Source organism: Marinobacter xestospongiae, from assembly GCF_023156385.1.
GTDB classification, from domain to species: domain Bacteria; phylum Pseudomonadota; class Gammaproteobacteria; order Pseudomonadales; family Oleiphilaceae; genus Marinobacter; species Marinobacter xestospongiae.
Genome location: NZ_JAKZAK010000002.1, coordinates 1 through 113,224 on the forward strand (window position 1 = coordinate 1; position 113,224 = coordinate 113,224).

Sequence of the window (113,224 nt, forward strand, 5' to 3'; positions counted from 1 at the left end):
GCAAGTTGCAGGAAGTTGAGCGCAATAAACTGGCCGCCTAAATGCGGTCATTTGGACAACTGGGTTGAAAATCGCCGGCAACGGCTGCGCCCAGGCTTGATCGACCAGTCGCCTGACTGGTCATTGACCGATCGCTCGTTGAGCAGCAAAAAGGGGTCAGATTGATTAATTTAAAATCGATTTGACCCCTTTTGTTTTCTTTTGTTGCCTTTGCTGGAAAGTCGAATAAGGACGATATGTACGGGATGAGGTCTAAAATTGGAGTCCCAATTTGCCACGTACCTATTCTGACCCAGGTAGCTTTGCTATATTGGTTCGCGGCCATGATGGCCTGTCATAAAACTGCAATGGATATGCTTATGAATAGGAAGGTTTGTACCTTCGCAATCCCCTTTTTATTGGTTGGCTGTGTTGAGTCTTTTTACCCTCCGGATCCCGGTGAGGCTGGCAAGGAAGGTTTGATTGGCGTCGACTCGGACCAGGATGGTGTGCGTGACGATGTCGAACGGGCTGTCGTTGACGCCAATCGCGACCGCCCTGAGTTAATTCCACCCCTGTTCCATTACGCTTCACTCAAGCAAGCGGCCTTCCAATCCCTATCAGATGGGGTGCCTCCGCCCGACGACTACCTCGACGAATTCCTTCGACTGACCGGCTGCATTGAAAAACTAGCCCCCGACTTGGCACAAACACGGATGAATGCCATGTCCAATCAGGTCACCAATACCGAGGAACGCTGGGTGGCTCAGTTGCGGATCGACAAAGAAGCAGTGAGCGGCAAGATGCTGCGATTCCCTGAACCCTCGGACGCCGAATGCGACGGACTGGAGATTCCGCCGCTCGCACCCGGAGAGACCGCCGAAGACGTCCTGCGAGATCTGGAATCACTGCGCTGACCAATATCACACACGAACTCCGAACATCACAGAGATCCCACCTTACCGGTTTAACCCTCACCCGGACGCGGTGTTCATGGAGTATAAGATCTCTTAGCTGCCGGCGCAGCAACCACCGACCATTGCTCAACACCCGGGCCCTCTCTCGTTCAGCCGCCGGCTGGAGAACCCTTGCACAGTCGCCTGGCAAGGCGTAGCATTCGACTACCTGTATATAAAAACAGTATCGAGAGCTCGCCATGAAAACCCGAGGTACCGGCCTGAACCCCAACAACCGGTTCCAGCCTATCGCGACCGACCGCCAGGTCGATGATGGCTGGCACCGAGATCCCAGTGATGAGGTCTGCCCGGATTCCGTGGCCACCGAAGTCACCGACGAACAGGTCCGCACCATCATCAGCCGGAACCAGTCACCGGACGTGCCGTTTGACCAGTCCATCAACCCGTACCGGGGCTGTGAACACGCCTGCATCTACTGCTTTGCCCGCCCTTCCCATGCCTACTGGGATCTATCGCCGGGCCTGGACTTCGAGACCCGGCTGATTGCCAAGCCCAATGCCGCCCGGCAACTGCGTCAGGAGCTGGACAAACCCGGCTACCAGCCCTCCCCCATCGCCCTGGGAGTCAACACCGATGCCTACCAGCCACTGGAGAAAGAACGACGGATCACCCGGGAAATCCTGGAGGTGCTTACCGAGTACCGGCACCCGGTCTCCATCATCACCAAGGGCGCACTGATTCTGCGTGACCTCGACCTGCTGTCGGAACTCGCAGCCCAGGGGCTGTGCTCGGTGCGGGTGAGTCTGACCACTCTGGACAACGATCTGAAACGCCGCATGGAGCCACGCACTGCGGCACCCGCCACTCGCCTGAAGGTGCTGCGGGAGCTCTCCAATGCAGGCATTCCCACCGGTATCATCATCGGGCCGGTGATTCCGTTTATCAACGACCAGGAGATCGAATCGATACTGGAGGCGGCGGCCGGAGCTGGCGCGCAACAGGCCACCTGGATTCTGCTGCGGCTACCGCTGGAGTTGGATGAGCTGTTCCAGGACTGGCTACAGCGCCACTTTCCCCAGCGGGCAGACCATGTGATGAATCGCATGCGGGATTTGCGGGGCGGGCAGAGTTACAGCGCCCGATTCGGCGAACGAATGTCCGGCACCGGACCCTACGCTGATCTCATCCGGCAGCGATTCAACAGAAAGGCCCGGGCGGTCGGCCTCAACCAGGTCGACCACGAGCCCTTGAGGACCGACCTGTATCGCCGGCCCGGTGGCGAACAGATTGCACTATTCTGAACCGGCGGCCGCGGCAGGATGACGTGCTCCATTCCCGGCTGGCGAAAAACCCGAACCGAGTTGATTGAGCGGCGTCCCGACCCTGACATTGCCTGCCTCAATCAGTTGACGATCAATAACCGCACAAGCATATTGACCATTCCGCGCCCGCCGCAGGCTGAGCCGTAGGTCTTGGCTTTTAAAGCGTTTCAGGGGAGCCTCGGATTCACTCCGGATCGCCTCAGTGCCAGTCCCCAGGAAGTGGGTACCATAGCATCATGCCAGCCCAAAGGAGTAACAGGCATGTTCAGCCATATCACCGTTGGAACCGGTAACTTAAGGGAAGCAACCGAATTCTATAACGCCGTACTGTGTCACCTCGGCTTTCAGCAACGAATCGTCGAGCCAGATGGCGGGCCTTTAGCGGCGTGCTGGGTCAATGGAGAGGCACCGCTGCCACGGTTCTACGTTTACGAACCCTTCAATGGCGAAAGTGCCTCAGCAGGTAACGGTGCAATGGTTGCGTTCTCTGCGCCCAGCGTCGAGGCGGTCGACCAGGCGTTCAAGGCAGCCATCGAGCATGGCGGCGCGGATGAAGGCCAACCCGGCGAAAGGGAACATTACGGCAAGGGCTACTACGGCGCTTACCTGCGGGACCTTGATGGCAACAAGATCCATCTGGTCTACCGGGGGGATGTGTCAGCCTGAGGCGTTGCTGAACACCCCGTAGCGGCGCTTCCGTCAACGCCAGCGTATCCCAGACTTCGTGACATCGCCCTATCGGGCGGTGGAGCTTCAACCGGAGAACAACAAATGGAAGAGATCAATTATCTGCTTATCGTGTTAGCCGCTTTGGCCGCAATCGCCAGTCCCGGGCCCGCGACCCTGGCGATAGCGGGTACCTCGATGAATCAAGGACGCTACCTGGGCCTGTCAATGGCCGCCGGTGTCCTTACCGGGTCACTGGTGTGGTCAACATCGGCAGCGTTTGGGCTCGCAGCCATACTGCATGCCAACGTCTGGTTCTTCGAGATCCTGAGGTATTGCGGAGCGCTCTACCTTCTTTACCTGGCGCTGAAATCCCTGCACTCCGCCTTCAGCGCCCGACCATTGAGTCTGCCTGAGAACAGGGCCGCCAGTGCGCGGAGCAACTACTTCAAGGGGCTGTTGATCCACCTGACCAACCCCAAAGCCATTCTGTTCTTTGGGTCCCTTTACTCGATTGGTGTTCCCGCAACCGTATCACCCCCGGCATTGCTGTCGGTCATTCTGGTCGTCGGGGCGGTCAGCTCGCTGGTTTTTCTTGGCTATGCCGTGCTGTTCTCCAATGGCACCGCCAGACGGGTATACCTGAAATCCAAGGTGGTGTTTGAAAGCGTCTTTTCGATGTTCTTTGGTGCTGCGAGCTTCAAGTTGCTGACAAGCCGGATCGGAGAGTGAGGCGCTGCTTCTCCAACGACTTCAGGTCCAGAGTCCGGATCAGGCAGCCCGAAGACAGGTCCGGTGATAGGGTAACGTCACCGTTGGCTAGTCCCCCAAAGCGGTAAAAGGAGGATTCACATGAGCCGCCCCACAACCAAAGCCACCCTTGTAGAGGCTGCACAAACGAACTTCGAGAAACTCTGGCAGCTCATTGAAGCCATGCCCCAGGAGGCTCTGGATACCGAGTTCGATTTCTCAAACGATACCGGCAAGAAAGAGGCTCACTGGCGCCGGGATAAGAACCTCCGGGACGTGTTGGTTCACCTCTACGAATGGCACCAGTTGCTCCTGACCTGGGTGAGCTCGAACATGCAGGGGGAGAAGAGAAACTTTCTTCCAGAGCCGTACAACTGGAAGACCTACGGCGAGATGAACCAGGCATTCTGGCAGCAACACCAAGGCACATCGCTTGAAGAAGCCAAGGGCATGGTAACCGACAGCCATCAAGCAGTGCTGGAGCTGGTCCAGACGTTTTCAGACGACGAGCTGTTCACCAAACAGCACTTCGACTGGACAGGCTCAACCTCTCTCGGCAGCTACTGCGTCTCCACCCTTTCCAGTCACTACGATTGGGCGATGAAAAAACTGCGAGCACATGCCAGGAAGTTTGCGTAACCCCCACCAGAGTTGACTTCTGAACCCCCAATCCGCAATGATCAAGCAATGAACACACAGCACGCGCCTCAAGCATTCCGAATTATCACCATCATTCCCTAGGAATGGTGGGATTGGACGCGTCAGCCGTTTTTCAAACCCGCCCAGGAGGCGGGTTTTTCATGATCGGCGTCCTGGGCTCTATCAACAGCCACAGGAGTCGTCATGAAAAAGGTCGCAATCTTCGGCAACGCCGGCGGCGGTAAGTCATCTCTGGCCAGGCGGCTGGCCGAGGCCTCTCACCTTCCACTTCACTCCCTGGACAAGATTCAGTTCCGGCCTGATGGGGAGGAAATCCCACGGGAAGAGTATCTCAGCCTTCATTCGCGCTTGCTGGACCAGGATGCCTGGATCATCGACGGATTTGGCTGTGTTCCCTCTGCCTGGGAACGCTTTGCGGCGGCGGATACCCTGGTGTTCATTGATCTGCCGCTGCGCACCCATACCCTCTGGGTCACCAAACGGCTGCTGAAAGGCTTGTTCGTTACGCCCGAGGGTTGGCCGGAGGGCAGTTCTATCGTGAAGGGCACTCTGAACAGCTACCGGGTACTCTGGCTGTGCCACCGCAAGCTGACACCGCGATACCGGCAGCTTGTCGACGAGGCCCGCGGATCGAAGACGGTGCATCATCTGACCTCGCCTTCGGCCATCGAAACCTTTCTGCAGGCGCAAAAAACTGTGTAGAGGACACACCATGCTGACCAGGATTATCAGTGGTGCGCAGACCGGTGCTGATCGGGCGGCGCTGGATGCCGCCCTCGACGCCTCGTTTGCCATTGGCGGCAGCTGCCCCGTGGGCCGCAAAGCCGAGGATGGGCCAATTGATGCCATCTACCCGCTGACCGAGATCGGGGGAGGCTACCGCCAGCGAACCAAGCAAAACGTGGTGGATGCGGATGGCACCGTCATTTTCTACGACACCTACGTTCAGGGAGGCACGGAAGCGACGGTGTTGTTCTGCATTCGCCAGAACAAGCCCTACAAGCTTATTGATGTCGCACTGATGGCGCCCTCAAGAGCGGCGGAGCTGATCCGCGCCTTCGTGGAGGATTTTGAGGTTGGCATTCTCAATGTGGCCGGCCCCAGGGCCAGCAGTTGCCCGGGCATGTACGACTACGTTAAGCAGACGGTCAGCCTGACCTTGCCTCCGTCTCCGGCCCCGACAACGAAGGCACCAACACCGCCGAACCGGTAAAGCGCCCTGCCCTCAGGTCGTCGAGTGCCTGGTTGGCCTGGTCCAGATGATAGGTATGGACCGTGGTGGTCACCGGAATCTTCGCGGCCAGGGGCAGGAAAGCTTCGCCATCCCAGCGGGTCAGGTTGGCGACGGAAGTGAGCTGGCGTTCGCCCCAGAGAATGCGGTAGGGAAAGGCCGGAATCTCGGACATGTAAATACCGGCGCACACCACCCGGCCGCCTTTGCGCACGGCCTGTAATGCCGCCGGCACCAGCTCACCGGCGGGCGCAAAGATAATGGCACCATCCAGGGTCGTGGGGGGCGGCTGGGACGACGAGCCAGCCCAGGTGGCGCCCAGATCACGGGCGAAGGCCTGGGCGGCGGTATCGCCATCTCGGGTAAAGGCATAGACCTGCTGTTTGCGGTAGCGGGCCACCTGCAGCAGGATGTGGGCAGCAGAGCCAAACCCGTACAGCCCAAGGTGTTCGCTGTCCTGCACCTGGCGATAGGCGCGGTAGCCAATCAGCCCGGCACACAGCAGAGGCGCCGCCTGCAAGTCAGTGAAACCCTCGGGAATGGCAAAGCAGTAGCGCGCATCGGCCACCGCGTACTCCGCAAAGCCACCCTGAATCTGGTAGCCGGTGTAACGGGCGTCGTCGCACAGATTCTCCTGATCCCGCCGACAGAAAAAGCAGCGGCCACAGCTACTTCCCAGCCAGGGAATGCCAACCCGCTGCCCCACCGCGACGTCGGTAACGGCTGCCCCCACCCGGGTGACCCGGCCCACAATCTGGTGACCGGGAATCAATGGCAGGACAGGTTCGGTGAGATCGGCATCCACCACATGCAGATCGGTGCGGCAGATACCACAAGCCAGCACCCGAACCTGGATCTGGTGATCCTGCGGTACCGGCGCTGGCCACTGCTCCAGCCGAAGTGGCTGTTGCTGCTGGTGAAGCACCATGGCGTGCATAGCGACGCCTCCCGTTGGCAGAGATCAGCATCTCGCCTTGTCAGAGTTTCACCTGATCATTCTTTCACCAGTCGACTGCCGTGCCAAGCCCCTGTGTCGCCGGTGCGCCGGCCTCAGGCCCTGGTCACCCGCAACACGATCTTGCCCTTGGCGCGACGTTCGGTCAGTGCGTTCAGGGCCTGGGCGTAGTCTTCGAAGTCGTAGACTTCGCTGATCCGGGGATCGATCTTGCCTTCCTGGTACATCGCAAGCAGTTCCATCATGTTGCGGCCATTGGCCTCCGGTTCCCGCTGGGTGAAGCTGCCCCAGAACACACCGACCACCGAGCAGCCCTTGAGCAGGGTGAGGTTGGCAGGGATCTTGGGAATGTCCCCGGCGGCGAACCCGACAATCAGGTGACGGCCGTTCCAGGCCATGGTCCGCAGCGCCTGCTCGGTGAAGTCACCACCCACCGGATCGTAGATTACATCCACACCCTTGCCGCCGGTCAGCTTCTTGACGGCGTCTTTCAGCGGCTCTTCGCTGTAGTTGATCAGGTCATCGGCGCCGGCCTCTTTGGCCACCGCCAGCTTCTCGGCACTGCTGGCCGCGGCAATCACCCGGGCACCCATGGCCTTACCGAGTTCAACCGTCGCCAGCCCCACACCGCCGCTGGCGCCCAGCACCAGCAGGGTCTCGCCAGGCTGAAGGTTGGCGCGCTGTTTGAGGGCGTAGTAGGAAGTGCCATAGACCATGGTGAACGCCGCAGCCTTCTCATCACTCATGGTGTCCGGTGCCGGCAACAGATTGTGCTCGGACACCACGATTTCCTCGGCAAAGGCGCCAAAGCCGGTGAGCCCCACCACCCGGTCACCGGGTTTGAAGCGGGTAACCTTGTCACCAATCTCAATGACCTCACCGGCCATTTCGCCGCCCGGCGAGAACGGCAGGTTGGGCTTGAACTGGTACTTGCCCTCGATGATCAGGGTATCGGGAAAGTTGAGCCCGGCCGCACTGACCCGCACCCGCACCCCATGGCCCCGCGCCTGGGGGCTCTCGACGTCTTCGATCACCAGGTTTTCCGCTGGCCCATAGGCCTTGCACAAGATTGCCCGCATGGTCTGATTCCTCGGTTATTGTTGGCTGTTGTTACGGTTATGCGCCTCAGCATAAGGCGCCCCCCGAGTGAATCCAATGAAATCCACTGATGGCGCACCATTAGCCATAATTATAGTGATGTCCCGGGACGCATTACTTTGTTCCGGGTCAATTGCGGCTTTCCCGCAGAAATCTGCCATCACGGCCCATCGACACCGGTGATTTTACGATCGGATTGATCAAGCCAGGGCGCAGGCCCTTGGCCTGAGGGCGCTCAGTCGGTAACATTGCCCTTTTTTCACCCAACCGGAGGGGAACGCACCCTATCTCCCCGTCACCGGTCTGATATTCCGTTAGCCAATACCCAAACTCCAAACCCCCACTGGCCCTTAGCAAGGCAGACATTCCCAATGCTTGAACGACTCTTTCAACTCAAGGCCCACGGCACCACTGTTCGTAAAGAAGTGATCGCCGGCATCACCACCTTCCTGACCATGGCGTACATCATCGTGGTCAACCCCAGCATCCTGCAGGGCACCGGCATGGACTTCGGGGCAGTGTTCGTTGCCACCTGCCTGGCCGCCGTTATCGGCACCCTGATCATGGGCCTCTGGGCCAACTACCCCATCGCCCTGGCTCCGGGCATGGGTCTGAACGCTTTCTTCTCCTTCACCGTGGTCGGCAGCATGGGCTACAGCTGGCAGATCGCGCTCGGAGCGGTGTTCCTGTCCGGCCTGATCTTCTTCCTGCTCAGCATCTTCCGGGTGCGGGAATGGATCATTAACTCGATTCCGATGTCGCTGCGATTCGGCATCTCGGCCGGTATTGGCTTTTTCCTGGCGCTGATCGCCCTTAAGAACGCCGGTATCGTGATTGACCACCCGGCCACCCTGGTGGGCATTGGCGATCTGAAGGCGGCCGAGTCCCTGCTGTTCTTCGGTGGGTTTCTGCTGATCTGTGCCCTCTCCTATCGCCAGGTCACCGGCTCCGTGATGATTGGCATCATCGCCGTCACGGCGGTGGCCATGATGCTGGGACTGGTCGAGTACAAGGGCTTTATTTCTGCGCCGCCGAGCCTGGCTCCCACCTTCATGCAACTGGACATTGCCGGTGCCCTTGATGTGGCGATGATCAGCGTGATCTTCGCGTTCCTGTTCGTCGATCTGTTCGACACGTCCGGCACCCTGATTGGCGCCGCCCAGCGCGGTGGCCTGCTGGATGAGAACGGCAAACTGCCACGACTTGGCCGTGCCCTGATGAGTGATTCGGTGGCCACCATGTCCGGCGCAACCTTGGGCACCTCCACCACCACCAGCTACATCGAGTCCACCGCCGGTATCGCCGCTGGTGGCCGCACCGGGCTGACCGCTGTGGTTGTCGCCGCGCTGTTCCTGGCCTGTCTGCTGCTGTCACCGATTGCCAGCATCATTCCGGCCTACGCCACCGCGCCGGCACTGCTGTACGTCGCCGTGCTGATGACCAGCGGCCTCAAGCTGATCGACTGGGAAGACGTCACCGAAGCAGCTCCGGCCGTGGTCACCGCACTGATGATGCCGCTGACCTTCTCCATCGCCAACGGCATCGCCCTGGGCTTCATCACCTACGCCGCCCTCAAGGCTCTCAGCGGCCGCTGGTCGCAGCTGAGCGCCAGCGTTGCCATCATCGCCGTTGTGTTCGTCCTTAAATTCATCTTCCTGGATGCGGCCTGATTGGCCGCAGACTGATCGGAATACCCATGGACTATTTCTCAGAAAGCATCAAACAGGCCATCCGGACCGTTCCTGACTGGCCCAAGCCCGGTGTCTCGTTCCGCGACATCACCACCGTGCTGCAGGACCGCACTGCGTTTCGCAAGCTCATCGACGCCTTTGTTCACCGTTACCACGGCCAGAATATCGACGCCGTGGCTGCGGTGGATGCCCGTGGCTTTATCATCGGCTCGGCACTGGCCTACGAGCTGAACGCCAGCCTGGTGCTGGTGCGGAAGAAGGGCAAGCTGCCGTTCGACACCCTGGTGGAAGACTACGAACTGGAATACGGCACCGCCTCGGTGGAGCTGCACAAGGATGCCTTCCACGAGGGCGACCGGGTGATCCTGGTGGACGATCTGATCGCCACCGGCGGCACCATGCTGGCGGCTTCCCGGCTGATTCGCCGGATCGGGGCCGAGATCGTCGAGGTCGCCGCGATGATTGACCTGCCCGACCTGGGGGGCTCGCAAAAGCTGCGTGAAGAAGAACTGGCGGTTTATACTGTCTGTTCTTTCGAGGGGGACTAAACCGTCCCCCGGCTCACTCTGCATGCCCCGGGGCGCAGCACCAACAAGGAGATCGATCATGCCTGAATACCAACACCACTGGAAAGACGGCACGCCGATCCACTTCCCCCTGGGCAAGATCGTCTGCGTGGGCCGCAATTACGCCGCCCACGCCGAAGAGCTGAACAACCCCATTCCGGAAACCCCGCTGCTGTTCATCAAACCGGCCAGCTCGGCCATGTACATCACCCGGCCGCTGGCACCCCCAAAGGACCAGGGCTCGGTGCACTTCGAGACCGAACTGGCAGTACTGATTGGCCAGCCGCTCTCCGCCGCGACCGAAACCCAGGCCCGGGACGCCATTCTCGGCTACGGCCTGGCTCTCGATCTCACCCTGAGAGATGTCCAGTCTGAGCTCAAGACCAAGGGGCACCCCTGGGAACGCGCCAAGGCCTTTGACGGCGCCTGCCCACTCTCCCCGTTTATCAGCGCCCAGGGCCTGAGCCCGGAAACGCTGCACTTCACCCTCGACATCAACGGCGAACGCCGCCAGACCGGCGATACCGGTGACATGCTCAACCCGGTGGTGCCACTGATCCAACACATCAGCCAGATCTTCAGCCTGCAGCCGGGGGACGTGATCCTGACCGGAACGCCTGCGGGTGTCGGCGCCCTCGAAAGCGGCCACACACTCTCCCTGTCACTGCTGCCTGATCCGGAGCGGGACCCGGCCCTGTTCGTCGAAACCACCGTGGTGTAAGGTCAGCGGGGCACCACTTTTGCTGGTGGCCTGGCTCTCAGCAGACTCTGAGCAAACCGTTTTCGGACAGTGGACGTACCCAAAGCATGGCCAAGAAACCAATCACATCCCGCGGTGGACGCTTCTTCAAACTCGCCGGCATGACCGCCTCAGTGGCCGGTCAGTATGCCGGCCAGCGGGCGCGACGGCTGATCGGCCGGGAGCAGGACGAACAGGCCCGCAGCGAAAGCTACGGCAAGATGGCCGACCAGATTGCCGGCACCCTGGGAGAACTCAAGGGCGCGGTGATGAAGGTGGGACAGATCGCGTCCCAGACCCAGGATTTCCTGCCCAAGGAATTCTCAGACGCGCTGCAACGGCTGCAGAAAGAAGCGCCACCCATGCCTTTCGAGGTGATCACCGCCCAGGTCGAGCAGGAACTGGGCAAACCCGTTCATGAACTGTTCGAGTACCTGCAGGAGGAGCCCTACGCCGCCGCCTCCATTGGCCAGGTTCATCGCGCCCGCCTGCATGACGGCACCGACGTGATCGTCAAGGTGCAGTATCCTGGGGTGGACGACTCCTGCGATTCCGACCTCAAGCAGCTGCGCATGGCGTTGCGCCTGGGTGGGCTGCTGAAAATGCCGAAGGAAAGCGTTGACCAGCTGTTCGCCGAGATTCGCGAACGCCTGAAGGAAGAGCTGGATTACGACAACGAAGCCCGCAACATTCATCTGTTCCGGGATTTCCACAAGGACGATTCCGGCGTACTGATTCCTGCGGTGATCGACAGCCACTCCACCCGCAGGGTGCTGACCCTGGAGCTGGTGGAAGGCGACCACATCAGCCAGGTGTCTCCGGAACGCTACAGCCAGGACACGATCAACCAGATCGGTCACCGGATTTTCGTCACCATGGCGGACCAGCTGTTCCGCTACCAGTGCATCCACGGCGACCCGCATGCCGGCAACTTTGCCTATCGCCCGGATGGCACCATCATCCTCTACGACTTTGGGTGCGTGAAGAAGCTCAAGCCGGAGATCGTCACGGCCTACCGCAACGCCCTGGTGGCGGCACTGGAGGAGGATTACCAGGCGCTGGATCGCCACCTGATTGATCTGGGGGCGCGGGTGGAGAACAAGCCGGCCATCGATGAAGCCTACTACGCCATGTGGCGGGACATCCTGATCCGCCCGTTCGACGGCCATCAGCCCTACGACTTCGCCGATTCCGAAATCCACAAGGACGTCGCCGCCAAGACCAGCACCGTGTTCCAGTACCTGGACTACTTCAAGCCGCCGGTGGAAAGCATTTTCATTGACCGAATGATCGCCGGCCACTATTGGATGCTGAAGCGACTAGGGGTGCAGGCGGCGTTCCGCTCGGAACTGGAGAAGTATCTGGCAGCCGCCGGTTAACTGCCAAGGCACACCGGTCGCTGCCTGGTTGCTACAGCATAAGGCTGGTCAACCACTCCGCCACGCCCTCGCTGGCGCCCTTGCGAATCACCCGGGCACGGGACACGCTCGCCGGCTCGCCCGGGTCGATCACCGTGATCGGCACATGAGCGTCAATCTCATGCACCAGTCCGGCGGCGGGGTAGACCTGCAATGACGTCCCTACGATCAGCAGCTGGTCCGCGGTACGCACCACGTCCGCAGCGACCTCGATCATCGGAACCTCTTCACCAAACCAGACGATGTGGGGCCGGAGCTGGGCGCCACGATCACAGGTGTCGCCCAGGGCAATCGGGTCACAGCCGATGTCGTAAACCTGGTCCGGATAGCGGCTGCTGCGCACCTTGGTGAGTTCACCGTGGAGGTGGATCACCTGGCTTGAACCGGCGCGTTCGTGCAGGTTGTCCACATTCTGGGTCACGATGGAGACCCGATACTGCGCCTCCAGCTCCGCCAGCAGTTGATGGGCCCGGTTCGGCTCCACACTGGCCAGCTGGCGGCGACGCTCGTTGTAGAACCGCAACACCAGCTCCGGATTGCGCTCGAAAGCCTCCGGTGTGGCCACGTCGTACACACTGTGCTGCTCCCACAGACCGCCGTTGTCACGGAACGTGGAAAGCCCGCTTTCGGCGCTGATACCAGCGCCGGTCAGTACGACAATGTGCGGTTTCACAGATCGAACACCTTGCCGGGGTTCATCACCCCCTTGGGATCAAACACCTGCTTGATGGCTCGCAGGTAGTCAATTTCGGTCTCACTGCGGGTGTACTGCAGGTAGGGCTTCTTGGTCATGCCCACGCCATGCTCGGCAGAGACACTGCCCTGGTAACGCTCGACAATCTCGAACACCCATTTGTTGACCTGCTGGCATTTCTCGAAGAAATCCTCCTTCGGCAGATCTTCCGGCTTGAGGATGTTCAGGTGGAGATTGCCATCACCAATATGGCCGAACCAGATGATCTCAAAGTCGGGGTAATGCTCGGTCACCACCTGGTCGATCTCGGTGAGGAACTCCGGCACTTTGGACACCACTACGGAGATGTCGTTCTTGTAGGGCGTGCGGGGCGCAATGGACTCGGAGATGCCTTCGCGCAGCATCCACAGGTTCTTGGCCTGGGTTTCGCTCTGGCTGATCACCCCATCCAGCACCCAGCCATTCTCGACACACTGTTCAAACAGTCCCATGGCATCGTCCATCACCTGGTCAGACACCGCCTCAAACTCCAGCAGCGCGTAGTAAGGCGCCTCGGTTTCGAACGGTGCCTGCACCTGGCCGTGCGCCAGTACATGCTGCATGGCCTGATGGGAGAAGAACTCATACGCCGTCAGGTCGATGCGGTTCTGGAAGGTCTGCAGCACATCCATGGTGTTGGTGAGGTCATTGAGCCCCAGCACCAGCACGGTCAGGTTGTCGGGCTTGCGGGTCAGCTTCATGGTGGCTTCGGTGATGAAGCCCAGAGTGCCCTCGGCGCCGATAAACAGGTGGCGCAGGTCGTAACCGGTGTTGTTCTTCTCCAGATCCTTATTGAGCTCAAGGACATCGCCTTTGCCCGTCACCACCGTGAGACCAGCCACCCAGTCGCGGCTCATGCCATAACGAATCACCTTGATACCGCCGGCGTTGGTGGACAAATTACCACCCAGCTGGCTGGACCCGGCCGAGGCGAAATCCACCGGGTAATAGAGGCCGTTGTCCTCGGCAAACGTCTGCAACTGCTCGGTGATCACCCCGGCCTGACAACGCACGGTACGGTCACTGGCGTTGAAATCGACAATCTGGTTCATGTAGTCGAACGCCACCACCACTTCACCATTGGCCGCGACAGCTCCGGCACTCAGACCGGTACGTCCGCCCGAGGGTACCAGCGCCACGTCGGCCTCATTGGCAAATTTCACCAGTGCCTGCACCTGTTCGGTGGTCTTGGGAAACACGATGGCCAGGGGCTTGGGCGGATAGATCTTGGTCCAGTCCTTGCCGTAGTTGTCCAGGTCGGCGGGATCGGTCAGGACTTTGCCTTCATCCACCAGGGTCTTGAGCGTGGCGATGATCTGTTCGGGAGTCATGGAAGTTCCGGTCTCAATCAGGATGGCACGTTAACGGTTAGGCGCATAAGCATTATCGGAAAGTGGAATTGATCCGAGCGAATTGATGCGCTGTGAAAATCTGCGTTTATGGTATCATACCGCCCCTGTTCTGTGAGCCTGCCCCCTTGCAGTAGACGACGCCAGGCTGCACAGATGACACTTCTGTCTTACCACGCGACGAAAGGTCTGGAAGCAAGCCCATGTCTAATACGTCTCTCGAAAAGAGCAAAATCCGTATCCTGCTGCTGGAAGGCGTGCATCAATCCGCTATTGATACACTGAACGCCGCAGGCTACACCAACATCGAGTACCTGACTCATTCTCTGGCCGAGGACGATCTGATCGAGAAGATCGCCGACGCCCATTTTGTTGGCATCCGTTCCCGGACCCAACTGACCGAGCGTGTATTCGACGCTGCCAAGAAGCTGGTGGCCGTGGGCTGTTTCTGCATCGGTACCAACCAGGTGGACCTGAAAGCAGCCACCCGCCGCGGTATCGCCGTGTTCAACGCGCCGTTCTCCAACACCCGCAGTGTCGCGGAACTGGTGCTGGCACAGGCTATCCTGCTGCTGCGCGGTGTACCCGAGAAGAATGCCAAGGCCCATCGTGGTGAGTGGATCAAATCCGCCAAGAACAGCTACGAGATTCGCGGCAAGAAACTGGGCATCATCGGCTACGGCAACATCGGTACCCAGTTCAGCGTCCTGGCCGAGTCCCTGGGCATGGAAGTGTACTTCTACGATGTGGTCTCCAAGCTGTCGATCGGTAACGCCACCCAGGTCAGCACCCTGCAGGAACTGCTGAACATCGCTGACGTGGTCAGCCTGCACGTTCCGGAAACACCGGCCACCAAGTACATGTTTGGTGCCGAGCAGTTCGCCCAGATGAAGCCGGGCAGCATTCTGATGAACGCCTCCCGCGGTACCGTTGTCGACATCGACGCGCTGTCTGAAGCCGTCAGCAGCGGCAAGTTGCTGGGCGCCGCGATTGACGTGTTCCCGGTGGAGCCGAAGTCCAACGACGAAGAGTTCGTCTCGCCGCTGCGTGAGTTTGACAACGTGATCCTGACCCCGCATGTGGGCGGCTCCACCATGGAAGCGCAGGAGAACATTGGTCGCGAAGTGGCCGAGAAGCTGTCCATGTACAGCGACAACGGCACCTCCGTGTCGTCCGTCAACTTCCCGGAAGTTGCCCTGCCGTCACACCCCAACCAGCACCGCCTGCTGCACATCCACGAGAACGTGCCGGGCGTGATGTCCGAGATCAACCAGGTGTTCTCAGAGAACGGCATCAACGTATGCGGTCAGTACCTGCAGACCAAGGAAGAGATCGGCTACGTGGTCATCGATGTGGACAAGGAGTACGGCGAACTGGCGCTGGAGAAGCTCAAGTCCGTCAAGGGCACCATCCGCTGCCGGGTGCTGTTCTGAGTCTGGAGGTCGATCGTCGCCGGTAACCGGCACCCTCCGAAAACCGCGGCCTGCGCCGCGGTTTTTTTGTGCCTGTCAGAACGGGCCGGATTAACGACCCGTAAGCCGCTATTCATGCCGGCCACCTTGTAAAATGCCGTCGCGCAGCCATGGTCTAAAGGGTCAGGGCACAAAAGCCCTGCATCACCCACACAAGATCAAGGAGCATCCCATGTCTCTGAAGGATTCTTTGTTGCAGAAACTGGAAACCCAGTCCGAGAAGTGGAGCAAGCAGATCGACAACCTGCGCAGCGAGGCCGATGCCCGCATTGCCGAAGCGCGGGACGAAGCGGCGGAAGCCGAGGTTGAACGGGAGTTCGCGGAGAAGATCAAGGATCTGGAGGGTCGGGTCGAGACAGCACGTCAGGAACTGTCCAACCTTCGGGATGCCGGCGAAGACAAACTGCAGGATCTGAAGGCCCGTATTGACGACTGGCTGCCCAGCAACGCCAACTGAGCACCGGCCAGCTGTCCCGGAACCGCCCGTCGGGGCGGCTCCGGATGCCATGCAGGGTATTACTGCTGCATCGGCACCAGGGTCAGCTCCACCCGCCGGTTCTGTTCACGACCGGCCGCCGTGGAATTGGTGGCGATGGGGTAACGGGGACCATAGCCCACAGCCCGGGTACGACCGGACTGAATGCCCTGCGCCAGCAGGAAGTCTCGAACTGACCCCGCCCGACGCTCACTCAGCAACTGGTTGAAGTTCTGTGAGCCGGTGCTGTCGGTGTGCCCTTCGATGTTGATGATGGTCTGGTCAAACTCCTTCAGTACCAGTGCCACCGACTCCAACACCCCATGGAACGACGACTTGATGGTGGACTGGCTGACATCAAAAGTGATGTTGCCCGGCATCACCAGCTCAATCTGGTCGCCATTGCGCACCACCCGTACACCGGTGCCTTCCAGCTTGTGGCGAAGCTGGGCTTCCTGGCGGTCCATGTAATAGCCAATACCGCCACCGATGGCCCCACCAGAGGCCGCACCGATCAGCGCACCCTTGCCTCGATCACTCTTGCTGGATGTTGCAGCACCTACCGCTGCGCCGCCAATAGCGCCAATTACCGCACCGGTGGTGGCATTCGAGACTTTCTCTTCGCCGGTGTATGGATCGTAGGTCATACACCCGCTCAGCGTTGCTGCCGCTGTAACGGCCAGGATTGTCTTTTTCACTGCAACTACACCTCTGCTGTTATGTGAATCCAGCCGTTTGCTGGAAGTCTTCTACCCTCAACAGGCTTCCGGGTATCGATCTGTCTGGTCGCTGGTAAACGTTTCCACAATGGTGTTGAACACTGTGGCCTGCAGATCCTTCGCCTCGTTCACCAGATGGTGCCGGCCATCGGGAATCCGGACTTCCTCGACGTCGGCGAACTTGTTGCGGATGATCCGCAGGTTGTGCTGCCAGTCCACCGTCAGGTCTTTTTCACCCTGCACCACGGTGATCGGGTAATCCACCGGTGGGCACGACTCGATATGCGGCACCCACTGCCTTAACGCCGACACCCAGTCCACATGCACGGCCCGGGCCTGTAACGGGTCGTGCTCCTTGAGGAACCGCAGGAACCGGCCGTCACTGCTGTTCTCGGAGAACAGCCGACGCCAGCGCTTGATAAACGGCCGCATCACACTGTGAAGGACCTTGGCCCCCAGCCACCCGGTGGGACGCACCAGCGGTGCCAGTAACACCACCCGGCGAAAAGCCGAGGAGTCGGTGTCGTGACGGTTCGACAGCAGGTAGTCGATCAGAATCGCGCCACCGGTGCTCTGGCCAACCGCAAACCAGGGACCACGCAACTGCGAACGGACCCGTGCCATGACGTCACACAACACCGCCTGGTACTCCATAAAGCTGCCAATGGCCGCCGGTGTGCCACTGGACAGACCATGTCCCGGCTGGTCGTAGGCCAGCACGTCGAATCCGGCCCCCAGGCAACGATCAATCAGCTGACTGTAGAGCCCCACATGATCGAAGTAGCCGTGGAGGATAAAGACCGTGCCCCGGCACGACTCCGCATCGGGCTGACGGTAGTAATGCAACACCACCTTATGACCACCGGCCTGCAGGAGCCCCTGCTGGTACCGGACTGCGGGATGTTCCACCCACAGATCCAGACCGTAATAACGGCAGTAGGCCGTGGCTTCCGCACCGAGTTCGCCGGGCTGATCCGGATCAAACGGCACCAGCTTGGCCAACAGCGACTGCCGGTCCCAATCGGGAATTTCTATGTTATCGGTTTTCCAGTACACGAGGGATTAAACGCCCGTCATCAATCGGTGACTTGTTGGCCATGGCGGAAGTGACTGCAGATGCCTGGACTGCCGCTGGCGCCTGAATTTAGCCAAAGAGTAGCATAACCGGCCCCCAATCCGGTTACCCTTGGGAGTGCCGGATTGGCAACGTCAGCCAAGCCATTGGCGGCACCCGGCAAGCCGCCTAACCTTATGGATCTTTGAGCCATTCCACATCGCCTCTTTGAGGAGACACGCCATGCTTCAGTCCGCGCTGGCCACTGGCCTTCGCCAAACCCTGCAACGGGTGGTCAAACCGATGCTCAACCCGTCACTGGGCGTCCCGCTGCAACGGACCCTGATCCGCCAGGCCTACCGCAGCTCGTTGCCTCCTCTGGGCAGCCGTTTCCAGAGCACCACGCTCGGTGGCGTCGACACGCTCAAGGTAAGCTGTCAAAGCGACGACCGCTATGGCCTGCTGTATCTGCACGGCGGCGCGTACATCGTCGGCTCTCCTGCCACCCACCGAGGACTGACCGGTCACCTGGCCAAAGCCACCGGGGCCACGGTTTATGCCATCGACTATCGGCTGGCACCCAAACACCCTTACCCGGCCGCCCTGGACGATGCCGTCTCGGCTTACAGGGCCTTGCTGGACCAGGGCATTCCTGCAGATCGGCTGTCCGTGGCCGGTGACTCCGCCGGCGGTGGTCTGTCACTGGCACTGGCGATGCGACTGCGTGACGAAAAGCTGCCCCTGCCCGCGTCACTGACCCTGCTGTCACCGTGGACCGATCTGACCCACACCAGCCTGTACACCCCAGTGGTCGAACCGCTGCTACAGCAGCGCTGGATCGACAATGCCGCCCGGCTCTACTGCCACGGTGAACCCCGCAACCACCCTTACATCTCGCCGCTGTTCGGCGACCTGTCTGGGTTGCCACCGATGCTGGTACAGGTGGGCAGTGAGGAAATCCTGCTCAACGATTCCGAGCGTCTGGCGCGTAAGGTTCGCGAGCAGGGTGGCGAAGTGGCGCTGGAGGTCTACAACGGGCTCTGGCACGTGTTTCAGGTTCACGCCGGCCAGCTTAGCCGGGCCACCGACGCCATCCAGGCGGCAGGTCAACACATTCGGAGGCACCAGGCACTATGAACACCATCTTGATTACCGGCGCCGCGTCCGGCATCGGCGCCGCTACCGCCCGGCTGTTTGCCCGGGAGGGCTGGCGCCTGGGCCTGATGGACGTCAACGGCGAGGCACTGACCAACCTGAACCAGTCCCTGGGGGGCAAACACTGGACCCGGGCCGTGGATGTCACAGACCAGGCGTCCGTCACCGACGCCCTGGCCGCCTTTGATGGCTTTGCCGACGGCCGTCTCGACATCCTCTTCAACTGCGCCGGCATCCTGCGGGTCGGGCCTTTTGAAGACATCCCCATGGCGGAGCACGCCCGTATCCTTGACATCAACGTCAGCGGACTGATGCGGGTATGCCTGGCCGCGTTCCCACTGCTGCAACAGACCGACCGCGCCCGGGTCATCAACATGAGTTCAGCCTCAGCGCTGTATGGCACCCCGCATTTCGCCAGTTACTCGGCGTCCAAGTTCGCCGTGCGAGGGCTGACCGAAGCCCTCAATATCGAGTGGAAGCGCCACGATATCCTGGTACAGGACATCATGACACCCTTCGTCAAGACGCCGATGGTGGATAACCAGAGCTTTCGCGCCCCGGTGATCGAGCGCCTGGGAGTGTCACTGACTGCGGAAGATCTGGCGGAGGAGGTGTGGAAGGCGTACCGGGGCCATGAGGTTCATCACCTGGTAAGCCGGCAGTTCAAATCCCTCTCACTGGCCAGCAAGTGGCTGCCGGACCGGATCACCCGCGGCATGATGTCAGTGCTCAGCCGCTGAAACGGCCGGCTCGGCCAATTCCAGCTCCCCGGTCACCAGGGCCTGTTTACGGGCCCTGGGCCAGCGCTTCACCTGCCACTCCAGCCGCGATGCTTCGGCACGGGTACCCACCGGGGTACTGAAAACCAGGGTCAACGGCCCCTTCCCACGCAGACTCCTCGCCCCTTTGGGGGCACCGGCCTGATGCTCGGCAAACCGTCGGGGGACATCGGTGGTAATGCCGGTATAGAGCGCACCGGACGCGGTTCTCACCAGATACAGATGCCAGAGAGTTTGAGACGACACGGGATCACACCGCCTCGGCTTCGGCGACCTTGTCACGGACCTTGCGCTGCTGCACCCACAATCCGGCCATGATCAGGCCCAGCCCTACGTAGGTGGAGCCAAGGATGACTTCGCCGAGAATCAGGTAGATAAAGACCAGCGACAGGAACGGTGAGATAAAGATCAGGTTGCTGATGCGGGAAGTGTTCTCCGCTCGCTTCATGGCATAGGACCAGAGCACAAAGGCCAGTCCCATTTCGAAAATGCCCACGTACAGGGCACTGTAGAAGGCGGTACCAGGATCGAACGCAAAGCCATCGGTGAGTCCACAGGCCAGGACGATGAACGGCAACCCACAGACGAAGTTGAGGAACAGCCCCACCACCGGGTCGCGCTCATCGCGGGTTGCGAGAATCCAGTAGGATGCCCACACCAGGGTGCTGGCGAGCGCAAAAGCGACCCCAGCGGGATTCGAGAAGGTCAGTGACAGTACCTCGCCCCGGGTGGCGATCACCACCACCCCGCTGTAGCAGATCAGGCCGGCAATGATGTCGGCGCGACGCAGCCGCTGCCCCAGGAACGGTACCGACAGATACGCCAGCACCAGTGCCCAGGTGTAGTTCAGGGGTTGCGCTTCCTGCGCCGGCAGCCGGTCAAAGGCGCCGAACAGCAGGAAGTAGTACAGGCAGGGATTGATCAGCCCCATCAGCAGGGATTGCAGGTACTGCCCCCGCCGCAGCGAGAACACCTGGCGCCAGCGGCCCTGGACCACCAGCACCAGGCCAATCACCACCACAGACGCCACACAGGCCACCAGTAGCATCTGCACCGGACTCAGCTCTCGTAGAGACAGCTTGAAGGCCGTGGCGACGGTGGACCAAAGCAGGACGGCGCCAAGCCCGAACAGCATGGCGTGGGTCTGGTTTTTCATGGCGGCTAATCAACTCGATCATGGCCCGGCTCGCTACTCCATCAAACCAGGCAGGAACAACGCGATCTGCGGGAACAGGATCAGCAACACCGTCGACAGCAGGAGCAGCACGATAAACGGTGGTGTACCCGCGATCACATCCAGGTAGGGCCTTCGGAAAATGGCCACGGCGGTGAATATATCGCATCCGAACGGCGGTGTCGCCGAGCCGATTGCCGCCTGCAGGGTGACCAGGGTACCCACCAGAACCGGATCAATGCCCGCCGCGGCGACCGCCGGGGCAAAAATGGGCGTCAGGATCAGGATCACCACAATCGGGTCCACAAACATGCAGCCGATGAAGTAGGACACCGCAATGAGTCCCAGGATCATGTAAGGGCTGTCCGCCGCGTTCTCGATGACCCCGCCGAGCATCAGCTCGGGCAGTTTGGCGAAGGAGATCACCCAGGAGAAGGCAGTACCTGCGGCCACCAGGATAAACACCACCGCGGTGATCAGACCGGTGGACAGTGCGATGCTGGGCAGGTCCTTGAAGCTGACCTGACGGAAGATTGCCATTTCCAGCACCAGGGCGTAAGCCACCGACATGGAGGCGGCCTCGGTCGGGCTGAACAGCCCGGAGTAGATTCCACCGATGATGATCACCGGGAACCCCATCGGCAGGATCGCCCGCTTCAGCGCGGTGATCCGCTCCGGCCATGGGGCCTTCTCCATCAGCGGAATCTTCAGTTTGACCGACTTGAAGTAGCAGTAGATCGAGAACAGCGCGAGGATCAGCAGACCGGGACCAATACCGGCGATGAACAGGTCACCCACCGAGGTGCCGGAAACCACCCCGTAGATGATCATGCCGATCGACGGCGGGATCAACAGGGCGATGTCGCTGGCGTTGATGATCAGCGCCATGGTGAACTTGTCCGAATACCCCGCTTCTATCATTTTCGGTCGCAGGGGCTGGCCCATGGCCACCACCGTTGCCTGGGTCGAGCCGGACACGGCGCCAAACAGTGTGCAGGACACTGCCGTGGTCATGGGCAAGCCACCGCGAAGATGGCCGACAAACTTGGACACAAGGTCCAGCAGCCGGTCCGCTGTGTGGCCCTTGATCATGATGTCGGCCGCCAGTATGAACATGGGCACCGCCACCAGCACGCTCTGGGAAATCCCGCCGATCATCTGCTGGATGATCACCGGCCCCTCCATGAACGGGAACTGGGTAAACAACAGCACCATCGCCCCAACCAGCAGCGGTACCATCATCGGAAAGCCCATCAGCAGCAGCACCACCATCACCACGGCAACCACCACCGCCATTGAGGCGAGATCCAGGCCGCCCAGGCCCAGCATGTCGATCAGGTTATCCATTGTTCTTCTCCGTCTCCGACGTTCCCGCAAAGTCGTCCTTCAGCCCGATCTCCGACGTCATCTCGTCGAGCTCGTCCTCGTATTCATCCGGGTTGTGCCAGGACAGCCAGGCCCCCGGACTGATGAGGTTGCGCACGCCGGCAAGCAGGAACTGGGCCGACCCAACCGCCAGACCAATGGGTGCAATCAGGTACACCGTCCACAGCGGCATCCCCAGCGATGGCATGCGACGGCCGGACGCCTGCAGCTTCATGACGTATTCCCAGGCGTACACCGCCAATAGGGCCAACAGCGCGCAGGAGACGAAACTGACGATCGTCAGCAGGATTTTCTGCCCCAAGGGAGGTAGCAGGTCATGGAGGGCGGATACCCGGATGTGACGGGCATTGCGGACGCCGTAGCCGACACCGACAAAGGTCACCACCACCACGAGGAGCTGGGCAACTTCGTCTGCAAACGACAGACTGGCGCCCAGGTTGCGGGCAAAGACGTTCAGGACACTGACGCCGGCCATCAGCAGGATGCCGACAATCAGAATGGATTTCTCGATGAAGTTGAGGCCTGTATCAAGCCAACGAAGGGGAATTTTTAAGATGTTTCCGATACCCGCAGCTTGTTTTTCCTCGCTCGGTTCGGCCATAAACTGGACTCCGTTTCCAATGTGCGTCCATACAGTATAGGGTGATATAGGTGGCAAACATCAAGAAATGTGTCTATCTAATAGGCTGTTAGGAACAGTTTGCACACGTTAGTTCTAGAGGACGACACAGCAAAGGAGATAACAAATGACGAAACTCACACGCTGGCTCGGAAGCCTGATCTTTGCATTCTCGCTGGTTCTGGTCGGCTGCTCCGACAGCGGCGAGACCGAGCAGGAGGCCGCTTCCACCTCCAGCTCAAGCTCATCGAGCTCATCCAGCCAATCCGCAGAACCGGCAGAGAAGGCTGAACCGGTGACCTGGCGCTTCGCGCTGGAAGAAATCGAAGGCAGTGTCCAGGATGCCTACGCTCAGGAATTCAAGCGCCAGATCGAGGACATGTCCGATGGACAGATCGAGATCGAGATCTACCCCTACGGTGCCCTCGGCACATCCTCACAGCTGACCGAGCTGGTTCAGGACGGTTCTATCCAGTTGGCTTTCGCGTCCCCGGGTCACCTGGCATCCGTCATCCCGGAAGTGGGGGTTTTCACCCTGCACTTCGTGCTGTCTGACGACAACGACGTGAACAAGGAAGTGCTGTCCAGCAGCAAGGTCCACAACCTGTTCGATTCCCCTTACGCCGAACAGAACATGCAGCTTCTGGGTATTGTTCCAGAAGGCTGGATGGTCTGGACCGGTAACAAGCCGCTGCGTACTCCGGCGGATTTCTCCGAGTTCAAGATGCGCACCATGACCTCCCCGATTCTGACCGAGTCCTACAAGGCCTACGGCGCCAACCCGTCGCCAATGCCTTACTCCGAGGTATACAGCGGCCTGCAGCTGAAGCAGATCGACGGTCAGGTAAACCCGATCTTCGCCATCGAGGAAATGAGCTTCTACGAAGTTCAGGAAGCGATGACCCTGGCCAATCACGCCCAGTTCATCACCACCCTGGTGTCGAACAAGGAGTGGTATGAGTCTCTGCCCGACGACCAGCGCAAGTGGCTGGACGACACCCGTGCCGAACTGGTCGACTACATCTACCAGAAGCAGGCCGAGTTCAACGGCGAGCGCCTGGAAAAGATCACCCAGAACAGCGATATCGAAGTGGTTGAGCTGACTGACGAGCAACGGGCGGTGTTCCGCGATGCCAGCATGGGCGTTCGTGACATCTACCTCGAAGCCGCTGGTGAGCGTGGTCAGGAAATTCTCGACACCATCACCTCCATGGTGGAAGAGGCCGACTCCGGCGAGATGTAATACCCGGCAGCCCTGATTGCCAGCCCGGCCGGGTTGGCAATCACCCCTGCCATCAGGCGGCGACGGGAGGCACCTCCACAAACGTCGCCCCTGCTTCCCCCAAGGCTTCACTGCCGCGGGCGGTCAGGTCCGAGATCAGCGCAAACTGGTCTGCCGGCGCCAGCGGATAGGCCTTCACCCGATAGCAGAAGCCGTAAGGCCGTTGCGCCACCACCACGTTGATCGGTTGCCAGATCCGCACCAACGGGCTGGTAAACGCCACATCCCGCAACAGCGCCTGCATTGCCGCCACATCGTGCCCCGGCCGCAGATGGAACTCGGCCACCGTCATCAGGTTGTCCGAACCCTTGTTGGCGTTGGCAATCAGGGCGTTCCAGAGCACGCCATGGGGAATCACCACCACGGTATCGTCGGCGGTCACAATCTCCGCAGCGCGTGTTCCAATCCGCCGGACCTCACCGTAATGGCCACCCACCTCAATCCAGTCGCCCGGACGGTAGGGCATCTCATACAGCGTGACGATGCCGGCAATCAGGCTGTTGGCGTAGTCCTTGAAGGCAAACCCCAGGGCCAACGCCAGCGCGGCAAACACCGCGAACATGTTCTCGAACGAGGGCTCGATCAGCACCGGCACCACCAGCAGCACGGTGGCAACGATGATCAGCAACCGCAACAGCGGCACCGATGCCAGCAGGTAGAGTCGGGGCTTGCCCCCCAACTGGCCTGCCAGCCGCGGCAAAAAGGCCTGGATGGCCATGATCAGGGCCACCGCGACCGCCACCAGCAGCAACGCCTCGAACACCGACTGGGAACTTAGCGACGACAGCGCGTCCTTGAGACCAAAATCATTCATCGCAATCAGAACCCATCTACCGGATAGCCATCGTTCAACAGCTGGCGTCGCACCGCCGGATACCCCAGTGCCGTCACCTGCCAGCCACGCTCGCCCTCAGCCACCAGCTCGCCGTTGCGCAGCGTCTGCAGCAGGATGGCCACGGCGTCGCTACCCAGCCCGGTGACCGCTGGCAGCTCTCCGAGGGACAGGCCATCGTGCAACAGCAGCGCATGCAGGATCAGGGTGGCGCCGCGGTCCGGTGACGACGGCACCGCGGGCAGGCTCAGTTGTTCCAGCGGTATCGCCCAACAGCTCCGGGCCCCGGTGGCCGGCTTGTCGGCATTCGTTTCGGGCGCCTCTGGCCGGGCCCGCAGAAGCTTGCGCCAGATCGCCAGGGCCACGCCGGGATTACCGCGGGCAAACGCCGCCAGGTCGCGAATCAATCGGTGCTGACGGCTGCCATTACGCTCACTCTCAAGGGGAAGCACGCCGTCACCGCTGTCGCTCATCCGAACCGTCAGGCCGGATTCGCCACCAACAAGCGAACCCAGCCAGGCAGCCAGCAATGGCTCATCCAGCGCCGCGGGCGTACAACTGGCCACGGGCAGCTGTGGCAGATAGCGCTGCCAGAATCCCCAACACCAGCTGGAACAGTGCACCACCCCGGCGCCAAAACGCCCCAGCGCCAGCCCCTGAAAAAACGCCTTGAGCAACCACAGGCCCCGCCGATGGCGACGCCACAACCCGGCCAGATCGGCGATCAGCCAGGGCTCGTCCAGAGCCTGCTGCTGCCACCAGCTCTCCGCTTCCGCCTGGGAGGCCGGCCAGACCTCTGGCGGCTGGATGACTCGCCAGCCGCGCTCTTCAGCCAGGGTCACCAGCGTCTCCCGCAGGCCCGAACACGGCGGCGCTACCAGCGCCAGCACGCCGTCTCGGGTCTGCGCCTGCTGACGGTCTATTTCCGCGCCCAGGGCCTGAACCTGAGCGGTTCTGTCAGGATCAGGGGCAAAACGTCGCAATTGCAGGGAGGTCAGTGTTTCGATGTCCGGCTCCGGGCGAAAACCGTGTTCGCCGGGGTCAAAGCGGTGACGGAACTGGCCCCAGGTTGAGCGCAGCAGATCCCGCACGGTGTGGCGGACCGAGGCCGGCGGCAGTCGCCAATCCGCCAACGCAACCAGGCCACCGGGTAATGCCATCGGCGGTTCCGGCACCTCAGGTGCATCGGTTGGGCGGGCAACGACCGATTCACTCATCACTCAGGACGGCTCCTTTGTCTTGATCCGTTCAATTGATCCGAGCCGCATAACTCCGGCGACGCAGATTACTCGGGCACCAGCCAGTCCCACTGCTGTGTTGACGCCAGAATGTCAGCACCGCAGACGGGGGCCAACATCGCTTCAAGCCGGTGCTGCCACTGCCAGGGTGGGTTAAGCACCAGCATGCCCGACCCGATCATACCCCGCTCTGGTGGCGACTGAAGCCGCAGTTCGTGCCGAATCACCGGCCCGGCCTGGCCCTCAGAAACCAGATCCAGCAACACCTGGTGGCCACCGTCGAGCAGAATCGGGTACCACACAAGATAGACGCCATGGCGACACTGACGCCAGGCCCGGGCCAGGGTGCGCGCGGTATCGGCGTAGTCACTGCGGATTTCGTAGGATGGATCCATCAGCACCAGCAGCCGTGGCGCCGCTGGCGGCAGGGAACGCAGCAGCCCCTTGAGACCATCCTCATGGCGGATAAGGACATCGGGCAGCGGCACTTTGCGGTGCAGCTGATCGTTCTCGTTGCCATGGAGTTCAAACAGGGTCAGCGCATCCTGGGCGCGCTTCCAGTGGCAGAACCAGCGCGGTGATCCCGGATAGTAACGCAGCCCCGCACCGCCCCGGTTCAGGGCTTCCAGTGGTTGCAGGAAATGCTGCCAGTCGTCCGACACCAGGGTGTCACGAACCGCCCATATCTGCTGAATACCGCTGTCCGCCTCTGCAGTCTTGCGGGCGCGCTCGTCCTGCAGGTCGTAAAGACCCCGGCCGGCATGGGTGTCGAAGCAGGCAATCGCAGAAGGCTTGGTCTGCATCATCGACAGGGTCAGAGACAGCGCGGCGTGCTTCTGAACGTCGGCAATGTTGCCGGCGTGATAGGCATGAAGGTAACTGAGCATCGTGGGTCCCAGAAAGTCCAGAGGCTGAATTAGGCCCCATATCGCCCGACCAGACAAGCGCCAGGATCATTTCCCGGTGGATGAACATTGCATTCGTAATGAACGAATCTCTATAATCGTTAATGTTAATGACTTTTATTCCCACCTCACCAACAAGGAATGCACGGAGCATCACCATGATCGCCAGACTTTCCCGTAATCCGCTGTTCGTTGCCGTTTCCGCCATGACTCTGGCGACAGCCTGCAGCACCGGCCAGGACAACGCCGCAGCCGACGCTGAAAAAGACACCCCGCAGGCCGAACAGGCAGCCGCCCAGTCCGTGGACAAAGCCGCGGTTGTCAGCCATTACGCCGATCTGGCCCACGCCAACTTCCAGGATGCCCTGACCGCTGCCAAGGCACTGGATGCCGCGACCGACAAACTGATCAGCGAGCCGACCGCCGCCAATCTGGCAGCCGCCAAGGAAGCCTGGCTCGCCGCCCGGGTTCCCTACCAGCAAACCGAAGTTTTCCGTTTCGGCAACGCCGTGGTTGACGACTGGGAAGGCCAGCTCAACGCCTGGCCGCTGGACGAAGGCCTGATCGACTACGTTGCAGACGCCGACTACCAGTATGAGCTGGGCAACGACGGCGCCACCGCCAACATCATCGCCTCCACCTCCATCAACGTCGGTGGCGAAACCATTGACACCACGGAGCTGACGCCGCAGCTGCTGGCAGACCTGAACGAGATTGGCGGGTCCGAAGCCAACGTTGCCACCGGTTACCACGCTATCGAATTCCTGCTCTGGGGTCAGGACCTGAACGGCTTTGGCGCCGGCAACGGCAATCGCCCGGCGACCGACTTCGCCCAGGGTGACGACTGCACCAACGGCCACTGTGACCGTCGTGCCGACTACCTGGACGCCACCACCGACCTGCTGATCAGCGACCTGGAGTGGATGGTTGCCCAGTGGGCACCGGAGCAGGCCGACAACTACCGTGCCGAGCTCACCGGCCTGGCACCAGAGGAAGCGTTCCAGCGCATGCTGTTCGGCATGGGCTCGCTGTCCCTGGGCGAACTGGCGGGCGAGCGCATGAAGGTTGCTCTGGAAGCCAACTCCTACGAGGATGAGCACGACTGCTTCAGCGACAACACCCACAACTCCCACTACTACAACGGTCAGGGCGTACAGAACGTCTACACCGGCAGCTACACCCGCATCGACGGCACCGTGTTCGAAGGCCCGTCCCTGTCCGACCTGGTCGCCGAAGCCAATCCGGAGCTGGACAGCACTCTCAACGACCAGCTGAACGCCTCCATGGCCGCCCTGAGCACCATGAAGCAAACGGCGGAAGCCTCCGAAAACCCGGTGAAGTTCGACATGATGATCGCCCCGAACAACACCGAAGGCGCGAAAGTCATCAACAACACCATCGTGGCCCTGGTGGAGCAGACCGGCTCCATCGAGAAGGCTGCCCAGATCCTGGGCGTCAACTCGCTGCAACCGGATGATGCCGGCCACAGCTTCTGATCCAACCATCAACACGGAGCCGCTGGCTCCGTGTTGAGGTAAGTCATGGCCAGCCTGGCACTTTTCTGGCAGGCTGGCGACGACTTCCCTCTTGACCAAGTATTACCATGCCAACATTACGTCCGAAGTACCTGACGCCCTGGCTATTCGCCCTGGCCGTCACCCAGACCCATGCTACACCGACTGCCGACTACCCGATCCAGGACACCCCGATGACCGGCGGTGACGGCACCGTGGAGCAGTTTGACCACAACGCCTTTTCCCTGCCCCAGGGCAACCTGTCGATGACCAAGCGGCTGGATTTCAGCGTTGGCAACAGCTTCTTCCGCAACCCCTGGGTGGAAGCGCCTGCCAGCACCGATGCCCGCGATGGCCTCGGCCCGTTGTTCAACACCAACTCCTGCCAGGGCTGCCACATCAAAGATGGTCGCGGTCACCCCCAGGATGAACAGGGCGGCTCGGTCTCGCTGTTCCTTCGCCTGGCGGTGCCGGCGAACCCCGACGAAGATGCGGAGCTGCTGAAACAGCATGGCTTCAAGCCGGCGCCGGTGTACGGCAGCCAGCTGCAAACCGCGGCCATCCCCGGCGTGAAACCGGAGGCCGATCTGGTGGTGAGCTGGGAGACGGTCATCGATACCCTGGCCGACGGCACTGAGGTCACCCTGCGCAAGCCGGTCTACCACATCGAGAACCCCAACTACGGCCCACTGCCTGACGACCTGCTGGTGTCGCCCCGCATGGCCCCGGCAATGATCGGCCTGGGTCTGCTGGAGCATATTCCGGAATCCGACCTGGTCGCCCGGGAAGACCTGAATGATGCCAATGGCGACGGCATTTCCGGCAAGGCCAACCGGGTCTGGAACAAAGCCACCAACCAGACCGTGCTGGGACGGTTTGGCTGGAAGGCGGCCGAACCCACGGTTCACCAGCAGAGCATGGGTGCCTTTGCCGGCGACATGGGCCTGACGTCCAGCACCAGCCCCGGCACCGACTGTACCGCGGCCCAGGGCTGTGACCAGTACGCCAGCGGAGGGGACCCCGAGGTCAGTGACAAAGTGGCCGGTTTCGTGTCGTTCTACGCCAGCAGTCTGGCGGTGCCGGCCCGCCGGGATCTCAACGACCCGGACGTTCAGGCAGGCGCCCGTCAGTTCAATGAACTGGGGTGCGCCGGGTGCCATACCCCCCGGCACCAAACCGGTGACGTGGCCGATCGGCCAGACCTGAGTCAACAGACTATCTGGCCCTACACCGACCTGCTGCTGCACGATATGGGCCCGGCCCTGGCCGATGGTCGCCCGGAGTTTCTGGCCAACGGCAACGAGTGGCGCACGCCGCCACTGTGGGGGATCGGCCTGGCCCAGACCATCCTGCCGCGTACCGGCTTCCTTCACGACGGCCGCGCCCGGACCCTGGAAGAAGCGGTGCTCTGGCACGGTGGCGAAGCACAACCGGCCGCCGACGGCTATCGCAGCCTGGACGCCACAGACCGACAGGCGCTGATCCGCTTCCTGGAATCGCTATAATGCATCGGCGCCAACCAGGGTGATGGTTGGCGCCGGAAAAGTCGTCAACTCAGTTTCCAAGAACGTTTTCTGAAACGTTTTCGAGAAGACTTTCGAAAAGATTTTCAAAAGATCGTCAAAAGAGGAGCATGCCATGCCCGGTTCCCGGCGCTTCGGTCGCATTACCCGGTCCCTGTCACTGGCAGCAGCCATCACGGCCCTGCCGGTCGCTGCCCTGGCTGACACCCCACGGGAACGCTGGCATCAGGACATCGCCACCGGTTACCAGCAGCTGGCAGAGCACACCCAGCAGCTGATGGACGCCGGCGATGGCTACTGCCAAGGCCCCAACGCCAGCGGACGCCGCCAGCTCGGCGATGCCTGGCTGCAGGCGTTCGAGAGCTGGCAACAGGTGCGTTTTGTCGAGTTTGGCCCCATTGAGCAGGACAGCCTGGCGTGGCAGTTCCAGTTCTGGCCGGATGCCAAGAACCTGGTGGCTCGCAAGGTCAACTACTGGCTTTCCGCCGAGACCGAACTGACCACAGCCACCATCGACGGTGCCGGCGTCGCCGTACAGGGCTTCCCTGCACTGGAATTTCTGCTGGCCGACCCCCGTTTCCAGCAGTCGGAGCAGGCGCTGCCGGCGGAGCGCAGCTGTCAGCTGTTCAACGCCGTCAGCAGCCACATTCACGCCAACGCCCTGGAACTGCAACAGCAGTGGCAGGCGATGAAGCCCCACTACCTGGCCACCGACGATTACACCCACGGCACCATCCGTTCCGCGATGAACGCCCTGGAGATCCTGCAGGATCGCCGCATGGGCGCACCCATGGGGCTGCGGGGTTCAGGCCGCCGCAATCCCTACCTGGCGGATGCCTGGCGCAGCGAAACCTCACTGGCCGGAATCCGCGCCAGCATTGAAGGTCTGCAGCGCTATTTCGCCCCGGGCCTGATGGCAGAGCTCTCAGCTCAGGGCCACGCCGATCTGGGTGAGCAACTGAACGACGCCTTCGAGGAAGTACTGGGTGACCTGGAGAACGCACCGGCGGGCATGGCACCGCTGATTGAGGATGACGAGGGCTTTGGCCAACTGCAATCCATCTACATTGACGTGGTACAGCTGGAACAGACCCTGAACAACGACATTGCCGCCGCCCTGGGGGTAATTCGCGGTTTCAATTCCAGCGACGGTGACTAGAAAGTGCTTTCACGCCGTCGATTTCTGCAATGGGGTCTGGCCGGACTGAGCCTGAGCGCCGGACTGCCCGGTTGTGCCCTGGCCCCCTCCGGCCAGACTGCGCCAGCCCGGACCCGCCTGTTCAGTGCCGCCGATACCGAGGACGGCCGACACGCCCTGGTGAGCGTTGAGCTGGGAGGGGCTGCGCCGGTCACCCTGCCCGTGCCGGAGCGTTGTCACGGTGGCTGCCCCAGTCCGGATGGCGGTCATGTGGTGCTGTTCGCCCGCCGCCCGGGCCGTCACTTCTACGTGATAGACAGTGCCCGCGGCGATCTGATCACCCAGGTGGCGGCGGGAGAGGACCATCATTTCTACGGCCATGGGGTGTTCAGCCCCGATGGCAGCCGGCTCTACACCACCATCAACCATTACCCCAGCGGTGATGGCCTGATCGGCGTCTACGATGTCCACAATGGCTATCGCCTGGTGGACCACCTGCCCGCTGGTGGCATCGGCCCGCACGAACTGCGGCTGCACCCGGACGGTGAGACCCTGGTGGTGGCCCTTGGCGGCATCCAGACCCATCCGGATTACGACCGCATCAAGCTCAATCTGGACACCATGGCACCGGCACTGGTGCTGATCGACCGGCACAGCGGTCAGGAGCGACAGCGCTATCAGCCCTCCCACCACCAGCTCAGCTGCCGTCACCTCGACGTCAGCCCGGAAGGCATTGTCATCGCCGGCTACCAGTACCAGGGGCCACGCTGGCACACCCCCCCACTGATCGCCCGGCTGGACAGCCAGGCGCGCCAGTTCAGCGAGATCGAGCTGCCCTCGCCGCTACAGGCCAGCCTCAACAACTACACCGCCAGCATCGCCATCCACCCTCGCGCCTCGGTGGCAGCGATCACCGCTCCCCGGGGCGGACGCACGGTGTTGGTGGATTATCAGAAACAGACACTGATCCGCGAGCTGGCCATTCCCGACTGCGCCGGCGCCCTGCCCGATGGCGAGGACGGCTTTCTGGTGACCTCCGGTAATGGCCGGATCTACCGGATCGATCCACGCGCCACCACTCCCGAGACTCTCCAACAGTATCCGCTGCGCTGGGATAACCACCTCACGCCCCTCGTCTGACCGCCCGGATGAGCACAGCGCCAGGCAATGGTAAGCTTGGCGCCTCGTTCCACAGCGGAGTGCCAACGTGGCCAAACCCGATTCCAGCGCAACCGAGCAGCTTTACAGCCTGATCGCCAACGAGGAGGACGCCCGCGCCTGCTCGGACCTGCCTGACTCCGCCTGTCAGGAAGTCCCCCGCAATTTCTTCCTGATTCTGGTTTGCAATGTGTTGACCAAACTGGGCGATCTGCTGGTCAGCCCCAAAACCGTGCTGACCTGGTTGCTGGGCGCGGTAGGCGCACCGGCGCTGGTGGCCTGGCTGGTCCCCATCCGGGAATCCGGCTCCATGGTGCCGCAACTGGCCATCGGAGCCTGGGTACGTCGCAAGCCAGTGCGCAAGTGGTTCTGGAGTCTCGGGGCGCTGGGCCAGGCCATCAGCGTTGCCGCCATGGCGGCCAGTGTTCATTTTTTGGAGGGCTATGCCGCCGGCTACGGCATCATCGCAGCACTGGTGGTGTTTTCACTGTCACGGGGATTCTGCTCGGTGGCGATGAAAGACGTGCAGGGCAAATGCATTCCCAAGGGGCGACGGGGACGCCTGTCCGGCCTGGCGACAACCCTCGGGGGCACAACCACCGTCGCCCTGACCATCCTGCTGTTCCGGGACGGCGGCGAACCGTCGCTGCAGTTCTATACCCTGTTGCTGGTGTTTGCCGCCCTGCTTTGGCTAATTGCCGGTGCATTATTTGCCAATATTGATGAGTACGCCGGCGAGACCGGAGGCGGTAGCCACGCTCTCGGCCAGGCGATCAAAAGCCTGAGTCTGTTGCGGGATGACGCCCCTTTCCGTCAGTTCGTTATCACCCGCGCCCTGCTGCTGTGTTCCGCCCTGGCGGCACCTTATCTGGTGCTGCTGGCGCAGAACAGTAACGAGTCCGGTTGGCTCCTGGGCAGCTTCCTGCTCGCCAGCAGCCTGGCCAGCTCGGTCAGTGCCAGCATCTGGGGCTGGATGGCGGATCGCTCCAGTCGCCAGGTCATGATCCTGGGCGCGGTGATTGCCAGCGTCCTGTGCTTTGCGACCGGTCTGATAACCGTCGCTGGCGGAGAGGACCGGCTATCCGCCTGGGCCTATCCGGCCGCGTTCTTTGTACTGGGGATTGCCCACGCCGGTGTTCGTCTGGGGCGCAAGACCTATCTGGTCGACATGGCCGGCGGTAACAAGCGCACCGACTACACCTCCGTCAGCAATACCCTGATTGGCCTGTTGCTGCTGGTCATCGGCGGCATCAGTGCGCTGCTGTCAACGGTCTCGGTACCGGTGGTGATCCTGTTCCTGGGGGGCATGGGAGCGGTGGGGGCCTGGTCTGCCTATCGCCTGCAAGAAGCCTGATACCGCAACGGCCAGCCCTGGTCAGGAAGCGTCGGGTTTGGCGACGCTTCGACAAGCACCTACGGTGCTGCCATTATTTTTTTGTGACGAGCATCACATTATGAGCGGACAACCGTCCCAGGGACGGAATCAGTAACATCGAGTTCAGGCACCATGCAGGAAACTGTCGCTAACCAGGCGGAGATCCCGCCCCGTTTCATCGACACCAACGTCGGCTGGTACGTCTTAACCCGCGAATCAGAAGACTTGGGCCCCTACCCCTCGCTGTCTGAGGCCAAGCGGGCCCTGTCCCGGCATATCCGTCTCCACGCGGATATCAGCAACCGGCCACGCTACCATTCGTTCAATGGCTTTCACGTCCACGATGCCCAGACCTGTCGCAAGGTCAACTGCGGCCGCTGTGCTGAAGCGGCCTTTGTTGAGCAAAAGTATCTGTCGGGTTAATTCGTTGACGCTTGGAAGGTGGTGGCAGGTATGGAAGGTGTTATGGCGAGACGCCGTCGTTCAGCGCCAGGGCGCCCTTGACGATGCGATAGATTAGCCAGATCGACAACACCAGCAGAATCAGCCAGCCCACCAGCAGGAAGGTGGTCAAAGTCCCCACCACCATCCAGAACAGGCTGAACCAGAAGGTCCGGATCTGCCAGCGAAAATGCGGCTCAATCCAGGTGCCGTTCATATCATCCAGTTTGACGTAGTTGATGATGACCCCCACCAGCGCCGTCACACCGCCGGTAAAAAACGACAGCGCCTGAAGTATGTAAACCGCCACGGCCAGGTTGCGGGCCGGCTCCGCCTTACGTGCTTCCGGGTCAGGGTTGGCGGGTATAAATTCCTGTTCGGCCACAGCCACCTCCAGCAAATGGATTGATGGCCTCACATTAACACAAGCCGCAGAGCCTGCCCCAGCATTACGCCGCCGGTAGCTGGATGCCATTGCTGGCGATGTGCAGGGCAATGGCTGCCATCATCACCGCGATCACCCCGTCGATGAGCCGCCACGCCATCGGGCGGGCAAGTACCGGCGCGAGCGCCGAGCCGCCCCAGGCGAGCAAACCAAACCACATGACGGAGGCACTGCTGGCACCGGCGACAAAGGTCAGTTGATCCGTCTGCTGGGCACCAATGGCGGGAATCAACAACAGGGTATCCAGATAGACCTGGGGATTGAGCAATGTCACCGCCAGGGTCGTCAGCAACACCGCGCGGCGGCTGTTGCCCTCGGCTTCATCGCCGGTGTTCAGCGCCACCCGACCGCCCAACGCCCGCCACCCGGCCTGGATGGCAAGCCAGCCAAGAAACACCACCCCCAGCCAGCGAAACACTTCCAGCGCCTCCGGCCAGGCCAGCAACGCAGCGCTGATCCCGAACATGCCGGCGGTGAACAGCAGCACATCGCTGCTCATACACAACCCCGCAGCCCACCAGTGGTGCTCACGGCGGATTGCCTGGCCCAGTACGTAGGCATTCTGGGCCCCAATCGCCACGATGATGCCGCCACACACCACCAACCCAGTCAGATAGCTCTCCAGCACAGCCCCACTCTCCGTCAATCAGTTCCCCGGGCGCCCTCGTTCACAAGTCGAACCGTCTCCGGCCCAGCTCAGGCACCAATGCAGGAAGCCAGTGTAGAGCGAAGCCGCTATACTGAAAAATCATACTCTTTATGCTGCATTAAATTTACTTATGCTGGACTACAAACTTCTGGAAGCCCTGGCCACGGTGATCGAAACCGGTGGTTTTGAACGTGCAGGCCTGACCTTGGGGCTGTCCCAGTCCGCCGTATCCCAACGCATCAAGCTGCTGGAAGCGCGGCTGGGGCAACCGGTGCTGGTGCGTCACCCAAGCCTGAAAGCCACCGCCGCCGGCCAGCAGCTCCTCAACCACGTGCAACAGGTGCAACTGCTGGAACGGGACCTGCGCCATACCCTGCCAGCGCTGACCAACAACCGGACCCGTCTGCGCATTGCCCTGAACGCTGACAGCCTGGCGACCTGGTGGGCCCAGGCCATCGGCGACTTCTGCCAACGGGAAAACCTGCTGCTGGATCTGGTGATCGAGGATCAGGACATCGGCCTGCGACGCATGCGGGAAGGCGATGTCGCCGCCTGCCTGTGCAGCAGCGACCAGCCGGTGGCCGGCGCCCGCTGTACCGGATTGGGCCGGATGCAGTACCGCGCCCTGGCCCGCCCCGATTACATTGGCCGTCACTTTCCGGATTCCGGCGACCTCGCCGCCTTTCGCCAGGCACCGGCCATCGTGTTCGGCCCCCACGACCAGCTCCAGCACCGATTCCTCGCCAGCCAGGGCTACCATGGTCAGTTTCCCTTTCACCTGTGCCCTTCATCAGAGGGGTTCGTAAGACTGGCGCGGGCGGGCATTGGCTACGGCATGATTCCCGACCACCAGGGCCAGGAGTGGCTCGCCAGTGGTGATCTGGCGGATCTGGCGCCGGGGGTATCGGTGGACGTGGATCTGTACTGGCATTACTGGCGGCACGGCGGTGATTTCATGGAACGGCTGACCCAGACCCTGGTACAGCAGGCCTCCTCACTGCTCGCTGTCGGCCGTTAGAGCCCCGTTCCAACATCCCCGGCAGGGAGACTTCCCTATCGGGGCGACATCAGGCCCTATCGGGACGGTACCCCAGGCGCAGCCCGCCCCAGTGACGACCGTTGACGTAGATAGGCACAGACAGGTCGTGCATGATCTCGCCGGTGTCCCGGCGGTAGGTTTGTAACAGCATGGCTTCGGTATGGCTACCGCAGCGGGCGCCAGTGCGGTCAGCAAAGAGCCGCTTGCTTCGGCTCTTCACCAGGTCGACCGTCGGGTCTCCGCTGGGCGGATGGGCAAAATCCCGGTTGTGGGTGGGAACGTAACCGTCGGGAGCCGCAGCAATGGCAAACACCATCGCCGGATGGCTGTCCTTGATCGGTTCCTGAATCGCCGGCAACACTTCGTCGGTGAATCGGTCGAAGCCACTGCTGTATTTCTGGGGATCGGTCCCGGCCAGGGGTTGGCGGCCGGAATCGAACAGATCTCTGTCACTGATCCGCCCCGCCTTGAGGGCCTGCTCAAAGGCGTCACCAATGCGCCGGGCGCCGGCCCTGGCCTGGTGGTAGAAGAACTGGTGATAGCTGGTGTCGCTGTGGCTGGCGTAGGCCGCGTTGGCCTCCTCCGCCAGCTCCATGAGTCGGGTGGCCTGCTGCGCCAGCCCCTCAACACTGTGATCGCTTTCGGCGATCTGATCGCGCTGGGATTCAATCGCGCGGAACATCTCCTGCAGGCTCTGCTCGTTGTGCTGGTCATTGGCGGCCATGGCGCCGACCCGCTGTTCAAGCTGATCGGCCTGATCGCGGATCTCGTCCAGGCGCTCGCCCACCCCTTCCACCGCCTGCAGGCCGGTTTCAACGCTGCTGGCCAGGTCTTCAATACGGGCAACGATCTGGGCGGTATCGGCCCGCACTTCCTCCAGGGTCTGGGCGACTTCGCCGGTGGCCTGGGCGGTGCGACCGGCAAGCTGGCGCACTTCATCCGCCACCACCGCGAAGCCGCGGCCCTGCTCGCCAGCTCGGGCGGCTTCGATGGCGGCATTCAGGGCCAGCAGATTGGTCTGCTCGGCGATGCCTTCGATCACTCCGGTGACGCCCTGGATGCGGTTGGACTTCTCGTTCAGGTCCTGAATCAGGCGCAGGTTCTCGCCGGACTGTTCGTGCACCTGGCGCACCCGCTCAATGGCGCCGGCCAGGGCGTCACGGCCGTCGGCGCTGATACGGCTGGCATCACGGGCCGTCTCCGCCGCCTCATCCGCTTGCTGGGCCGATTGCCGCACGGTCTCGGTAATCTGGCCGGCATAGTCGGCCATCTGGGAAATGTCGGTGACCTGTTGATCCAGCCGGCGCTTGAGCTGCTCCGACGCATGGGCCACTTCCGCCGCCGAAATGGCATTGGCATCCGCATTGCCAGACAGCCGCTCAATCAACGCCTTGCCTGCGTCGGCAGCGGCAAGCAGATCATGACAGCGGGCCGCCAGAGCCGGGTCCTCAGGCACCTCTCCCCGGGTCAGCCGCTCAACCCCGGTTTCCAGTGGCTCCACAACCCGCCACACCAGATAACCGGTGCTGATCGCCATACCCAACAACGCGCCCACGACGATGGATACCGCGTCCAGGCCCACCATCGGCGCCCCCCAATAGGTTGCCGCCAAAACCAGCAACGCAACCAGTCCGCCGATCCAGAACACCCGTCCCGCCAACAGCTTCATAGATACCTCGGTTCGATGTCTTATCCCGGGCGAGCTACTGATTCACTCAACAGAAGCCGACGCCCTTGCGCTGGCTCTTCACCACCCTGAACGAGACTAGAAAATCAGCCGCTGCTTATAACTTCTACTTTAGTTCGATTCGAGAGCTATTTTGGAGGGAGATTACACTTTCACGACAAAAACCCCATTCCGAAAGCCGGCTTGGCCGGCCGCGGAATGGGGTTTTAGGTTTTTGCTGTCAATCGGCTTGATCAGCTACCGATCACACCACCGTCATCCTTGGTGACAATTACGGTGGCATCCCGCGGACGCTCACTGCTGGCGTCCGGCCAGTTCGCTTCCGGATGCTGAATGTTGACAAACATGGTCTTGCAGTCCGGCGTCGTCACCACACCGGTGACCTCACAACCCACCGGGCCCACGAAGAACCGGCGAATGTCGCGGGTCTCAGGGTTGGCCGCCAGCATCATGTTGTTCTGGTAGGGAGGCGCATCGGAGCCGTCGGTCTGAATCCACAGCTTGCCCTTGTAGTCGAACCACAGGCCGTCCGGGCTGTTGAACAGATTGGTGTCATCCAGGGTCACCACGGCGTTGCCGTCAACCACGGTTTCTGTGCCGGCTTCACCAGCGAACACAAAAATGTCCCACTCAAATTCGGTGGCGGCGTGGTTGTTGCCCTTCTCCATCCAGCGAATGATGTGACCGGTCGGGTTCGGACCCAGCGGGTTGGCCGCGTTGGTGTCATCCGGCTCACGGCGGGAGTTGTTGGTCAGGGTGAAGTAGACTTCGCCATTATTGGGGTCAACCGCGCCCCACTCCGGACGGTCCATCGGCGTGGCGCCGGCAATATCCGCCGCCAGGCGGGTGTTGAGCAGCAGATCCGCCTGCGAGCTGAACGGAGCCGTAAACGGAATACTGCCAACAGAACCGGCGTTCACCGCCGCATTCATCTTGGCGACAAAGCCGGCGTCGTCCAGTGACAGCGGCAGCCAGTCGCCAGAGCCATCGTCGTTGAACCTGGCCACGTACAGCGTGCCGTTATCCAGCAATGAGCCGTCGGCAGTGGCGGCATCGTAGTTGTTGGCGGACACGAACTTGTAGATGTACTCGAAACGGGAATCGTCACCGGAGTAGCACACCACCGGCTTGCCCTGTTTGGCCGGTGCGAAGATCACGCCTTCGTGGCCAAAGCGTCCCAGGGCCGTACGCTTCTGGGGCTTGCTTTGGGGGTTGAACGGATCGATCTCCACCATGAAGCCATAGGTGTTGGCTTCGTTACGGTAATCCTCCGCCGCACTGGCAGCCAGGGTCGAGATGTTGAAACGGACAAACTCGTCGGCGCCGCTCTCGGCCAGCTCCCAGTCGTAACGGGAAGCATCGCCAACACCGTGACGTACCTGCTCCCGGGGCTGCTCAGCGTCGCTGTTGGCGAAGTAACCGTGCCAGTTCTCTTCGGCCGCCATGTAGGTTCCCCAGGGCGTCGGTCCCATGGAACAGTTATTGAGGGTACCGCGGGTGCGGGTGCCATCCGGGCTGAACTTGGTCACCAGCTTGTCGAAGCCGCGCACCGGACCACGAATGTCCATTTCGGTGCCACCGGTCACCCGCCGGTTGTAGTTGCTGCCGTGTACCACAGACCAGGCACCGTTGCCGTCCCGCTTGACGTGGATAACGGAAACACCGTGGGCGGCGATTTCCTTGCGTACTTCGTCGTCCGGGCGCTTGTCGTTGACGTAGGTAGCGCCAGCAGGGTGCAGGGCATCCTGGTTGATGTATTCGTGGTTCATCACCAGCAACCCTTCTTCCGAGCTGCTGCCGCCGGATTTCAGGTCAATGGGGAAGAAATGCATGCCATCATGATGCATGCCCACCTGGCTTTCCTGGTCGGCGCCACTGTTGGTGCCGTCGGTACGGAATTCCGGCAGGCCACCGGTGAGCGGCGTGCCCCAGGGGACAAAGGCAGTGGCGGTATAGCCAGCAGGCACAACTACCTTGTTCAGGGTCGACACGGCTACCGGTTCAAAGCCCAGCTCAACCTGGGAACCGGGATTGCCCGGACGGTTATCGTCATCATCGTCGTCGCTGCAACCCACCAGGCTGCCACCCATCAGGCCAACCAGTGCGGCACCTACACTGCCTTTCATCAGTGTCCGGCGCTCCATGCGGGCTGCCAGAACGTTGGCAAATGGCGTATTGCCGGACTCATTGACCACCGGCTCGTAGTCCGGGTCGTTGTACAACGGGTTGATGTCTTTCTTCGCCATGTCAGTTATCCCTCTCATACTGGATCGTTTTTCTGGTGCGCCCAGTGTGGGGAAGGAATTTGACTGCGCTGTGAAATAATTATGGCAGCAAGATGACAGATTCAAGACAGCATCCAGACCGCCTGCATGCGTTGGAACCAACTGATCACACACAAAAAAGCCCGAAACCTTTCGGCATCGGGCAAACGTGCGTTAGTGGAGATACAGCTCCGCCACCGGAGCTTTTGGCAAGGCGTTACTCGCCAGTGATGTCGTTGTAGCCGTCTTCGACCGCATCGCCGGTCTCTTCAGCAGCATCACCAATGCGCTCGCTGACTTCACCAGCGGTATCTTTGGTTTTCTCCCAGGTGGTGTCGGCGTCGCCGGTCATCTCCTGAATCTGGTCACCGGCGGCATCACCAGCGTCCTGGGCGATGTCTGCGGCGTTGTCAGACGCCTGTTCCAGGTCCAGCGCCTGCTCGTCGTTATCACTGCAAGCTGCGAGTCCAGCTGCCATCAGAACGGCTGCGGTCATTGCTACCGGTTTACGCATACTCATATCCCTCCTCCTTTGGGGTTGAGAATCAATGGAGACAGTATGCGTGATTCGTTCGGCAGGCGAATTACCTGGCGATTAACATCCCGACAGGGCATGAAAGGGCAAATCAGGTCGCCAGGGCCTGGCCATTCACCATCATCAGATGATCCAGCCGCACCAGACGACCTCGACTGGTGAGCAGGAAGTCCTCGCCGGCCCGAGAGAACAGGTCCCGGATCTCCTCATGCAGGGTCAGTACCTGGCCGGATTCATCGCGGAACACGAGTTCCACCAGTTCGCCGGAATGAAGGTAGCCACGCAGGGCGCTGTGGACGGCGCAGTCAACAGGCCGGTAATGGTTGGACATGGTTACACCAGGGACGATTATTGTTGTTCTCACCAGTCTGGTTCATGACCGGCGGAAGCGCCAACTCTGCTGACGGCCAGGGGTTGCCGCCCAGTGGCATTTCAACGACGCGTTCCGGCGTAGTCTGACAGGATTCTGACAGATCTCGACCGGACAGATTGCCGTACATATAGACACAGACAGGAAAAACAGGCAGTTGACGCCTCTGGCATGGCCTATGCAGCACTTCAGCAGTGACCAGCCTGGCCGATAACCAGTGTAAAGGTACCTGACACGAAGTCAGGATCACTGTATCAGGCCGTGAATAGGCCAACGGAACGGCAACCGGACAAGTTCCCGTCCGGCTCTATCGATAACGGTGTTACCAGCCTCGTGCGTGGGAGGTAGTCGCCATGAAAACCCCAGACAAAGCCGACCAGACCGCTCTGCTCAGCCGACTCTACGATTTGAAACTCAAACAGCTGCTGCAGGCCAGCAAGCAACAGGACACCCTGCTCTACCGGGTGCTGTCGGCGGAAGCCCAGGCCATCAGCGACGCCCTCAAAAGCGGGCGTTAGGGTTCCCAGATATCGCCCCCAATCTGCATCGGCCGGTTCGGAGTCAATCCGGACCGGCCATGAGATCAAAGACGTCGACCGGGAACCGATCGCGGGTTAAAGCTGCGCCGCAACCTCCGTGCCCTGGCGGATTGCCCGCTTGGCATCCAGTTCCTCTGCCACATCAGCACCGCCAATCAGGTGTGAATTGACGCCCCGTTCGGTCAACTGATCGTGCAGTTCGCGGAACGACTCCTGACCGGCACAGATGATCACGTGATCCACGGCCAACACCCGTGACTCTTGCTGTTTACCATCGCGACTGGTCACCGTGATGTGCAGGCCGTCATCGTCAATGCGGTCGTAACGGCAGCCTGCCAGCATTTCCACCTGCCGGTGCTTCAGACTGTTCCGGTGTACCCAGCCTGAGGTCTTGCCCAGGCCGCCACCGACCTTGCTGGTCTTGCGCTGCATCAGATAGATCTTGCGGGGCGAGGTCATCGGCTGACGCTCCGCCAGCCCGCCCGGTCCCTCATAATCCTGGGCCACGCCCCATTCCTGCTGCCAGTGCCCCAGATCCACCTGCTGCCCTTCCGGCTGTTTCCCGAAATCGTGGGTCAGGAACTCACTGACATCAAACCCGATACCGCCGGCGCCAATCACCGCAACGGTCTCACCAACGGGCTTGTTCTCCTTCAGCACGTCCAGATAGCCCAGCACCTTGGGATGGTCGATGCCATCAATCCCCGGCGTCCGGGGCTTGACGCCGGTCGCCACCAGCACCTCATCGAACCCGGCGCTGGTCAGGGCATCGGCATCAACGCGGGTACTGAGTTTGAGCTCAATGCCCAGCTTGTCGATCTGGTTGCGGTAGTAGCGCAGGGTTTCGTGAAACTCTTCCTTGCCGGGAATTCGCTTGGCGTAGTTGAACTGGCCACCAATGCGATCATCGGCTTCGAACAGGGTCACCTGATGCCCCCGTTTGGCCGCGGTCGTGGCCGCCGCCAGGCCGGCCGGACCAGCCCCCACCACCGCGACCTTCTTCACCACAGGCGCGACCGTCAGCACCAGCTCGGTCTCATGACAGGCTCGGGGATTGACCAGACAGGATGCCCGCTTGGCCTGGAACACATGGTCAAGGCAGGCCTGGTTGCAGGCGATGCAGGTGTTGATTTCGTCCGCCCGCGACTGCTCGGCCTTGCGCACAAACTCGCTGTCAGCCAGCAGTGGGCGGGCCATCGACACCATGTCCGCCTTGCCGGCTGCGAGAATTTCCTCGGCCTTGTCCGGGGTATTGATGCGGTTGGTGGTGCACAGCGGAATCGAGACTTCGCCGTAGAACTTGGCGGTGACATCGGCAAACCCACCCCGGGGAACCGAAGTGACAATGGTCGGCACCCGCGCCTCGTGCCAGCCAATGCCGGTATTGATGATGGTGGCACCGGCCTGCTCGATGGCCTTGCCCAGGGTCACGATCTGCTCCCAGGTCTGGCCGCCCTCCACCAGATCCAGCATCGACAGCCGGTAGATGATGATGAACTCCGGCCCCACCGCTTCGCGGATTCGGCGGACGATTTCCACCGGCAGGCGCATGCGGTTTTGGTAGGAGCCTCCCCAGCGGTCGGTACGCTTATTGGTACGCTCACACAGGAACTGGTTGATGAAGTAGCCTTCCGAGCCCATCACTTCGATGCCATCGTAGCCGGCGAACTGAGCCAGCTTGGCGGCGCTGACAAAATCGTCGATCTGCCGGTCCACGCCCTTGGTGGACAGCGCACGGGCCTTGAATGGGCTGATCGGAGCCTTGGTGGCGGAAGCCGACACAATCAACGGCTGATAGCCATAGCGACCGGCGTGGAGCAGTTGCAGACAGATCTTGCCGCCGGCTTCATGGACCGCCCCGGTCACGTGGCGATGCAGGAGCGCGGTGGCACGGTTGTTCATGGTGGAGGCCAGTGGCGCCAGTTGGCCCACCAGATTGGGGGAGAAACCACCGGTGACCATCAGGCCAACCCCACCCTCAGCCCGTTCGGCAAAATAGCGGGCCAGTTTGTGAATGTTCCAGAAGCGGTCTTCCAGGCCGGTATGCATCGACCCCATCAACACCCGATTTTTCAGTTCGGTGAAGCCAAGGTCCAGAGGTTTCAACAGGTTGGGATAGGCGGCGGTCATCTTTTTTTCTCTCTGCCATTCTCATCAGGAGTCGGAATGGTAGCATAGCAACCTTCGACTAACGTATGAGATGGGGCCGACTCATGGCAACGACCAACAATAACCGCGTGGTGCTTGAAATCGATCAGGGCATCGCCACCGTGACCCTCAATCGACCGGACAAATACAACGGCCTGGACATGGCGATGTTTGACGCCATTGTCGCAGTGACGCGGCAACTGAAGAAGGACCGGAGTGTTCGCGCGATCATTCTTAAGGGTGCCGGAGAAGCCTTCTGCTCCGGACTGGACGTGGCCAAGGTATCCAAGAATCCGGTGAACTTCCTCAAGCTTCTGGTCAAGCCAGGTCGCAAGATCAGCAACCTGGCCCAGGACGTAGGTTATCTGTGGCGGGACGTGCCTGCGCCGGTCATTGCCGTCACCCATGGATACTGTTTTGGCGGCGGATTCCAGATCGCCTTGGGCGCGGACTTTCGTTTCAGCACCAGCGACTGCGAGTTCTCGATCATGGAAACCAAGTGGGGGCTGATCCCGGACATGAGCCTTACGGTCACGCTGCGGGAACTGATCAGCATTGACCTGGCCAAGGAACTGACCATGACAGCTCGTCGCTTCAATGGTGCCGAAGCCAAAGAAATGGGACTGGTCAGCCGTGTATGTGATGATCCGCTGGCGGAAGCCCAGGCATTTGCCCGGGAACTGTCGGAACGCTCACCGGATGCGGTGGCTGCCAGCAAGCTGCTCTTCAACCGCACCTGGTCCGCGCCGGACAAGGCCGCACTGGACTGGGAAACCCGATTGCAGAAGAAGATTCTGGCACGCACCAACCAACGCACGGCAGTGGCGCGTAACACCAGTGATCCGGAAAAAGCCTACGAGGATCGTCGGGGGTTCTGAGTCCGGCTCCGGAGCGACCATAGCCGCTCTCCGGAGCCAACTCCCTTATTGCTGCATGTTGTCCATGGGGTCCTGCGTCGGCATGGTGCCGCGCTGGTACTCCTCGCGGCTGAGACTGCCGTCGCCGTTGCTGTCGTACATGTCCAGGTCGACGGCCGTACCCGTTTCGCTGCCGGCGGCCGTGCTGCCATAAACATTCAGCTCATCGGCGCTGAGCTGTCCATCGCCATTGGCATCAAGGCGATCAAACTTCGGCGCCTCCATTGCCATGCCGTCGCCAGTCATGGATTCGCTGCCCATGGACTCTTTTTCCTCCATGGCGCTCATGCCACCGTCGCTGTGGTCATCCCCATGATGGGCTGCCCAGGTCAGTGGTGACGCCGCCAGGGCGGCGGTAAACAGGCTGATACACGTCAGGTTGCCGATCTTCATCAGTATGGTCCTCCTGTACGCTTGTCGTACTGGGTGCTCTCTTTCGATCTGCGACCAACTGCCGACTCCTGGTCACGGCTACTCAACGTCAGTTCCGGTGGACCGGGACCGACTGGGACATTTCGTCCGTACTCCCTATTTAGAACCTGTTGCAGCGCTCTGACCAGTGACGAGCGGTTAATTTTTGAGCAATGAAGATATCCCTCAACGCTCTTGACCTCCGGTCCCGGCCACGTATCATCACACTTCGCGTAACACTTGCGGAGCTTTCATGATCGACAGGACCAGAGACCTACCTGGCCCAGTGACAACCCTCATCCCGGCGTACACCGACGTTCGCTGGGGCCGGCTCCCGTACTTCCCCGACCCACCCCGTCACGGCTAGCCGTCGTGGCCGATGTCATGCATTTACGCATATCGGCGGCTAAACTCAGGCAACCGTAGCTCTAAACACAGTCACATCAGTGACATGGACTCAATAACGAGGTTGCGATGACGCTTCTGCTGGTCGTCTTACTCCCTTTTATCGGGGCGATTGCTGCGCCCCTGTTCGCCCAGGCGGGCCGAACCGCGATAGCCATTGCCTCATCGGTGCCGGCCCTGGTCGCCCTGGCGGCGCTGTTTCCGCACTGGCCAACCCTGGCCGAAGGCGGAACACTGGTGCAGACCTATCAGTGGCTGCCCGCCGTGGGGCTATCCCTGAGCTTTCGCCTGGATGGCCTGTCACTGCTGTTTGCGCTGCTAATTCTGGTGATTGGGCTGCTGATCATTCTGTACGCCCGTTACTATCTGAAAGCCAAGGAAAACGTTGGCAAATTTTACTCCCTGCTGTTGTGTTTCAAGGGCGCCATGCTGGGCATTGTGCTGTCCAGCAACCTGCTGTTGATGCTGATCTTCTGGGAGTTGACCAGCCTGGTGTCGTTCCTGCTGATCAGTTTCTGGAATCACAAACAGGACGCCCGGCGCGGCGCCCGGATGGCGCTGGCGATCACCGGCGGTGGCGGCCTTGCGTTGCTGGCAGGCATTCTGCTGATCGGCCGCATTGTTGGCAGCTATGAGCTGGACGACGTGCTGGCCGCCGGGGACCTGATCAAGGCCCACGCCCTGTACCCATTCGCGCTGACCCTGGTGTTGCTGGGGGCGTTTACCAAGTCGGCCCAGTTCCCGTTCCACTTCTGGCTACCCCACGCCATGCAGGCGCCCACTCCGGTGTCGGCGTACCTGCACTCCGCCACCATGGTGAAGGCGGGGATCTTCCTGATGGCCCGGCTGTACCCGGCGCTGGCCGGCACTGAGCAGTGGTTCTACATGGTCAGCTTTACCGGCATGGCGACCCTGTTGATCGGCGCCTACGTGGCGTTGTTCAAGCACGATCTCAAGGGCCTGTTGGCCCACTCCACCGTCAGCCACCTGGGCCTGATCACCCTGCTGTTCGGCATGGGGACCAAACTGGCCGCCGTGGCGGCGGTGTTCCACGTCATCAACCACGCCATCTTCAAAGCCTCTCTGTTTATGGCCGCCGGTATTATCGACCACGAAACCGGTACCCGGGACATGCGCCGCATCAACGGCCTGTGGCGCTTCATGCCCCACACCGCCACCCTGGCGATGGTCGCCGCGTCCTCCATGGCCGGTGTCCCGTTGCTGAACGGCTTCCTCAGCAAGGAAATGTTCTTCGCCGAGGCGCTGGAGCTGAACCTGCCGGGCATCTGGGCCTACATTCCGCCACTGGTAGCCACCCTGGCGGGGATCTTCGCGGTGGCTTACTCAGCCCGCTTTATCCATGACGTCTTCTTCAACGGCAAGCCGGTGGACCTGCCGATCTACCCGCCACACGAGCCACCGCGGTACATGAAGATTCCGGTGGAGATCCTGGTGTTCGCCTGCATCATGGTGGGCATGTTCCCGGCCATTTCCATTGGCCCGCTGCTGTACGCGGCTGCCTCCGCCACTCTGGGTGGCGATGTGCCGGAGTACCAGCTGGCGGTGATGCACGGCTTCAACCTGCCATTGATGATGAGTTTCCTGGCGTTCTTCGGTGGCCTGCTGATGTACAGCCAGCGGCAGAAGTTCTTCGACTTCCACGCCCGCTTCAAGGAAATCGACGAGAAAGCGGTATTTGAACGCGCTGCCCTGTGGCTGGAGGACCTTGCCGGACGCTTGACCGCCCGCCTGGAGAACGGTTCACTGCAACGCTATGCCCTGTTGCTGGTGGTCAGCGCCATCGTGGTGGCCCTGGTTCCGATCAGCTCCCAGGGTATCCTGATTGGTAGCAACGGCCTGACGCCCCTGGACTGGCCGACCGGTATCGCCGCCGGCCTGCTGGCACTCTGTGCGCTGGCAACCGCGGCGATGCACCGGGATCGCTTCTACGCCCTGGTACTACTGAGTGTGGTGGGGCTGCTGGTGTCCCTGGCCTTCGCCCGCTTCTCGGCGCCGGACCTGGCAATGACCCAGCTGTCGGTTGAGGTGGTCACCATCGTATTGCTGATGCTGGCGCTGTATTACATGCCATCCTGGACGCCGATTGAAACCTCCTGGCCACGACGGGTGCGGGACATCGCCATCGCGCTGACGGCCGGGGTAGGCATGACCCTGATCACCCTGGCGATGCTGACCCAACCTTTCGAGTCGATCTCCAGCTACTTCCTGGCCAACAGCAAGCCGGGGGGCGGCGGCACCAACGCCGTGAACGTCATCCTGGTGGATTTCCGGGGCTTCGATACGCTGGGCGAGATCACCGTACTGGCGATCGCCGCGCTGGGCATCTACGCCATGCTCAAGAACACCGCGATGACCCCGCCGCCGGGTGACGGCCAGGGCCACCCCTGGACCCGCGATGCCTACCCGGTGATGCTGCGCCAGATTGCCCGGCCCATGCTGCCACTGGCGCTGATGGTGTCACTGTACATCTTCCTGCGTGGCCACAACCTGCCGGGCGGTGGCTTCATCGCCGGCCTGATCACCTCGGTGGCGCTGGTGCTGCAGTACATTGCCAGTGGCATGGTGTGGACCCAGGAGCGGGTGCCGTTCCGCTACCACAACGTCATCGGCATTGGCCTACTGCTCGCGGTGATCGCCGGGGCCGGCAGCTTTGCCTTTGGCTACCCGTTCCTGACGACCACCTTCGGCTACATTACCTGGCCGGTGGTGGGCAAGTTCGAGGTGGCCTCAGCCCTGGTATTCGACCTTGGCGTCTACTTCACCGTGATTGGTGCGACCCTGCTGGCCCTGGTCAGCATTGGTCGGCTGTCGCCGCATTCCGCCATTAAAAGCAAGAAAGGAGGGGTGTAATGGAACTGGCCTATGCCCTGGTGATTGGTGCATTGACCGCGTCCGGTGTGTACCTGATGCTGCGGGCGCGGACCTTCCCTGTGGTGATGGGGCTGACGCTGCTGTCCTATGGCGTCAACCTGTTTCTGTTCTCCAGCGGTCGCCTGGCCACTGGCGGCCAGCCCATTATCGGCAGCACCGCTGACTACGCCGACCCGCTGCCTCAGGCGCTGGTGCTGACGGCGATCGTTATCGGCTTCGCCATGACCGCCTTTGTGGTGGTGCTGGCGCTGCGCAACCAGGCTGATAACGACGACGACCATGTCGACGGTCGCCGCCCGGCACCGTCGCCCGATGAGGACAACGAGGAGGACAAGGGCCGATGAACCACTGGCTGACTGCCCCCATCCTGATTCCCCTGCTGGGCGGGATTCTGCAGATCTTCATCGGCTACGCGCCGCTGTCCCTGCGTCGCACCCTGGCCATGACCACCACGGTACTGCTGCTGGCGGCGTCCGTTGTGTTGCTGATCCTTGCCAGCGACGGCAGCTATCGGGTCTACGCGTTCGGCAACTGGGAGCCACCGTTTGGCATTGTGCTGGTGCTGGACCGGCTCTCGGCGCTGATGGTGCTGATGACGGCCATTCTGGCGTTCTTCTGTCACCTCTACTCGATGAACAAGGCCGATGAGAGCAGCCGCCAGTTCCACGCGCTGTTCCTGTTCGAGCTGATGGGCCTGAACATCGCCTTCCTGACCGGCGACCTGTTCAACCTGTTCGTCGCCTTTGAGGTACTGCTGATCGCCTCCTACGGTCTGATGATGCAGGGCCACGGCACCGAGCGCACCATCCCCAGCCTGCACTACGTGGTGCTGAACCTGGCCGGCTCGGCGCTGTTCCTGATCAGCGTGGGCATGCTCTACAGCGTGACCGGTACGCTCAACATGGCGGACCTGGCGGCGAAAATCCCCCAGGTCAGCGCCGAGGATCTGCCGATGGTGCAAGCCGGCGGCCTGATGTTGCTGGTGGTATTCGGGCTCAAGGCGGCGGTATTGCCACTGAGTTTCTGGCTGCCGAAGGCCTATGGCAACGCCACAGCCCCCGTCGCCGCCCTGTTTGCGGTGATGACCAAGGTCGGCTTTTACGCCATCGTGCGGGTATTCACCCTGGTGTTTGGTGCTCAGGCCGGCGCCCTGGCGGGGCTGGGACTGGACTGGCTGTTCCCGATGGCGCTGGCAACCCTGGCGATGGGCGTGATCGGCGCTGTTGGCGCCCGCAGTCTGCGGACTCTGATTACCTGGCAGGTGATTATCTCGGTCGGCACCCTGCTGGCAGCCGTAGCCCTGGGCACCGAAGCGGGCACCTCAGCGGCACTGTTCTACATGCTCAACACCACCTGGGTGGTGGGCGGCCTGTTTCTGGTGGTGGATCTGGTGTCCGGTCAGCGCGGTTCTGCGTCGGACAAGATTGTCACCGCCCCGCGGATGTACAACCGCACCCTGTTGAGCGTGCTGTTCCTGCTGGGCGCGGTGGCCGCCGTGGGCCTGCCGCCACTGAGCGGGTTCTTTGCCAAGGTACTGATCCTGCAGGCCACCACACCCGGAGTGGAAATGGCGTGGCTCTGGGGTACGCTGATTATTGGCAGCTTCTTCACCCTGGTGGCCTACAGCCGCGCCGGTTCCATCGTATTCTGGCGCAACGTTGATGGCCACGTGGAGAAGCCCGGCAAACTGACGCTGTCCCTGGGTGTGGCCGCAGGCGGTCTGATCGCCATGGCGATCATTATCGTACTGCTGGCTGGCCCGATCAGCGCCTACGTCGACGCCACGGCGGCTCAGCTGTTTGATACCGGGGCCTACCTGGAGATCCTTGATACCACTGCTGTGAAGGGAGGTGCCTGATGTTTGCCCGACTCGGCTTTCCACAGCCGTTCCTCAGCCTCTGCCTGTTCCTGGTCTGGCAACTGTTAAACGACGGTTTCTCCGGCGGCAGTGTGGTCATGGGCGCGATCCTCGCCTGGATGCTGCCACAGCTGACACGCAACTTCTGGCCAGAGCGCCCTGCCCTGCTCAAGGGCTGGCTTTTGCCGCTGTACGTCCTGCGGGTACTGTGGGACATCGTGGTAGCCAGCATCTCGGTCGCACGGCTGGTACTCAGCCCGCGCAAGCCACGGCCGGCGTTCATTTCCTATCCGCTGACACTGGAGCATCCTCTGGCCATCACCATGCTGGCCAGCACCATCTCACTGACCCCGGGCACCGTGAGTGCCGATGTCAGTGATGATCAGCGCATCCTGCTGATCCACGCCCTCGACGCCGAGGATGAACAGGCCATCATTGAAACCATTCGCAGCCGTTACGAGAAGCCGCTGCAGGAGATCTTCCTATGATCACCATCGCCCTGTACATCACCATCGCCATGGTGACCCTGGCCATGCTGCTGAACGTGTACCGTCTGATCAAAGGGCCTGACGCTCCGGATCGGGTACTGGCACTGGATACGCTCTACATCAACGCCATTGCGCTGATCATCCTGCTGGGTATTACCCTCGGCACCCGGATGTACATGGAGTCGGCCCTGCTGATCGCGGTCATGGGCTTCGTCGGCACCGTCGCCATGGCGAAATACCTCAAGCGCGGCAGCGTCATCGAATAAACAGGGAGACCGACCATGCAAGCTTTTGCCGAATACCTGATTGCGGGCCTGCTGCTGATTGGTGGGGCCTTTACCCTGATTGGCGCCATCGGGCTGGCCCGGCTGCCGGATTTCTTTGCCCGCCTGCATGCCCCCACCAAGGCCACAACCCTGGGTGTGGGCGCGATCATGCTGGGTTCGGTGGCCTATTTCACCGTGTCCGAAGGCCAGGTCCACGTCGCCGAGATTCTGATCACGGTGTTCCTGTTCCTGACCGCTCCGGTCAGCGCCAACATCCTTGCCAAGGCCGCCATGCACATTGGTGTGGCGCGCACCCCGGAAACCCACGGCAACCCCTGGGATCAGTAACCACCGGCGGCCAGCAGAAGCTGGCCCAGGCGATAGGCCAGCAAGGCCACCAGCACCAGACAGGTCGCCACCATCAGCCAGGACAGCCAGCTCCGGCCCTGCCGGGGCGGCTCCAGCTGACGCTCTATGTGGCGCCGCAGCATGGCGGCGTTACGGTCGTTGGCGCGATACAACAGATCGAACGCATCGCCCAGCACCGGAACCAGCCCCACCAGAAATTCCAGCCCCAGGTTGGCCAGCATCCGCACCACCAGGGCAGGCCCGGCGCCCAGCCGGATCGCCTCCACCACCAGATACAGTGACAGACCCAGGCCCACCAGATCACCGATGCCCGGAAGGAGCCCGATCAGCGGATCAAGCCCAAAGCGGATTCGGGTGAACGGTATCCGGAATTGGCTGTCGAGCCGGCGGGCATAGCGGTCCAGCCGGGCCAATGCCTGCTGGTGCCGCTGCCGCTCTATCCCGGACAGGCCATTGGTTGTTTCTGAAGGCAATTTTGTCATTCCCAGTACACCTTTTTGCCGTATAGTAGGCAGCCAATCATTTCAAGGAGCCACGCTATGCTGAAGGTAAACGAATATTTTGACGGCAAGGCAAAGTCCATCTCGTTCGAAACCCCGACCCTGCCGGCCACTGTCGGTGTGATCAGCCCGGGTGAGTATGAGTTCGGCACCTCCAAGAAGGAAACCATGACCGTCATCAGTGGCGCCCTGACGGTGATGCTGCCGGGCATGAGCGAGTGGATGACCTACGGCGCCGGCGAAGCCTTCGAAGTCGCTGGCCAGGCCAGCTTCAAGGCCAAGACCGACATCGATACCGCCTACCTCTGCACCTACGAGTAAGCGCACAACATACCAGCTTGCCGCCGGGCCCATCAGGCCATTGCCTGCCTGGCGGCCACTTCCCCAAGACCGTTCGCGCCTCGATGCGGACGGCCACCGACCGCCATTTATCCTTCCCGCCCGCTCCCTGCAAGTCCATTACGTAACAAAGCGTTATCTTTCTCCACCGCCATCTTTCCTGAGACTGTGATCTGTGTCAGATTTGGACTCCTGGGTAACCTCACAAAACCGACAAGAAACCTGGAGATAGGATTGCATGGTCAATACCAAGATACTGCCCGCGGCTGACAACGCCTACCAGTACCCTCTGCTGATCAAGCAGCTGTTGCTGTCCGGTCCGCGTTACGCGCCGGATCAGGAGATCGTCTATGCCAACCGCAGCAAGTACACCTACACCGACCTGCTGGAACGGGTACACCGTCTTGCCCACGCCCTGACCGAGGCCGGCATCAAGGCCGGCGACACCGTGGCGGTTCTGGACTGGGACACCCCCCGCTACCTGGAGTGCTTCTTCGCCATCCCGATGATTGGCGCGATCCTCCACACCGTCAACGTGCGTCTGTCTCCGGAGCAGATCCTCTACACCATGAATCACGCCGAAGACGACCTGGTGCTGGTGCATGACGACTTCCTGCCGATTGTGGAAGGCATTCGTGACCAGGTGGAAACCGTACGCGGCTATATCCAGCTGACCGACAACAATCAGCCCGCGGCCACCCAACTGGACACCCTGGGTGAATATGAGTCACTGCTGGCTGGATGTGACAGCCATTACGACTTCCCGGACTTTGACGAGAACAGCGTCGCCACCACCTTCTACACCACCGGCACCACCGGTAATCCCAAGGGGGTGTTCTTCAGCCACCGTCAGCTGGTTCTGCATACCCTGGGCATGGCGGCCAACTTCTCCGCCTACGACGAGATGCCGCTGCTGCGCTCGTCTTCGGTCTATATGCCGATCACCCCGATGTTCCACGTCCATGCCTGGGGTGCCCCTTACGCTGCCACCATGCTGGGGCTGAAGCAGGTCTACCCTGGTCGCTACGAGCCGGAGCTGCTGGTGGAGCTGATCAAGACCCATAAGGTCACCTTCTCCCATTGTGTGCCCACCATCATGCAGATGATGCTCGCCACCGATTCCATCAAGACCGCCGACCTCAGCAACTGGCACGTGCTGATTGGCGGCAGCGCGCTTACTGAAAGTCTGTGCCGCACCGGCGCCAGCATGGGCATTCGCATGTACACCGGCTACGGCATGTCCGAAACCGGGCCACTGTTGACCGCCACCCATCTGACGCCGGAAGACTTGGAGCTGCCGCTGGAGCAGCAGGCATCGAAGCGGGTCAAAACCGGGGTGCCTGTGCCTCTGGTGGACATCCAGGTAGTGGACCCGGAAGGCAAGCCACTGCCCCACGACGGCACCAGCAAAGGCGAGGTCGTGGCCCGTGCGCCCTGGCTCACCCAGAGCTACTTCAAGGAACCGGAGAAAGGCGAAGCGCTGTGGGAAGGCGGCTGGCTGCACACCGGTGACGTAGCCAGCATCGAGCCGGACCATACCCTGGTGATCAAGGATCGTATCAAGGATGTGATCAAGACCGGCGGCGAGTGGCTGTCCTCCCTCGATCTGGAGAACCTCATCAGTCAGCACGGTTCCGTGGCCGCCGCAGCCGTGGTCGGTGTTCCCGACGACAAGTGGGGAGAGCGGCCGCATGCCCTGGTGACGCTCAAACCGGGCGAGGACCTTGGTGTCGAGGACATCCAGGCCCACCTGCAGCAGTTCGTTGACGCTGGCGAAATCAACAAGTGGGCGATCCCTGCGTCCATCGACTTTGTTGAAGATATCCCCAAGACCAGCGTGGGCAAGATCAACAAGAAGATGATTCGCGACCAGTTGGGCTAAGCCCTTGGCGGGGCCTCCAGTGAGAGGCCCCGCCTACTCATGTCGACGTCCCCTCACACCGCGCTTTGCCGTTATAATTCCGCTCCCTTCAGGCAACAACAAACAGGAGCCGCGTTATGATGTCGCGTCTGCGCAAGTGGATCAGCAGCCCGGATGGCATCCGCAAGATCATCAACGTTTACGGGCCATACCTCGGCGCCGGCGTTAAAGTGACCCACATTGCCCCGGACTACCGCAGCGCCAGTGTGGAAATGACCCTCCGCTGGTACAACACCAACTACGTTGGCACTCACTTCGGCGGTTCGCTCTACAGCATGGTAGATCCGATGTACATGCTGTTGCTGATGAACCGGCTCGGCAAGGACTACATCGTCTGGGACAAATCCGCCAGTATCGAATTCATCAAACCGGGAAGCGGCCGGGTATCCGCCCATTTTGAAGTCACCGACGAACGCCTGGAGGAAATCCGGGGCGCAACCGCCAATGGTGACAAGTACCTGCCAGCCTGGGATGTGGACATCGTCAATGACAAGGGTGAGCTGGTCGCACGGGTCAACAAGGTGCTGTATGTGCGCCGCAAACGGGACAAAGGTCGGTAACCCGGCCTGTAGGGAGCGTCGAATCCGCTCCCTACAGGCCGGTGAAGTTGAAATCCACCTCCGGACGCCCGCCCGCGACGATTGCGGCCAGGGCCGCCGCCGAGCCACAGGAGTGGGTCCAGCCCAGGGTGCCGTGGCCGGTATTCAGGAACAGATTGCCAAAGTGGCTGCGGCCGATGTAGGGCACATTGGAGGGGGTTGCAGGACGCAGGCCGGTCCAGAATTCCGCCTGATCCCAGTAGGCCGCCTCGGGCATCAGCTCGGCACAACGGCGCACAATGGCGCGGCAGCGGGTCATGTTGAGGGTGCGGGTGTAACCGTTCAGCTCGGCGGTGCCTGCAACCCGGATTCGATCTCCCAGACGTGAATACACCAGCTTGTACTCATCATCCGTGAGGCTGACCTGGTAGGCCGCCTCCTCGTTCTTCACCGGTACGGTGATCGAATAGCCCTTGGCGGGGTAGATGTTGAGGTGCAGCCCCAGCTGACGGGCCAGCGGACCACTGAAGCTGCCGAGGCTGAGGACATAGCTGTCGGCACGCAGGGTCTCGTGATGGCCGTGGCGCAGGGTCCGCACGCCAAGCACCCGGTCCCGTGCCTTGTCGAAGCCCAGAATCTCGGTATCGAACTGGAACCGCACGCCAGCAGCCTCCGCCATCAACGCCAGTGCCTGGGTGAATTTTCGGGCATCGCCGGATTCGTCCTCGGCGGTGTAGGTCGCCCCCGCCAGCCGATCACGCGCTGGCGCCAACGCGGGCTCCAACTCGATGGCCCGGTCGACGTCCACCACCTGGCGGTCGCACCCCAGCTCGCGCATCTGGCGGGCCGGCTCCAGGGCACTCTCAAACTCTGCCGGGTCGGTGTAAAAGTGCAGAATGCCCCGGGTCAGGCAGTCGTACTCGATACCGGTCTCATCCCGCAGCGCCTGCAGGCAGGCACGGCTGAAGGTGCCCAGGTTCACCATCTGGCGCAGGTTATGGGCAGCGCGGGCGCTGGTGCACTGGGCCAGGAATGCCATCGCCCAACGCCACTGTCCCGGGTCCAGGCGGGGCCGGAACAGCAGAGGCGCATCGGCCTGCCCCAGCCATTTCAGCACTTTCAGCGGCGCCTTGGGGTTGGCCCACGGCTCAGCGTGGCAAACGGAGATCTGGCCACCGTTGGCGTAGCTGGTTTCCAGCGCGGCCCGGCTCTGACGATCCACCACGGTGACCTCATAGCCGGCCTTGCGCAGGTACCAGGCGGTGGTCACACCGACCACCCCTGCCCCCATGACCAGAATGTGCATAACCACCTCCGCTGGGCAATTCAAATGGAATATTGGGCATTGTAACGGCTTGCCGTCACCATGACCCGGCGACTTTCGCCGCAGGTCATCATCAGAAAAGATCGGGAACAGCGGGAATGGCGGTTACCCTCCGGCTTTCTTCACCACCCAGCCCTTGGCCTGAAGCAGCATCACCAGCAGATCCCGCTGGTCTCCCTGAACCTCAACCACCCCGTCCCTGACGGTGCCACCGGTACCACACTTGCCCTTGAGCTCCTTGGCCAGGGCTTTGAGTTCTTTCTCTGGCAGGGGGATGCCGGTAACCAGAGTCACCCCCTTACCCTTGCGGCCCTTGGTCTCCCGCTGCACCCGCACCACGCCATCCCCCTGGGGAGGCGATTTGGCCTTGCAGCGGCATTGCTCAAGGGGTTCGCGGCATTCCGGACACATGCGGCCCTGGTCTGTGGAATAAACCAGGCCGCCACTGGAATGCTTCTTCATATCAACTCCTGAATCCTGAACCGCCGTCAGTGCATCTGCGGCGGGTACTGGTTAAACATCTCCCGGACCACGTCGTCGATCAGCTCGCTGCGATAGTCCGGCGACTGGTCCTCATTGAGGTAGCGCTTGCTGGCCGCTCGCCAGACGACCTGCTCGTTGCTGCGATCCACCAGCTCCACCACCAGCTTGCCTTCAATCACTTCCCGCGTCGGCGGCGCTGTGGCAATGCCCCAGCCAAAGGGCCGGTGGCTGAAACCCACGCCATAACTGAAGCCGTAGCTGTCCAACCGCTCCTGTTCGATCACCTGATAGCTGACCAGCAGATCGGCCTGGTCTTCCGGCTGGCGGCTCAGATTCTTCGCAGCCAGCTCCCGCTCCAGCACCGATTCCACCCGGCGACTGTCGAGGGATTTGAAGCCCTTCTCTTCCGGATGGCTGGAGAACGCCCAGGACGAGTAGCGATCAAACGCCACCTGGGTATCGTAGTCGGTCACCACCTGACTGGCACAACCAGCCATGGCCAGGGCGGCAATCACCATTGTTACCGTGCGCATCATGTTAACCTCCCAAGTGGGTTGCGAAACCTCGCCTTCTATCTGGTTGTTTGACCCTACCTGCCGCCATTGTTCCCGGCCGGTATCCAGGCTCAGGCATCGGCCACCGCCATTTGCAGGCCCTGGGCCTCGCAATAGGCCGTCAAGGTCGCAATGGCGTCGGTGGGCACCCGGACTCTGGCCTCGACGCCGCTGCCATAGATCATGTCGTCAATCAGTGCCTGGTGCTGGTCACACCAGTGCCGCAGCGGCTGTTCATCGGCGAATCCCATGGTGATGGTAACGCTCTCCAGGGCCGGCTGAATCACCCGCTCGACCTGGGATAATACGCTCTCTGCCGCGCCCGCATAGGCACGCACCAGACCGCCAGCTCCCAGTTTGATACCGCCAAAGTAACGGATCACCATCACCAGCACGTCGCCCATATCCTTGTGCTGAATCACGTTCAGGATCGGCTTGCCAGCGGTGCCCGAGGGTTCACCGTCGTCGTTCATGGCGGCTTCGGCAGCCGACCCGGGACGGCCGATCTGGTAGGCCCAGCAGATGTGGCGGGCATCAGGGTGGTCCCGGTGAGCCTGATCAAGCCAGCCCCGAACGTCATCCCGGGAGGTCACCGGTGCCACCCGGGCAATGAACCGGCTCTTCTTGATTTCGGTCTCACGTTCCAGGAAACCGGCAGGTATGGGATAATCCTGTGCCATAACGGATAACGCCTTGTTCTGTCGCTGTCCAGTCAGTAATTTCCCGGTCAGCGGATTTTCAGCCAGGAGCACACCATGTCCGAAGAGCAAAAGCATACGCCTGGCACTGCCCCGGCGGCAAAGCTGGAAAAAGCCGGCTGCGGCATTCGCTTCGGCGCCGATGAACTGCAGGAAGGTATTGATTTTTCGGCTGCGGAGCAACTCAAACCGGCCCCGGATACAACGCCCGAGACCGACAACCAGGATAAAAAGTGACGGATCGGCGCTACAAAGGCTCAACACCGTCGCTGAATAGCGGCAGCTGAATCCGGATTTCCAGCCCGCCCTGTGCCAGATTTTCGGCCGACACCGAGCCGTCGTGCACCGCAATGATGTCACGGGCAATCGCCAACCCCAAGCCCCAACCCTGACCTGAACGGGCTTGGTCAGTACGGTAGAAGGGCTCGAACAGATGGGCCAGGGCACCAGCCTCGACGCCGGGCCCCTGGTCCTGCACCCGGACAGTCATGGATTCCGCGGTGGCGGTGATCAGCACGGACACCACCCCCGAGGGCGGTGTGTGATCCAAGGCGTTCTGGAGCACATTCTCGAATGCCCGCTGCAGCCAGTCGGCATCGCCAAGGACCAGCATATCCCGTACACCGTCAGCAACATCCAGGTGACAATCCACCCGCTGGTGCTCGGCGTAATCCGCTGCATCCCGCAACACAGTCTGCATGACCCGCACCGGCTCAACCGGGGATCGGGGCATTGACCAGCGCTGGTCCTGAACCTGGTACAGCGACAGTATCTGCGCTGTCATCGCTTCCAGGCGTTCATTCTGACGCCGAATGCTGTCCATCAGCTCAACATCCGCTCCTGCATCGCAGGCCAGCTCAATCGCCACCCGCTGGCGGCTCAGGGGGGTTCGTAGATCGTGGGAGATATCCCGCAGCAGGTGTTTCTGGCGCTCCAGCAGCTGACGCAGGCGGTCGGTCATGTCGTTGAACGCGGTCGCCATGGCCCCGACCTCATCCCGGCGTCGGGAGATCCGCTCACTCACCCGAAGGGAGATGTCGCCATCGGCAATCTGGCGGGCGGTGTGCTCCATGTGCCGTAGTGGCTTGGCCAGGATTCGTGCCAGCCACCAGCAGGCCAGGGTGATGACCACAAAGCCGATTGCCATCTGCAGCCAACGGAACCAGCGCGGATCGAGCCAGCCTTCACCACCCTCCCGGGGCCAGGCCACCAGGCGGTAATGCCCCGGCAGGTGCAGTACCACGGGGCGGTGGCGCAGCCAACCTTCCTTCATCCGTTCGCGGATTTCCGGTGGCAGGCTGTCGCCTCGCTGCCCTCTCTCCAACAGGGCAATGAACAGCGACAGCTCCCGCCCCTGCTCCCGCAGATAACGGCGGGCAGCCCGCAGGCCCTGTGTCTCACGGATGGTCACTGCCTGCTGGCCCACATCCCGCAGGCCTTTCTCCCGCTCGATACTGCTGCGCTCCCGCTCCACCAGTTCCCGCGTGGCGAAGTTGGCCGCCAGCACGGTCACCACCATGGCCAGCCAGATCAACAGGAAGATGCGCCAGAACAACGGAAATCCCCGCGGCCCGATCATGCCGGCACCCGGTAGCTGTAGCCGAGCCCACGCACGGTTTCGATCCGTTTGCCACCCTGGTCAGACAGTTTGCGGCGCAGGTTGCTGATGTGCATATCCAGCGTACGGTCATGGGGCGACAGCCGTCGACCCAGGGCCCACTGCATCAGGTCGGTCTTGCGCACCACACTGCCGGCATGGGCCAGCAGTACCTGCAGGATTTCGTATTCGGTGGCGGTCAGGTCCAGCACCTGGTCGTTGAGCAGGATACGGCGCTGGTCCGGCTCCAGTCGCACGTCACCATAGTGACGCACAGCATCCGCCTCCGCTTTCTGATCCCAGCTGATGCGGCGCAACAAGGCCTGCAGCCGGGCCACCAGCTCCCGGGGATTACAGGGTTTGGGAATGTAGTCATCGGCACCGACCTCAAAACCGACGATGCGATCGGTCTCGTCACCGCGCGCGGTCAGCAGGATCACTGGCAGGTGTGTACGACTGCGCAGACGACGCAGCACTTCCAGGCCGTTGAGATCCGGCAGCATGATGTCCAGCACCACCACATCGCAGTAGTGTTCCGCCGCCAGCGCCAGGCCATCCTCACCGTTGGCGGCCTCCCGCACGGTAAAACCCTGGCTGTCGAGATAGCGGGCCAGGAGCTGGCGCAGCTCGTCGTCATCCTCTATCAGCAATACCCGGTTCTGCACCCTGCCACCTCCTGCGTCGTTGCGGCTCAATATACCATGGCGCCCAATCGCACTCTGACGCCGGACCGGGCTTTGCACAACCTTTACACCCTGCTGACGGCAGCTGACACCGCCCATCATAAACTGGCAGCGTACATTCACCGGCCCGCCAGCAATGCGGGCAAGCACGATACTCAAGGAGTGCGACCATGCCATTGACCACACCCCATACCACCGGCACCCGCCGTCCCACCGGCCCATCCCGGCGCTGGCTGCTGCCTGCCCTGTGCTCCGCTGCACTGCTGGCCAGCCCCATGGCGTTCGCCGGCCACCATGGCCCTCACGGCGATCACTCTCGTGGCAAACCCTCTGCCGAAATATGTGAACGCTTCCAGGACGGACGGGAAGGACGTCATCAGCAACGATGGCAGCAACACCAGGAACGCATGAACGAACGCCATGCCGAGATGGCCGAGCGCCTGGAACTCACACCAGCACAACGGCAAACCTGGGATACCATCCGCGATGAACAGCAAGCCAAGTGGCAGGAACGTATGGCTGAGCGACAGGACCGCATGCGGGAACGCTGCCAAGAGGCCTCGGACGAGCAGTAACCCGCTGGCGCCAGCTTGAGGGCCTGGCGTCAAACGATAGGCGCAGCATCAAGAGCTAACGCCAACAGCCAACACCAAGAGAGCAAGGGGGTTCGCTTACCGGCCGCTTGGCGGTAAGGTGTCGATGTTCCCCGGCCAGTAGCGGACCCCATGCCCGAACTCTCCCTGACCACCGAAGACAGCATCCTGGCGATTCCCCAGACCACCTGGGACCACTTTAGCGGTGGCCGCCATCCCTTCCTACGCCACAGCTTTCTGGCGGCGCTTGAACGCAGTGGCTGCACCAACGCCGACACCGGCTGGCAGCCCTGTCATCTCAAGCTGTTCCTCAACGGCGAGCTGGTCGGCGTAGCGCCGGCCTACCTGAAAGGGCATTCCATGGGCGAGTATGTGTTCGACTGGGCCTGGGCCGATGCCTACCGCCACCACGGTCTCCGTTACTATCCGAAGCTGCTGGTCGCGGTGCCCTTCACGCCATGTCAGGGGCCGAGATTGCTGCTTGAACCGGGGGCCCGCGACCGACTCCGTCCCGGCCAGATAAACCAGGCGCTGGACCAGCTGATGACAGGGCTGGGACTGTCTTCCTGGCACCTGCTGTTCCCGGAGGGCGCTGACCAGCGACTGCTCAACGCTCCCAACGAGGCGCCCGATGCGGACCACGGCGCTGGCCAGTTGCACCGCCTTGGCTGTCAGTTCCACTGGCACAACCGGGGTTACTCCGGCTTTGATGACTTCCTCGCCCGGCTGACGTCCCGCAAACGCAAATCCATACGCCGTGAACGCCGACAGGTGCTGGAGCAGGGGATCAGCTTCGAGCACTTTAGCGGCGACCGCATCCCCGCCGACGCCCTGGAAACCTTTTATGGGTACTACCAGGCAACCTACTTCAAGCGTGGCCAACGACCTTATCTGAACCTGGATTTTTTCCGCGAGCTGCAATGGCAACAGCCTGAGTCGCTTCATCTGGTGATGGCCCGGCGTCACGGGCAATGGATCGCCGCTGCGCTGTTCCTGATCGGCGACGACACACTTTATGGCCGTTACTGGGGCTGCCTTGAGGAGTACCAGCACCTGCACTTTGAAACCTGCTACTACCAGGGTATCGAGCTGGCTATTGAGCGTGGGCTCAAGCTCTTTGACGCCGGGGCCCAGGGCGAGCACAAGCTGATTCGCGGCTTTGAGCCCACCCTGACCCACTCCTGGCACGGCATCGCTCACCCCGGCTTTCGGGACGCCATCGCCAGGTTTGTTGAAGACGAAGCCGGGCAGGTCCGGCAATATCGCCAGGATGCCGGCACCGCCCTGCCCTTCCGCCAGGACAGCTCGGCCGACTGAAGGAGCCTCTCCATGCGACTGTTCATCGGTCTGGAACTGCCCGCCGCCATCAAGACACAGGTGCTCGCCACCCATATGCCTCTTGCCCACGCCCGCTGGCAGACTGACGAGCAATTGCATCTGACATTGAACTTCCTGGGAAATGTGCAGGACAACGACTGCGCCGGCATTAAGCGGCTGGTACGGACTTTCGGTCTGGGCCATTTCAACCTGATCCTGACCGGTGCCGGCCACTTTCATCACCGCGCCATCTGGCTGGGCGCTCAACCGGAATCGCCGCTACGGCGGCTCCATGAGCGGCTCGCCGATACCCTGGTGCCGCTGGGTATTGGCCCTGACACTCGCCCCTTCCGTCCCCATATCACCGTCGCCCGACTGGGCAAAGGCGCAGAGGCCACCCCCTATCTCGAGGCCTGGTCCCACTTTCGGTCAGCGCCGTTTCCGGTCAACCGCATCAGCCTGTTTGCCAGCACCCCGGGCACCGGAGGGTCCCGGTACGACATCATTGCCCGGTCCGGCAGCTGAGGAGCGTCAGCTGCCTTCGATCCGGAACCCCACCTTCATGACCACCTGGTAGTGGCCCACCTTGCCATCCACCACGTGGCCACGGATTTCCTGCACCTCGAACCACTCCACATTACGAATGCTCTTGCTGCATTCACCCACCGCGTTCTCGATGGCGGCGTCAATGCTCTCGGTCGATGAACCGACCACTTCCACCTTTTTGTAAGTATGATGATTGGACATGACGGTCTCCCTGTTGCGATTGCCACGAATCTCAGGCGCCCCAAAATGTCAGGCGCCCTACTTCAGGCTAGCTCAGGATGACGAACGGGCCAGATCCGGCCGGCGCTGCTCCCAAAGCCACAGCACCACAATCGCCACGATCACCATCAGCACCGGCACGGCGGCCCAGAGATTGACAATCTCCCACCCCAGATGGGTAACCAGCGCCCCCGATCCCATCGTGGCCACGGTCAGGCCCAGGAACACCAGGGTGTCATTCAGGCCCTGTACCCGGGTTTTCTCGGCTTCCGGGCAGCTGTCCGTCAGCAGACTGGTGGCACCGATGTAGAGAAAATTCCAGCCGCCACCGACCAGCATCAGCGCCACCAGGTAGTGGCTGTAGCTGACCCCTTCCAGGCTGACAGCGATGCCGGCCAGGTTGAGGCCGCAGCCGGCAAGCATCACCACCATGACGCCCAGACGCTGGATCAGCCAGCCGGTAAAGAAGGATGGCGCAAACATCGCCACCAGGTGCCACTGGATCACGCTGGCGGTGTCATCAAACGCGAGCTGGGAACAAAGCATGGCCAGCGGGGTGGCGGTCATCAGCAGGTTCATCACACCGTAGCCCACCACGCCGGCAGCCATCGCCAAGACAAGGCGAGGGTTCGCAAGCAGTTTCGACCAGGATGTGCTCCCTGCCGATTGCGGGTGAGCCGACAGAGGTGACAGCCGCAGCCGGCTCGCCAGACCCGCCGCCAGCAGGGCCACCAGTGCCAGGGCAAGGAAGCTGGCGGTGAAGGTAGGCATCCAGACTTCGGCGGTAAACCGCGCCAGTTGGGGCCCCGCCACAGCCGCCAGCAGGCCGCCGGTCAGCGTCAGTGAAATGGCTCGTGAACGGCTCTCGGGCGGGGCAGCCTCTGCCGCGGCAAAGCGGAAAAACTGCCCGACGGCGGTAAAACTGCCGATCAGCAGCCCGGCGACAACAAACAGCGCAAAGCTGCCCTGGTGGATGCCGGCCGCCGCCAGCAGCAGACCACTGGCTCCCAATAGCGCCCCCATCACAAACACCGGTCGCCGCCCCCAGCGGCCCATCCAGCGAGACATGGGATAGGTCAGCAACATGGTCCCCAGGTACTGCACCGCCAGCGGTAACGTCGCCCACTGGGCCGAGGCCAGATCCGCGCCGATCAGCGCCGAGGAGGACAGCACCAGGCTGGTCATGGTCATCACCGCTGCCTGGCACAGGGCCAGCAGCATCACATTGGTTCTCTGCATTGCGATTTCCCGTTATGAAGCCTCTGATCTTGTGGGTAACAGCATCGCACGCTAGGCTAAGGCATAAATGACAACTATCCTGCATATTCTGCCATGAGCCGATCACTTGTTTTCCTGCTGTACCCCGGGTTCCAGATCCTTGATCACACCGGCCCGCTGGCGGCTTTCGACGCCGCCAACCATTTCGCGCCCGGCAGTTACCGGATGCAGCACGTCAGTCGTGATGGCGGCGCCTTGGCCAGCTATGCCGGGCTTGAAGTCGTCACTGAGTCGTTCGAGACAGTGGCCTCCCCTGATACCCTGATCATCAGCGGTGGCTCAGGTATTGATCAGGCGCTGGCCTGCCCGGTTACCCAGGCGTTTGTGCGCCGCCATGGCCAGAGCTGTCGACGGCTGGCCAGCGTGTGTTCCGGCGCCTTTCTGCTGGCATCCCTGGGCATGCTGGACGGGCTACGGGCAACCACCCACTGGCGCCGCACAACGGAGTTCCAGCGCCGGTTCCCGGCAGTACAACTGGAGGTGGACCGGATCTATGTGCGCGAGGGCCGGCTATGGACCTCCGCTGGCATCACTGCCGGGATTGACCTGGCGCTGGCGCTGATTGCAGAGGATCTGGGCGAAACCATCGCCCGTCAGGTGGCCCGACAACTGGTAGTGTATTACCGCCGTCCTGGCGGCCAGACCCAGCATTCGGAACTGCTGGAACTGGGGGGGGAGCAGGGGCGCTTTGCCGACCTGATGGACTTTATCCGGCGAAACCTGGAGCGGCCACTGACGGTGGAGGAGCTGGCGGACCAGGCCTGCATGAGCGCCCGGCATTTTGCTCGGGTCTTTCGGGAGGAAATGGGTGAAACGCCCGCCAGGGCGGTGGAACGGCTGCGGGTGGAAGCCGCCAGCAATGCCCTGGCCAGCGGCTATGGATCACTGAAGGCGGTTGCCCGCCAGTGCGGCTTTGTTGATACCGAGCGTATGCGGCGGGCATTCATGCGCTGGCGAGGCGTCCCGCCAGCGGCTCTCAAGCAGGCAGCCAGGTGTAGTACAACGACGTAGTGCAAAAGCTTAGTGCAAAGGCGGAGTACAAAGGCTTAGTGCCCGATTCGGTGAAGCCTCCAAACGGCGACGTTAGCCAGGCTCTGACACGTCGCGGTAGGTGTTGGCGGCCTTCTCTTTCTCGGCCTGGCTGGCCAGCAGTGCCAGCCTCATTCGGTCGATCTCGCTCATGTATTCCTCAAAGGACAGAATCCCCTCTTCCTCGCCCCGTTCCAGCATTTCTTTCTGCTGTTCGCGGATTTCGTTGAGCTTGTCCAGAGCTTCCCGAATGGCGGCCAGACGCTGTTCATCAGACAGCCCGGTACCGCCATCGTTTGGCGTCCCCAGAGGCGTGTTCATCACCACATCGGAACCGGCGGTTGCTGTCTGGCGCTGATCCATCAGATCCAGCTCCTCCAGTGTGCGCACCTCGCCGCCATCAGTCAGGTAGATGCCGGACGCCTTGACCTGCCCCAGGGGCACCCCCTGGCTGTTGGTCATGGTGAAGCGATCGCTGGCTCCTTCCACGTAGAGCGCCCGTACGCCCACTTCCTCAAGAGAGCGCAACTCCTGGTCTCCGCCAGCGGTCTGGACCCAGACCTGCAGCGAGCTGAACGCTTCGTCGTTGGCATCAAGCCACTGGTTGCCATCACTGTCGAACTGGGCCAGATCGGCAAAGCCGGAGCCGGATTGCGGCCCGAACAGCTCGGAGCCGTCGTCCACCTTGCCGTTGCCATTGCGATCGAACACCAGGTAACCGCTGCCACTGCCGAGGGTGGCCAGTTGCTCGTCTTCACCATCGCCATTGAGATCAAACTCAAACAGCGAATCCGTCAGACTGGCGGTCGCCGAGCCGAAGTTGATCACCAGCGGATCGGTCATCTGGCGCTCGGTGATCTGCAGGCTCTCGGAGTACTCGTAGGAATGGCTCTGCTGCTGACGCAGCGACAGGGTGAAATCGATGGTCTCGCCGTCCACCTCAATACTGCCACTGGCCGCAAAGGAGCGGGTTTCATTCATCGAGTAGAAGGAATAGCGGCTGGCGGTGACGTTTACCGAGGCACTGTTGCCGCCGCCCACCCCGACATTGTCGCCCAGCGCCGCGCGGCTGACCCGAATGGCCTGGCGCCCCTGCAGCATGACATCGGCGGTACGCTCGATAACCTGATTGTTGGCCATGACCCGGGTGCCCCCGGAGCCCTGGATCTGGCTGTTGCCGGAAAACGCCACCTGTTGCTGACCACGGTAGTGGTAGGAGGCGTCACGGCGGGCAAACAGCTCTCGCGGCCCATCACCACCGCCATCGCTCTGTCGGGCAAGGCGATACTGACTGGCGTCCATCTGTGAGGTGGTGCGACTGTGGCTCTGGGAAAAGCTGACTTGGCTACTGCTGATCATGGCCGATCTCCGGACTACGAAGGACTGCACTTCGTATCGGCCGATGGCCAGTAAACTTGAGGAGCTTTTGATTAAAGGGCCAGGGCCAGCACCGGCGGCTGCGCTACCAGAACATCCGCGTCAGTGCCGCCATGGCCACACCGGCCGCGATGGCCGGCAGAGGTTTCTTCAGCACCACCACCATCATTGCGGTGGTAAACAGTGCCAGCCGGGCGCCCAGGTCGCCCTCAAACGCCATCGGCACGATGATGGCAATCAGCACCGAACTGGCCATGGTGTTGATAAAGCTCTCAATGCGCGGACTGATGCGCACATAGGACATCAGGTACACCCCGCCCCAACGGGTAGCAAGGGTAACCAGACTCATGATAACGATGACCACCAGGATGCCGGTGGTGGTGGTTTCAATGGTCATGACTCATCCCGCTCCAGCCAGAAATAACCCACCGCGCCGCCGGCGAGTGCCCCCACCACCACGTGGGTGTGAGGCGGCAGCCACCAGAAGGCGGCCATGGCCGCGGCACCAGACACGGTCCAGGCCACCAGGATTCGGGGGGAGGTTTTGCCGCCAAGGGCCATGGACAACAGGAAGCAGCCCAGAACCATATCGAGCCCCAGGCGTTGGGGATCGTCCAGCAGACCACCAAAGTAGACACCGAGCAGCGTCCCCACCAGCCAGGCCAGCCAGATCACCGCGCCGCCGCCAAGAATCACTTCCAGGTTGCGCTTGCCGTTCTGATAGTCCTGAGCGGCAACCGCCCAGTTGGCATCGGTGAGGAACAGTAGGATGCCGTACCGCTTCAGCGGCGGCAGCTGCTTGAGCATCGGGTAGAGCGACGCCCCCATCAACAGGTGACGGGAATTGATGGCAAACACCACCGCCATCATCGGCAATATGGCAATCTCCGGCCCCCACATGTCCAGCACGGCGAACTGGGATGCGCCGGCAAACACCGCCACGCTCATCAGCGAGGACTGAAAGGGCGTCAGGCCAGTCTGTACCGCGGCCAGACCAAACGCAGCGCCGAACGCCACAACGAACAGCGAGATCGGCAGCAGCCGCAGGAATTCAGCGCGGACCCGGTCGGGCTGGAGCTGATAGGGGGTCGATAGTGTGCTCATAATCGCACGCTATGCAATCCAGCGCCGCAAGCGAATAGGTATAAACCCGTACCTCGCCAAGCCAGGCCCGTCTTGCGTCAGTCCACCAGCGGCGCGGCACAAGCCAGGGCGAGCATGTCCTCGTGGCGGCGAATGACGACCTGGGGATCAGCTTGTTTCAGGGCGGCAGGATCAAGGGCTCGAACTTCATTGACCATGGCCTGGGCAACGCGACTCGACTCAATGCCCCGGTAAGCCGACAGCGGGCCGACCATTAGCCGGTTCAGGGTCGGCATCACGGTGGCTAGGGCGGCTTCGCCACGGCGATGCTGCTGACGTTCCCCCAGCAGCAGACCAGGCTGGTAGATCGAGAATTGGGGATAGCCCAGGGCGGCAATCGCATCCTGGATCTGGCCCTTGACGCGGTTGTAGAACACCGGTGAACGGCGGGATGCCCCCACCGCAGACATCAGCAGGAACGCCTTGACGCCCCGGGCGCGGCCGAGTTTGGCGGCGTGCAGGCAGTAGTCGTGGTCGACACGGCGGAACCGTTGCCGCGAGCCGGCCTGTTTCAGCGTGGTTCCCAGGCAACAGACCAGGGCATCCACTTCGAAGTGGCTGGCCACCGATTCCAGGTGCTCGAAATCCGCCACAACGGCCTTCAGTTTCGGGTGATGGTGATCTAGGGGCTGACGGGTCACCGTGGTCACCCGGCTGACTTCCGGCAGCGCCAGCAGACCCTCAAGGCAGTGCCGCCCGGTGAGCCCGGTGGCACCCAGCAACAACACGTTCATGGAGCATCTCCGCTGCGCTCAGGTAGTCGACGAAGGCCGGCCCGCAGGTGCGGGCCGGGACCTGTCTGACCATACCACAGCGCACCATCCCTGGCGCGCCGGCTGGGCGCCTGTCAGAACGCGTAGGCGACGCTGGCTTCGACCGTGCGCTCCTCACCAAACCAGCAGTTGAGGGCATCGAAGCAGCTGTAATAGCGCTCATCCATCAGGTTGTTGACGGACAGCCCCAGGGATGTGCCTTTCAGGGCCGCGCTGGCCATGCCCAGATCGTAGCGGATTGCCACATCCACCAGCGTCGCAGACGGCACCTTACCTTCGTTGGTGACCGCATCCAGCTCGGCTTCGCCGATGTAACGCACGCCGGCGCCGGCGGTCAGGCCCCGCAGGGCGCCGTCATAGAAACCGTAGTCTGCCCAGGCCGAAACCATCTGCTCCGGCACCCAGATTGGGGTCTTACCTTCCAGTCCGGTGTTGTCTTCGGTGACTTCCACATCCTGCAGGGTGTAGGACAACGACAACAACAGGTTCTCAGTGGGCTGCGTCAGCGCTTCCAGCTCAACACCCTGGGAACGCACCTCACCGGCCTGAATCTTGTCATACGGACCGCCATTGGGATCGCGGGTGGGTACGTTTTCCTTGTCGATCCGGAACGCCGCCAGGTTCACCTGATGGAGACCGTCCGCCGACTTGTACTTCACGCCCGCCTCAAGCTGCTCGCCGGTGGATGGATCGAACTCCCGGCCATTGCGGTCTGAGCCGGTCTGTGGTTCGTAGCTTTCGGCGTAATTGAGGTAGGGTGAAAAACCGCCAGGAAGTTCGTACAGCGCGCCTGCGCGCACCGACACATTGTCCTGCTCCAGTTTCGAATCCACCTGCTGACCGTACTTCAGGCCCTTCTCGGTGCCTTCAAAATCGTCCCAGCGCACGCCAGCGATCAGCACCAGGCGATCCAGCCGGACCTGATCCTGCAGGTACACCCCGAGCTGCTTCTTGTCGATGGTGAAATCGGAGCTGTAGGCAGTGCCGGTCATGTCGATGGTGGCCGGATTGATCTGATAGTAGTCCGGGTTGAACAGGTCGATGTCAGGCGCCGCGGAATCCTCGTAGCGCACATCGGACTCCAGTTCCATGTAGTCCACACCCACCAGCAGGTTGTGTTCCAGAGGGCCGGTGCGGAAACGGCCTGAGAACTGGTTGTCGACGGTGAATCCGGTGGTTGCCTCATCCGTCAGGTAGGCACGCCGGGACAGGGTGCGGGCGTCCGCCGCCAGCACCGTGCTGTAGGTGTTGGTCTGGTAGGCCTCGGCGTCGGTGTAGCGGAAGTTCTGCAGGAAATTCCAGTTGTCGTTGATGTTGTGGTTGATCTTGTACCCTGCCATCAACACTTCTTTATCGAAGGTGTTCCAGTTGGCATCCCCGGAGAAGGCGTCGGTCGGCAGGCGGCCGTTGGGATTGGGCTTGAACACGGTGGACGCCGGCAGACTGGTATAGATGCCCATCTCCGGGTCTTTCTGGTAGTACAGGTTGAAGTTGACCAGGGTATCTTCACTGACCTGCCAGTCCACCGAGGGCGCGATCAGATGGCGTTCTTCCTCAGAGGTTTCGGCCTGACCATCACGGCCACGGGTCAGCGCCACCAGACGGTAGGACAGATCGGAATCACCCAACTGACCGGCACTGTCCACAGAGGCTTCCAGCAGGTTGCGCGAGCCACCGGCCAGCTCGATCCGGTGATCGCTGCGGGTCGACGGTTTCTTGGATATCAGGTTAACCATGCCCCCTGGCGGCATGGCCCCGTACAGGGTTGACGTCGGTCCACGGAACACCTCGACCTGCTCCACCGCCGCCAGGTCCACCTGGGGCTGCAGGTTCCAGTCGTTGTAGAGCAGTTGCAGGCCGTCGTAGTAGTTCTGGTAGTTGATGAAGCCGCGCATGCTGAACAGGTCGATTCGCCCCACCGCACCACCACGCAGCTCGGTGTTCACCCCCGGAGCATAGCGCAACGCCGCGGCCACAGAATCAGCATCCCGCATCTCCAGGACCTGCTGGTCAAGGACACTGATGCTCTGGGGCGTTTCCTCCGGCGCCAGCGCGGTTTTGGTGGCAGTGCTGCGATACGTGTCTCCATACACCGTCAGCTCGTCCAGGGACCCGAGAGTCTCATCGGCCTGGGCAGTGGAAACCAGGGCCAGTCCAATGGCCAGGGAAAGCAGGGAACGCGGTTGGGAAAGTCTTGGGATCATGGGTTACCTGATACTCCTGAATGAAGACATGAAGGCTGACAATTCAAATGCCAATCATTCTTATTCTAGAGATTCTGACAACCACGACTTAACCATTTGGTGCATGATGCATCGGTGTCAGGAAGCCTCTGATTAACGCTCGGGCTCCACCGGCACCCAATACTCCATGCTGGTTATGGATTGCTCCATGGTGAACTCGGGGTGATACACCTCCAGATCGAAACCGTAGCGGCCACGGTAACCTGACGACGGCAGCCAGTAATGGATAAACCATTCCAGTGTCTTTTCCAGCGCGGCCAAGGGCCCCTGAAACGGAATCACGGCGTATTCCTGCGCCGGCACCGTCAGCCGTGGCAGGTGAGGAGGAGGCTCCAGCCCGTCCGCTTCCACAGTCGCCCAGTAGGGAAAGCTGGCGCCGGAATCCGCCGCTTCGGAAATGTCCATGACGCCAATCAGCGGACGGTCGCTGGGGCGTTCGACCTTGGCCAGCAACTGCTGCCAAAGCGCGGGGACCTTGGTGGCAAAATCCGGCTGGTCGGCAAACAGGCCGCTTACCTGGCCACACACCCCCACCACATCGAACGCCGGTCGGGTCTCCACCCGAATCTGCAGCATCCGCGGGTTCAGCTCCTCCGGCGGTAACGGCAGGTCACGACTGTGGATGGGCGTGCGCAGGCCGGAACGCTGGCCGCGTTTGCGATACTGTCCGGGGCTGCACCCGAACATCTGGCGAAAGCTGCGGCTGAAGCTGATTTCGGAGTCAAAGCCGCAGGCCAGGGCAATGTCCAGTTGTCGCTGGGTACCGGACAGCAGGGCCTCGGCGGCGCGGCTGAGGCGCAATTCCCGGACATACTGGGCCACCGACAGCCCGGTGTGAGCGGCAAAGACCCGCTGAAACTGCCAGCGGGACCAGCCCCCCAGAGCTGCCAGGGCCTGGACCGACAGCGGCTGATCCAGATTGCGGTGAATATGGTCGAGCACACGCTCAATGCGGCTCAGAGGGGTCTGGAGATCGGAGCGGGCATACTGGGGCATCGGGACGGACTCAACGGCTATCAACTCAGAGCCGCCACTCTAAACGATATTACTTCTCGTTTGTATCGTTTCCGGCGACAGCACGCGTTATCAGTCGCTGTCCGTCTCCGGGCGTGTTCATCTGTCGGGTCGACTGGCCTAAATGATATGAACCCGCCCATCGCTGCCGGCGAAGGGGTTGTTGACGCTACTGCCCTCCCCTTTCAGCACCGCTTCAGGGTGGTTCTCCAGCATTTCCTGCTCAATCTCCACCGCAAACTTGCGGGGCACATCCACCATCACCAGGTACTTGCCGGCCTCAATCTCGCCATGGAACCGGCGGATCTGGTAGTTCTCCGACGAGATGCCGCCGAAGCCTCCCAGCCAGCCGCCCGCCATCACCGCAAACGCTGCCAGCGCCACCCAGGCCAGGGTCGGCCACTGGATGCCTGACCACAGCATGGCAGGCAGGATGAACGACAGGGCCAGCACCAGCCCGATCAGCATGCCACGCTCGACAAAGCGGGCCAGATCGGTGCGATCCAGAACGCTGGCGCGGTGCAGACGGTGGGTGTACAGACCAGCCTCATCACGGCTGACGATATGGAAACGGGAATCGCGGATGCCCCGGGCATGCAGGTCGTCGGAGATGTCCTGCACATCGTCAATACGATCCACTACATAGAAAAGCCGTTTCATGACAGCACCTCCCTCGCGCAGAGTCGCGAACGGTCACAGCCCGATTATAAAACAGCAGAGTGGTCCCGTCGGCCAATGTTCAGACCGTCTGGCGATAGCCGCCGACGGGTTAGTGAATCCGGTCATATCGGTGTTGCCCGGGGAAGATCAGGTCAGTCCATTCCACAACCCGACGCAGCTGATCACCAAAAGGATCGACCCCAGTACCCGGAAAAAGATCGGCGTCTCCGCCTGCAGCATGCGTTCATGAAACCGCAGGCCAATCACATGGCCTATGGCGGCGCAGGGCAGCAGCCAGAGATGGTGAATCAGTTGCAGATCAACCTCCGCCCAGACGAACGCCCCCATCTTGATGGTGACCAGGATGAACCAGAGCGCAAACAGGGTGTCCCGCAGTTTCTCCTTGGGCAGATGCTGGGCTGCTACCGCAATGATCAGCGGCGCACCAATCAGCGACGTACCGCTGATGTAGCCTCCCAGCATCAGGAACACGGTGTCGACAGCCTTGCTGTTGCTGCGGAACGGCCGGTTGAAGATGTAGGACAGCGAGTAGACCGACACGATGGCAAAGATAATGCCACTCATCACCTGCGCCGGCAGGGTGATCAAGCCAAACACCCCGATCAGCTTTGGCACAATCATGATGGCCAGAATCCGCCGCAGATAGACCCAGTCCACGGTGCCGCCGGCGCTGGCCGAAACCTCGGCAGAGGCCGCCTGCTTGCGGTTGTTCATCACAATGGTCAGGGATGAGAACACCAGCAGGTGTACCGAAATCAGCGGCAGGTACACCAGCGGATCGTTGTGCACCAGCAGCAGAAACGGCAGCGACAGGACCGCACCACCAAACCCCAACCCGGATCGGACAAAACCGCTCCAGATGAAGATCAGCCCAATCAGAACGTATTGCAGCAACGACAGGTCGGCCATGGGAGTCCTTCTGAGATTGAACGGACCGGGGAGTCTACCTGAGAAGCGCCCCGGGTTCGCCCCGCAATCACCACGATGAACCCCCGATTGGCCCCGGCCAGGCAACGCGACCCAGGTCACACTCCCGCCATCGGACGGTCACTGCGCCTGCTGATCCGTCGCGGCGTGGTCGCCGATTCCCTGGTCCGGAAAACCCCAGAAAAAGCCGGTTGGTACAGCGCCAGGCAGGCCATTTTCGCGCCTCTGGCAAATATCCGACGGTGAAACCAGACCGACTTTTTGGTTAGAAAATAGTCGTTGACCTCTATAGAAAAAGCATCTAGTTTGGCACTTGGTCGCGCCCCCACAAGGGGTCGCAGACGATGAAATCGTTATGTCGGCCAAAAGCCGAACTACAAAAACAAGACAACCACTGACGCCGTGATCCGGCCGGGTGGGAGAGGATTTCAGAATGTCCACATTATCGGTTACCACAACCGGACTGTGCCCGATGCACGGTCACACCCTCCGCATACCAGACCTTTCTCTGTTACTCGATTCGATACCCCAGGACCCGGGCCTGACGCCAGACGGCACTTGCCTTCCGGTCGCCCTGCGCTGATCCGGACCTGACTCGTTCCTGATTTTCCACCAACACCCTTTTGGCTCAGCAATCTCGCTGCAGCAGGTGTCTGGTTTATCGAGCAGAAAGGTAATTCGTTATGCGTGATGTCAGTCTCAACGATGTGTGGGAGCGCGACGCAGGTCCGGTGTACATGACCGGCAGCCAGGCCCTGGCACGCCTCCCCCTGCTGCAGGCCCAGCTTGATCAGCAAAATGGCCTTAACACCGCTAGCTTCATCTCCGGCTATCGCGGCTCCCCACTGGGCGGTTTCGACAAGGTCCTGTGGCAGGCCAAGGACTACCTCAAACAGCGCCACGTGCACTTCCTGCCGGGCGTCAACGAAGACCTGGGCGCCACCGCCGTATGGGGCTCTCAGCAAGTAAACATCTTTGAAGGCGCCAAGTACGATGGCGTCTTCGCACTGTGGTACGGCAAGGGGCCCGGTGTCGACCGTACCGGCGATGTCTTCAAACATGCCAACGCCGCCGGCAGTTCGCAGTATGGGGGTGTGCTGGCGGTGGCCGGCGATGACCACGCCTGCAAATCATCCACCCTGCCCCACCAGAGCGACTACGGTTTCGTAGACGCCTCCATGCCGGTGCTCAATCCCAGCGGCGTGCAGGAGATTCTGGATCTCGGTCTCTATGGCTGGGCCATGTCTCGTTACAGTGGCTGTTGGGTCGGGTTCAAGGCCCTGGCGGAAGTGATGGATTCCTCCCTCAGCGCCAACCTCGACCTGAGCCGCATCGACATCCGCATACCGGATAACTTCACTTTGCCCGAGGGCGGTCTCAATGCCCGCTGGCCAGACAAGCCGCTGGCCCAGGAAGAGCGCCTGCACCGCTACAAGCTTGAGGCGGCCAAAGCTTTCGCTCGCGCCAATCGTCTGGACCGGACCGTGGTCAGTGCCAGCAAACCACGATTTGGTATCGTCACCACCGGCAAATCCTATCTGGACACCATCCAGGCCCTGGCGGATCTGGGCCTGGGCGACGCCGAGTGCGAAGCCCTGGGACTGACGGTATATAAGGTCGCCATGCCCTGGCCGCTGGAACCGGAAGGAATTTTCGAGTTCGCCGGCGGCCTCGATGAGATCCTGGTGGTGGAGGAGAAACGCGGCCTGATCGAAGACCAGATCAAAACCCAGCTGTACGGCTGGCAGGATCGCAAGGCCCCACGGATCATCGGCAAACGGGATGAAACCGGCGCCGAACTGCTACGCTCCAACGACGAGCTGACCCCTGCCATGGTGGCGCGGGCGATTGCCGCACGCATCAAGAATCACTACTGCAACGACACCCTTCGCCAGCGGCTGGACTTTCTCACCGAAAAGGAATCCAGCCTGGCGCAACCGAAGGAGCGCCTGGAGCGAACGCCGCATTTCTGCTCGGGCTGCCCCCACAACACCTCCACCCGGGTGCCGGAAGGCAGTCGCGCCCTCGGCGGCATCGGTTGTCACTACATGGCCACCTGGATGGACCGCGGCACGGACACCTTCACCCAGATGGGTGGCGAAGGTGTCACCTGGCTCGGTCAGGCCCCGTTCACCAACCAGAAGCACGTGTTCCAGAACCTCGGTGACGGCACCTACTTCCACTCCGGGCTGCTGGCCATCCGCGCGGCGATCGCCTCCGGCGCCAACATCACCTACAAGATTCTGTACAACGATGCCGTCGCCATGACCGGTGGTCAGCCGGTGGACGGCACCCTGACGGTGCAGCAGATCACCCACCAGCTCAATGGTGAGGGAGTACGCCGGATTGCCGTTGTCAGCGACGACATCGACAAGTACCCCTCGCGGGCGGACTTTGCCGACAGCACCACCTTCCATCACCGTGACGATCTCGATGAGGTTCAACGGGAGATGCGGGAGATTGAGGGCTGCTCGGTGCTGATCTACGACCAGACCTGCGCCGCCGAGAAGCGTCGCCGCCGCAAACGCGGCACCATGACCGACCCGGACCAGCGGGTGATGATCCATGCCGATGTCTGCGAAGGCTGTGGTGACTGCGGCATCCAGTCCAACTGCCTGTCGATCCTGCCGAAGGAGACCGAACAGGGCCGCAAGCGCACCATCGACCAGTCCGCCTGCAACAAGGATTTCAGCTGCGTCCGGGGCTTCTGCCCCAGCTTTGTCACCGTCAAGGGCGGCAAACTCAAGAAGCCTGCCGGTGTGAGTCAGGATGTCGACTTCCCGACCCTGCCGGAACCGACCTTCGTTGGCGAACACGATCCCTACGGCATCCTGCTGACCGGCGTTGGCGGCACCGGCGTGGTCACCGTCAGCGCCCTGCTGGGCATGGCCGCCCACCTGGAAGGCAAGGGCGTGTCGGTGCTGGACCAGGCGGGCCTGGCGCAGAAGTTCGGTGCCGTGGTCAGCCACATTCGCATTGGTGATCGCCAGGAAGACATTCACGCAGTGCGTATTCCGGCCGGTGAGGCCGACCTGATGATGGCCTTCGACCTGATGGTGGCCGCCAGCGACGACGCGCTGGCCAAGCTGGACAACCGCTTCTCCCGCAGCGTGGTCAATACCGAGACCGCAATGCCGGCGGCGTTCACCCGCAACCCGGACCTGCAATACCCCGGTGAGGCCATGGAAACCACCATCCGCGAGGCCTCAAAAGCGGACGGCAGCTGGTTCCTGGATGCCGGCAAGCTGGCCAAAGCACTGATGGGGGATGCCATGGCGGTGAACCTGTTCACCGTGGGTTTTGCCTACCAACAGGGCCTGCTGCCCCTGAAGGCAGCCTCGATTGAACGGGCCATCGAACTCAACAACGTCGCCGTGAACGCCAACAAGCAGGCCTTTGTGTGGGGCCGCCGCGCCGCCCATGACCTGGACGCGGTGATGTCTTTGGCATTCCCGCAGCCCAAGGCCAACGTGGTTCAGGTCATGGAGACCACCGAGCAGCTAATCGAACGCAACAAACGCCACCTGGAAGCGTACCAGAGTGAGAGCTACGCAAAGCGGTACGAGAACCTGGTGCGCAAGGTCGAGAAGGCGGTGGACGCAAAGCTGGGCCGAGATCCCATGCTGGTGCGGGCGGTGGCCGAAAACTACGCCAGGGTATTGGCCTACAAGGACGAGTACGAAGTTGCCCGGCTGTTCAGCAACGGTAGCCTGCTCAAGCAACTGGAAGAGCAGTTTGAGGGTGACTACGAGCTGGAATTCAATCTGGCTCCGCCGCTGCTGTCCCGCAGTAAAGACGGCGCCCGCCCCCGCAAACTCCGCTTCGGACCGTGGATGGAGAAAGTGTTCCGGGCTCTGGCCCGTTTCAAAGTCCTGCGCGGCACGCCCCTGGATGTGTTCGGCTATACCGCCGACCGGCGCCTGGAGCGGGCGCTGATCCGCGAGTACGAAGCCGACGTCCACTGGCTGCTCCAGCACCTGAGCCGCGACCATCTGGACGCAGCCCGGGCGCTGGCAGCGCTGCCGGCGAAAGTCCGCGGATACGGACCGGTCAAAGAGAGCGCCTATGAAGCCGCAGCCAGGGAACGCCAGCAGTTGCGCCGGGAAATCAACCCCAGCGCTCCCGAACACAACCGGATCGCCAGCGCTGCGGCGTGAACCGATACATCGCATTACGAACTAAACTAACAAGAGAGGGCCGGCCCGGTGATCCCGGAAAGGCCCAAACCAAACCAGCCACTGCCCTCACAAGGGTCGCAGTGGCCAGAAAGCAAGGTGAAACGCCATGAACGTATTCAGCCATCCCGAGTTCGACAACCACGAACAGGTCTCTTTCTTCTGCGATCCCAAAACCGGGCTCAAGGCCATTGTCGCCGTTCACAACAGCTCACGGGGCCCCGCGCTCGGCGGCTGCAGGATGTATCCCTACGCCACCGACGAAGAGGCCCTGCGCGATGTGCTCCGCCTGTCCCGTGGCATGACCTACAAGTCGGCACTCGCCAACCTGGACCTCGGTGGCGGCAAATCGGTCATCATCGGTGATCCCCGCAAGCACAAGACGGAAGAGCTGATGGAGGCCATGGGCCGCTTCCTGGAAACCCTTGGAGGCAGTTACATCGCAGCCGAGGATTCCGGCACCAGCGTGGCCGACCTGAAAATCATGGGACGCCAGACCAGCAATGTCGCCGGCGTCTCTGCCCGCAAAGGCTTTGACGGCAATCCAAGCAATGGAGATCCGTCGCCAGCTACAGCCTATGGCACCTTTGTTGGCCTCAAGGCGGCCGTCAAGCACAAGCTTGGCCGTACCGACCTGACCGGACTGAAAGTGGCCGTTCAGGGTATCGGCAACGTCGGCTACCGTCTGGCGCGCCACCTCCACGAGGCCGGCGCCAAACTGTGGGTGTACGACATCCACCAGGATCAGATGGATCGCGCGGTCGAAGAATTCGGCGCCACACCGGTCAGTGCGGAAGAAATCCTCACCCTGCCGGTGGATGTGGTTGCACCCTGTGCCCTGGGCGCGGTACTGAATGACCAGAGCATTCCGAAACTCAAGGCCACCGTGGTTGCCGGCGCGGCCAACAACCAGCTGGAACACCCCCATCACGATGAAGCGCTGATGAAGCGCGGCATTCTCTACACTCCGGACTTCGTCATCAATGCCGGTGGCATTATTGACGTCTTCCACGAGCGTACCGATCACGATGCCGACAAGGTTCGCGCCCATGTCGAGTCCATCGGTGAAACCCTGGAAGAAATCTTCACCCGCTCCGACCGGGATGGCCGCCCCACCGGCGCCATCGCCAACGAGCTGGCTGAGGAACGCTTCCAGCACATCCCCGCCCAGAAAGATCAGCAACCCGAATCGCTGGCAAAAGCCGGCTAACGGACGCCTGATCCAATGAGCAACATGTGAACTCCCTGGGGTCGGCCAACCCGGTCGGCCCCTGTCCCCCGAAAACAAAAAGATGTAAGCAGGAGACAGCTATGTCCTATTCTTCCTCCGCCACGGCTTCCGGAACCCTGGAAGGCGCGTCTGCCAGCCGCGGACTCTGGTCCTCCCGGCTGGCTTTCATTCTCGCCGCAACCGGCTCCGCTGTGGGGTTGGGCAACATCTGGAAATTTCCCTACATCACCGGTGAGAATGGTGGCGGTGCCTTTGTACTGGTGTATCTGGTGTGTATCGCGGCCGTGGGTATCCCAATCATGATGGCGGAGGTGCTGATTGGCCGTCGTGGTGGTCACAGTCCGGTCAACAGCCTGCGGCTGATCGCCGAGCGGGACAAGCTCAACCCTGCCTGGAAGATTGCTGGCATCATTGGTGTGCTTGCGGCCTTCCTGATTCTTTCCTTCTACTCCGTGATCGGCGGCTGGGCGGTGTCCTACGTCGGCACCGCGGCCAGTGGCCAACTCGCCGGCGCCACACCGGAGGCGGTCGAAGCAATCTTCACCGGACTGCTGGGCGACCCCGGCACCCTGCTGCTTTGGCACACCGTCTTCATGGCCCTGGTGATGGTGGTGGTTGCCCGTGGCGTCCGCTCCGGTCTGGAACGCGCCGTCAGCATCCTGATGCCTGGTCTGTTCATTCTGCTGCTGATTGTCGTTGGCTACGCCATGACCACCGGCCATTTCGGTGAAGCGGTCAGCTTCCTGTTCCAGCCGGACTTCTCTAAGCTGACTACGTCAGGCGTTCTGGTGGCCCTGGGGCATGCCTTCTTCACCCTGAGCCTGGGCATGGCGGTGATGATGGCCTATGGCTCCTACCTGCCGAAGAACATCTCCATCGCCAAGACCTCCATCACCGTGTCCATTATGGATACCGGCGTTGCCCTGCTGGCTGGCCTCGCCATCTTCCCGATCGTGTTCGCCAACGGCATGGAGCCGGGCGCCGGCCCGGGCCTGATCTTCCAGACCCTGCCGCTGGCCTTTGGTCAGATGCCGATGGGCACCCTGTTCGGCACCCTGTTCTTCGTGCTGCTGATTTTCGCCGCCTGGACCTCCGGCATTTCTCTGCTGGAACCACTGGTGGAATGGCTGGAAGAGCAAAAAGGCATGAACCGCACCATCAGCACCCTGGCCGCCGGTATTGCCTGCTGGCTGCTGGGCATTGCCTCAATCCTGTCACTGAACCTGTGGTCCGACGTCACGCCGCTGGGCATGTTTGCGATGTTTGAAGGCAAAACCATCTTCGACCTTCTCGACTTCCTCACCGCCAACATCCTGCTGCCGCTGGGTGGCCTGCTGGTTGCCATCGTCGTGGGCTGGTTCATGTCCAAGCAGGCGGTAGAGAACGAACTGTCGCTGTCCGAGTCCGGCTTCAAGCTGTGGTACAACACCCTGCGCTTCGTCACTCCGATCGCGGTGCTGGTGGTGTTTATCTACAACCTGGCCTGATCAAGGCACGGCTTACAAGCCCCCATAAAAAAGGCGTGGCGGTTACTGACCGCCACGCCTTTTTGTTTCTAAGCGTCCCCTGAAGACAGTACCTGAAAGCCTGGGGCGAAGAATCTGAGTGTCTGGGGTGACGAATCTGAGTGTCTGGGGTGACGAAACGGTGATTAGCTGTCGCCGCTTGCTGGCCGGCTGCCAGCGTCCGCCACTTGGGCATCATCACAGTTAAGGAACTCGGAAGCCGCCAGCCATTGCGCGTCCGGGTAATAGCTGAACACAAGCTGTCCCCCTTTGAGGTTGTCCACCACCTCCCGGATCATGCCCTGACTGACGGCCGGGCACCCGTGGCTGCGGCCGATGCGGCCATAGTTTTCCACCCAGGATTGCGCCACATAATCGGCGCCATGGATCACGATGGCTCGCTGACGCGCCTGATCGTTAATGCCGGCCTCCAGACCATCCAGGCGCAATGAGTAGCCGTGACGCCCCCGATAGCTTTCGCTGGCGCGGAACAGACCGATGCTGGACTGATGGCTCCCCTCAATGTTGGAGAACTCGGTGGCGGCCGCCAGTCCTGAATTCTTGCCATGGGCAACACGATCCCGAAGCACCAGCCGACCTTCAGCCAGGTCAAACAGCCATAGCCGGGGTTCACTGGATGGCAGCGAATAATCGATCACCGCCAGCCTGCGGGCATCGGAAACGCCATTGCGAACAGCACACTCAGAGGCCATCAATGCTTTGCCCAGGACCTCTTTATCCAGCGTCGGCGCAACCTTTACCAGTTGGTGGTAGAGCACCGCTGGTGCCGGATCTGCTATGCTGCGCAACGGCAGTGACAACGCCAGGATGGCAAACAGACAGTTGAGCAAAGGGGCGTGACGGGTTACGGTCATCCAAGAGGCCTCGGGTCAAATCGCTGGTGTCTGACAGGCGGGATAATCGGCAGGGAATACCGAACAGCAACCCCTGGAAGTCGTCTGGAGCGGCAGATATACCTTCCAGGCAACACTGGCGGATTCTAACAGGGAAATTGAGAACGGCCAGCCCATATGTACAGTTTTCATACAAAACACAACATCACCGCCCTCTGCACCGGGTTGTTGTTGTGGCTGACCGCGCCGCTGACTCAGGCCGGCTTCCGCTTTGATCCCCAGGACTGCATCACCCTGCCGGCACCGGATACGGCGCTGTTTCAGGCCACCCAACGGTTCCAGGATCAGGTTGGCAACGATTTCTGGCACGCGCCCGGCCGTCTGGAGAGCCTGATCCAGCAGCTGGCCGCTCTGACCGCCGATGGCCTGGACCCTCAGCACTATCACATCACCGACCTGCGGGAAGTACTTGGCTTTCGCAACACCTGGGGTTCGCTCAACGACTGCGACGCCGAGCTGGCCTCATTCGCCTATCTCAGCGCCCTGGCGGACCTGGGCTACGGGCGCCCTGCCGATACCGAAGCCGATGCCACCTGGTACTCGCCGCAGTTGGGCGATCGCCGTTCGGTCGACAACCTGCTGGCCCTGGCTGGCGGTGGCAACCAGCCAGTATCCACGACATTTGATCAGACCCGTCCGGCACTGCCCCGGTACCAGAATCTGCGCCAGGCTTACCAGCACGCACGGGAAGCACTGCCAGCACGCTGGCCCACCCTCGACACCGGCCCCACCCTGGCGCCGGGAGACCGCACAGCGGAGGTCCGTATGCTGCGACAGCGCCTGCAGGCCGAAGGCTACGCCGACCTTACCTCGACAACCGATCCGGACTATTTCGATAACGCACTGGCGGAAGCCGTGAGGGCATTCCAGCGACGCCATTACCTGACCGCGGACGGCCGGGTCGGAGACAATACCCGGGCACAACTCAACGTTCAGCCCCAGCACCGACTTGCCCAGATTCGCGCCAACCTGGAACGGATGCGGCGACTGGCGGCCGATCTGGAACAGACCATGTTGCTGGTGGACATCGCCGCCGCCCGCATCGAGTACTACCGTCAGGGGGAGCTGGCGTGGTCTGGCCGCGCCCAGGTTGGCCAGCCATTGCGGGAAACACCACGGCTGAAATCGCTGATCACCCATGTGACGGTCAACCCCAGCTGGACCATTCCCACCACCATCTTTGTGGAGGACAAGCTACCGCTGATCCAGCAGGACCCGGGCTACCTCGAAGACCGCAATATCAGTGTGTTCAACTACCGCGGCGACCGCCTGGATGCCGCCGATGTGGACTGGAACAACCCTCGCGGCATACTGCTGCGACAGGCCCCGGGGCCGGGCAATGCTCTGGGTAAGGTGGTGATCCGTTTCTCCAACCCGTTCGCGGTCTACCTGCACGATACGCCGTCGTCCTGGCTGTTCAATACCAACAGCCGTTTTTACAGCTCCGGCTGTGTCCGGGTGGAAGACGCCATGTCCCTGGCCGAAACCCTGATTGGCGACGCCCCAACGCGTTACCGCAAGCAGTTCGAGGAACTGCGCGCCAGCGGCGAATCCCACAACGTGCATTTGCCTCGCAGCGTGCCGGTACTGCTGGCATATTGGACCGCCGAAGCGGACAGCGACGGGCACTTGATGTTCCGACCGGATGCCTACGACATCGATGCCCCGCTGATCGCCGACGACCCGCTCCTACAGCCGGCGATGGTATCAGCCGATCACACTCACTGAGCCGGTGGCGCCCATCCGGGCTTATCCGGGCAGCCTGAAACGCCACTCCACAGGACCATCCGATGGCTCTCGATGACGATTACAGAACCCTCCATATCCGCTGCGGATCGGACATTCGGCTGACGCTGGAAGCGGCCGGTTTCAGAGGCGATTTCCTCGAGTACGCCGATCCCGTGTGCCAGGGGCCGGTGCTGGATGGCGACGACGCCCTGGAGGCCCGCGCACGCTTTATCAGTAACGCCTACGAGCAAGGTGACGACCAGGCCCTGGCCGCCACCCGGGCGCTGTTGACGGAGTCCGAACAGCGCCTGGCCCGAGCCAGCCAGGACTATCAGCGGGTGGTGCTGTGGTTCGAGCACGACAGCTATGACCAGCTGTTGCTGTGCCGGGTGCTGGACCGCCTGCAACGCAACGGCGTTCCTGACAGGCTGGAGCTGGTGAGCACCGACCACTATCCGGGAATCGAGCGCTTTATCGGCCTCGGCCAACTGGACAGCAAGGCCCTCACAGAGCTCTGGCAGCGGAGAACGGCCGTTACCAAGGCCCAGCTCCAATTGGGCGAGCGGACATGGCATGCCCTGATGCAGCCTGATCCTGGCGCCCTGGCGGCGCTGGTCACCGCTCCGGACACCGCCCACCTGCCTTATCTGGCCGGCGCCCTGCTCCGCCATCTTCAGGAGCTGCCGGGGCTCCACGACGGCTTGAGCCTGACCGAGCGACTGACACTGCAACCACTTCACAGCGGCGACCAGAGCCTTGGTGACCTGTTCCGTATTCAGATGATGGAAACCGAACCCAGACCCTGGCTCGGCGATGCGATGTTCTGGCACATCGTGCGCTGCCTGCTGAAAGCACCGCAGCCACCGCTGGCGCTGGTTGCCGGTTCCAGCCACAGCAACTGGCACCAGCGGGTGGTGACGCTTACCGAACTGGGCGGGGCGTTGTTGCGCCGCAGGCAGGACTGGATGGAGTGCCAGCCCCCAAGGCGATGGCTGGGAGGCATTGAACTGGGACCGGGGCGACCGGACTGGCGCTGGGATGACCTGAAACAGGCGCCGGCCCTCAAGGCGTGAAGCGAGCGACGATGTTTATAGCCGATTCACAGGCAGCAGCCATCTCACGGGCGTAAAGGTTATTTCCCCGGCATTTCCGGCCGACGTAGGATTAAACCATTGGGGCTTCTCAGAGGCCCTGATGAAGTCTGTCTTCGGTACGGAGAACAACCATGAGAGACGAGCAGTTCAAACAACAGCACCCGGTAATGAATGAAGTCGCACAAACCTACGTCGACCTCTACACCTACCGACCGGATGAAAAGACCCGTCAACAACTGATCAAGCGGGAAGCCCAGTTGCACGACAAACTGGAGCAGATTCTGGCGGAACGGGCGCCCTGATTCAGTTTGGGGACCCGGTGTTTGTATTCCGGTTCACGTCCATGGCCACCCCGTTCGGTTGCAGGTGATACTTTCGAAGCAATTGTTGGTAGTCAGGCCCTGACTTGAGCCGGGCAATCGCCTGGCTGAAGCGTTCCGCCAATGCCTGGCCCTGAGGCAGTTTACGGCTGAAGCCCATGTGGATCGGGTTACTGTTGATCGGCGGATCGACAAACGTCAACTGCCCTGCCCGGCCATACTTCGCGGCCTCCAGACGGATCGCAAAGGGATTGCCTACGCCAGCGTCAAACCGCTTGCCAAGAACCATGCGGACCAGAGTCTGCTCATCCAGTACCTCATCCTTGTGCAGATACTCCGCCTGATCAAACTCGGCACCGTAGGAGTACCCGGTGATCACACCAATGAGGTACGGACTGAGGGACTGCAGTTCGCCTTTGAAGTCGACCTGCCGATCCGCTCTCACGAACAGGTGATTGTGCTCCACAGCATGCGGCAGGCTGGTGAAGTACACCATTTTTTGCCGTTCCGGGGTCGGGGTGAACGTGGTGACCATATCCACCTGCCCATTACGCAGGGACTGAAGCACCCGCGGCCAGGACAAGCGGCGATAGGAAATGACGATACCAAGCTGTTCCGCCACCCGGTTCAGAACCTCGATGGAGAAACCGGTCAACGCGTCGTCTTCCCGGAAATAGAATGGCGGGTAGTCAAGCTCAGCCAGCGCTGCCACCAGCACCGGCGAGTCAGACATCGGGTTGGGCGATTCGGGATTTCCCTCTGCAGTTACAGCCGAACACACACTCAGCGAGAGCATCGCCCAAAGGGCAATGCAGACACTACGTAGGGTCAAACACCATCTCCCGCGGCCAGCCGGCCGGATTCGATCAAGTTGCAACGTACTCTGATTGATATTGTTCACGGAATGGCCAGAAATTGCCATGGTTGTTTTTAAAACTCTTGCAAAACCAAACCGAAACCGGCCGCCACCGTCTATGCTTTCCTGTAGGCGTCCATTCCAGCCAACCCCGATGCAATGACCAGCCACCAACGTAACTATGACAGGCAATCCAACACGCTCTTCGCACCGCAGGAAAAAACTTGGGCTGGTTGCCGGGCTGCTGTCACTGGTGGCGATTGCAACCGGCTTCGCTATTGGTATTGTCCAGATTCAGCAGACTGTCACCTCCTATGTCGCTGGCGAAAGCGCCTGGTCCCGTGGCCAGACCACCACCATCCACTACCTCAGCCGCTATACCGAGACCGGCAACCCCACGGATCTGGCCACTGCCCGCCGCTGGCTGGATATCCCGCTTGGAGACCTCGCAGCCCGGGAAGCAATGGATCTTCCTGAACCTGATCTGGAGGCCGCTGAAGACGGCTTCCAGCGTGGATACAATCACCCGGACGATATTCCCGGTCTGATCTGGCTGTATCGCTATTTCTCCGGCTACCCGCCTTTTCGCAAGGCACTGGATGAATGGCGTGCCGCTGACCGGGGCCTGCTGGAGCTTGATGCGATAGCGGACAGGCTGGCCGCCGAATGGCAACGCCCGCAGCCGGATCAACAACGGCTGGCCTCCATGAGAGAGCGGCTGTCACTGCTGAATGAAGATCTGGGCACCAAGGCCACCCGCTTCCGCATCGCCATGACCCAGGCCAGTCACTCCCTGGCCAACCTGCTGACCCTGGCCAGTATGCTGTTTGTCGTCGGCCTGTCGCTGGCGGCGTGGCTGCTGGGAGCCCGGCTGGTACGCCTGCTGCGACGCTCGGAACACCGCTTCAGGGCGATCTTCGAGCAGAGTTCCGTCGGCATTCTCCAGGTAGCGCGCAATGGCGTTCTGCTGGACGCCAACTCGGCCAGTTGCGGGATTCTGGGCTATTCCCGCGAGCGCCTGCTGGCCTGCCGGCTGGAACAGCTGTTTCCCGGTCAGCGGGATGATCCGGACAGCCCGCCCCTGACGGCCAGCCATCACGCCGACGCCCAGGTAAGGGAGCTGCGCGCCCTCAAGGGCAACGGCGAAACCATCTGGGCCCGCCTGACCATGACCGAAGTGGTCGACCACAACGGCGATGGGCCCTACGCCATCGTGATGCTGGAGGACATTTCCGAGTCCTATCGACTGTCCAATGAGCTCAGTTACCAGGCCAGCCACGACGCCCTCACCGATCTGCTCAACCGGCGGGCGTTCGAGCACCGGCTTGCCAGCACCCTGGGCCGGGCCCGCAGCGAGCACACCCAGCATGTGCTGTGTTTTGTTGATCTGGACCGGTTCAAGGCGGTCAACGACACCTCCGGACACGGCGCTGGCGACCAGCTCCTGCGCCAGCTGGCAAAGCTGATCCGCTTGGGGGTACGGGACGGCGATGTGGTGGCCCGACTCGGCGGGGATGAGTTTGGTCTGATTCTGGAGAACTGCGATCTGCCGACCGCCCGACCACTGGCGGAAAAACTGCGGAAATCCATTGAGCAGTTCACCTTTACCTGGGAAGGCCGACAACACCGCATCGGTGCGAGTGTCGGGCTCGCTGCCATTGATCGTCACGCGCCAGACATCAGTGCGTTGATGCGAGCGGCCGACATTGCCTGTTACCGCGCCAAGCGTCAGGGCCGCAACCAGGTCTGCGAGGCCGGTGATCAATCCGCCCAGGCCCTGGGACAGCCAGCATCTCCGGACTGGCGTTTGATCCTGGAAACCGCCCTGACCGAAGGGCAGTTCCGACTTTACGGCCAAGAAATCATCGACACCACAGAAAACGCCCCCCATCGACGGCTGGAGGTTCTGCTCCGTCTGGCGCAACAGGACGGCAGCCTGTGCCTGCCCGGCCAGTTTCTGGAACCGGCATTCCAGCTTGGCCTTGGCCCGGCCCTGGATCGCTGGGTAGTCGAGCAGACCCTGTCGCTCCTTCAGGCCCGCCAGGTCCCTGAGTCACAACCGCCGACGATCTGCCACCTGAATCTCTCAGCCGCCTCGGTGATCGACCCGAACTTTATCAATGCCGTTGAAGAGCGATTGCAGCCGCACCCCTCCTTGGCCAGCCAGCTTTGCTTCGAGATCAGTGAAGACACGCTGGTCCACAACCTGACCGATACACAGGCCCTGATCAAACGACTCGCCCGTCTGGGCAGCCACCTGCTGGTGGATCATTTCGGCGCCAGCCTGAACGCGTTCAGCTACCTGAAAGGATTGCCCGTGGAAGCGGTCAAAATCGATCAGACCTTTGTGACACAGGCGGCCTCGGACCAGACGGAACTGGCCAAGGTGCGCGCCATCCACGACATCTGCCAGTCCATGGGCATACAGTCGATGGCGCTCTGCGTGGAATCTGCCGAAACGGAGCGACTGCTGAGAAACCTCGGCATCCACTATCTCCAGGGGTTCCTGTTGATGGCGCCACGCCCTCTGGAGAGTCTGCTGGGCACCAACGGCAGGGCTAGCATGGCACCTTAGGGAGCGTCTGATTCAGTCAGAATCGCCGGTCGTATCCCTCTCCGGACCGGCGGCCTGCAGACACTCAGCCACCATGGCCCTCATCGCCGGCTCGCCCAGAGACGCCACCCGGTCAATGTTGTTCCGGGGAATCGATTCGATATCCGGATAGCGGGCAATGGCCTGCTCCAGGCTCTGCTCTCGCAACAGATGCATCATCGGATAGGGTGAGCGATTGGTATAGTTCTCCGCGGCCTCATTGTCAGTACCGGCGAACTGATAATCCGGGTGGAAGCTGGCGATCTGATAGACACCCTCAAAGCCGAGATGGGCCAACAGGGCTTCGGCATCGGCCAATCCGTCAAGGTAAGCGTCAAACTCCTGCAGCACCCGTGGGTGGATCAGCAGGGTGGTTTCGACGTCGGGATGTTGTTCCAGATACTGGAGTTCATCATGCACGTCACACAACAAGGCCTCTTCAGACACCGCCTCGGAGCAGACAAAGCGGATGCGCTCCTGCACCAGTTCTTTCCTGGCAAACGGGCACAGATTCAGCGCAACAACCACACGCTCAACCCATCGCCGTGTGGCTTCTACACAGTGAGATTCTTTCAAGGGACGGGGTCCTGAGGGTAGATAAGGGCGGTCAGTTTACCTGCCGCCGATCGATAAGACACGCGCTCCGGGTGCCGCTACCTGGCCCGGGGAACCAGAAAGCGCTTGCCAGTGCTGCCGGTGCGAGGCAGCATGCCAGTAGGGGCCAGGTCGGCCCTGTTAGCCCAATGATTAGCAACGATAGGAAAACGAACATGACACAGGCGACAGCACGCCACATCCTGGTCGACAGCGAAGACAAATGCCTCGAACTGAAGACGGCGATTGAAGGCGGCCAGGACTTTGCCGAGGTGGCCAAGCAACACTCTTCCTGCCCTTCCGGCCGTAACGGCGGCGACCTGGGGTCATTTGGCCCGGGCCAGATGGTGCCGGAGTTCGACAAAGTGGTCTTCAGTGGTGAACTCAACACTGTCCTGGGCCCGGTGAAGACCCAGTTCGGCTATCACCTGCTGGAAGTGACCAGCCGCGGCTGAGCGGCAGTACACGCTGGTGTGTTTCGGTGCGGCAGCATCCGAGGCCACCGGCGGCTTCCCGGTATCCCTGTGATCCTGATCAGGCCAGGGATACCAGGCGGTTCCGCCCCTGCTGCTTGGCATTGTAGAGACACTCGTCAACCTGGCGCAGGAAGACGGTTGGTTCATCACCATGGTCCGGAATCCGTGTGCCCAGCCCTAGGCTCACAGTCAATACCTGGCTGACCGCCGATGACGGGTGCGCAATCTGCAATTTGAAAATCTGGTTGCGACAGCGCTCGGCAATCAGATGCGCAGCCCTGGCATCGGTCTCGGGCAACACCAGAACGAACTCCTCTCCGCCGTAGCGGGCGACAAAGTCCCTTGGCCGGGTGGCCGCTCCGGCAAGCGCCTGGGCTACCTGACGCAAACTCTCATCCCCCTGCACATGCCCGAAGTGGTCGTTGTACTGCTTGAAGAAATCGATATCCAGCAGAATCAGTGACAGCGGCTGACGATGACGCCGGGCCCCCGCCCACTCCTCGGCGAGGGTTTCATCAAACATCCGGCGATTGGCAACCCCCGTCAAGCCATCCTTGTAGGACAGTGCCTCCAGCTCCTTCTGCAGACGGACCAGCTCAAGTTCGGTGCGTTTCCGCTCATGGATATCGAACATGAAACCCACCAGCGCCTCCACGTTACCGTCCTCATCCCGCATGACATGGACCACATCACGAATCCAGCGGTATTCACCGGACTTGGTCAGGGCCCGGTAATCGGCCTCATGGTCGGCCCCTTCCCGGGACTGGGAGACGCAGAAATCCACAACCCAATGGCGATCGTCCGGGTGCATCCGGTTGGCCCAGTCATCAATGGTCACCCAGCTTTCCGGGGACCAGCCCAGAATCTGCTCTATCTGGGGCCCGATATAGACGAACTCCATGGAGTGCCAGTCCAGCTTCCAGGGGATGGCTTTGGTGGATTCCAAAAGCGCCTTGTAAATCGTGCTGTCCGCGTCCTGGGCAGTCTGTTGGCACCGGGTTCGGCTCATGAGGACGAATTCCGACGAGTAGGATGGAATACCGGTCAGGTTACTACAGACTTGGGGCAAGGCGAAGCAACGGCAAGTGGCCCGTAACAAGAGCTGACCCAGATCAATCGCCGATGCAACCAGACTGGCCCGTTGTTACAGAAATCCTATACAACGGGTCTTTGCCTGTCGCATTGGTATTGCGAGAATCCAGATAGCAGGCTAACCACAAGCCTGCTCCAGAGACACAACAAAGAGAACCATAATAATGACGTACTCACCCAAGGACACGGTGCAGATCACCAACCTGGACGACGTCCGGCGTTTCGAGGCCACCCCACTGGCAGAGCGCAACCTGCCAGCCAGCACCTACCAGGCCATCGAACAGGCCGCGACACACTACGGCGACCGCACAGCCCTGACCTTCCTGGCGGCCGGAACCGCCGAGGAAACGCCCATCGAGCTGTCGTTCCGCCAGCTGTTCGCGCGCATTACCCAAACCGCCAACGCGTTCCATGCACTTGGTGTCGAGAGCCAGTCGGTGGTGTCAATGATGCTGCCCAACCTGCCCCAGAGTCATTTCACCATCTGGGGGGCCGAGGCTGCCGGCATCTTCAACCCGATCAATCCGCTGCTGGACGTGGAACACGTCGCCGGCATCCTTCGTGAGGCCAACACCCGGGTACTCGTTACCCTGGCACCCACCCCCGGCTCTGATCTCTGGGACAAGGCCCTGGCAGTACGGGAACAGGTCCCGAGCCTACGTTATCTGGTGGCGGTAAACGTCACCGGCGATGCGGCGGATGCCAGCTATCTCTCCGAAACCGTGCTCGACTTTGATCAGCTGATCGCAGCCCAACCCGCTGACCGTCTGCTCAGCGGTCGCCAGATCCAGCCCACGGACATCGCTTCGTATTTCCACACCGGTGGCACCACCGGCACGCCCAAGCTGGCGCCCCACACCCATTTCAACGAGGTCAGCTGCAGCTACCTGATGGGCGCCATCGTCGAGCTGAATGACGCCAGTCGCTGTCTCTGTGGTTTGCCGCTGTTCCACGTCAATGGCGTCTTTGTGACCGGACTCGCACCCTGGATGCGCGGCGCCCAGGTGATTCTGGCCACCGCGGCGGGTTACCGGACGCCGGCCGTACTCACCAACTTCTGGCACCTGGTGGAAAAATACCAGGTGACCTTCTTCAGCTGTGTGCCAACCATTCTCAGCGCCCTGCTGGAGGTACCGACGGACGGTCACGACCTGTCCTCTCTCGATGCCGCCCTGTGCGGTGCCGCGCCGCTCGCCACCGAGTTGATGCGCCGGTTTGAGGCCAAGACGGGTATCGTGCTGCTGGAAGGCTATGGCCAGACCGAAGGCACCTGCGCCACCTCCTGCAACCCAAAGTTCGGCGACCGCCGGGTTGGCTCGGTCGGCCTGCCCATGCCTTACACCGGCATCCGCATTGTTGAAGTGGATGACGATGGCCGATGGATTCGCGACTGCGACACCAACGAGTCCGGCTGCGTCGCCATCAGTGGCCCCAATGTCTTCGCCGGCTACAAACAGCCGGACCAGAACGACGGCCAGTGGGTGGAAGAAGGCTGGTTCAATACCGGCGACCTGGGCCGACTGGACGAAGACGGCTACCTCTGGCTGACCGGGCGCAGCAAGGATCTGATCATTCGAGGCGGCCATAACATCGATCCACAGATGATAGAAGAAGCCTATTACCAACACCCTGATGTCGCGGAGGCTGTCGCCGTCGGTAAGCCCGACCGTCGCGTCGGCGAGTTGCCGGTGCTGTTCGTACAATTGAAACCAGGTGCCAGAGTGTCCGCCGAAGAGCTTCTGGCTCATGGCCGGGAAACCATCCATGAGCGAGCGGCGGTACCCAAGGAAGTCCTGTTCGTCGATCAAGTCCCGCTGACGGCCGTGGGCAAGATCTTCAAACCGGAATTAAGGCACCAACTGGTCGCAGATCTGGTTCGCCAGGAACTGGCTGAACTGCCCCACCCGATTGCCGTTGAGGTGACCGCTGACAAGAAGTTTGGCCAGTGCGTCCACATCACCGCGCCGGAGACCATCCACGAGCAGATACGCACCCTACTGGCGGACTTTGGCTTCCGGCTCGAGCTGTCGCAGTAACCCCGATCCGCTACCGGTTTTGGTGAATGCCGGTAGCGGAGCCTCCCCCGATTTTCTATGCTGAAGCGAACAGGAACGTAACCCGCGTATCGCAAAAGGAGAGGCACTATGACATTCCCGCTACGCAACCTGAGCGCCAGCGTTCTGCTGGCCCTGGCTTCGCTGCCGCTGGCAGGGCTCGCCTCGTCGGCCCCGGACGATGCCAGCGCTTACATCATCAGCCCGGCCAATGGCGAAACCGTGACCTCCCCGGTCAAGGTCCGCTTTGGTCTGGCCGGCATGGGCGTGGCACCTGCCGGCATTGAGCAGGCCCACACCGGTCATCATCACCTGTTGATCGATGTGGAGGAACTTCCGGCGCCGGATCAGCCCATTCCGGCCGATGATCACCATCGCCATTTCGGCGGTGGTCAGACCGAAGTGACCGTGGACCTGCCGCCAGGGCAACACACCCTGCAGTTGCTGCTGGGCGACCACCAGCATATTCCCCATAGCCCGCCGGTGGCCTCAGAAGTCGTCACCGTTACGGTCGAGTGACCCGACCGTCTTCGCCAGTGCTGTCGCTACCGGCGCGCAGCCGGGCAAGCACTGCGCTGGCGTCCTGCTTGCCAGTGGCGATACCCGCCCGTTGCAGGCGTTGCTCCAGGTCTTCGCCACTGGCTTCCCGGTCCAGCTCCTGCAGCGCATCGTTGACGTCACTGCGGTGAGACTGACGTGAGCGGATACGCTCTACTGACTGAGCCACATCGCCAAGATGAGCCTGCAGCCCGGATGTCTGACTGCCCAATTGTCGCAGCACCTGTTCGGCGTTGTGATTTGCCCGGGCCAGGCTCATTTCCCGCTTGTAGCGTTGCAGGGCGTGAGCGGCCAGGCGCAGCTGCTCCCGCAGACTTTTCTCCTGAGAGGCCAGACGATCAGCGTGCTGACGCTGCTCCGTCAACAGATTCTCGTCCCGGGCGATGGCTTCCGCCAACTCTTCGACCAGGGCATCTTCACCCCGCGCCATAGCCTCCCGGGCCTGAGTTTCCCGTTCCCGGATCACCCGCTCCAGCTGGCTGTTGTGGCGCTCCAGCTGTCGTCCTTCGGCCATCAGCGACGCCAGCTCCCGCTTGGCCTGCACCATTGCCTGTTCGGTCTCCCGAAGCTCCTGGGCAAGGATGCGCAGTGCGTTGGCATCCACCAGCTTCTCCGCTGGCTCACAGGCCGAGGCACGGAACAGGGTGCCTACTTTTCTCCAGATCATCATGGTCATCACTCCCCTCTTGTTCGCGCTTCCATCACTCGGTGTATTCTTTCAGCAGTTGCTGGGCCCGAGCCTCGGAGATTCGGTTATGGATGCGCTGGCTTTCGTGCTCGTCACGAAGGGTCTTCGACAGGGTTATGGTCGTACTCACCAGGAACAGCGCGCAAATGCCCATGTACCCCTTCACCAGCAGATCGATTGGCGCAAACACGATTCCCGCGCCTGTCGCCAGCAGGGCGACTGCAAACGATGCTTTCACGTAGAACAGCCATCCTGTCGAGTTGCTTTTCAGTTCGTTTTCCATCTTTGCCTCCAACACCTTGGTGGATGGATCATCAACCGCCCCACGTTCAGGCGACCTGGCAAGACGCCGACTCAGCGTCTCTGTGCGCAGCCACTATTGCCGTTGCAACCGCCCGCAGCCAGACAAACCCCAAAGGTTGCAGGACGTAAACCTAAAAGTATTAAATATCGATACATTGATTCATGGAGGAGCCGGCTTGGCACAGACAATCGCCATCGTGGACGCCCTCAAACGGGCACTGAAGGAACACGGCCTGACCTACCAGCAGGTCGCCGAAGCGCTGTCGCTATCGGAAGCCAGTGTCAAACGGCTGTTTTCGGAGCGGCAGTTTTCCCTGAAACGGCTGGACCAGATCTGCGGGCTGATGGGGCTGGAAATCAGTGACCTGGTACGACGCCTGGAGCCCGAGCCCCGCATCGACCAACTGACGCCCGAGCAGGAGAAGGAACTGGTGTCGGATAATGCGCTACTGCTCATCGCCATCTGCGCATTGAATCGCTGGACCCTGCCCCAGATACTGGAGAACTACACCCTCGACGAACCCACAATCATCCGCTGTCTCGCCAGGCTGGACCGAATGGGATTGGTGGAGCTGCTGCCGGGTAATCGTATCAAGGCCCTGATCAGCCACGATTTCCACTGGCTGAGAAATGGCCCGATCCAGGCCTTCTTTGAATCTCAGGTGCAGGCGGATTTCTTTGAGTGTCGCTTCAACCGACCCGGCGAGTTGCGCCTGTTCCTGAACGGCATGCTGTCGACACGCAACAACGACGTGATGCAGCAGAAGCTCAGGCGACTGGCGCTGGACTTCCGCCACTGTCACCAGGAGGACCTGGCCCTGCCGCTCGACCAGCGCTTCGGGATGAGCATGATGCTGGCCATTCGCCCCTGGGAAGTCGCCGTGTTCCGCCAGTTCCGCCGCCCCCACACCCAGAAGGTGTACCCTGGGCACCCACCAGCGCGATAAGCCCTGAAACCAGTGCGGTTCCGGAGCCCGGTGTCCCGCTCGGTTAGCCGAACCGGACACCGCCCGCGATTATTGACTGATCGTTCCATAATGACTAAAGTAGCCTGACACACATCCACCGGAACCCCCAATGAGTGGCAGACCCAGACAGTTTGATGCCCAGGCCGTCATCGACGCAGCGATGGAGGTGTTCTGGCAACACGGCTACGAAGGCACGTCGGCGCAGGCCCTGTGTGAAGGCACCGGGCTCGGACGGGGCAGTCTGTACAACGCCTTTGGCAGCAAGCAGCAACTGTTTGAACAGGCACTCAGGCGCTATCAGGACCTGGGCTTGCAGGCACAGCTGGAGATCCTCAACCGGGACGACAGCGTTCGCCACCGCCTTCGGGCCCTAATGGAATGGGGCATCACCGCCGACCTGGACCCCAACTGCCAGCGCAGTTGCATGGCGCTGCGTTCGGTGCTCGAACGTAACCACCAGGACCTGGTCGTAAAACGCATCAATGATGCCTATCTGGACCGGATCGAACGCCGACTGACCGAACTGATGACCGAAGGCCAACAGCTCGGCGAGCTGCGCACCGACCAGCCACCCCGGCAATTGGCCCGGGGCTACATGGCCGGCTATTACGGCCTGCGGGTGCTCGGCCAGTCGCGGCCTGAGCGGGAATTTCTGACCGACATCGTCAACGACACCCTGGCAAGACTTTAAGAGCCTCTGATTAACTCCGGATCACCTGCGGCCATGGGCTGCGGATCGTGCAGAGGCGATCCGGAGTTAATGAGAGGCTCCCTAAAACGCTCAACACCTTTTCGTCGAACACCAATTATTTTTTGCCCCCAATTTTGTAACGACCATTCCACTTTTTAGCCCACAACAGGAGCCTCCATGCCTCCCATCGTTTACCTGCTCAGTCTTACCCTGTTTGCGCTGACCACGTCCGAGTTTATGGTTGCCGGCATGATGCCGGCCCTGGCCTCGGCGCTGTCGGTTGACGTCAGTGACGTCGGCACACTGATCTCCCTCTACGCCGGCGGCATGGTTATCGGGGGGCCGCTGCTGACCCTACTCATTCTCCACCGCGGCGTGCCAAACCGGCGCGCGCTGTTGGCGCTACTCGCCTGCTACGCCATCGCCCAGGCACTGGCGGCCCAGGCAGACAGCTATGCCGTCATGGCCGTCGCACGGGTAGTGACCGGCGTGGCGGCGTCGGCCTGCTTCGGCATTGCCCTCGCCATCTGCGCCGAGGTGGTCTCTCCCGAACGGTGCGGTCGGGCCAGTTCACTGGTCTTTGCCGGATTGATGCTGGCCACCGTGCTGGGCATGCCGCTGACCACCATGATCGAGCAATGGCTGGGCTGGCGCGCCAGCTTCTGGAGCGTCACCGGCGTCACCATTGCCTGCACCCTCGCCATCGCCCGACTCGCCCCTGCGGGCCACCCGCCCGCCACGACCAGCCTTCGCCAGGAACTGGCGGAATTCCGTAAGCCGGCACTTTGGGCCGCCTATGGCACCAGTGCCTTGATCATCGGTGCGACCTTTGCCGGCTTCAGTTACTTTGCCCCGATTCTGACGGAAGTGACGGGTTTTCGTCAGGCCGACCTGCCATGGCTGTTGGCGATGTATGGCGGAGCGACCGTTGTCGGCAATCTGGTGGTGGGCAGACTGGCGGATCGCCATACCTACCCTGTCCTGATGGCTGGTATGGCCCTGCTGACACTTGCCATGGCCACATTTGCACTCAATGCCACATCAAGCTGGATGAGCCTGGCGATGGTCATTGTGATTGGCCTGACCGGTATTCCGATGAATCCGGCGATGATTGCCCGTGTCATGGCGATCGCCTTGCCGGGTCCTTTGGTGAACACAGTACACACGTCTGTGATCAATATCGGGCTGGGGATGGGGGCCTGGCTGGGGGGCGCTGCCATTTCAGCAGGCTGGGGCTGGCAATCGCCCCTGTGGGTGGGTGCGCTGCTGGGCGCAGCGGGATTGGCGAGTGTACTGCCTTTCGTTGGCAAGCCCCGGGGCCTGGAGTGCGCCCCGGAGCTGTCACCGGTAACGGTCAGTAAGCCTCGCTGATCAGGTCAATGCCTGGCTGGAGCACATCCCGCCAGGCCTGTTCCAGACTGCGATCGTACTCGGGATCGTGTTTGGCGACGGTCTTCATCAGGGAATCAAGCCAGAGCACATACCATTCGGCCGGGATGTTGTAGCCATGGCGGTTGTGAGACTCACCGAGGGCGCGAAGCTTGCGATCCGACATGCCGCGAGCAAACAGTACCAGCTGCATGATGCCGTTACGCAGCAGATGGCGCTGGGCCGGCATGTCGGTATTGGCAAATCGCTCCTTGATTGCCGGTGAGCTGGCCATGAAGTGGGTGTAGAAATCGACGAAGAACTGCTCGTCCTTGCAGCAACGTCCGTAGCTCTGGAATACCAGATCCGCCAATGGTCCGCCCATTTGTATGTCCTCACGGTAGCAATGGGCACCTGCCGCCACAACGCCGAAGGCCCCGACCAATCGCGTGACGGTCAGGTGAATGCAGCCTTATACAGTGGGGGGAGATGCCAGGGTTAACAGAAACGAGCGAGGATTGTCCAGATGTTGCAAGATTATTTCAATGCGTAATATTGGTCATTCCGGTAAGCTGCCAAAGCGTGGTAAGTGACCGTTAAAACAATGATTCAGGGGAGATTGGTGATGTTCTGGCTGATACTGGCAGCCCTGGTTCTGTTGGCACTGCTGACCCGGTTCTGGCTCAGCGGCAGCAACCACAGCCACCTGGATGCACCGCTCCCGGACTGCCCGCCGGCCACACCGGATGAAGCGCAACGCAGTGTGCTGGAGCGACTGGCCGAGTTCAATCGGATGGAGCGCAACCTGCCGTTCCGGCAAAGGGTTGAAGCCATGCGCCAGATGCTCGACCAATTGGGCGATGGCAAAACCTTCAAGGCCCACTTTCGGCCACTGGTGACCTGTGATGCCCACGGCCATAGCCTGGACGGCGAGTGGGTCATGGCCGACGGCGCAGATCCCGACCGCCGTCTGCTGTATGTCCACGGCGGAGCCTGGATGGCCGGCAGCGCTTACAGCCACCGCACCATCACCTCCCGGCTATCTGAGTTGACCGGGATGGCGGTATTCGCGGTGAACTATCGACTGTTTCCTGAACACCGTTTTCATCAGGGTCTGGCGGACTGCCAGCAGGCCTACCGCTGGCTCCTCACCAACGGCCCCCACGGCCCCGCGCCCCTGACGTCGATGGTCATCGCCGGAGACTCTGCCGGCGGTAGCCACACCCTGGCCCTGCTGGCCTGGGCGCGGGATCACCGACTCCGCCCGGCCGACGCGGCCGTTGCGCTGTGTCCGTCCACTGATCTGTCTTTCACTTCGCCCTCTCTACGCGCGAATCTGGCCTCGGACCCAATGCTGGGACCGGCTTTCGGCGCTTTGACCCGGGTACCGCGGCCGCTGTTGTACTGGGGGCTGTGGCTGCTGGCACGAGTGCGCCCGGCAGACCCCGCCGTCTCCCCTCTGCAGGACTCGCTCGCCAATCTGCCCCCAACCCTGATTCAGGTCAGCGAGACCGAGATGCTGCTGGATAATGCCCGCCGCTATGCCCGAAAGGCCGAGCGCGCCGGTTCCCCGATCGAACTGCAGACCTGGCCTCATATGGTGCACGTGTGGCATTTCTTTACCCCGGAACTGCCGCAGGCCGAAGAGGCGTTCCGAAACATCGCCAGCTTTCTGGCCAGCACCGTTCCTGCCAGCCCAGGTACCAAGAACAGCGCATCCCTTGCGGATACGAGCAGGCCAAGCGGCGCTATACTGTAATCTGGACCACCGGTAAGGCCGGCCTACCCAGCGTCCTACGAGCGAAGTAACACGGCCACCGGCACCGACAGGGAGAGTCAAACCCACCCCGAAAGGAGGGACGAGCCATGATCAGCGAACGGCTGCAACGCTTCCTCGACGACCATCCGGTGAAATTCCGCACCGAACTGCACCCGTCCACCGCCGATGCCATGCGCACCGCCGAGGTGACCCATGTGCCGGGACGGGAGTTCGCCAAATCCGTGATCTTCAAGACCCACGGCAAAGTCGGCATGGCGGTATTGCCCGCAACGGACCATGTGCACCTGCTGGAACTCGGCCGGGCCCTGGGCTCCGATGACATCAGCCTTGCCTCCGAAGACGAACTGCGGAATGCCTTTCCGGACTGTGACGTAGGTACCATGCCACCCTTTGGCAACCTGTATGGTATGGAAACCTTCGTCAGCGAGCATCTACGGGAAGATGACACCATCACCTTCAATGCCGGCAGTCACGACGAAGTCATGCAGATGACCTATCAGGATTATGAGCGCCTGGTACGGCCTCACGTCGTGCATTTCTAGCGGTGCGTTTCAAGCAATGCGCTTCTGCTAGTGCGTTAAAAAGTACGGGCCACACCGACACACGGTGTGGCCTTTCTCAACCTACAGATCCAGCAACATATCGAAGCCGCCATAGATCAGGCGCTTGCCGTCGAAAGGCATCTCCCCCTGTAGGCGGGGATCGGTCATTACCTTATCCATACCGCGGTTACGGGCCTCCTTCGAAGGCCAGGTAATCCACGAGAAGCACACCGTTTCATGAGGCTCGCATTTCACCGCCATGGGGAATGAGGTCAACTTACCCTCGGGCACATCGTCTCCCCAGCATTCCACCAGTCTGGTGGCGCCGTGCTCCTTGAACACCGTCGCAGCCAGCCGGGCGTGCTCCAGGTATTCCTCCTTGCGTGCCGTTGGAACAGCGGCAACGAATCCATCAACGTAGCTCATATCAATCTCCTTGATGATCAGACGCTCTCAGGCTGAACCCACCTGCTTATGCAGAATCAGCTCCAGCCCTCACACCCTTGTCGAATGGTGAGCACAGAAATCGACACCTGGTCAATGCCAACGACAAACTGAGAACCACCGCCTACGACACCCTGTCACGTTTTTGCTACCTTTTCGAGGTAGTTTGGCTTTTATCCTAAGCCAGATGGCTCCAGTCACAACAACAATCAGGAGTTTCCCCATGAAACAGCACCTCATCGCCTTCACCACCTGCGGGCTGCTGGTCGCCGGAGCACCAGCACTGGCCGACAGCTGCCCGGACTATACCGCGCCCCTCTCTGCCCCGGCACTGGAACTGCCGGACCGCGAAGGCTTTCGCCACTTTGGCAATACCCTGCTGTCGGGCATCTACCGCCCACAGCACATGATCCACGACGCCATTGTGGCCGCCGGCAACGACGCCACGCTGATTGGCAAGTTTGATTATGACCCGGTCCTGCACAGAGACCTGGAAGACGAAAACATCCGTGTCTACCTGTATGGCGGTGATATGACGGATTGGCAGTACCTCGGCCGCTATCGCACCGACTCTGATGGCAAAATCTACGTGCCGGTCAATAAGGCGGTGGGAGAGTACCGGGTGAGAATGGTGGTGGAAGGCGACCTGACCACCGTCGATGGCTACCTGAGCGTCGTCGACCCCGGGCGCCAGGCCGTGTTGTTTGACATCGACGGCACACTGACCCTCAACGACTTTGAGGCCTACGCTGACTATGTCGGCATCAAGACCGCGCAGACCCATGCCTATGCCCCGGAGACCGTCGAAGCCTACCGCGACAAAGGCTACCAGATCCTGTACCTGACGGCGCGTCCCTACTGGGTCACCAGTGACGCCCGCCCCTGGTTCGACCACTATGACCTGTTACCCTGGCACTATCACTCCAACCCTTACGGTGACGGGCCGATACCGCCCAACACCCTGTCGTTCAAGACGGACTACGTCCGCTATCTGAAAGACACAGTTGGCCTGGACATCATTCGCGCTTACGGCAACGCCGATACCGACATTTCTGCCTATGCCGCTGCCGGTATCGCCAAAACAGACACCTGGATCATCGGCAGACACGCTGGCGAGGACGGCACCCAGGCCATTGGCGACGACTACAGCTATCACTTCAGCACGGTGGTTGCGAACACCCCCGAGGCTGCCTGCCGTCGGTAGCCCCTGACCGCGCCCACCACCACAAAAAAAGCGAGCGGGATGGCCCGCTCGCTTTCTGTACTAACGGCTGGTTATGCCCACAGCCAGGTCAGACTCAGGAAGCCTCTGAGGACCTGTCGCCAGTCTCCCCTGCATCTGCATCGCCACTGTCGGCATCACTGCCAGGCTCAGTACCGGCGGCATCGGTGCCGGTCGATTGCAGACGCTGCAGGATCTGGTTGAAGAAGTCGCCCATGTAGTCCTGGCTCGCGGGCTCTTCATCGCCCCGGGACAGCTGGCGCAGGTCGTCCATCATCCGGGTCATCAGGCTACCCAGGGTGTCGGTGTCCAAGCCGTTGTTCAGGGCATCCTGACCCAGCTGCCGGATCGACTGGGCCAGATCCCCCAGCGGTCTGAGCTGCGTTGAAGGTGAGTTCTGCTGAGCCACAGACTCGTAGGTGGATGCCCGCACCGTGCGGGTGGAGGACAGATTAAGGCTGAAACTGGCCAGCTCTTCGCCACCGATTCCCAGAGACTGGGCAGCCTCAAACGCGCCCTGTACATCGCCATCAAAGAAGCGGCTGGAGACAGACTGAACATCCTCGAACAGCTCCGTCAACGCCTGGCGCTCACCTTCATCCAGCTCACCTTCCACCGAAAACTCATAGCGGCCGGAGAACAGGCTGACCGCCGTTGATGAGGAGGCACTGCCATTCTCTCCCTGAACGGATGAGGTTCGGGCACCGGCGTAGGCCCGTTCGTTCATTGAGACCGTAACGATGTCGCCGTCCTGAGTCCGCACCTCAAACTGCAGGGCATTTCGGGATGAAGCCTCCACCTGTGTCATGGAGGACCGTTCCACCGCACCGGGGGCGGAGGGCTCCTGATTACCCAGGAAACGGGCCTCAAGGTCGTCCAGGCCCTCCTGAATACGGCCGAAGCTGTCGTCGATATCGGCAGCCAGGGTGTCGTTCATCATTCCCAACGCCTTGATCTGCTCGCGGGCTTCACCGAATCCCTTCTCGATTCCGGCGCGGGCCTGCTCCAGCAGATTCGCCAGACGTTCCTGGTCGGCGCCACTGTCCGCCTCCTGCTGCAGCCGGGCCTGAACGAAGCCAAGCATGCGAGAAGCAACATCGGCAGCGCTGGGCGGTTCAAACGCAGGCACGTCGGTTCTTGCGGCCCCCTTTTCGGGGTTGCCAAGCACCTGCTGCATTTGCTGGTCAAGCCGGGTTTTCAGTACGTTAATGGCGTCCTGGGGAGTGCGTACCTGGGATGACGAGGTGTCCGTCATTACCCGTGGCGCCGGTGTACTGGCCTGCCGGCGGGCGGACGTATCAACATTGAAACGGTTGGGGGTATCCGTCCCCGGGCCGGTGATGGGAAAAGCCATGCGATAAACCTCCTGCCTGGGCCGGAATCCGGTTCCGGCGACCTTGTGGGCAGGTTATCGGCGGTTTGGCAAAAGTCTTTAGGAACGAATTGCGCTAATAGGCACCGGTGTTCCAGCGGGTCGGCTTAAGGAGCTCCGGATCAGGATCTATTCTAGATCAATACGCCGGATCGCCTGACGCAGGAAGGCCGCCCTGGACTGGAATCTAGCCTTATCCTCGGGGTTACGGGTGGCCGCAAGCTGGCTTTCCACGCCCTGAAGCTCCAGGGCAAGCCAGCCCCGAATCATCACGTAATGTCGGGAATCCAGGCCGTAACGAACCACCGTTTGCAGGGCCGCAGGATCAGCCGGGTGGGCGATCGCCTCATCCACCGCCTGGACCATGGCCCCAATACGGCGCTGTTCCTGCCAGCTTTGGCACCCGCTCAGCAAACCCACCATCAACACCACCAGGGCAATCGTCCGCTTTACCGCTCGCATTCTCATGATGTTCGCCACTTCTCCGGCAACCCCGCCACGATGGCCTCACAGACCTCATGCTGGCTGCGACCATCGCTGACAATGGTCAGATCGGCGTAACGCCGGTACAGGTGATTGCGCTCATCCAGCAACGCCTCGAGCGATTGCCCGGGCGGTTTCGAGATCCCTCGCAGACTGAAGTCGCCCAGGCGCTGACGCAAGGTCGGCAGGGCGACCTCCAGAAACACCACCACCCCCATGGCACCCAGGTGGGCCATGGCTCGCTCGCTGTACACCGCACTGCCACCGGTCGAGATCACCCGCTGACTGCCACAGACCTGGCACAATACCCGTTCCTCAATCCGCCGCAGCGCCTGGTAGCCCTCCGTGTCGACAATGGCCTGAAGCGTACGCCCTTCGGCCTGCTGGATCAGCAGGTCCGTGTCGACAAACCCCAGAGCCAGGGACTTGGCCAACAGCACACCCACGGTGCTTTTGCCGCTTCCGGGCATGCCTACCAGTATCAGATTGTCTCTTTGTTGCACCGCCACTCCATTCCCATTCACTATACTGGAGCCTCGACTCGAGGCAGTTCGAGTCTACCATAGCCCCAAAAGCCCGCGTCCACGGTGATTGGAACGAGTTCCGGCGGAAAGCAGGTATAGGCAACCATGAAAGGGAGAAGCCAATGCGTCAAAGACTCAAATCCAGCCTGCTGTTGTGCACACTGGCACTGAGCACAGCAGGCTGTTCATCAAAACTGGCCTACGAGGAGATCCAGCGAAACCAGACACAGGCCTGCCCAACCCTGCCGAAGGACGCTTACGAACAGTGTATGCAGTCCCACAACCGGTCCTACGAGGAATACCGGCGTGAACGGGAAGAGCTGCTGGACGAATCGGCCGAGTGACGCGCTACCACAACGCCCGGTACAGGCTGACGATCTCTTCTGCTGTGGGCACCCGCGGGTTGTTACCGGGCGAGCCGGATTGCAGGGCCTGTTCCGCCATGGTCGCCATGATGTCAAAGAACGCGTCGCGTTCGATGCCAAACGCCGCCGGGGTAGGCACTTCCAGATCCTTGTTCAGTGACTTCAGTTCCGCCAACAGCTTGTCATTGGCAGCGGCTGTTCCATCCTCCACCTCTGCGACACCGATGGCCCGGGCGCAGTCAGCGTAACGGGTCTCCGCCGCCGGGATCGAGAATTCCGTGACGGTGGGTAACAGCATCGCATTGGACAAACCATGGGGCACATGGAACGCCGCACCGATGGGGCGGCTCATACCGTGAACCAGGGCCACCGAGGCGTTGGAGAAAGCAATACCCGCCAGTGTTGATCCCAGCATCATGGCTTCACGGGCCTCCCGATCACTGCCATCACGATACACCCGCCGCAGGTTAGGGCCGATCAGGCGCATTGCCGCCAGCGCCTGCTGATCGCTGTAGGGGCTGGCCTTACGACTGACGTAGGCCTCGATCGCGTGGGTCAGGGCATCAATACCGGTATCAGCGGTAGTTCGGGCCGGCAGACTGAGGGTCAGGGTAAAATCCACCAGTGCAGCCACCGGCATGAACCCCAGGCCTACGCAGAGCATTTTCTCGTCGGTATCGTCATCGGTAATGATGGTAAACCGGGTCGCTTCAGAGCCGGTACCAGCGGTGGTGGGAATAGCGATCAAAGGCAACCCGGCCTCATTCACCTGACGTGGGAAGCGGTAGTCCCGCATCTCGCCACCATGGCAGCCGAGAATGCCAATGGCTTTGGCGCTATCGATCGGGCTGCCTCCGCCAAGGGCGACCAGACAATCGAACTCGCCCTGCCGCACCCGCTCAACGCCGGCCTGAATGGAACTGACGGTCGGCTCCGGCACCGTATCGGCAAATACTTCGACAGGGAACTGCTGTTGCTCGAGCAACTGACGAATCTGGTCCACATACCCCAGCTTGACCATCATCGGGTCGGTGATGATCAACGGCCTGTTGCAACCCAGGCTGGCCAGAACCTCGGGCAACTGGGCAGCGGCTTCCGCTCCAACCTGCATCAGGCGGGGCAGGATAACTTGCGTAGACATGGTGGTGACTCCCGGTGATTGTTGTTGTCGGGTTACCCACCGGCGGGCATCAATGACTGACCCCCGCCGCTGGTGTCCCGTGCGGTTAATTCGCTGACCTACTGCGCCGTTCTGGGGCTCTTGGCCAAGGCGCCAGTGCGCAGGTGTGGTGGTTCCACATCAAGCGCTGGCAACACCGACCCAGAGCCCCAGAATGGCACCCTTTGGGAGCCACTGAAAATGTTGATAGCCGCGTTGCGCTAACTCGATATGGAGCCACCATATCTTCATTACCGCGCCTTGCTCTCAACATTTTCAGTGGTTCAGTAGGCCAGCGAATTAACCACACGGGACACTAGTTCCTGCTGCACACGCAGTTGGATCTGCTCAATCACCCCGGCCTGCCTCATTTCCCGCAGGACCCGGGTCAGTCGTGGAACCAGGTGGGCATGCTTACGATGCAGGAAGTGGTAAGCCGGCACAACTTCCAACGGCGGCTCCAGGGCAAAAACCCCACTAACGTCTAACTCGGACAGCGTCTTCAGGCCATCCAGGCGTGTCAGCAGGGCCAGCTGAAAGCGGTTCTTGTCGATGGTCTGCAAAACCTGCTCATAGGTGGGCAGCAGGCTGAAGTCGACATTCAGGGACGACAGCCGCTCTTCAAAGTGTTTATAGCCCCGGAGAGTCACCACCTGGTATGGCAGCAGGCTCCGGTAGCCATCCACCGGGAAACTGATGTCCTTGCTGAAGACCACATTCTCAATCAGAAACAGCGGCTCCGGCACCATCACCAGGTTGGGGTACTGCTCCCTAACCACTGCCAGCCGGGCGACCTCGCCATCCACCTGTCCACGGCTCGCCATCTGCAACGCCCGTTCAGCGGGCAGCTGAAGAATCTCCAGTTCGATTCCCAGTCGACGGTATGCTTCGCGGATGATGGGCTCCTGCACCAGCGTGAGCCCCGAGCCGGAGAAGGTGGACAACACCATCGTCTCCGCACGAGCCAACCCCGCCCAGGCCATGGAGAACAACGAAATCCAGACCACCGCGAAAAACATCCCAGGTCTTTCCATAGCACCAACACTCCCTGTGATGGGGGAAAGCCACCGTATCCTGCAACCCTCTACGGCGCCGCTGAAGGGCACTGAGACGTTTCGCGCCAGGACAACCGCCAGTGTGCAACTATCAATCTAGTCAACACGCTCTCGCGAAGCCAGTGCCGGTCCCATCGATGTACCATTGACCACCAACATCAGGCCCTGGCGTATCAATGCCTGACGCAGCGCACCGGGGGGAAGCTGACGCCACAACAGCCACAGGAACAACGCCGCGGTTACTGCCTCGGGCGGCTCCGGGCGGGACCGCCAGGTGCACTGCAGGGCACGACCACGAAGCTCCGGAGATGCCGATGGCGGGAACAGCGTCTGCAGATCTTTCAGCCCCGGCGGCAACGGCGGGTCAAACATGGACCCGATGTAGTCGCCGAGGGCCTGATCAGCGTCGCTGGAGGTCACACCCGGTTCCCCCGACTGACTCGCTGCAGGTGTTCTACCAGCGTCGCAGCCATCGCCCCCAGCGGCACTTCCTCATCTACCGCACCGAGCCTGACGGCCTCTTTTGGCATGCCATACACCACGCAGCTGGCCTCATCCTGGGCGAGGGTTCTGGCCCCTCGCTGGTGCATCGCCAGCAGTCCAGCGGCGCCATCCTTCCCCATCCCGGTCAGCAGAACGCCAGTTGCACGGGCCCCGCAGCACTGGGCGACGGAGTCAAACATCACATCCACCGCCGGTCGGTGGCGATGAACCGGTTCGGCGTCCGACAACTGGCAGACCAGATCGGCACCAGACCGCTGTACCAGGAGATGTCGATCACCAGGCGCCAGATAGGCATGGCCCGGCAGAATCCGTTCCCCCCCTCGGACCTCCGCCACCTTCAACCGGCAGCTGCGATCAAGTCGTTCCGCGAAGGAGCGGGTAAACCCCGGTGGCATATGCTGGGTCATGACCACCCCGGGCATACCAATGGGTAACTGTTCCAGCAGGGTCTTGATGGCCTCGGTGCCACCGGTGGAGGCGCCTATCGCCACCACCTGCTCCGTTCCCTGCACGGACAGCTCTGTCGGCACGGGCCGGCTGGCCCCGGACCTCTGACCTGCCCGACGGCGGATGGCATCGCGGGCAGCGGCCGCGGCTCGCAGTTTGGTCAGCAGCTCCTCGCGATAGCTCTCAAGGTTGCGGCGGATGTCAAGCTTGGGCTTGGCGACAAAGTCCACTGCCCCCAGCTCAAGGGCCTTGAGCGTTGCCTCGGCGCCATCTTCGGTAAGTGTGGACACCATCACCACAGGCGTGGGACGGGCTTTCATCAATCTCGCCAGGAACGACAGTCCATCCATTCGGGGCATTTCAATATCCAGCGTGATGACGTCCGGGGCATGAGCATTGACCAGATCACGGGCCGCATAGGCATCATTCGCGGCCCCAACCAGGTGAAAGCCGGGAGCGGTACGAATCATCTCCCCCAACACCTGCCGTATCAGCGCCGAATCGTCCACCACCAGGACGGATATGGTCATGATCTTGTCCTCCCCTGATCCCGCCGCTCAAGAAGCCGATATGGCTACTGCACAAACAGATCCCAGGCTCCTTCAACGGCTGCCCGTTTTGCCCGCTCACGGTACTGCCGCTCGCGTTGCTGGATCGTGTCGTTTTTGTAGTTGCGAATTTTCTTGACCCATACCTGACCAGTATCGGTGAACAGGAACACCTTCCTGGCGCAATCCCCCAGCAGATCCTCCGCCACCAGCGGAATCCCCTCCCGGGCGAGGAAGTCACGCACAAAGACAGCATTACGTTGGCCCACCGGGTTGTGGGTCATGCCCTCAATTACCTGACCACCGCCAAATACCTTGGCCTGGATACGGCGCCGATCCGCACCCAGCGCCACCAACTGGTTGTACAACAGCTCCATGGCATGAACACCGTAACGAGCCGAACGCGCCTGATCTCCGTCGCCATTGTCAGGCAGCAGGAAATGATTCATCCCCGCCACACCGGATTCCGGGTCCAGCAGACAGGCGGCCACACAGGACCCGAGCACGGTCACAATAACCTCGGTATCACGGGTAGCGTAGTACTCCCCCGGCAGTAGTTTGGTTGCCATGCGACCGAAATGGCGGTCCAGGTAATGGTCTCTCGCCCACTGCCCCACCGTTGGCATCAAGCGCGCACCTCGCGCCCCGCCATCGGCACCGCCCGGTAGGTGGTTTTATCCACCAGCCGCACCCGATCGGACATATGGGCAAAGCTCTCCGAATGCCCGGCAATGTATAGCCCCTCCGGCGACAGCAGTCCCAGCATCCGATCCAGTAACCGGGCCTGAGTGGGCTTATCAAAGTAGATCATTACATTGCGGCAGAAGATCAGGTCGAAACCGGGCTTTAATGACCATTGCGGTGCCAGCAGGTTAAGGCTGCGGAACTCCACCAGCTCACGCAGTTGCCGGCGAACCTTGACCCGACCGGTCTGACCACCGGCACCCTTCAGGAAAAACCGTTTCAGGCGCTCCCGGCTGATATCCCGTACCCGCTCCAGGTCATAGATGCCGGCAGCGGCAACCGCCAGTACCCGGCTATCGATATCGGTAGCCAGAATCTTGACCGGTGGAGCCTCCCCCAAAGCTTCCAACGCCGCAATGGCCATTGAATAGGGCTCCTCCCCGGTACTGGACGCCGCACACCAGAGCCGGAAGCGATGGCCGGGGGCGGCGTGGGCCTGCAGGTAACGCTTCAAGAGATCGAAATGATGGGACTCCCGAAAGAATGCCGTCAGGTTAGTGGTCAGGGCATTGACGAACTCCTGCTGCTCCTCACCGTGGTGCCGAAGGTACATCAGATAGTCCGCAAAGCTCGCCAGCCCCAGGGCCCGCAGCCGTCGGGAGATTCGGCTGTACACCAACTGCTGTTTGCTGTCGGACATGCTGATACCGGCGACCTGATACAGCCGTTGGCGAATAGCGTCGAAGTCCTCCCGGCGGTAAGGGAACTCCCGATCGGGTTCGTTGACTGTCATGGCAATGACCGCTGCTCAGCGCCGCCTAGAAGGATTCCCAATCGTCGTCATCCTCACTCTCCGGCGCATTGACCTTGCCGGGCCTGGCAGCGGGTTTGCGAACCGAGGCGGCTGTTGCCGGCCTGGCTGCCGGTCGCGACGGCGCCATCGGTGCCATCGGTGCCATCGGTGCCACAGAGGCTGCCGTGCCACTGTCATCAAGCCGGAACACACTGACGTTGTGCTGAAGCTGTCCCGCCTGCGACTGCAGGCTTTCTGCCGCGGCCGCGGCCTCTTCCACCAGCGCCGCATTCTGCTGGGTCATCTCGTCCATCTGGCCAACTGCCGTATTGACTTCTTCGATACCACTGGCCTGTTCCACCGACGCAGCGGCGATCTCCGACATAATGTCGTTAACCCGTTTAATGGCCGTCACGATCTCGGTCATGGTCTCGCCGGACTTGTTCACCAGGGTATTGCCACCTTCGATCTTGGCCACCGAATCGGAGATCAGCTGTTTGATATCCTTGGCAGCGTCTGCAGAACGCTGGGCCAGGGTACGCACCTCCGAGGCGACCACGGCAAACCCCCGGCCCTGCTCACCGGCCCGGGCCGCCTCGACCGCAGCATTGAGCGCCAGGATATTGGTCTGGAACGCAATGCCATCAATCACCCCAATGATGTCGTTGATCTTCTGGGCCGATTGGTTGATGGACTCCATGGTGGTCACCACCTGACGGATCAGATCACCGCCGTCGGTGGCCACATCGGTCGCCTGTTCCGCCAGGACATTGGCCTGCTTGGCGTTGTCGGTGTTGGTCCGAACGGTGGAGGTCAGTTCTTCAATGCTGGAAGCGGTTTCTTCAAGACTGGACGCCTGCTGCTCGGTTCGGGCCGACAGGTCTGCGTTACCCTGGGCAATCTCATTGGAGGCCGTCAGAATGGTGTCTGACGCCCCCCGGATTTCTCCGAGCATCCGTGTCAGGTTTTCAGTGGTGCGGTTGCAGAAGTCTTTCAGCTTCAGGAAGGTGCCCTGGTACTCCGCATCCACTCTCTCGGTCAGATCACCCTCGGCGATAGCGCCCAGCACCCGGGCGATGTCATTCAGACCTTTGTCCGAGGTATCCATCAACTGGTTGAGGCCGTTGGCCAGCTCCAGGAAGAAACCCTCCTTGCCATCCTGGGGAATACGCTGACTGAAGTCTCCGGCCGAGGCCGCCTGAACCAGAGTAGTCACGTCATTGGCGGCCTTGAGTTCGTGGGTCCGGTCCAGCCACTCGACGACGGTTCCCAGGCGTTCCTGACCGGCGCCGAAGATGGGATTGGCGATCAGCCCAAAAGTCTTGTCGCCCAGGGTGATCTGGCCACGGTAAGTGCCCTGTAGATTGCCCAGCAGTTGCATCTGGTGGGCCGGATTCTTGTGGAAGCGATCGATACTGCCATTGAGTATGCGATCGACATCAAACTGCGGCAGGTCGCGGCGAATCTGTGCTTCCGCATTCCGCAACATATCCTCCACCGCCTTGTTCATATACACCACGTTGCGATCAGCATCGGCGATCATGATGTTGTTGCTGGAGTTGTCCACCGCCTGCCGGATACGGGTGTTGAATACCGCCGCGGCTTCCACTTCCAGCTCCTGGGTGCGGTCCTTCCACTCCACCACGGTACCGAGTCGGCGACCGTCCCTGGCAAATATGGGATTGGCAATCAGCCCGAAGGTGTGGCTCCCGAGGCGGATTTCAGCCCGGTGGGTTGACGTCAACCGTTCCAGCATCTGCATCTGGTGAGCCGGGTTCTTGTGGAAGCGGTCGATGCTGTTGTTCAGCACACCATCAACCTGGAAGTTGGGCAGATCCTTGCGGATCTCCGACTCAGCGTCCTGCAACATGCGGCGCACGGAGTCGTTCATGTAAACCACGTTGCGCTCCGCATCGGCAATCATGATGTTGGTGTTTGCACTGTCTACGGCCTGACGGATGCGTACGTTGAATTCGGATTCCCGTTCGCCTTCCACCAGCCGTTCACGCAGGCGCAGCAAATGGGCACCCAAGCCCTTACTGTGGTCTGGCGAAAGCAATGCCTGGTCCAGCCGCTGGTCCGCCAGCGCTTCAGCCGCCAGCCGCAACTCGCGGGGCTCGCCCCCAAGGGCCCCCTGAAGGCGACGGACCGCCAGGTAAATCAGCAGACCGCCGACAATCACCGTCAGCAGGTTGAAGGCCATCAACATCATCACCAGGGAGTCGTTACCGGCGCCCAGCAACGCAACCAGGCTGAGGACCAACACAAGTATCAACGGCACTCCGGCTGATAGCTGGAGCTGACGGGACACCGGCAAGCCAAATCCGGGCACCGGGGAAGCAGTCGCACCCGCACCGGCCGCAGCCTGCCCGGAACCGTGATAGGGGGAATCACTGCTGAGGGTGTGAGACGGATTAGTTGGCATTTTCGGACTCCTGGGTGGCGATATCCACTAGACCAAGTTCGTTGCTGGTGATCAGTGCCTCGATGTTCACAAGGATCACCATGTGCTCCTGCACCCTGGCCAGACCGACCAGGAAACGGCTGTCAAACGCCACCCCGAATTCCGGTGGCGGTCGGCGTTCCTCCCTCGACAGGGCAATGACATCGGACACTCCATCCACCACGATCCCCACCATGCGCTCATGAACCTGGAGCACGATGACAATCGTGAACTCGTTGTAGGTGGCTTCACCGACATTGAATTTGATCCGCAGATCGACAATGGGAACGATGTCTCCCCGCAGATTGATCACCCCCTTGATGAAATCCGGGGCATTGGCGATGCGGGTAACCGACTCATAACCCCGGATTTCCTTGACCGCCATAATGTCCAGGGCGTAGTGCTCGTCCCCCAGGGAAAAGGTCAGGTACTCCCGTACATCGGTCCGGGTCACCTGGGCCCCATCACCCTGGTCCTTCTGTCTGCTCATATGGCCTCCTCAATCGGGTCCTGGACAATGTCAGCGAGCGACTCCACATCCAGGATCATTGCCACACTGCCGTCACCCATGATGGTGGCCCCGGCGGTGCCAGGTACCCGCTTGTAGTGCTGTTCCAGACTCTTGATCACCACCTGCTGTTGCCCCACCAGCTCATCCACCACCAGGCCGTAGCGTCGTTTGGTGGTTTCAATCAGCACCACGATGGCGTCTGCCGGATCACGGTGCCGGGGCGTCACATCCATCACATCGCCCAGCGGCAACAACGGCCAGTATTCCTCCCGGACATGCAACAGGTTGGAGCCGGCCAAACGGTTCAGGTTGGCCGCTGGCGGCTGCATCGATTCCACGATGCTCACCAGCGGAATGATGAACGTCTGACCACCCACCGAGACGCCCATGCCATCGACAATGGCCAGGGTAAGCGGCAACTGGATGGTGAAGGTCGATCCCTGATGCTCCGAACTGGCAATCTCGATGCGGCCGCCCAGCTGCTGGATGTTGCGACGTACCACGTCCATCCCGACGCCCCGGCCGGACACGTCCGTGACCTGTTCGGCGGTGGAAAAGCCCGGCTGGAAGATCAACTCCCAGACCTCCTGATCCGGCAGATCGTCACTGGCAGCCAGACCGTTCTCCCGGGCCTTGGCAAGGATGCGCTCCCGGTTCAGGCCGGCGCCGTCATCACTGATTGCGATCACAATGCTGCCACCACGCTGACTGGCGCTGATCACGATGGTGCCCTGCTCCGGCTTGCCCGCCGCCCGACGGCGATCCGGGGTCTCAATGCCGTGATCAATGCTGTTGCGAACCAGATGGGTCAACGGATCCACTAGCTTCTCGATCAGCCCCTTGTCCAGCTCGGTCTGGGTGCCTTCCAGCACCAGCTCTACCTTCTTATCCAGCTTTCCGGCAAGGTCCCGCACCACCCGGGGGAAGCGGTTGAACACAAACGACACCGGGATCATCCGGATCGACATCACCGATTCCTGAATCTCACGGGTATGCCGTTCCAGTTCCGCCAGTACAGTGGCCATCTTCATCGGGTCGAGATTCTCCGGATCTTCCCCCAATACCTTGAGCATGGACTGGGTGATCACCAGTTCCCCTACCAGGTTGATCAGCGAATCCACCTTGTCGACGCCCACGCGGATGGTCGCCGACTCGCTGGTCGCTGCCGCCTTGCTTTTGCGGAGCGCAGCCTGTTGACCCGCACCGGCCGCCGCTGCACCAGGAGAACTCGGGACGCTGTCGGGGTTCGCCTCAGCAGGGGCCGTCGGCTCGTCAAAGAAACCAAACGCCGCCGACGCATCGACATCCGGCCCGGCACCGGAATCGGCAGGCGGACCAGCGCCCGATGCCGGGTCATCCTCAAACAGGCCCCAGCCGGCGTCGTCGCGGTCCGCTGAATCCGTGTTGGCCGAATCGCAGTCGGCTTCTTCGGCCGGCGGATCGTCAAAGAAACCAAACGCATCGGATTCGGCATCGGCCTGCAACGCGGCCACGTCGTCCCGCTCACCGGCGCCTTTGCAGGCCAACACCTGCTCCAGCTCCTTGGTCACGCTGGCGACTTCATCCCAGTCCGGCTCGGCTTCCTCGCGGTAACGTTCCAGAATTCGACGGAGGCAGTCGACCACTGACAACAGCAAGTCGATCAATGCGTTATCGGGATGCCGCTGGCCCTGGCGCAGTTGATCCAGCAGGTTCTCCATCACATGGGTGATCTGGCCCAGGGCCGAAAAGCCGAAGATGCCACTGCCGCCCTTGATCGAATGGGCA

At 61.4% G+C, this 113,224-nt stretch carries 114 protein-coding genes (1 of these 114 cut by a window edge); 56 read left to right on the plus strand and 58 right to left on the minus strand.

What is annotated here, in order from left to right:
• Positions 1–359 precede the first annotated feature (359 nt).
• From MLD24_RS01775 to MLD24_RS01805, 7 genes are all read left to right on the plus strand, one after another.
• Positions 360–896, plus strand: coding sequence for a hypothetical protein (locus MLD24_RS01775; RefSeq protein WP_248163366.1), 537 nt, complete (start codon positions 360–362; stop codon positions 894–896).
• A 239-nt stretch (positions 897–1,135) separates the two neighbouring features.
• The gene (locus MLD24_RS01780; RefSeq protein WP_248163367.1) at positions 1,136–2,197 is read left to right on the plus strand and encodes a PA0069 family radical SAM protein; all 1,062 of its coding nucleotides are present in this window, start codon (positions 1,136–1,138) and stop codon (positions 2,195–2,197) included.
• 282 nt (positions 2,198–2,479) lie between these two features.
• Complete coding sequence (locus MLD24_RS01785; protein ID WP_248163368.1) at positions 2,480–2,884, plus strand: VOC family protein; 405 nt, start codon at positions 2,480–2,482, stop codon at positions 2,882–2,884.
• Positions 2,885–2,989: 105 nt separating this feature from the next.
• On the plus strand, positions 2,990–3,616 hold the full coding sequence (locus tag MLD24_RS01790) for a LysE family translocator (protein ID WP_248163369.1): 627 nt from the start codon (positions 2,990–2,992) through the stop codon (positions 3,614–3,616).
• 120 nt (positions 3,617–3,736) lie between these two features.
• Entirely contained in the window at positions 3,737–4,273 is a 537-nt protein-coding gene (locus tag MLD24_RS01795) for a ClbS/DfsB family four-helix bundle protein (RefSeq protein WP_248163370.1), read from the plus strand.
• Between the two features lie 204 nt (positions 4,274–4,477).
• A complete protein-coding gene (locus MLD24_RS01800) occupies positions 4,478–4,996 on the plus strand; it encodes a P-loop NTPase family protein (protein WP_248163371.1) in 519 nt (172 codons plus the stop codon).
• Between the two features lie 10 nt (positions 4,997–5,006).
• Positions 5,007–5,507, plus strand: a complete 501-nt coding sequence (locus tag MLD24_RS01805) for a putative molybdenum carrier protein (protein WP_248163372.1) — start codon at positions 5,007–5,009, stop codon at positions 5,505–5,507.
• Here the strand turns inward: MLD24_RS01805 and MLD24_RS01810 are convergent.
• The gene (locus tag MLD24_RS01810) at positions 5,443–6,462 is read right to left on the minus strand and encodes a zinc-dependent alcohol dehydrogenase family protein (protein WP_248163373.1); all 1,020 of its coding nucleotides are present in this window, start codon (positions 6,460–6,462) and stop codon (positions 5,443–5,445) included. The two genes, MLD24_RS01805 and MLD24_RS01810, sit on opposite strands and share 65 nt — an antisense overlap.
• A gap of 113 nt (positions 6,463–6,575) precedes the next feature.
• Positions 6,576–7,559: an NADPH:quinone oxidoreductase family protein gene (locus MLD24_RS01815; RefSeq protein WP_227175276.1), complete on the minus strand. Its 984-nt coding sequence runs from the start codon at positions 7,557–7,559 to the stop codon at positions 6,576–6,578.
• A gap of 390 nt (positions 7,560–7,949) precedes the next feature.
• On the opposite strand from MLD24_RS01815, the gene MLD24_RS01820 reads away from it, so the two are divergent.
• The 4 genes from MLD24_RS01820 (at position 7,950) to MLD24_RS01835 (ending at position 11,953) form a co-directional block, all read left to right on the plus strand.
• Positions 7,950–9,248, plus strand: coding sequence for an NCS2 family permease (locus MLD24_RS01820; RefSeq protein WP_227175275.1), 1,299 nt, complete (start codon positions 7,950–7,952; stop codon positions 9,246–9,248).
• A 26-nt stretch (positions 9,249–9,274) separates the two neighbouring features.
• Positions 9,275–9,817 carry an adenine phosphoribosyltransferase gene (locus MLD24_RS01825; protein ID WP_248163374.1) on the plus strand — a complete coding sequence of 181 codons (543 nt, stop codon included), beginning with the start codon at positions 9,275–9,277 and terminating at the stop codon, positions 9,815–9,817.
• A gap of 58 nt (positions 9,818–9,875) precedes the next feature.
• Complete coding sequence (locus MLD24_RS01830; RefSeq protein ID WP_248163375.1) at positions 9,876–10,556, plus strand: fumarylacetoacetate hydrolase family protein; 681 nt, start codon at positions 9,876–9,878, stop codon at positions 10,554–10,556.
• 86 nt (positions 10,557–10,642) lie between these two features.
• Positions 10,643–11,953: an ABC1 kinase family protein gene (locus MLD24_RS01835; RefSeq protein WP_248163376.1), complete on the plus strand. Its 1,311-nt coding sequence runs from the start codon at positions 10,643–10,645 to the stop codon at positions 11,951–11,953.
• A gap of 31 nt (positions 11,954–11,984) precedes the next feature.
• Here the strand turns inward: MLD24_RS01835 and MLD24_RS01840 are convergent, their stop codons facing one another.
• Positions 11,985–12,665: an SIR2 family NAD-dependent protein deacylase gene (locus MLD24_RS01840; RefSeq protein ID WP_248163377.1), complete on the minus strand. Its 681-nt coding sequence runs from the start codon at positions 12,663–12,665 to the stop codon at positions 11,985–11,987.
• Complete coding sequence (locus MLD24_RS01845) at positions 12,662–14,056, minus strand: FAD-binding oxidoreductase (RefSeq protein ID WP_248163378.1); 1,395 nt, start codon at positions 14,054–14,056, stop codon at positions 12,662–12,664. Before MLD24_RS01845 ends, MLD24_RS01840 begins: the two co-directional genes overlap by 4 nt.
• 221 nt (positions 14,057–14,277) lie before the next feature.
• Here MLD24_RS01845 and serA point away from each other — a divergent pair, with 221 nt between their 5' ends.
• Both serA and MLD24_RS01855 read left to right on the plus strand, forming a co-directional pair.
• Complete coding sequence (serA, locus tag MLD24_RS01850) at positions 14,278–15,507, plus strand: phosphoglycerate dehydrogenase (RefSeq protein ID WP_248163379.1); 1,230 nt, start codon at positions 14,278–14,280, stop codon at positions 15,505–15,507.
• 211 nt (positions 15,508–15,718) lie between these two features.
• Positions 15,719–16,003 (plus strand): hypothetical protein, encoded by a 285-nt coding sequence (locus MLD24_RS01855; protein ID WP_227175268.1) that lies wholly within the window; start codon positions 15,719–15,721, stop codon positions 16,001–16,003.
• Between the two features lie 59 nt (positions 16,004–16,062).
• Here MLD24_RS01855 and MLD24_RS01860 read toward each other — a convergent pair whose 3' ends face one another.
• Positions 16,063–16,719: a YiaD family glycine zipper/OmpA-like lipoprotein gene (locus MLD24_RS01860; RefSeq protein ID WP_227175267.1), complete on the minus strand. Its 657-nt coding sequence runs from the start codon at positions 16,717–16,719 to the stop codon at positions 16,063–16,065.
• 57 nt (positions 16,720–16,776) lie between these two features.
• Complete coding sequence (locus MLD24_RS01865; protein WP_227175266.1) at positions 16,777–17,796, minus strand: alpha/beta hydrolase; 1,020 nt, start codon at positions 17,794–17,796, stop codon at positions 16,777–16,779.
• Positions 17,797–18,037: 241 nt separating this feature from the next.
• Between MLD24_RS01865 and MLD24_RS01870 the strand changes: the two genes are divergently transcribed.
• On the plus strand, positions 18,038–18,931 hold the full coding sequence (locus MLD24_RS01870) for an alpha/beta hydrolase (protein WP_248163380.1): 894 nt from the start codon (positions 18,038–18,040) through the stop codon (positions 18,929–18,931).
• On the plus strand, positions 18,928–19,689 hold the full coding sequence (locus MLD24_RS01875) for an SDR family oxidoreductase (RefSeq protein ID WP_248163381.1): 762 nt from the start codon (positions 18,928–18,930) through the stop codon (positions 19,687–19,689). Before MLD24_RS01870 ends, MLD24_RS01875 begins: the two co-directional genes overlap by 4 nt.
• On the opposite strand, the gene MLD24_RS01880 is transcribed toward MLD24_RS01875, so the two are convergent.
• From MLD24_RS01880 to MLD24_RS01895, 4 genes are read right to left on the minus strand one after another with little or no spacing between them, the layout of a single operon-like run.
• Positions 19,672–19,974 carry a GIY-YIG nuclease family protein gene (locus tag MLD24_RS01880; RefSeq protein WP_227175263.1) on the minus strand — a complete coding sequence of 101 codons (303 nt, stop codon included), beginning with the start codon at positions 19,972–19,974 and terminating at the stop codon, positions 19,672–19,674. The genes MLD24_RS01875 and MLD24_RS01880 overlap by 18 nt on opposite strands.
• A 4-nt stretch (positions 19,975–19,978) precedes the next feature.
• Entirely contained in the window at positions 19,979–20,884 is a 906-nt protein-coding gene (locus MLD24_RS01885) for a DMT family transporter (protein WP_227175262.1), read from the minus strand.
• A gap of 33 nt (positions 20,885–20,917) precedes the next feature.
• Positions 20,918–22,198 (minus strand): TRAP transporter large permease, encoded by a 1,281-nt coding sequence (locus MLD24_RS01890; protein WP_227176065.1) that lies wholly within the window; start codon positions 22,196–22,198, stop codon positions 20,918–20,920.
• Between the two features lie 43 nt (positions 22,199–22,241).
• Positions 22,242–22,889 carry a TRAP transporter small permease gene (locus tag MLD24_RS01895; protein WP_227175261.1) on the minus strand — a complete coding sequence of 216 codons (648 nt, stop codon included), beginning with the start codon at positions 22,887–22,889 and terminating at the stop codon, positions 22,242–22,244.
• A 145-nt stretch (positions 22,890–23,034) separates the two neighbouring features.
• Here MLD24_RS01895 and MLD24_RS01900 point away from each other — a divergent pair, with 145 nt between their 5' ends.
• On the plus strand, positions 23,035–24,150 hold the full coding sequence (locus MLD24_RS01900; RefSeq protein WP_248163382.1) for a TRAP transporter substrate-binding protein: 1,116 nt from the start codon (positions 23,035–23,037) through the stop codon (positions 24,148–24,150).
• Positions 24,151–24,202: 52 nt separating this feature from the next.
• On the opposite strand, the gene MLD24_RS01905 is transcribed toward MLD24_RS01900, so the two are convergent.
• The 3 genes from MLD24_RS01905 to rlmJ all read right to left on the minus strand — a co-directional run bounded on the left by MLD24_RS01905 (position 24,203) and on the right by rlmJ (position 27,146).
• Positions 24,203–25,003 (minus strand): mechanosensitive ion channel family protein, encoded by an 801-nt coding sequence (locus MLD24_RS01905; protein WP_248163383.1) that lies wholly within the window; start codon positions 25,001–25,003, stop codon positions 24,203–24,205.
• A gap of 5 nt (positions 25,004–25,008) precedes the next feature.
• Positions 25,009–26,238: a hypothetical protein gene (locus tag MLD24_RS01910; protein WP_248163384.1), complete on the minus strand. Its 1,230-nt coding sequence runs from the start codon at positions 26,236–26,238 to the stop codon at positions 25,009–25,011.
• A 68-nt stretch (positions 26,239–26,306) separates the two neighbouring features.
• Positions 26,307–27,146, minus strand: coding sequence for a 23S rRNA (adenine(2030)-N(6))-methyltransferase RlmJ (rlmJ, locus tag MLD24_RS01915; RefSeq protein WP_248163385.1), 840 nt, complete (start codon positions 27,144–27,146; stop codon positions 26,307–26,309).
• A 176-nt stretch (positions 27,147–27,322) separates the two neighbouring features.
• Between rlmJ and MLD24_RS01920 the strand changes: the two genes are divergently transcribed.
• The 6 genes from MLD24_RS01920 (at position 27,323) to MLD24_RS01945 (ending at position 34,295) form a co-directional block, all read left to right on the plus strand.
• Positions 27,323–28,660 carry an imelysin family protein gene (locus MLD24_RS01920; RefSeq protein WP_227175256.1) on the plus strand — a complete coding sequence of 446 codons (1,338 nt, stop codon included), beginning with the start codon at positions 27,323–27,325 and terminating at the stop codon, positions 28,658–28,660.
• A 107-nt stretch (positions 28,661–28,767) separates the two neighbouring features.
• Positions 28,768–30,183, plus strand: coding sequence for a di-heme oxidoreductase family protein (locus MLD24_RS01925; protein ID WP_248163386.1), 1,416 nt, complete (start codon positions 28,768–28,770; stop codon positions 30,181–30,183).
• 133 nt (positions 30,184–30,316) lie between these two features.
• Entirely contained in the window at positions 30,317–31,360 is a 1,044-nt protein-coding gene (locus MLD24_RS01930; RefSeq protein ID WP_248163387.1) for an imelysin family protein, read from the plus strand.
• Positions 31,361–31,363: 3 nt separating this feature from the next.
• Positions 31,364–32,479, plus strand: coding sequence for a DUF1513 domain-containing protein (locus MLD24_RS01935; protein ID WP_248163388.1), 1,116 nt, complete (start codon positions 31,364–31,366; stop codon positions 32,477–32,479).
• A gap of 67 nt (positions 32,480–32,546) precedes the next feature.
• Positions 32,547–33,851, plus strand: a complete 1,305-nt coding sequence (locus MLD24_RS01940) for an MFS transporter (protein WP_248163389.1) — start codon at positions 32,547–32,549, stop codon at positions 33,849–33,851.
• A 153-nt stretch (positions 33,852–34,004) separates the two neighbouring features.
• Complete coding sequence (locus MLD24_RS01945) at positions 34,005–34,295, plus strand: DUF6316 family protein (protein WP_248163390.1); 291 nt, start codon at positions 34,005–34,007, stop codon at positions 34,293–34,295.
• A 40-nt stretch (positions 34,296–34,335) separates the two neighbouring features.
• Here the strand turns inward: MLD24_RS01945 and MLD24_RS01950 are convergent, their stop codons facing one another.
• Positions 34,336–34,698 (minus strand): DUF4870 family protein, encoded by a 363-nt coding sequence (locus MLD24_RS01950; RefSeq protein WP_227175251.1) that lies wholly within the window; start codon positions 34,696–34,698, stop codon positions 34,336–34,338.
• Positions 34,699–34,762: 64 nt separating this feature from the next.
• Positions 34,763–35,386: a LysE/ArgO family amino acid transporter gene (locus MLD24_RS01955; RefSeq protein ID WP_248163391.1), complete on the minus strand. Its 624-nt coding sequence runs from the start codon at positions 35,384–35,386 to the stop codon at positions 34,763–34,765.
• 151 nt (positions 35,387–35,537) lie between these two features.
• Between MLD24_RS01955 and MLD24_RS01960 the strand changes: the two genes are divergently transcribed.
• A complete protein-coding gene (locus tag MLD24_RS01960) occupies positions 35,538–36,425 on the plus strand; it encodes a LysR family transcriptional regulator ArgP (RefSeq protein ID WP_248163392.1) in 888 nt (295 codons plus the stop codon).
• Between the two features lie 49 nt (positions 36,426–36,474).
• Here MLD24_RS01960 and MLD24_RS01965 read toward each other — a convergent pair whose 3' ends face one another.
• From MLD24_RS01965 to MLD24_RS01980, 4 genes are all read right to left on the minus strand, one after another.
• Positions 36,475–38,115, minus strand: a complete 1,641-nt coding sequence (locus MLD24_RS01965) for a methyl-accepting chemotaxis protein (protein ID WP_248163393.1) — start codon at positions 38,113–38,115, stop codon at positions 36,475–36,477.
• 251 nt (positions 38,116–38,366) lie between these two features.
• Positions 38,367–40,379: a PhoX family protein gene (locus MLD24_RS01970; RefSeq protein ID WP_248163394.1), complete on the minus strand. Its 2,013-nt coding sequence runs from the start codon at positions 40,377–40,379 to the stop codon at positions 38,367–38,369.
• Between the two features lie 235 nt (positions 40,380–40,614).
• Positions 40,615–40,917 carry a hypothetical protein gene (locus tag MLD24_RS01975; RefSeq protein WP_248163395.1) on the minus strand — a complete coding sequence of 101 codons (303 nt, stop codon included), beginning with the start codon at positions 40,915–40,917 and terminating at the stop codon, positions 40,615–40,617.
• A gap of 106 nt (positions 40,918–41,023) precedes the next feature.
• Positions 41,024–41,263 carry a hypothetical protein gene (locus MLD24_RS01980; RefSeq protein ID WP_248163396.1) on the minus strand — a complete coding sequence of 80 codons (240 nt, stop codon included), beginning with the start codon at positions 41,261–41,263 and terminating at the stop codon, positions 41,024–41,026.
• 392 nt (positions 41,264–41,655) lie between these two features.
• Here MLD24_RS01980 and MLD24_RS01985 point away from each other — a divergent pair, with 392 nt between their 5' ends.
• Positions 41,656–41,820 carry a hypothetical protein gene (locus MLD24_RS01985; protein WP_248163397.1) on the plus strand — a complete coding sequence of 55 codons (165 nt, stop codon included), beginning with the start codon at positions 41,656–41,658 and terminating at the stop codon, positions 41,818–41,820.
• A 96-nt stretch (positions 41,821–41,916) separates the two neighbouring features.
• Here MLD24_RS01985 and MLD24_RS01990 read toward each other — a convergent pair whose 3' ends face one another.
• Complete coding sequence (locus tag MLD24_RS01990) at positions 41,917–43,971, minus strand: NADPH-dependent 2,4-dienoyl-CoA reductase (protein WP_248163398.1); 2,055 nt, start codon at positions 43,969–43,971, stop codon at positions 41,917–41,919.
• A gap of 83 nt (positions 43,972–44,054) precedes the next feature.
• Between MLD24_RS01990 and MLD24_RS01995 the strand changes: the two genes are divergently transcribed.
• Entirely contained in the window at positions 44,055–44,867 is an 813-nt protein-coding gene (locus MLD24_RS01995; protein WP_248163399.1) for a crotonase/enoyl-CoA hydratase family protein, read from the plus strand.
• A 45-nt stretch (positions 44,868–44,912) separates the two neighbouring features.
• Here the strand turns inward: MLD24_RS01995 and MLD24_RS02000 are convergent, their stop codons facing one another.
• Positions 44,913–45,299 carry an EF-hand domain-containing protein gene (locus tag MLD24_RS02000; RefSeq protein ID WP_227175241.1) on the minus strand — a complete coding sequence of 129 codons (387 nt, stop codon included), beginning with the start codon at positions 45,297–45,299 and terminating at the stop codon, positions 44,913–44,915.
• Between the two features lie 492 nt (positions 45,300–45,791).
• Here MLD24_RS02000 and MLD24_RS02005 point away from each other — a divergent pair, with 492 nt between their 5' ends.
• The 6 genes from MLD24_RS02005 to MLD24_RS02030 are packed head-to-tail and all read left to right on the plus strand — an operon-like array spanning position 45,792 to position 51,574.
• Positions 45,792–48,593: a monovalent cation/H+ antiporter subunit A gene (locus tag MLD24_RS02005; RefSeq protein ID WP_248163400.1), complete on the plus strand. Its 2,802-nt coding sequence runs from the start codon at positions 45,792–45,794 to the stop codon at positions 48,591–48,593.
• Complete coding sequence (locus tag MLD24_RS02010) at positions 48,593–48,958, plus strand: Na+/H+ antiporter subunit C (RefSeq protein WP_227175239.1); 366 nt, start codon at positions 48,593–48,595, stop codon at positions 48,956–48,958. The genes MLD24_RS02005 and MLD24_RS02010 overlap by 1 nt, the downstream gene beginning before the upstream one ends.
• Positions 48,955–50,472: a monovalent cation/H+ antiporter subunit D gene (locus MLD24_RS02015; protein WP_227175238.1), complete on the plus strand. Its 1,518-nt coding sequence runs from the start codon at positions 48,955–48,957 to the stop codon at positions 50,470–50,472. Before MLD24_RS02010 ends, MLD24_RS02015 begins: the two co-directional genes overlap by 4 nt.
• The gene (locus MLD24_RS02020; RefSeq protein ID WP_248163401.1) at positions 50,472–50,960 is read left to right on the plus strand and encodes a Na+/H+ antiporter subunit E; all 489 of its coding nucleotides are present in this window, start codon (positions 50,472–50,474) and stop codon (positions 50,958–50,960) included. The genes MLD24_RS02015 and MLD24_RS02020 overlap by 1 nt, the downstream gene beginning before the upstream one ends.
• Positions 50,957–51,226, plus strand: coding sequence for a K+/H+ antiporter subunit F (locus MLD24_RS02025; RefSeq protein WP_227175236.1), 270 nt, complete (start codon positions 50,957–50,959; stop codon positions 51,224–51,226). Before MLD24_RS02020 ends, MLD24_RS02025 begins: the two co-directional genes overlap by 4 nt.
• Before the next feature lie 15 nt (positions 51,227–51,241).
• The gene (locus MLD24_RS02030) at positions 51,242–51,574 is read left to right on the plus strand and encodes a Na+/H+ antiporter subunit G (protein ID WP_227175235.1); all 333 of its coding nucleotides are present in this window, start codon (positions 51,242–51,244) and stop codon (positions 51,572–51,574) included.
• On the opposite strand, the gene MLD24_RS02035 is transcribed toward MLD24_RS02030, so the two are convergent.
• Positions 51,568–52,077 (minus strand): DUF4112 domain-containing protein, encoded by a 510-nt coding sequence (locus tag MLD24_RS02035; protein ID WP_248163402.1) that lies wholly within the window; start codon positions 52,075–52,077, stop codon positions 51,568–51,570. The genes MLD24_RS02030 and MLD24_RS02035 overlap by 7 nt on opposite strands.
• A 57-nt stretch (positions 52,078–52,134) precedes the next feature.
• On the opposite strand from MLD24_RS02035, the gene ppnP reads away from it, so the two are divergent.
• From ppnP to MLD24_RS02050, 3 genes are all read left to right on the plus strand, one after another.
• Positions 52,135–52,416, plus strand: a complete 282-nt coding sequence (ppnP, locus tag MLD24_RS02040) for a pyrimidine/purine nucleoside phosphorylase (RefSeq protein WP_248163403.1) — start codon at positions 52,135–52,137, stop codon at positions 52,414–52,416.
• Between the two features lie 256 nt (positions 52,417–52,672).
• Positions 52,673–54,316, plus strand: a complete 1,644-nt coding sequence (locus tag MLD24_RS02045) for a fatty acid--CoA ligase (protein WP_248163404.1) — start codon at positions 52,673–52,675, stop codon at positions 54,314–54,316.
• A gap of 116 nt (positions 54,317–54,432) precedes the next feature.
• Positions 54,433–54,915 carry a DUF4442 domain-containing protein gene (locus MLD24_RS02050; protein WP_248163405.1) on the plus strand — a complete coding sequence of 161 codons (483 nt, stop codon included), beginning with the start codon at positions 54,433–54,435 and terminating at the stop codon, positions 54,913–54,915.
• A gap of 31 nt (positions 54,916–54,946) precedes the next feature.
• On the opposite strand, the gene MLD24_RS02055 is transcribed toward MLD24_RS02050, so the two are convergent.
• From MLD24_RS02055 to MLD24_RS02070, 4 genes are all read right to left on the minus strand, one after another.
• Positions 54,947–56,200, minus strand: a complete 1,254-nt coding sequence (locus MLD24_RS02055; RefSeq protein WP_248163406.1) for a D-amino acid dehydrogenase — start codon at positions 56,198–56,200, stop codon at positions 54,947–54,949.
• A gap of 123 nt (positions 56,201–56,323) precedes the next feature.
• Positions 56,324–56,680, minus strand: a complete 357-nt coding sequence (locus MLD24_RS02060) for a translation initiation factor Sui1 (RefSeq protein WP_248163407.1) — start codon at positions 56,678–56,680, stop codon at positions 56,324–56,326.
• Positions 56,681–56,706: 26 nt separating this feature from the next.
• Entirely contained in the window at positions 56,707–57,237 is a 531-nt protein-coding gene (locus MLD24_RS02065) for a DUF4136 domain-containing protein (RefSeq protein ID WP_316972728.1), read from the minus strand.
• A gap of 89 nt (positions 57,238–57,326) precedes the next feature.
• Positions 57,327–57,935 carry a YigZ family protein gene (locus MLD24_RS02070; protein WP_248163408.1) on the minus strand — a complete coding sequence of 203 codons (609 nt, stop codon included), beginning with the start codon at positions 57,933–57,935 and terminating at the stop codon, positions 57,327–57,329.
• A gap of 75 nt (positions 57,936–58,010) precedes the next feature.
• Between MLD24_RS02070 and MLD24_RS02075 the strand changes: the two genes are divergently transcribed.
• Positions 58,011–58,190, plus strand: a complete 180-nt coding sequence (locus tag MLD24_RS02075; protein ID WP_248163409.1) for a hypothetical protein — start codon at positions 58,011–58,013, stop codon at positions 58,188–58,190.
• Positions 58,191–58,200: 10 nt separating this feature from the next.
• Here MLD24_RS02075 and MLD24_RS02080 read toward each other — a convergent pair whose 3' ends face one another.
• Together MLD24_RS02080 and MLD24_RS02085 are read right to left on the minus strand one after the other, a co-directional pair.
• Positions 58,201–59,532 (minus strand): HAMP domain-containing sensor histidine kinase, encoded by a 1,332-nt coding sequence (locus MLD24_RS02080; RefSeq protein ID WP_248163410.1) that lies wholly within the window; start codon positions 59,530–59,532, stop codon positions 58,201–58,203.
• Positions 59,529–60,215: a response regulator transcription factor gene (locus tag MLD24_RS02085; RefSeq protein WP_248163411.1), complete on the minus strand. Its 687-nt coding sequence runs from the start codon at positions 60,213–60,215 to the stop codon at positions 59,529–59,531. Before MLD24_RS02085 ends, MLD24_RS02080 begins: the two co-directional genes overlap by 4 nt.
• 188 nt (positions 60,216–60,403) lie before the next feature.
• Between MLD24_RS02085 and MLD24_RS02090 the strand changes: the two genes are divergently transcribed.
• The 3 genes from MLD24_RS02090 (at position 60,404) to thpR (ending at position 62,668) form a co-directional block, all read left to right on the plus strand.
• Positions 60,404–60,808 (plus strand): Spy/CpxP family protein refolding chaperone, encoded by a 405-nt coding sequence (locus MLD24_RS02090; protein ID WP_248163412.1) that lies wholly within the window; start codon positions 60,404–60,406, stop codon positions 60,806–60,808.
• Between the two features lie 150 nt (positions 60,809–60,958).
• On the plus strand, positions 60,959–62,143 hold the full coding sequence (locus tag MLD24_RS02095; RefSeq protein ID WP_248163413.1) for a GNAT family N-acetyltransferase: 1,185 nt from the start codon (positions 60,959–60,961) through the stop codon (positions 62,141–62,143).
• A 12-nt stretch (positions 62,144–62,155) separates the two neighbouring features.
• Complete coding sequence (gene thpR, locus MLD24_RS02100) at positions 62,156–62,668, plus strand: RNA 2',3'-cyclic phosphodiesterase (RefSeq protein WP_248163414.1); 513 nt, start codon at positions 62,156–62,158, stop codon at positions 62,666–62,668.
• A gap of 6 nt (positions 62,669–62,674) precedes the next feature.
• On the opposite strand, the gene MLD24_RS02105 is transcribed toward thpR, so the two are convergent.
• Positions 62,675–62,890 carry a dodecin gene (locus MLD24_RS02105; protein WP_227175221.1) on the minus strand — a complete coding sequence of 72 codons (216 nt, stop codon included), beginning with the start codon at positions 62,888–62,890 and terminating at the stop codon, positions 62,675–62,677.
• Positions 62,891–62,962: 72 nt separating this feature from the next.
• On the minus strand, positions 62,963–64,147 hold the full coding sequence (locus MLD24_RS02110; protein WP_248163415.1) for an MFS transporter: 1,185 nt from the start codon (positions 64,145–64,147) through the stop codon (positions 62,963–62,965).
• A gap of 93 nt (positions 64,148–64,240) precedes the next feature.
• On the opposite strand from MLD24_RS02110, the gene MLD24_RS02115 reads away from it, so the two are divergent.
• The gene (locus MLD24_RS02115) at positions 64,241–65,197 is read left to right on the plus strand and encodes a GlxA family transcriptional regulator (protein ID WP_248163416.1); all 957 of its coding nucleotides are present in this window, start codon (positions 64,241–64,243) and stop codon (positions 65,195–65,197) included.
• 72 nt (positions 65,198–65,269) lie between these two features.
• On the opposite strand, the gene MLD24_RS02120 is transcribed toward MLD24_RS02115, so the two are convergent.
• The 8 genes from MLD24_RS02120 to MLD24_RS02155 all read right to left on the minus strand — a co-directional run bounded on the left by MLD24_RS02120 (position 65,270) and on the right by MLD24_RS02155 (position 73,355).
• On the minus strand, positions 65,270–66,574 hold the full coding sequence (locus MLD24_RS02120) for a DarP family protein (protein ID WP_248163417.1): 1,305 nt from the start codon (positions 66,572–66,574) through the stop codon (positions 65,270–65,272).
• A 103-nt stretch (positions 66,575–66,677) separates the two neighbouring features.
• The gene (locus tag MLD24_RS02125) at positions 66,678–66,989 is read right to left on the minus strand and encodes an AzlD family protein (protein WP_248163418.1); all 312 of its coding nucleotides are present in this window, start codon (positions 66,987–66,989) and stop codon (positions 66,678–66,680) included.
• Positions 66,986–67,696, minus strand: a complete 711-nt coding sequence (locus MLD24_RS02130) for an AzlC family ABC transporter permease (RefSeq protein WP_248163419.1) — start codon at positions 67,694–67,696, stop codon at positions 66,986–66,988. The genes MLD24_RS02125 and MLD24_RS02130 overlap by 4 nt, the downstream gene beginning before the upstream one ends.
• Positions 67,697–67,773: 77 nt before the next feature.
• Entirely contained in the window at positions 67,774–68,469 is a 696-nt protein-coding gene (locus MLD24_RS02135) for an NAD(P)H-binding protein (protein WP_248163420.1), read from the minus strand.
• A gap of 113 nt (positions 68,470–68,582) precedes the next feature.
• Positions 68,583–70,712, minus strand: coding sequence for a TonB-dependent siderophore receptor (locus MLD24_RS02140; RefSeq protein WP_248163421.1), 2,130 nt, complete (start codon positions 70,710–70,712; stop codon positions 68,583–68,585).
• 132 nt (positions 70,713–70,844) lie between these two features.
• Complete coding sequence (locus MLD24_RS02145; protein WP_248163422.1) at positions 70,845–71,747, minus strand: helix-turn-helix domain-containing protein; 903 nt, start codon at positions 71,745–71,747, stop codon at positions 70,845–70,847.
• A 138-nt stretch (positions 71,748–71,885) separates the two neighbouring features.
• Entirely contained in the window at positions 71,886–72,425 is a 540-nt protein-coding gene (locus tag MLD24_RS02150; protein ID WP_248163423.1) for a hypothetical protein, read from the minus strand.
• A gap of 147 nt (positions 72,426–72,572) precedes the next feature.
• Entirely contained in the window at positions 72,573–73,355 is a 783-nt protein-coding gene (locus tag MLD24_RS02155) for a TSUP family transporter (protein ID WP_248163424.1), read from the minus strand.
• 701 nt (positions 73,356–74,056) lie between these two features.
• On the opposite strand from MLD24_RS02155, the gene MLD24_RS02160 reads away from it, so the two are divergent.
• From MLD24_RS02160 to MLD24_RS02170, 3 genes are all read left to right on the plus strand, one after another.
• Positions 74,057–77,530: an indolepyruvate ferredoxin oxidoreductase family protein gene (locus tag MLD24_RS02160; protein ID WP_248163425.1), complete on the plus strand. Its 3,474-nt coding sequence runs from the start codon at positions 74,057–74,059 to the stop codon at positions 77,528–77,530.
• A 127-nt stretch (positions 77,531–77,657) separates the two neighbouring features.
• A complete protein-coding gene (locus MLD24_RS02165) occupies positions 77,658–78,758 on the plus strand; it encodes a Glu/Leu/Phe/Val family dehydrogenase (RefSeq protein WP_227175209.1) in 1,101 nt (366 codons plus the stop codon).
• 101 nt (positions 78,759–78,859) lie between these two features.
• Positions 78,860–80,266 carry a sodium-dependent transporter gene (locus MLD24_RS02170; RefSeq protein WP_227175208.1) on the plus strand — a complete coding sequence of 469 codons (1,407 nt, stop codon included), beginning with the start codon at positions 78,860–78,862 and terminating at the stop codon, positions 80,264–80,266.
• A 164-nt stretch (positions 80,267–80,430) separates the two neighbouring features.
• Here MLD24_RS02170 and MLD24_RS02175 read toward each other — a convergent pair whose 3' ends face one another.
• Positions 80,431–81,159: a murein L,D-transpeptidase catalytic domain family protein gene (locus tag MLD24_RS02175; RefSeq protein WP_248163426.1), complete on the minus strand. Its 729-nt coding sequence runs from the start codon at positions 81,157–81,159 to the stop codon at positions 80,431–80,433.
• 156 nt (positions 81,160–81,315) lie between these two features.
• Between MLD24_RS02175 and MLD24_RS02180 the strand changes: the two genes are divergently transcribed.
• From MLD24_RS02180 to MLD24_RS02190, 3 genes are all read left to right on the plus strand, one after another.
• Positions 81,316–82,926, plus strand: a complete 1,611-nt coding sequence (locus tag MLD24_RS02180; protein ID WP_248163427.1) for a L,D-transpeptidase family protein — start codon at positions 81,316–81,318, stop codon at positions 82,924–82,926.
• Between the two features lie 62 nt (positions 82,927–82,988).
• Entirely contained in the window at positions 82,989–83,999 is a 1,011-nt protein-coding gene (locus MLD24_RS02185) for a DUF1835 domain-containing protein (RefSeq protein WP_227175205.1), read from the plus strand.
• 152 nt (positions 84,000–84,151) lie between these two features.
• Positions 84,152–84,322 carry a hypothetical protein gene (locus MLD24_RS02190; protein WP_227175204.1) on the plus strand — a complete coding sequence of 57 codons (171 nt, stop codon included), beginning with the start codon at positions 84,152–84,154 and terminating at the stop codon, positions 84,320–84,322.
• Between the two features lies 1 nt (position 84,323).
• Here the strand turns inward: MLD24_RS02190 and MLD24_RS02195 are convergent, their stop codons facing one another.
• A complete protein-coding gene (locus tag MLD24_RS02195) occupies positions 84,324–85,172 on the minus strand; it encodes a substrate-binding periplasmic protein (RefSeq protein WP_248163429.1) in 849 nt (282 codons plus the stop codon).
• Between the two features lie 205 nt (positions 85,173–85,377).
• Here MLD24_RS02195 and MLD24_RS02200 point away from each other — a divergent pair, with 205 nt between their 5' ends.
• Positions 85,378–87,771 (plus strand): putative bifunctional diguanylate cyclase/phosphodiesterase, encoded by a 2,394-nt coding sequence (locus MLD24_RS02200; protein WP_248163431.1) that lies wholly within the window; start codon positions 85,378–85,380, stop codon positions 87,769–87,771.
• 12 nt (positions 87,772–87,783) lie between these two features.
• Here MLD24_RS02200 and MLD24_RS02205 read toward each other — a convergent pair whose 3' ends face one another.
• The gene (locus tag MLD24_RS02205; RefSeq protein WP_248163434.1) at positions 87,784–88,365 is read right to left on the minus strand and encodes a DUF1415 domain-containing protein; all 582 of its coding nucleotides are present in this window, start codon (positions 88,363–88,365) and stop codon (positions 87,784–87,786) included.
• 194 nt (positions 88,366–88,559) lie between these two features.
• Between MLD24_RS02205 and MLD24_RS02210 the strand changes: the two genes are divergently transcribed.
• On the plus strand, positions 88,560–88,838 hold the full coding sequence (locus tag MLD24_RS02210; protein ID WP_227175200.1) for a peptidylprolyl isomerase: 279 nt from the start codon (positions 88,560–88,562) through the stop codon (positions 88,836–88,838).
• Positions 88,839–88,917: 79 nt separating this feature from the next.
• Here the strand turns inward: MLD24_RS02210 and MLD24_RS02215 are convergent, their stop codons facing one another.
• Positions 88,918–89,868 (minus strand): GGDEF domain-containing protein, encoded by a 951-nt coding sequence (locus MLD24_RS02215; RefSeq protein ID WP_248163437.1) that lies wholly within the window; start codon positions 89,866–89,868, stop codon positions 88,918–88,920.
• A gap of 247 nt (positions 89,869–90,115) precedes the next feature.
• Between MLD24_RS02215 and MLD24_RS02220 the strand changes: the two genes are divergently transcribed.
• Positions 90,116–91,987, plus strand: coding sequence for an acyl-CoA synthetase (locus MLD24_RS02220; RefSeq protein ID WP_248163440.1), 1,872 nt, complete (start codon positions 90,116–90,118; stop codon positions 91,985–91,987).
• A gap of 108 nt (positions 91,988–92,095) precedes the next feature.
• Positions 92,096–92,524, plus strand: coding sequence for a DUF4399 domain-containing protein (locus MLD24_RS02225; protein WP_248163442.1), 429 nt, complete (start codon positions 92,096–92,098; stop codon positions 92,522–92,524).
• Here the strand turns inward: MLD24_RS02225 and MLD24_RS02230 are convergent.
• A complete protein-coding gene (locus MLD24_RS02230) occupies positions 92,511–93,233 on the minus strand; it encodes a PspA/IM30 family protein (RefSeq protein ID WP_248163444.1) in 723 nt (240 codons plus the stop codon). The two genes, MLD24_RS02225 and MLD24_RS02230, sit on opposite strands and share 14 nt — an antisense overlap.
• A 31-nt stretch (positions 93,234–93,264) precedes the next feature.
• Positions 93,265–93,534 (minus strand): YiaA/YiaB family inner membrane protein, encoded by a 270-nt coding sequence (locus MLD24_RS02235; protein WP_248163447.1) that lies wholly within the window; start codon positions 93,532–93,534, stop codon positions 93,265–93,267.
• 196 nt (positions 93,535–93,730) lie between these two features.
• Here MLD24_RS02235 and MLD24_RS02240 point away from each other — a divergent pair, with 196 nt between their 5' ends.
• The 3 genes from MLD24_RS02240 (at position 93,731) to MLD24_RS02250 (ending at position 96,584) form a co-directional block, all read left to right on the plus strand.
• A complete protein-coding gene (locus MLD24_RS02240; RefSeq protein WP_248163450.1) occupies positions 93,731–94,501 on the plus strand; it encodes a helix-turn-helix domain-containing protein in 771 nt (256 codons plus the stop codon).
• 130 nt (positions 94,502–94,631) lie between these two features.
• Positions 94,632–95,213, plus strand: coding sequence for a TetR/AcrR family transcriptional regulator (locus MLD24_RS02245; RefSeq protein WP_248163453.1), 582 nt, complete (start codon positions 94,632–94,634; stop codon positions 95,211–95,213).
• Positions 95,214–95,390: 177 nt separating this feature from the next.
• A complete protein-coding gene (locus MLD24_RS02250) occupies positions 95,391–96,584 on the plus strand; it encodes an MFS transporter (protein WP_248163456.1) in 1,194 nt (397 codons plus the stop codon).
• Here the strand turns inward: MLD24_RS02250 and MLD24_RS02255 are convergent.
• Positions 96,568–96,966: a globin gene (locus tag MLD24_RS02255; protein WP_227175191.1), complete on the minus strand. Its 399-nt coding sequence runs from the start codon at positions 96,964–96,966 to the stop codon at positions 96,568–96,570. The two genes, MLD24_RS02250 and MLD24_RS02255, sit on opposite strands and share 17 nt — an antisense overlap.
• Positions 96,967–97,206: 240 nt before the next feature.
• On the opposite strand from MLD24_RS02255, the gene MLD24_RS02260 reads away from it, so the two are divergent.
• Both MLD24_RS02260 and MLD24_RS02265 read left to right on the plus strand, forming a co-directional pair.
• The gene (locus tag MLD24_RS02260) at positions 97,207–98,340 is read left to right on the plus strand and encodes an alpha/beta hydrolase (protein WP_248163459.1); all 1,134 of its coding nucleotides are present in this window, start codon (positions 97,207–97,209) and stop codon (positions 98,338–98,340) included.
• Positions 98,341–98,447: 107 nt separating this feature from the next.
• Positions 98,448–98,903 (plus strand): aminoacyl-tRNA deacylase, encoded by a 456-nt coding sequence (locus tag MLD24_RS02265; protein WP_248163461.1) that lies wholly within the window; start codon positions 98,448–98,450, stop codon positions 98,901–98,903.
• Positions 98,904–98,984: 81 nt separating this feature from the next.
• Here MLD24_RS02265 and MLD24_RS02270 read toward each other — a convergent pair whose 3' ends face one another.
• Complete coding sequence (locus MLD24_RS02270) at positions 98,985–99,329, minus strand: DUF1428 domain-containing protein (protein WP_227175188.1); 345 nt, start codon at positions 99,327–99,329, stop codon at positions 98,985–98,987.
• 241 nt (positions 99,330–99,570) lie between these two features.
• Here MLD24_RS02270 and MLD24_RS02275 point away from each other — a divergent pair, with 241 nt between their 5' ends.
• A complete protein-coding gene (locus tag MLD24_RS02275) occupies positions 99,571–100,551 on the plus strand; it encodes a lipin/Ned1/Smp2 family protein (protein WP_248163463.1) in 981 nt (326 codons plus the stop codon).
• Positions 100,552–100,645: 94 nt separating this feature from the next.
• Here MLD24_RS02275 and MLD24_RS02280 read toward each other — a convergent pair whose 3' ends face one another.
• The 3 genes from MLD24_RS02280 to MLD24_RS02290 all read right to left on the minus strand — a co-directional run bounded on the left by MLD24_RS02280 (position 100,646) and on the right by MLD24_RS02290 (position 102,894).
• Positions 100,646–101,923, minus strand: a complete 1,278-nt coding sequence (locus MLD24_RS02280; protein ID WP_248163466.1) for a DUF5610 domain-containing protein — start codon at positions 101,921–101,923, stop codon at positions 100,646–100,648.
• 147 nt (positions 101,924–102,070) lie between these two features.
• Positions 102,071–102,409, minus strand: coding sequence for a hypothetical protein (locus MLD24_RS02285; protein WP_248163468.1), 339 nt, complete (start codon positions 102,407–102,409; stop codon positions 102,071–102,073).
• A complete protein-coding gene (locus MLD24_RS02290) occupies positions 102,406–102,894 on the minus strand; it encodes a shikimate kinase (RefSeq protein WP_227176063.1) in 489 nt (162 codons plus the stop codon). Before MLD24_RS02290 ends, MLD24_RS02285 begins: the two co-directional genes overlap by 4 nt.
• A 176-nt stretch (positions 102,895–103,070) precedes the next feature.
• On the opposite strand from MLD24_RS02290, the gene MLD24_RS02295 reads away from it, so the two are divergent.
• Positions 103,071–103,292, plus strand: coding sequence for a hypothetical protein (locus tag MLD24_RS02295; RefSeq protein ID WP_227175184.1), 222 nt, complete (start codon positions 103,071–103,073; stop codon positions 103,290–103,292).
• Positions 103,293–103,296: 4 nt separating this feature from the next.
• Here the strand turns inward: MLD24_RS02295 and MLD24_RS02300 are convergent, their stop codons facing one another.
• From MLD24_RS02300 to MLD24_RS02345, 9 genes are all read right to left on the minus strand, one after another.
• Entirely contained in the window at positions 103,297–104,454 is a 1,158-nt protein-coding gene (locus MLD24_RS02300) for an iron-containing alcohol dehydrogenase (protein WP_248163471.1), read from the minus strand.
• A gap of 302 nt (positions 104,455–104,756) precedes the next feature.
• Positions 104,757–105,506: a substrate-binding periplasmic protein gene (locus MLD24_RS02305; RefSeq protein ID WP_248163473.1), complete on the minus strand. Its 750-nt coding sequence runs from the start codon at positions 105,504–105,506 to the stop codon at positions 104,757–104,759.
• A gap of 117 nt (positions 105,507–105,623) precedes the next feature.
• On the minus strand, positions 105,624–105,947 hold the full coding sequence (locus MLD24_RS02310; protein ID WP_248163476.1) for a hypothetical protein: 324 nt from the start codon (positions 105,945–105,947) through the stop codon (positions 105,624–105,626).
• Positions 105,944–107,008 carry a protein-glutamate methylesterase/protein-glutamine glutaminase gene (locus tag MLD24_RS02315; RefSeq protein WP_282450393.1) on the minus strand — a complete coding sequence of 355 codons (1,065 nt, stop codon included), beginning with the start codon at positions 107,006–107,008 and terminating at the stop codon, positions 105,944–105,946. The genes MLD24_RS02310 and MLD24_RS02315 overlap by 4 nt, the downstream gene beginning before the upstream one ends.
• Before the next feature lie 44 nt (positions 107,009–107,052).
• Positions 107,053–107,652 carry a chemoreceptor glutamine deamidase CheD gene (cheD, locus tag MLD24_RS02320; protein ID WP_248163478.1) on the minus strand — a complete coding sequence of 200 codons (600 nt, stop codon included), beginning with the start codon at positions 107,650–107,652 and terminating at the stop codon, positions 107,053–107,055.
• Complete coding sequence (locus MLD24_RS02325) at positions 107,652–108,503, minus strand: CheR family methyltransferase (RefSeq protein WP_248163485.1); 852 nt, start codon at positions 108,501–108,503, stop codon at positions 107,652–107,654. Before MLD24_RS02325 ends, cheD begins: the two co-directional genes overlap by 1 nt.
• Before the next feature lie 25 nt (positions 108,504–108,528).
• Positions 108,529–110,928 (minus strand): methyl-accepting chemotaxis protein, encoded by a 2,400-nt coding sequence (locus tag MLD24_RS02330; RefSeq protein WP_282450394.1) that lies wholly within the window; start codon positions 110,926–110,928, stop codon positions 108,529–108,531.
• Entirely contained in the window at positions 110,918–111,436 is a 519-nt protein-coding gene (locus MLD24_RS02340) for a chemotaxis protein CheW (protein ID WP_227175178.1), read from the minus strand. Before MLD24_RS02340 ends, MLD24_RS02330 begins: the two co-directional genes overlap by 11 nt.
• Positions 111,433–113,224, minus strand: the 3' portion of a protein-coding gene (locus MLD24_RS02345) for a chemotaxis protein CheA (protein ID WP_248163488.1). The gene runs 137 nt beyond the window's last position; only the last 1,792 of its 1,929 coding nucleotides appear in the window; its start codon lies beyond the right edge, outside the window; its stop codon occupies positions 111,433–111,435. The genes MLD24_RS02340 and MLD24_RS02345 overlap by 4 nt, the downstream gene beginning before the upstream one ends.

Coding starts and splice junctions, on each gene's coding strand:
- MLD24_RS02035 (WP_248163402.1), bottom strand. CDS start 52,077: ATGACAAAATTGCCTTCAGAAACAACCAATGGCCTGTCCGGGATAGAG.
- MLD24_RS01800 (WP_248163371.1), top strand. CDS start 4,478: ATGAAAAAGGTCGCAATCTTCGGCAACGCCGGCGGCGGTAAGTCATCT.
- MLD24_RS01810 (WP_248163373.1), bottom strand. CDS start 6,462: ATGCACGCCATGGTGCTTCACCAGCAGCAACAGCCACTTCGGCTGGAG.
- MLD24_RS01870 (WP_248163380.1), top strand. CDS start 18,038: ATGCTTCAGTCCGCGCTGGCCACTGGCCTTCGCCAAACCCTGCAACGG.
- MLD24_RS01885 (WP_227175262.1), bottom strand. CDS start 20,884: ATGAAAAACCAGACCCACGCCATGCTGTTCGGGCTTGGCGCCGTCCTG.
- MLD24_RS01945 (WP_248163390.1), top strand. CDS start 34,005: ATGCAGGAAACTGTCGCTAACCAGGCGGAGATCCCGCCCCGTTTCATC.
- serA (WP_248163379.1), top strand. CDS start 14,278: ATGTCTAATACGTCTCTCGAAAAGAGCAAAATCCGTATCCTGCTGCTG.
- MLD24_RS02250 (WP_248163456.1), top strand. CDS start 95,391: ATGCCTCCCATCGTTTACCTGCTCAGTCTTACCCTGTTTGCGCTGACC.
- MLD24_RS01795 (WP_248163370.1), top strand. CDS start 3,737: ATGAGCCGCCCCACAACCAAAGCCACCCTTGTAGAGGCTGCACAAACG.
- MLD24_RS02225 (WP_248163442.1), top strand. CDS start 92,096: ATGACATTCCCGCTACGCAACCTGAGCGCCAGCGTTCTGCTGGCCCTG.
- MLD24_RS02275 (WP_248163463.1), top strand. CDS start 99,571: ATGAAACAGCACCTCATCGCCTTCACCACCTGCGGGCTGCTGGTCGCC.
- MLD24_RS02045 (WP_248163404.1), top strand. CDS start 52,673: ATGGTCAATACCAAGATACTGCCCGCGGCTGACAACGCCTACCAGTAC.
- MLD24_RS02270 (WP_227175188.1), bottom strand. CDS start 99,329: ATGAGCTACGTTGATGGATTCGTTGCCGCTGTTCCAACGGCACGCAAG.
- MLD24_RS02115 (WP_248163416.1), top strand. CDS start 64,241: ATGAGCCGATCACTTGTTTTCCTGCTGTACCCCGGGTTCCAGATCCTT.
- MLD24_RS02065 (WP_316972728.1), bottom strand. CDS start 57,237: ATGATGCGCACGGTAACAATGGTGATTGCCGCCCTGGCCATGGCTGGT.
- MLD24_RS02030 (WP_227175235.1), top strand. CDS start 51,242: ATGCAAGCTTTTGCCGAATACCTGATTGCGGGCCTGCTGCTGATTGGT.
- MLD24_RS02280 (WP_248163466.1), bottom strand. CDS start 101,923: ATGGCTTTTCCCATCACCGGCCCGGGGACGGATACCCCCAACCGTTTC.
- MLD24_RS02010 (WP_227175239.1), top strand. CDS start 48,593: ATGGAACTGGCCTATGCCCTGGTGATTGGTGCATTGACCGCGTCCGGT.
- MLD24_RS02325 (WP_248163485.1), bottom strand. CDS start 108,503: ATGACAGTCAACGAACCCGATCGGGAGTTCCCTTACCGCCGGGAGGAC.
- MLD24_RS02260 (WP_248163459.1), top strand. CDS start 97,207: ATGTTCTGGCTGATACTGGCAGCCCTGGTTCTGTTGGCACTGCTGACC.
- MLD24_RS01820 (WP_227175275.1), top strand. CDS start 7,950: ATGCTTGAACGACTCTTTCAACTCAAGGCCCACGGCACCACTGTTCGT.
- MLD24_RS02105 (WP_227175221.1), bottom strand. CDS start 62,890: ATGTCCAATCATCATACTTACAAAAAGGTGGAAGTGGTCGGTTCATCG.
- MLD24_RS01925 (WP_248163386.1), top strand. CDS start 28,768: ATGCCAACATTACGTCCGAAGTACCTGACGCCCTGGCTATTCGCCCTG.
- MLD24_RS02120 (WP_248163417.1), bottom strand. CDS start 66,574: ATGATCAGCAGTAGCCAAGTCAGCTTTTCCCAGAGCCACAGTCGCACC.
- MLD24_RS02095 (WP_248163413.1), top strand. CDS start 60,959: ATGCCCGAACTCTCCCTGACCACCGAAGACAGCATCCTGGCGATTCCC.
- MLD24_RS02025 (WP_227175236.1), top strand. CDS start 50,957: ATGATCACCATCGCCCTGTACATCACCATCGCCATGGTGACCCTGGCC.
- thpR (WP_248163414.1), top strand. CDS start 62,156: ATGCGACTGTTCATCGGTCTGGAACTGCCCGCCGCCATCAAGACACAG.
- MLD24_RS01855 (WP_227175268.1), top strand. CDS start 15,719: ATGTCTCTGAAGGATTCTTTGTTGCAGAAACTGGAAACCCAGTCCGAG.
- MLD24_RS01970 (WP_248163394.1), bottom strand. CDS start 40,379: ATGGCGAAGAAAGACATCAACCCGTTGTACAACGACCCGGACTACGAG.
- MLD24_RS01805 (WP_248163372.1), top strand. CDS start 5,007: ATGCTGACCAGGATTATCAGTGGTGCGCAGACCGGTGCTGATCGGGCG.
- MLD24_RS02210 (WP_227175200.1), top strand. CDS start 88,560: ATGACACAGGCGACAGCACGCCACATCCTGGTCGACAGCGAAGACAAA.
- cheD (WP_248163478.1), bottom strand. CDS start 107,652: ATGCCAACGGTGGGGCAGTGGGCGAGAGACCATTACCTGGACCGCCAT.
- MLD24_RS02060 (WP_248163407.1), bottom strand. CDS start 56,680: ATGAAGAAGCATTCCAGTGGCGGCCTGGTTTATTCCACAGACCAGGGC.
- MLD24_RS02255 (WP_227175191.1), bottom strand. CDS start 96,966: ATGGGCGGACCATTGGCGGATCTGGTATTCCAGAGCTACGGACGTTGC.
- MLD24_RS02130 (WP_248163419.1), bottom strand. CDS start 67,696: ATGAGCACACTATCGACCCCCTATCAGCTCCAGCCCGACCGGGTCCGC.
- MLD24_RS02110 (WP_248163415.1), bottom strand. CDS start 64,147: ATGCAGAGAACCAATGTGATGCTGCTGGCCCTGTGCCAGGCAGCGGTG.
- rlmJ (WP_248163385.1), bottom strand. CDS start 27,146: ATGCTCAGTTACCTTCATGCCTATCACGCCGGCAACATTGCCGACGTT.
- MLD24_RS01995 (WP_248163399.1), top strand. CDS start 44,055: ATGGCAACGACCAACAATAACCGCGTGGTGCTTGAAATCGATCAGGGC.
- MLD24_RS01980 (WP_248163396.1), bottom strand. CDS start 41,263: ATGTCCAACCATTACCGGCCTGTTGACTGCGCCGTCCACAGCGCCCTG.
- MLD24_RS01775 (WP_248163366.1), top strand. CDS start 360: ATGAATAGGAAGGTTTGTACCTTCGCAATCCCCTTTTTATTGGTTGGC.
- MLD24_RS02125 (WP_248163418.1), bottom strand. CDS start 66,989: ATGACCATTGAAACCACCACCACCGGCATCCTGGTGGTCATCGTTATC.
- MLD24_RS01830 (WP_248163375.1), top strand. CDS start 9,876: ATGCCTGAATACCAACACCACTGGAAAGACGGCACGCCGATCCACTTC.
- MLD24_RS01920 (WP_227175256.1), top strand. CDS start 27,323: ATGATCGCCAGACTTTCCCGTAATCCGCTGTTCGTTGCCGTTTCCGCC.
- MLD24_RS01960 (WP_248163392.1), top strand. CDS start 35,538: ATGCTGGACTACAAACTTCTGGAAGCCCTGGCCACGGTGATCGAAACC.
- MLD24_RS01875 (WP_248163381.1), top strand. CDS start 18,928: ATGAACACCATCTTGATTACCGGCGCCGCGTCCGGCATCGGCGCCGCT.
- MLD24_RS01990 (WP_248163398.1), bottom strand. CDS start 43,971: ATGACCGCCGCCTATCCCAACCTGTTGAAACCTCTGGACCTTGGCTTC.
- MLD24_RS02070 (WP_248163408.1), bottom strand. CDS start 57,935: ATGGCACAGGATTATCCCATACCTGCCGGTTTCCTGGAACGTGAGACC.
- MLD24_RS02055 (WP_248163406.1), bottom strand. CDS start 56,200: ATGCACATTCTGGTCATGGGGGCAGGGGTGGTCGGTGTGACCACCGCC.
- MLD24_RS02300 (WP_248163471.1), bottom strand. CDS start 104,454: ATGTCTACGCAAGTTATCCTGCCCCGCCTGATGCAGGTTGGAGCGGAA.
- MLD24_RS02295 (WP_227175184.1), top strand. CDS start 103,071: ATGCGTCAAAGACTCAAATCCAGCCTGCTGTTGTGCACACTGGCACTG.
- MLD24_RS02330 (WP_282450394.1), bottom strand. CDS start 110,928: ATGCCAACTAATCCGTCTCACACCCTCAGCAGTGATTCCCCCTATCAC.
- ppnP (WP_248163403.1), top strand. CDS start 52,135: ATGCTGAAGGTAAACGAATATTTTGACGGCAAGGCAAAGTCCATCTCG.
- MLD24_RS02050 (WP_248163405.1), top strand. CDS start 54,433: ATGATGTCGCGTCTGCGCAAGTGGATCAGCAGCCCGGATGGCATCCGC.
- MLD24_RS02315 (WP_282450393.1), bottom strand. CDS start 107,008: ATGACCATATCCGTCCTGGTGGTGGACGATTCGGCGCTGATACGGCAG.
- MLD24_RS02005 (WP_248163400.1), top strand. CDS start 45,792: ATGACGCTTCTGCTGGTCGTCTTACTCCCTTTTATCGGGGCGATTGCT.
- MLD24_RS02160 (WP_248163425.1), top strand. CDS start 74,057: ATGCGTGATGTCAGTCTCAACGATGTGTGGGAGCGCGACGCAGGTCCG.
- MLD24_RS02285 (WP_248163468.1), bottom strand. CDS start 102,409: ATGAGAATGCGAGCGGTAAAGCGGACGATTGCCCTGGTGGTGTTGATG.
- MLD24_RS02290 (WP_227176063.1), bottom strand. CDS start 102,894: ATGCCCGGAAGCGGCAAAAGCACCGTGGGTGTGCTGTTGGCCAAGTCC.
- MLD24_RS01790 (WP_248163369.1), top strand. CDS start 2,990: ATGGAAGAGATCAATTATCTGCTTATCGTGTTAGCCGCTTTGGCCGCA.
- MLD24_RS02265 (WP_248163461.1), top strand. CDS start 98,448: ATGATCAGCGAACGGCTGCAACGCTTCCTCGACGACCATCCGGTGAAA.
- MLD24_RS02135 (WP_248163420.1), bottom strand. CDS start 68,469: ATGAACGTGTTGTTGCTGGGTGCCACCGGGCTCACCGGGCGGCACTGC.
- MLD24_RS01895 (WP_227175261.1), bottom strand. CDS start 22,889: ATGGCCGAACCGAGCGAGGAAAAACAAGCTGCGGGTATCGGAAACATC.
- MLD24_RS01965 (WP_248163393.1), bottom strand. CDS start 38,115: ATGAAGCTGTTGGCGGGACGGGTGTTCTGGATCGGCGGACTGGTTGCG.
- MLD24_RS02075 (WP_248163409.1), top strand. CDS start 58,011: ATGTCCGAAGAGCAAAAGCATACGCCTGGCACTGCCCCGGCGGCAAAG.
- MLD24_RS02220 (WP_248163440.1), top strand. CDS start 90,116: ATGACGTACTCACCCAAGGACACGGTGCAGATCACCAACCTGGACGAC.
- MLD24_RS02230 (WP_248163444.1), bottom strand. CDS start 93,233: ATGATGATCTGGAGAAAAGTAGGCACCCTGTTCCGTGCCTCGGCCTGT.
- MLD24_RS02000 (WP_227175241.1), bottom strand. CDS start 45,299: ATGAAGATCGGCAACCTGACGTGTATCAGCCTGTTTACCGCCGCCCTG.
- MLD24_RS02235 (WP_248163447.1), bottom strand. CDS start 93,534: ATGGAAAACGAACTGAAAAGCAACTCGACAGGATGGCTGTTCTACGTG.
- MLD24_RS02215 (WP_248163437.1), bottom strand. CDS start 89,868: ATGAGCCGAACCCGGTGCCAACAGACTGCCCAGGACGCGGACAGCACG.
- MLD24_RS01785 (WP_248163368.1), top strand. CDS start 2,480: ATGTTCAGCCATATCACCGTTGGAACCGGTAACTTAAGGGAAGCAACC.
- MLD24_RS01890 (WP_227176065.1), bottom strand. CDS start 22,198: ATGGCGGTGGTGGTTGCCGTGGTGATGGTGGTGCTGCTGCTGATGGGC.
- MLD24_RS02020 (WP_248163401.1), top strand. CDS start 50,472: ATGTTTGCCCGACTCGGCTTTCCACAGCCGTTCCTCAGCCTCTGCCTG.
- MLD24_RS02175 (WP_248163426.1), bottom strand. CDS start 81,159: ATGACCGTAACCCGTCACGCCCCTTTGCTCAACTGTCTGTTTGCCATC.
- MLD24_RS02200 (WP_248163431.1), top strand. CDS start 85,378: ATGACAGGCAATCCAACACGCTCTTCGCACCGCAGGAAAAAACTTGGG.
- MLD24_RS02180 (WP_248163427.1), top strand. CDS start 81,316: ATGTACAGTTTTCATACAAAACACAACATCACCGCCCTCTGCACCGGG.
- MLD24_RS02305 (WP_248163473.1), bottom strand. CDS start 105,506: ATGGAAAGACCTGGGATGTTTTTCGCGGTGGTCTGGATTTCGTTGTTC.
- MLD24_RS02090 (WP_248163412.1), top strand. CDS start 60,404: ATGCCATTGACCACACCCCATACCACCGGCACCCGCCGTCCCACCGGC.
- MLD24_RS02145 (WP_248163422.1), bottom strand. CDS start 71,747: ATGCCCCAGTATGCCCGCTCCGATCTCCAGACCCCTCTGAGCCGCATT.
- MLD24_RS01815 (WP_227175276.1), bottom strand. CDS start 7,559: ATGCGGGCAATCTTGTGCAAGGCCTATGGGCCAGCGGAAAACCTGGTG.
- MLD24_RS02340 (WP_227175178.1), bottom strand. CDS start 111,436: ATGAGCAGACAGAAGGACCAGGGTGATGGGGCCCAGGTGACCCGGACC.
- MLD24_RS01985 (WP_248163397.1), top strand. CDS start 41,656: ATGAAAACCCCAGACAAAGCCGACCAGACCGCTCTGCTCAGCCGACTC.
- MLD24_RS02245 (WP_248163453.1), top strand. CDS start 94,632: ATGAGTGGCAGACCCAGACAGTTTGATGCCCAGGCCGTCATCGACGCA.
- MLD24_RS01825 (WP_248163374.1), top strand. CDS start 9,275: ATGGACTATTTCTCAGAAAGCATCAAACAGGCCATCCGGACCGTTCCT.
- MLD24_RS01900 (WP_248163382.1), top strand. CDS start 23,035: ATGACGAAACTCACACGCTGGCTCGGAAGCCTGATCTTTGCATTCTCG.
- MLD24_RS01780 (WP_248163367.1), top strand. CDS start 1,136: ATGAAAACCCGAGGTACCGGCCTGAACCCCAACAACCGGTTCCAGCCT.
- MLD24_RS01910 (WP_248163384.1), bottom strand. CDS start 26,238: ATGAGTGAATCGGTCGTTGCCCGCCCAACCGATGCACCTGAGGTGCCG.
- MLD24_RS02015 (WP_227175238.1), top strand. CDS start 48,955: ATGAACCACTGGCTGACTGCCCCCATCCTGATTCCCCTGCTGGGCGGG.
- MLD24_RS02155 (WP_248163424.1), bottom strand. CDS start 73,355: ATGGCCGACCTGTCGTTGCTGCAATACGTTCTGATTGGGCTGATCTTC.
- MLD24_RS02080 (WP_248163410.1), bottom strand. CDS start 59,532: ATGATCGGGCCGCGGGGATTTCCGTTGTTCTGGCGCATCTTCCTGTTG.
- MLD24_RS02165 (WP_227175209.1), top strand. CDS start 77,658: ATGAACGTATTCAGCCATCCCGAGTTCGACAACCACGAACAGGTCTCT.
- MLD24_RS02185 (WP_227175205.1), top strand. CDS start 82,989: ATGGCTCTCGATGACGATTACAGAACCCTCCATATCCGCTGCGGATCG.
- MLD24_RS01975 (WP_248163395.1), bottom strand. CDS start 40,917: ATGAGTATGCGTAAACCGGTAGCAATGACCGCAGCCGTTCTGATGGCA.
- MLD24_RS02170 (WP_227175208.1), top strand. CDS start 78,860: ATGTCCTATTCTTCCTCCGCCACGGCTTCCGGAACCCTGGAAGGCGCG.
- MLD24_RS01835 (WP_248163376.1), top strand. CDS start 10,643: ATGGCCAAGAAACCAATCACATCCCGCGGTGGACGCTTCTTCAAACTC.
- MLD24_RS02190 (WP_227175204.1), top strand. CDS start 84,152: ATGAGAGACGAGCAGTTCAAACAACAGCACCCGGTAATGAATGAAGTC.
- MLD24_RS02150 (WP_248163423.1), bottom strand. CDS start 72,425: ATGAAACGGCTTTTCTATGTAGTGGATCGTATTGACGATGTGCAGGAC.
- MLD24_RS02140 (WP_248163421.1), bottom strand. CDS start 70,712: ATGATCCCAAGACTTTCCCAACCGCGTTCCCTGCTTTCCCTGGCCATT.
- MLD24_RS01845 (WP_248163378.1), bottom strand. CDS start 14,056: ATGACTCCCGAACAGATCATCGCCACGCTCAAGACCCTGGTGGATGAA.
- MLD24_RS01905 (WP_248163383.1), bottom strand. CDS start 25,003: ATGAATGATTTTGGTCTCAAGGACGCGCTGTCGTCGCTAAGTTCCCAG.
- MLD24_RS01930 (WP_248163387.1), top strand. CDS start 30,317: ATGCCCGGTTCCCGGCGCTTCGGTCGCATTACCCGGTCCCTGTCACTG.